Origin of the sequence: Pseudomonas sp. P8_241, assembly GCF_034008315.1 — a bacterium.
Classification (GTDB): Bacteria; Pseudomonadota; Gammaproteobacteria; order Pseudomonadales; family Pseudomonadaceae; genus Aquipseudomonas.
This window is the reverse complement of sequence record NZ_CP125377.1, coordinates 2312535-2427877: the sequence shown is the minus strand read 5'-3', so window position 1 is coordinate 2427877 and position 115343 is coordinate 2312535. Positions and strand designations below refer to the sequence as shown.

The following is a 115343-nucleotide window of genomic DNA, read 5'->3' as shown; positions in this document are numbered from 1 at the left end:
TGACGCTGGGTTGCGCTACAGTTTCCGTGCTTGAGCGGGTCTGTGCTTGCACCGTGCCATCGAGCGACGCGAGGTAAACCGCCATCGCCCGTATGTCTGCTTTGGGCAGTTTCGCCAATTCGCTAACCACCGGCCCCATAGGGCCCGCCGCGACACCGTGGGCATCGGAATAACCACTGCTCAGGTAGGTGAACAGTTGGTCTTCGGTCCACGGCGTGGGCGATTTGGATAAGCCATTGAGCGCAGGTGCTTCCCAGCCATCGACCATGCCGCCCGCCAGGAAATTTTTACCGCCCTTCTCCGCGCCCATAAGGTTGCGCGGCGAATGACAGGCCGCGCAGTGACCCAACCCATTGACCAGGTAGGCGCCGCGATTCCACTGCTCGCTGCGTTGCGGCTGCACCTGGATTTCGCCCTTGCGCAGGAATAAAGCGTTCCAACCCGCCATCAGCGGCCGCATGTTGAATGGGAACTGCATGTCGTTGACCTTGGCGGGCTGGCTCACCGGGGCCTGTGACATCAAGTACGCGTACAGCGCCTGCATATCGGCGTCGTTGATATTCCTGAAGGCAGTGTAAGGAAATGCCGGATACAGATTCTTGCCATCGCGACTGATGCCATCGCGCATGGCCCGTTCGAACGCGGAATAGGACCAACTGCCAATCCCGGTTTTCGGGTCAGGTGTGATGTTGCTGCTATATAGCGTTCCGAAAGGCGTCTGCATTGCCAACCCGCCCGCATTGGTCGCACCGCCTGACGCAGTGTGACACACCGCGCAATCGCCGACGGCTGCCAGCAAACGCCCTCGCTCCAGCGTCGCCGCAGACCAGGTGCCCGCGCTGGGTGGCGTGATCGGTGCGATTTCCGCACGCCAGGGCAAAGCCGTGGCAGCAACGCCAAGTATCGCGCCGAACGCTGCGAACAATGAGCCGAACAACCATTTCGAGCGCTTGGCCTTTGGCGAATCAGGGGGATTGGCATTCGCTTCGTCCGCCGATCCTTTGAGCGCTGCCAGCACACGCTCAGCGGTGATCGGTAGTTCACGAAAGCGAATCCCGGTGGCGTCGTAGATCGCATTGGCTATCGCTGCCGCGCTTGGCACTGCCGCCGACTCACCCGCCCCCATGGGTGCTTCGTTCTGGCGCGGCATCATTAGCACATCGATTTGCGGCACCTGCGGGAATGTCAGGATCGGGTAACCGCCCCACTCCTTGCTGGCAACGGTGGACTCTTCGAAGGTCACACGCTCCTTGAGCACGCGGCTGGTGGACTGAATCACATTGCCGTGAATCTGATGCTGAACACCGGCCGGATTGATCATCATCCCGGCGTCATGACCGATTACTACGCGGGTGACTGACACTTCGCCGCTGCGCTTGTCCACCGCCACGTCCGCGACCCACGCCGCCCACGCCGCGCCGAAGCCTGGAAATTTGCTGTGAATGTAACGGGCATAGGCAAAACCCCGGCCACGAAGGATGTTGTCTTGTTCCGGGATTTGCATCGGCTGCGTACGCGGTGTCCATTCGGCGCGGGCAGCAGTGGCTTTGACCAGATCCGAGGCGCGCTCATCATTCAGATAACGCAAACGGTACTCGATGGGGTCGACACCCGCGGCAAAGGCCAATTCATCGATATACGACTCATGGGCGAAGGTATTGGGCAGCGCCGACACGCCCCGCATCCACGAAGCCCGAACAATGGGCGCCATGTCGTTTACGCTCACGCGCATGTGTTCAAAGTCGTAGGGTGGGATCGAGGTGCGGTCGCCCATTTCGAACATCGCCGCCACCGGTTCGACACGCCCCGTCAGCAGCAGTGCCAGGGTCGGTGCACCATTGGACGGGTAGCTGGTCTGAAAATCGTAACCGGCCACCCCGCCATCGAGATTGATGCCTCCATCGACCTCCATCAGTTGCGCCGTACCTTTGGGCTCCCATACGTGCTCTTGCTCGCGGGTCAGTTGCACCCGTACCGGCACGCCGACAGCGCGGGACAGTAAAACCGCATCGGCGCAGACGTCGTCGGCGCAATTACGCCCGTAACAACCTGCCGCTTCCATGCGGATGATCTCGATCCGCTCTTCCGGATACTCCAGCAACCATGCCAGGTCAGCGCGCAGCAAGTGCGGATTTTGTGTGCCCGACCAGACGCGAATGCCATCCTCGCGATAATCCGCCAGTGCGCATGAAGGGCCAATGGAGCCGTGCATCTGATACGGCCACAGATAGGTGCGAGTCATGCGTTCGCTGGCCTGCTCCAGTGCCTGGTCTACATTGCCCTTGTCCAGCACGACGCGCTGTATCCGGGGGTTGTCGCGAATGGCCTGAGCGACGTCATCCATGTTCGGCAGTTTGTGGTTCCAGGCTTTCCAAGTGACTTTCAGCGCCTGGGCGGCCTTCGCAGCCTGCTCTTCACGCAGGGCGACCACGCCGACGAAATCGCGAATCACCACCACCCGGACGATGCCGGGAATGTGCGCGATGGAGGACTCGTCCACCTCCAGCAGGCTGTTGCCGACGAAATCACCGCTGTCGAGCCCGGCGTAAGGTGGGCGAATCACCCGGCCATGCAGCATGTCCGGCAGCCGCATGTCATGCACGTAGGTCAGCTCGCCAGTGGCTTTACCGGGAATGTCCACCCGCGCTGCGCCCTTGCCCACCAGCCTATAATCTTCCAGACGCTTGAGCGGCGCATCGCCGGAAATCGTCAAATGGTCACGCTCGCCCTCCACCAGTTCGGCAAACGTGAGCTGGCGACCGTCTTCGCTGCTGATTACCCCGCTGTTTATCCGTAAGGTGTCAGCCGCAACGGCAAAACGCCGGGCCGCCCGAACCAGCAAAAATCGTCGGGCTTCAGCCGCGGCGTTACGCAAGGGGATGGCCGAAATCTGGATCGTCGCACTGGCGATGGTTGCGCCCTGGTTCGGCGCACTGTCGGTATGACCAAGGACCATACTGACTTGGTCCAGCGCCAGATCCAGCTCTTCGGCGACAATTTGAGCCAGCGCAGTACGGATCCCGGTGCCCAGGTCCACGTGGCCGTTGAACGCATAGACCTTGCCATCGTCATTGACCGCTAGGAACAACGCTAGCTCCTTGGGTTTGATGACGGGTACACCACCTTTGGCGACGGGGCCGGACGGTGGCTGTATCTGATCGACGACCAACAAAACGCCGGACTTGGCCAACAGCTGATCACGGGTGAGCGTTGCATGAGTCATGGTCATCAATCCGTTCAAGGCTTTTGACGGGCGGCACGCAGTACCGCACGAAGAATTTCGATATGGGTGCCGCAGCGGCAGAGATTGGCCGACAGTTCGTTGCGAATCTGTGCCTCGCTGGGGTGCGGGTTGCGATCGAGCAAGGCCTTGGCGGTCATGATCATGCCGTTCATGCAGTAGCCACACTGCGCCGCCTGCTCATCTATAAAGGCCTGCTGCACCGGGTGCGGATGCTCTCGGCTGCCAATGCCTTCGAGGGTGGTGATTTCCCGCCCCTCGGCACCGGACAACGGGAACACGCAAGCCCGCGCCGCAACACCATCGATGATCACCGTGCAGGCGCCGCACTCGCCCAGGCCACAACCGTATTTCGGGCCATTGAGCTGTAAATCATTGCGCAGCACCAGCAACAGCGGCGTGTCGGCCATGGCACAGACCGTAGTGGTCTGGCCATTGACGTGAAGCGTCACGGTCTTTTCCGGCGCCAGTGCTTGCTCACTCATGTCGCACTCTCCAGGTGTTACCGCTCGCTCTCTTGATGAAGCGCGGCTTTTTATTAAGTAATCACTACATGAACAAGGCGTGACCGGTACCGCATGCGCAGGCTGCGCAGATCCTGCGCAGTGCCATGCGGGTTCTATAGCTTGATGAGGGGGATGGCTACCCGACTCCTCACGTTACCCCTGACTACATTTTTTTCATGAAGTATCCACTTCATGAATCAGAGGCAAGAAGAATGCCAGGGGCGGTTTCTTACTCGTCAATCGTCGGCGTCATCGATCATTTTGCGCAGCAGATACAGCATCGCGACACGCTCGGCCGGGTTGAGGTTACCCATGGTCAGTTCGCTGACACGGGCAGCATGAGGCACGGTATCACGCACTAATTGCTGGCCACTTTCTGACAGGCCAACGATGACTTTGCGCCGATCTTGGGGGTCTGGTTCCAGGGTGATCAGGTCGCGCGCCTTGAGCCGCTCGACGATGCCTCGAATGGTCGCCTGGTCCACCGCAGTGGCCTTGACCAGCTCGGTTAATGAGCTAGGTCCGGCATCACGCACGGCGCACAGCGTGATGAACTGCACAGCGGTCAGCTGCGAATCGTCGACGTTCTGCTGGAAGATCGCCATGTTGCGCTGGTAAGCCTTGCGCAGCAAATGACCGACCTGCTCGGAAAAGGCATAGGGAGCGGTTGTCTGCGGGGTGTTGTCTGTCGTATCCGGCACGGCGGGCTCTATCAAAAAAAAGTAAGTGGCGTTTACATTAACCTGCGAGGGGGATCAAGGTAACTCAATCGTGATGGGTCACTGTCCCGCCCCGCTCTTTTCTATATCACCGCGCGATTGATGCCTGCGGCGCTACCACATCACCGCCCAGGACCACCGCCTGATCATCAAGGTAGATATCGCAATGGCGTAGCGGGATGTCCAAGTGGCACGGGGTTTTTCGGGTACCGCCCACCTCGGTATTGGGCCCGGTGGAGAACAGGAAGTTGCCGTAGAACGCCCGGGCATCCATGCACATGCCGTCGTTTTTGTCATGCAAGCCCATGGCGGTCCACTGCGCACGCGGCTGCAAACCCCAACCGATATGGGAGATGCCGTACACCTCGGGGTCGTTGAAGTACTTCATGTAGTCGCGCAGGTATTCGGCCTCGAAGCCACCATGGATCGAGGTAATGAAGCCCTTTTCGATTTCCAGGGTGATCTTCTCTCGCGAGTAATTCTTGAACGGCAACAGGATATCGCCGACGTCGATCACCAGTACGCCCTCGGCGGTTTCCTCGTTTGGCCAGGAGAATAGAAAACCGCTGGGCCAGTGATCCCAACGCCCAGGCTCATCGGCAAAACCGTACTCGGTGACCGCAGGGTATTGCCCGAGCAACGCCTTGAAATCACTGCCGGCCCTGGACTTCACGTGGATCGAGCGCGCCTGCTTGAGCAGCTTCTCGGCCGCCATCACCCGCTCTTTGTCCGCCAACGTAGGCAGCATCCGCGCCAGCACTTCCGGTGGTTCGACCGCCAGCAGTATGCGCGTCCCGGTCTTGAGGATCTGCTCCTGCTCCGGCGAGTGCAGCAACATCATGGTGTCGACCACGAGGTCCGCCGCTTCCAGCGCCCGTTGCGCGGCGATATTGCCGGTCAGCGCGGTGTCGCCGCAGTAAGCGGTCATGTCGTTGCCCATGGCCATCGGGTGATTGAATGACGGCAACTCGACCGCATAGACCTTGGCCCCAAGACGCTGGGCGGCGTCCATGGCCGCCCGCACAGTACGCGAGTCGGAGTAGTGGCTTTTCAGCACCGCGACACTTTGAGTGGAGTCCACTTTCGACAGTTTCAACACATGTTCAAACATCTGGGTCAGTTCGCAATCGCTTACCGGCATTTCTTGTCCTCCTCTTAACCTGTTGAGTTCGTTCGACGCCTCGCACCCTGTGCACCAAAGTAAGGCGGCGAGCTTGGCATCTGCACGAATTTGAAGTGTATACGCTATTCAATTGCGATAAAACAGCAAATTGGCGGACGTCTAAAGAGAAGGAGTAAAACGTTACAAAGCGACACACGCCCACTATTTATTGGTTACTAAGCGTTACGCTCACCGTTTATCGTTGATTTTTTATTTTTCAAACGGCCTCTTCCATTTCAAAAACAATAGCGTATACACTCCAATTCGCGGCGAGACGACAACCCGATCTCACCAGCCAAATATTCAAGTCGAAGGAAAAGCCCCATGCGAAACAAACAAAAAATCGCAATCGTCGGCGCCGGCCTAGGTGGCGCTGCTGCTGCCACGCTGTTACAGAAAGCCGGGTTCGAGGTCGATGTTTATGAACAGGCGCCAGAGTTTTCCCGTATTGGTGCGGGCATCCACATGGGCCCCAACATCATGAAAATCTTCCGCCGCATGGGCATTGAGCAGAAGTTGAGCGACATGGGCTCGCACCCTGATTTCTGGTTCAGCCGCGACGGCGCCAGCGGTGACTATCTGTCCCGCATCCCCCTGGGTGAGTTCGCTCGCAAGGAATACGGCGCGGCTTACATCACCGTGCACCGCGGGGATTTGCATGCACTGCAAATGTCGACCATTGCGCCAGGCACCGTGCACTTCAACAAGCGCCTGACCAGCATCGAGGAAACCGATGAGCTGGTACGCCTGCACTTCGGCGACGGCAGCACCACAGAGGTCGATATCGTCATCGGCGCCGATGGTATCAACTCGAAAATTCGCGAAGAGCTGCTCGGAGCGGAAAGACCGCTGTACAGCGGCTGGGTTGCCCACCGCGCCTTGATTCGCAGCGAGGTACTGGCCAAGTACAACATGGACTTTGAAAACTGTGTGAAGTGGTGGAGCGAAGACCGTCACATGATGGTCTACCACACCACCGGCAAACGCGATGAGTACTATTACGTCACCGGCGTTCCGCACCCGGCCTGGGACTTCCAGGGCAGCTTTATCGATAGCAGCCGCGAGGAAATGTACGAGGCATTCCAGGGCTATCACCCCACCGTTCAAGCGCTGATCGAATCCAGTGAAAGCGTGACCAAATGGCCGCTGCTCAATCGCAATCCGCTGCCGCTCTGGAGCCGTGGCCGGATGGTGTTGCTGGGTGATGCCTGCCACCCGATGAAACCGCACATGGCGCAAGGCGCGGGCATGGCCATCGAAGATGCCGCGATGCTGACCCGCTGCCTGCAGGAAACCGGCCTCAGCGATTACCGCACCGCGTTCAAGCTGTACGAAGCCAACCGCAAAGACCGCGCCTCGCGAGTACAGGCGGTGTCTAATGCCAACACCTGGCTGCGCACACAGGAAGATCCGGCCTGGGTCTACGGCTATGACCTCTACGACCACCCACTGAAATCGGAAGTGGCCGCATGAGCACCTTCATTCAGGGCGGCAACGTTCAAGCCAATGGTATCCGTCAGCACTACCTGCGATATGGCGGTCAGGGCAGCACCGGCAAACCGATAGTGTTGCTGATTCCCGGTATCACCAGCCCGGCGATCACCTGGGGGTTTGTCGCCGAGCGCCTGGGTCAGCATTTCGATACCTACGTACTGGACGCTCGCGGCCGCGGCCTGTCCTCCACCGGACCGGAACTGGATTACGGCACCGACGCCTGCGCCGATGACATCGGCGCATTCGCCAAGGCCATGGGCATAAATGCCTATCACCTGGTGGGCCACTCCATGGGCGCGCGCTTTGCCGTGCGCAGCGCAGTGCGCAATCCAGCGGGCCTACAAAGCCTGGTACTGATCGATCCCCCCGTCTCCGGTCCAGGCCGGCGCGAGTACCCGAGCAAGCTGTCGTGGTACGTGGACTCGATCCGCCAATCACTGAGCGGGATGGACGCCGACGCCATGCGCGCCTTCTGCCCGACCTGGACCGAGGAACAACTGCAAATACGCGCCGAGTGGCTGCACACCTGCTACACACCTGCCATCGTCCGCGCCTTCAACGATTTTCATGACGTGGACTTTCATCAGGATCTGCCGCACCTGCCTGTACCTGCCCTGCTGATCGTTGCCGGTCGCGGCGGCGTGATTCAGGCCGGGGACGAAGCAGAAATTCGCGATCTACAACCCGGCATCCAGATTGCTCGCGTTGAAAACGCGGGACACATGATTCCGTGGGATGACCTCGAGGGTTTTTTCGCGGCTTTCGGCGATTTCCTCGGTCAGCCCCTGACCTGAATTCAACGCACGTTGCAAAGGAGACAGCTTGTGATCAAGCCTTATCGTATCGGCCAGATTGTGCCAAGTTCCAACACCACCATGGAAACCGAGATCCCGGCGATGCTGGCAGCACGCCAATTGATCCGCCCCGAACGTTTCACCTTTCATTCCAGCCGCATGCGCATGAAGCAGGTGCGCAAGGAAGAGCTGGCGGCAATGGATGGCGAATCCGATCGCTGCGCGGTCGAGCTGTCTGACGCCAAGGTCGACGTGCTGGGCTATGCCTGCCTGGTGGCGATCATGGCCATGGGCCTGGGCTATCATCGCCAGTCCGAGCAGCGGCTGCGCAAGGCTACCGCCGACAACGACGCCAATGCGCCGGTCATCACCAGCGCCGGCGCCTTGATCGAAGGCTTGAAAGTCATGGGCGCCAAACGCATTGCCATTGTCGCGCCGTACATGAAGCCGCTGACCGAGCTGGTAGTGGATTACATTCGCGAAGAAGGTTTCGAGGTAGTGGATTGGCGCGCCCTGGAAATTCCCGACAACCTGGCCGTCGCCCGCCACGACCCGGCCAACCTGCCCGCCATTGTGCGCGACATGAACCTTGAAGGCGTGGATGTGATCGTTCTGTCGGCCTGCGTGCAGATGCAATCGCTGGGAGTGGTCTCACAAGTCGAGGCCGAAACCGGTAAACCGGTACTCACCGCCGCCATCGCCACCACCTACGCCATGCTCAAGGCACTGAACCTGGAGCCCATCGTTCCGGGTGCGGGCGCGCTGCTGTCTGGCGCTTATAAATAGGATCGTGTCATGAACCAAGAACAAAGTGCCGACGCCAACTATCAGGGCGTGTGGGGCCAGCGCATCGGCTTTGGCAACAAGCCTGCGCTGCTGATGATCGATTTCATGCAGGGCTATACCCAAGAAGGCGCACCGCTATACGCGCCAGGCGTGGTCCGCGCTGTCGCCGAGAGCGTCGAACTGCTGGCCTGCGCCCGCCAACATGAAATCCTGGTCGTGCATACCAACATTCGCTACCACCCAGGGCACTTTGCCGACGGCGGTATATGGGTCAAAAAAGCCCCCGTGATGAAAGACATGATCGAGGGCAACCCACTGGCAGCCTTCTGCGAGCCGGTGCAGCCCAACCCGGACGAAGTGGTCATCAGCAAGCAATACGCCAGCTCGTTTTTTGGCACCAGCCTGGCGTCGATGCTGCACGCCAAAGGTATCGACACCGTGGTACTGGCGGGCTGCTCAACCAGTGGCTGTATTCGCGCGACGGCGGTAGATGCCGTGCAGCATGGTTTCCGGACCATCGTTGTTCGCGAATGCGTCGGCGATCGGCACCCCGCACCACACGAAGCCAACCTGTTCGACATTGATAGCAAGTATGGCGATGTGGTGAGTAAACAGGAGGCCATGTCGCAGTTCAGAAAATGAGAGGGCCATTGGTTTTTCCGGGCTGGCACAGCGCCCTCCCGGGCAAGCCTGCAACCTCCACAGATTCACGCTTTACCGAATACCGGCAGAAATGGATATCTGCCGCCGAACCAGGCCGTAGAGCACTGGTCGCCAAATACTGAGCAAGGGTCGACATCAAACCCTGCCCAGTCTTCTGACACTGCCTTTGGAAGCCGCCAACCGGTGCTACCAAAGCATTGATCCGCGGCTAAACAACAATCACAAAGTCACCGCCAGGAGACACCCCGATGCCCTCTGCAAATGTAAGTACACCTACTGCGACCACCGTCGCAGACCCCGTCCAGGCGCTTTACCGCAAGATCACCTGGAAGCTTATTCCCTTCCTCTGCTTCTGCTATCTGGCTTCATATCTGGACCGGATCAACGTCGGCTTCGCCAAACTGCAAATGCTCGAGCATCTGCAGTTCAGCGAAACGGCTTTCGGCCTGGGCGCCGGTCTGTTTTTCGTCGGCTATATCATTTTCGAGGTTCCGAGCAATCTGGTCCTGGAAAAAGTCGGGGCAAAGATCTGGATCGCCCGCATCATGATCACCTGGGGGCTGCTCTCGGCCTGCACCATGCTCGTCACTTCCACCACGCAGTTCTACATCCTGCGCTTCCTGCTCGGCGCCGCCGAAGCGGGCTTTCTGCCGGGGGTGCTGTATTACCTGACCACCTGGTTCCCGAGCTATCGCCGCGGCCGCATCATCGCCTTGTTCATGATCGGCCTGCCGTTGTCCAGCGTGCTCGGCGGCCCGCTGTCCGGCTGGATCATGGGGCATTTCGATAACGCTGGCGGCCTGCGCGGCTGGCAATGGCTGTTCCTCCTCGAAGCGATACCCAGCGTGTTGCTCGGTGTGCTGACCTTCTGGGCCTTGCCGAACAACTACCGCCAGGCCAAATGGCTCAACGATGACGAGAAAAACCTGCTGGAACAGGAACTGCGCGCGGACGACGCCGACTCCACCGGCAGCAAGCACAGCTTTCGCGACGGTTTCTTCAACCTGAAGGTGTGGATGCTCGGTGGCATCGACTTCTCGATCCTGCTCAGCGCCTATGCCATGGGATTCTGGATGCCGACCTTCATCCGCAACGCCGGCGTCGTCGATACCTTTCACATCGGCGTGCTCACCGCGTTGCCGAGCGTCGCCGCGTTGCTGGGCATGCTGTTGATCGGCGCCAGCTCCGACAAACACCGCGAACGCCGCTGGCACATCATCGTGCCCTTTCTGGTGGGCGCGGCAGCCATGGCCAGTGCGCCCTTCTTTGTCGACAACGTGGTGGCGACCGTGGCGCTGTTCGCTATTGCGTCGGCGGCGATCATCGGCGCCGTGCCGGTGTTCTTCAGCCTGCCGGCAACCTTTCTCAAAGGCACCGCGGCGGCCACCGGCTTCGCCCTCGCCTGCTCGGTGGCGAACATCGCCGGGCTAGTCAGCAACTCGCTGATGGGCGTGGCCATCGACGTCACCGGCAGCAGCGCCGGCGCACTGTGGTTCTTCGCCGGCTGCCTGATTCTCAGCAGCTTCCTGGTGATCGCCCTGCCGGCCAAGCTGGTCAATCGTTGAGACACGTCAGCCAGGCGACTGCGTGTCCTGGTGTGAGTCGCAAGAGGATCTCATACAGCCCCCCTTGCGGCTGATCCCACCGACGCGGAGCAGCTCAAGCCAGGCCCGCGAGCCAACAGCCACCCCATGTTCAAGCCCCTCCTGCGGACAGGCCACGACCTCGTCTGACGGGAGGCGCTTTGTCCTCATTCCAGAGATCACCAGCATGCACATTCCTGCACTGCGCAAAGCCCATGCAATCAGCGGCACCCTCGGCGGCTGCCTGACGCTGGGCCTGGCCCCGCCACTGCTGGCCGAAGAAGCCGGCTTCATCGAAGGCGCGACGGCCAACCTGCAACTGCGCAACTACTACTTCAGCCGCGATTTCTCGGACATCGTCGGCCCCAACAAGCAATCCAGGGCCGAGGAATGGGCCCAGGGCTTCATCCTCGATGCCCGTTCAGGCTACACCCAAGGCAGTATCGGTGTCGGTGTGGACGTGCTCGGCCTCTACGGTGTCAAGCTCGACAGTAGCCCGAGCCGGGCCAGGACCGGACTGCTGCCGACACACGACGACGGCAGGTCCGCTGATGAATACGGCCGCCTGGGTGCGGCGATGAAACTCAAGGTCTCCGGCACTGAGCTGAAGGTTGGTGAGCTGCGGCCCAACCTGCCGGTACTGGTCTACAGCGATCTGCGCCTGCTGCCGCCGACCTACCAGGGCGCTTCACTGGTTTCCAACGAATTGTCCGGACTGACCCTAAACGCTGGCCAGCTGCACTCCACCAGCCTGCGCGACTCGAGTAACACCCAGGAGATGTATGCACTGATCAATGACCCGATCAACCCGGCGCGTATCGCCAATTTCACCAGCGACCGCTTCAATTATCTGGGTGCCGACTACAGTTTCAACTCCAATCGCACCAGCGTCGGTCTCTGGCAGGCGCAACTGGAAGAGATCTACCAGCAGCGTTACTACAGCTTCAAGCACGCCGAGCCAGTAGGTGACTGGACGCTAGGCATAAGTGTCGGCTACTTCGATGCCCGCGACGACGGCCGGAGCATCGCCGGCAAGCTCGATAACCATGCACTGTTCAACCTGTTGTCGGCGAAGCGCGGCGGCCATACCTTCTACCTGGGCTACCAGCAGATCGGCGGTGACGACGGTTTCATCCAGATCGGCGCCAACACCAACCCGCTGGGCAACACCCTGCCCACTTACGAGTTCGCCGCACCGGACGAACGCTCCTGGCAAGTCCGTCACGACTACGACTTCGTCGCCCTCGGAATTCCCGGTCTGACCACCACTCTGCGCTATGTGACTGGAGACAACGTCACCACTGGGCGGGGGTTTGAAGGTCAGGACTGGGAGCGCGATCTGGATATTGGCTACGCTGTCCAGAGTGGAGTGCTGCGTGGAGTGGGTATCCGCATCCGCAACGTTACTGCGCGCTCCAACTACCGTAGCGATATTGATGAGAACCGGCTGATCCTCAGCTATAACATCAGCCTTTTCTGATAGCCGTACCCGCCGGAACTTTCAGGCAGAGTAAGCCAAGAACCTGGGCACCATCACCAATGGTGCCCAGGAGCCGACGTGGCGAAGCAGAGCTTCAGCGAGCATCATCACCCTCGGGAAGATCACCCCGTAGTGAACCGGCGGTTGAGGCGCCACTACGCAAGGACCCAACATAAATCAGTAGCACGCTTCGGGCACACGCTACGCTTCCATTTTCGCCTGCAGGCCGCTCACCGCTGGAGAGTGGGCTGGCTCACAAGCATGGTGAATGGTGGTCTTGCGGTATTTCAGCATCCCGCCAATGTGTGTTCACGCCCACGTGCCGACGCAAGACTGCCCCACCTCGAAATTGGTACGAAACCAGCGTAGGCGAAGGTTCGAGAGGAGTCAGACTGGATCAGTGGCATTTCGGCAACTGGATCAAATCGGTGTCGGCACGAACACTGGGGAGGGCATTGGTACACCGAAATCTTGCGTCCATCGCCTTCCCAAGAGGTGAGGATTCCACCGAAAGCCATCCGTTTGGCAGGGGTAAAAACGACCAAAAATAAAAAAGGGTCGCGAGATAAAATCTCGCAACCCTTTGAATTATATGGTCGGGACGGAGTGATTCGAACAATCGACCCCTAGCACCCCATGCCATTATTTTGTGGAACTCAGTGGACGAATAGAGACGTCAAAAGACGGGTAGAACCTAGATAAATAAAGGTCTAAAGACTAGAATCCACGTCTATGAAGATCCATGAACGCCTACTGACAGCCGACGTTTCTGTTTACCCCTTTGTTTACCCCTGAGACCAGCATGACCAGATACCCTAAAGCCGGTAAAGGCGGAGAGTGGAAAGTTAAAGAACTGCAGGCTATCCCTGCTGATTGGAAAGGCGACACCATCAGTGACGGAGGCGGGCTATCTGGCGAGGTACGCGTAAAAGCAGACGGCTCTATCAGCATCCGCTTCAAATACGCATTCCGCTGGCATGGAAAGGTAGCGTGGCATCAGTGCGGAACATTCCCTGACACCGGGGTCGCCAACATCCGTACCGAACGCGACCGGGCACGCCAGAAGGTAGCCGAAGGCATCAACCCTAGCGTCGAGAAGAAGGCAAACAGGATCAAAGAACAAGCAGCCAACGAGGCCGTCATTGCTGAGGCCGAACGCAAGGCCACTGAGAATTTGACGGTAGCCGACCTCTTCGACGAGTGGCTAAAAGATGGTGTAGCCCGACAGGACGGTAATGCAGAGCTGAGGCGCAGCTTCGGAAAGAACGTGCTTCCCTTCATTGGCGAGAAAGCGCTGCGTGATTTGACCGAGAAGGATTTGCTCGCAGTGCTACGAGCTTTACGGGCACGCGGCCTGAACCGGGGCGTAGTCATCCTGAACAATGATATGGGTCAGATGCTGCGGTGGGCGGAAAAGCGGAAGCCATGGCGCGGCTTGATGATTGACGGCAACCCAGCCGAACTGGTGGAGGTCAAAAAGCTACTCGACCACGACTACCAGGAACAGCGCGATCGGGTTCTGTGTGCGGATGAAATTAGGGAGTTGCGCGACATTTTCGAGCGCATGGAACGCGACTACGCCGCCCTGCCGGCCGGCCAAAAATATTCCGGCGTGCGTCCCCTGGAACGAAAAGCACAGCTCGCATTGTGGATATGCCTGAGTACCCTCTGCCGCATCGGTGAACTACTAAAAGGTGAGTGGCAACACGTCGATCTAGAAAATGGAACGTGGCTCATCCCAGCTCAAAACACCAAAGGACAGCGAGGCAAGCGGCAAGACCACCATGTCTTCCTTTCCCCCTTCGCCCTGCGTCACTTCAGGGAATTGCATACCCTGACCGGTGAGACCTCATATCTATTCCCCGCCACAAACAATACCGACCATGTCGACCTCAAAAGCATTTCCAAACGCGTGGGCGACCGGCAGGAGAAATTCAAGAACCGAAGCAAGCCGCTATCAGGCCGCCGCCATGACAACACACTGGTACTGAACCAAGGCACAAAAGGTGAATGGACGCCGCACGACCTGCGTCGTACGGGCGCGACGATGATGCAGGAGCTTGGCGTCACCTTGGAAATTATTGACCGTTGCCAAAATCACCTTCTAGGTGGCTCCAAAGTACGCCGACATTATCTGCATCATGACTACGCGAGCGAAAAGCGTAATGCCTGGCGCATTTTAGGGGAACGGCTGGAAATGCTGGCCAATTCCGACGCGGAAAGAGTGTGCGAATGGGAAGTACCTGACGCGTAGCAATCGAACTCTCAATCCCCTCATGTCTACATGCCGGATCCAAGTATTTCCAAAGAGAGCTACTAAGCTCACTGAAATTCCCCTGGAGCGGGCGTGATGGCCAAAATTAAGCACGATGAAAATTTTCCGCACTGGTTTGACTTAACCCGCTACTACCCCGCTAAGTCATTCACAGCCGCAGAATGGTATAGGCAGCTCGCGGTGAGGCAATACCTGTGGAGGTTGACTGCCATCCCCCTTGAGCCATTCCGTTCAACAGCCGCTCCACAAATTCAACTTCTCGGAGAGAATCCGCTCGAAGCAGCCGTTGAACTTCAACGGTACGTAAAGCTAACAACTCACGAACTCACGCCAGAAAAACTGGCGGCCCGTCCGTTCACTCATACCGACCTAGCTTTATTTCTGCCTTTGATTGATCCCATCAACTTTTCCGGTGAAAAGGCAAATGACCCTATTTTTTTGCCGGATTTTTACAAACACGGTAATGATCCCAAAGACGTACTAATGCGGCTCGATCTAACCAGGCCCATCGCGGAAGTATTGGCTGCGATAGAGGCGCAAATGAACAGACTCGGTGCTCCGATAGCTCAACAGCCTCGGAAAAAATCAAAACCCTTTTATGAACGCTGGTCGCGTTATGGACTGCTGGCCTATCTCGATTTGAAACTGTGGGGACGGGTCACAGGTAAGCAAATCCCCCGCCGGCTTTTGGCCGACGCCTTGGCGCCACTCGGGATCGACGAGGACCGGATTCGTACGGTTGCTGTGTTAGCCAAAAATTTGATGAACGACCTTTCCACGCTCCAGCACCGCGTCACGCTTGAAAGTCAAGGCAACTTTTAGTGCCTGAAACTTGCCTCGTGCTTTTCAATTTTGAGGCATTGAATACATAGTGAACCCAGCAAAGCGTCCAGTGGACGCAAAGGAGTTTGCTATGTCCGCACCAACCAACACACGTCGTATCCTACGCCTGCCTGAAGTGATGGCTATCGTGGGCTTCGGGCGCGCTCATATCTACAACTTGATGGCAGAAGGAAAATTTCCGCGTGCGCAACGCATTTCAATTCGCGCGGTTGGCTGGGATTCCAAAAAAATAGATGAATTTGTTGCGCAACAATTGGGGGAATGAAAATGACCCTCAAACAACAAAACAGCCCGGTGGGGACATGGTTCAATCAACAAAATAGCGAGCACCAGGAAACTGCCATTGGCATCAGCATCCGGCGAGAATTTGTATCTTCGCCGAATGCCCGGATGACCACCGACATTCTGCTGGAGAGCGACGGCGAATCGGCGCAGCAACGCGCGGCAATAGTGAGGCTCCACTCGCTGATAGTTCACAGCGCGCTGTTATTCGATGAGTTGCCCGATGAGGTGGCGGCAATAGCCTTCCGCGATGCTTTCGAGTTACTCGTCACCACACCCATCTTTGACGACGACACTCACCAATACTGGCACACCCTAGACGCGGCTCGCGAAGTCGCGAGGCGAATTAGTAACAGCCGCATCACCGTCGCGGTCCGCAGGGTGGGTGGCAATCATGAGCACGACTGATGTTCGCGCCCTCAAATCCCGTGTCTCACTCGCCGGTCTGATCTGCCAGTCGATTAATCTGAAAAAAAAGGGCAATGAGTACCTCGGGTTATGTCCGTTTCATAACGAAAAAACCGCAAGTTTTACCGTCTACCGCAATGATAACCAAGAGGAACGCTATTACTGTCACGGCTGTCGCGCTGGTGGTGATCATATTGACTGGATAACCAACTTCCTGGGCGTGCCCCATGAGCAAGCAATCGAGAAACTGCAACGCCTTGCCGGCGACCCCCAAAATGCGCCGGACAATGGCAAGCAAAAATCGATCTGGAAGGCAGGCATTCCGCCAGCCAACGAACCGCCCCCCGCTGAGCTATGGAGCAAAAGACATAATCGCCGTCTCCCCGTCGTGGGCGCGTGGGCCTACCGCGATGGGACTGGCGCGCTGCTGGGTTATGTCTGTCGCGTCGAACTCGACGGCCACAAGGAAATTATTCCACTGCAATGGGACAAGTGCGGGAAGTGGCGGCAGCATGCCCTAGAAGCCCCGCGCCCGTTGTACGGCCTTGAATTACTCGCCGTCCAACCTGACGCCCAAGTGGTGGTGGCCGAGGGCGAAAAGGCGGCGGACGCCGGTCGCCGCTTACTAGCCGGGACCGGCTTGTTGGTTATCACTTGGCAAGGTGGCTGCAACGCCTGGAAAAAAACCGACTGGGCGCCACTGGTGGGGCGCAAAGTCGCACTGTGGCCAGATGCCGACACCGTGGGCATCGCGGCGATGATCAAACTTGCCGACTACTTGATCTCAATCGGTGTGTCCGTACGGCTCATCCGACCCGAAAGCGGCTGGCCGCCAAGTCACGACTTCGCCGACCTGGAGCAAGACGACTGGACGGGTAAACAGACGGTCAGTTTTCTGCTAGGGAATGTCGTCGGGACTGATGAACTGCGGCCGGTCGAGGCTAAGCCGCCGCATTATATAAAAGAAAAAACACCAGACTGCAAAGACGAAGAAAAGAGCCAAAGGCAGGCCAACAAGCTCGTGGCGTTCGTCAGAGAGCGCTTTGATTTGTTCCATGATTCGAACACGGATTGCTACGCCAAGGACCTCGAAACTGGAGAGGTGTCAAGACTGAACTCCCGTTACTTCCGGGAGAAAGTCGTTGCCATCCTTTATAAGGAAACCAAAGGTGTTATCCGCGACCTCGCTTTCCGTGAGGCTCTAGGTACCTTGTCCGCAGTCGCGCGGTTCGAAGGTGAACTACAGCAGGTCAATCTACGTATTGGCCAAACCCGCGATAGCTACTGGCTCGACTTGTGTATACCGGGTAGCAGCCGTGCTATTGGTTGGAACGCCAAAGGCTGGGAGATCATCGATAAGCCAGAGGTTTCCTTTGTGCGCGGGGAGTCGATGCTACCGCTACCAATTCCTACTGTCGGTGGCGACATTGCTCCGTTGTGGGATATTGCGAACATCTCTGAAAATGCCCGCCTGTTAGTTGTAACTTGGTTGGTCGAGACTCTGCGGCCTGACACACCTTTCCCAGGTCTGGAGTTGCAGGGCGAACAAGGAACTGGCAAAAGCACAACGGCATCGGCTTTGCGTCAGCTATGCGACCCAAACGTTTGCAACTTGCGCGGGGCGCCGAAGACGGTGGAGGACATTTACGTTGGTGCTGGTGTAAATCACTTGGTTTGCCTTGAGAACATCAGCCACTTGTCGATTGGAATGCAGGATGCTTTCTGCATTCTATCTACCGGAGGCGGCCATGCTACCCGTACGCTTTACACAAACAACGAAGAAACTGTCATTTCAGTACGACGCCCCTACATCATCAATGGCATTACCGCCGCCATTACCCAGCAGGATCTGCTCGATCGCACTATCTGCATTGAGTGCCCAGTTATCGAAAGGCGGCAGATCTCCGTGGCACAGCAGCAAGCTTTCGATAAAGCCCGCCCCGCAATTCTGGGCGGTCTTCTGGATATTGCCTGCCGCGCCTTAGCAGAGTTGCCAACTATCGAACTGGATCCACGAGAACGCCCTCGCCTGACTGAGTTCGTCATGCTGGGCATGGCAGTCGCCAAGGTCATGGGTAAATCACCGAAGCTGTTCCTGAAGCAGTTCACGGAAGCGCGCAAGGAAAGCATCAGTCGAGTCATCGACACCAGCCCTGTTGCGAGCGCCATAGTGGACATGGTCGAAGCCCGGCCGAACGGCATTAATGCCACCACTAAAGATATCTTAAGCGTATTGGCTAACTATCGACCCGATGGCTGTGATTCTTGGCCAAAACAACCTAGAGGGCTGGGAGACGCCCTCCGCCGTGTCGCACCTGCTTTGCGGCAGTTGGACATCGAATGCATGAGCCAAGGAAAAGGTAGTGGTGGTGTAGTTCGTTGGGCCATCCATAAGAAGACTCCCGCTCACATGTCCCAAATGTCTCAAGTCCCAAAAGCCAGTGCAGGAATGTTGGGACTTGGGACTTACGGGACTTCACCTGAGGGATTTTCTTTCGATAACAGCGATGAAGAGGACATCTGATGACCGCCATCGGCTATCTCCGCGAACGAGGGTTCTCTGCCCGTAAAGTCGGTATGCGCGTTCGAGTGTCGCCCGCCTCAAAGCTGACTGACGAAATCCGGCGCTATGTGAAATCGAACCGCCTGGAGTTGCTGGCGGAACTTGTGGCGAATGATGGCCGCGAGCGCAGAGTTTATTGGCACATTATATGTGGTGGCGAACGGCTGTGCGTGATGATCGGCGAACCAATGACCTACGCAGAGGCCTTGGAGACTGCCCGCTCACACTGGCCGGAAGCAGACGTTTGCCCATAACATTGCTGCATACTCTATCCCTTGCCGGATATGTGGCACGTCCCCCCGACATAGGTTCTTCTACCCTGCGCAATAACGCGGGTAATTCGAAGCCCGACTTTCGCCAAGTTCATCGCGTAAAACGAGTGACCACCATGGCCGGCTGTAGTTAGCACCGCGCCAGGAAGAACAACCGCGCATACCGCTAATAAAGGGGGGATACGGTTGACTGGCTCATACCTTGGCGCTCACTGAATCCCTGAAGAGTTGAGCTTAACGGAGAGACGCGGATGACGCCGGAGTGATCGCACTTAGCGCTGGATCGTGCCCTCATCCGGGACGCCTGGGACTTACCATAAACGGCGTTATTCGCTGACCTTGGCTCGGCTTACCGGTCGATTTCGGCCCTTGACCACAGACAGAAAACGGCTAGAAGCGGCCATTCAGAATGCACCGCCGCCGGCTGTTTGATGCCTGCCACTTGAATACCCGAAGACCCGCTGATTACACCCAGAGAGCGAGCAGAGCCGATTAGCCCGCTCCCTGCTTTGCGCGACATCACAACTATGACCACCGGGCTTGATAAAACCAAAATACAAACACAATAAAGAAACACTAGGGCATTTGAAATTTAGTAAAACTACTAACCGGAATCACAACTTGAAACCTAGTTCGATCTGTATATGTGCCTGAATCACCACCTTTCGTAGATGTGAGCCCATCAAAGTCCTTCGTGGAAACATTGAGAACGCGAACATCAAGCTTCACGAGCGGAACCCACTCAAAAGATAATAATCCAGTAGGTTCACGAGTAGCTGACTTCCATACAATGTATCGATAATCAACGTCTATACGATTACAAAGCTCAACATTGTTAGCGTGCGAGACATCCAATCCAAAGCCGGGGACATCCGTATGTTCAACCCACCTCAACCGATCAGCAAACTCTTTGGCAAATGACAACTTCATTGTCTTAAAATATATGATTCTCGACAAATATAGGTCAAGCCCCACCACATTCATTGCATTAGGCAGAGCTTCGTATCGAACCCCCTGAGTCGGGCTTTTTCTTTTGAACTCTAAGACCTCCACCCTTCCTTCTTTGTTTATGCCCACAGCGTCAAGATCGGAAAGATAGATACCGAAAAAATTCATCATGCAACGCATCGAAAATAGCCGCTTAAGCCTTTCCGTACTTTCATTCGCGAGCCAGCCGCTGATATCCCATCCTTCAGAAGCATCACATACTCTTAATTTAAATAGCGCAGAACGCACGTTCTTATTAAGCATCCGCTGATAATTCTTTGCCATCTCATTATAAAAATACCCAACCCCTCCGTTAGCCTGAATGGTTATCTCATAGACTTTCCATGCTATATCAGGGATATCCTCACAGAGAGAAACTTGAGGAATCACAGAAAAAAATATATCCCGCCGATTACCTTTCTGAACAGCCTTGATAAACGCGCAACTTATCTTGTCAATGGCGTTACCATCCGAAATCTTGAACCAAAATCTATCAAGAGAACCCTTCTTTTGTTTCACATAAGCCCACCCAAAACTTAGCTCTTCTGAGCACTCAAGTTCATTGCGTTTGGACAAGTAATTTTCAAAGTAAATTTCGGTAACAATACTAGGCAGCCGCTTATTGTCTAGTAGTTTTTTCGGATCAAATTCAACTCGGTGAATCCAGTCAATTAACTTCTTCTGGTCTGTCATTGCACCTACCTTTTTTAATGGGACAATCGACGAATTTTAAAAACACAAAAAGTCGCTGGTTTTGCCGAGCGGTGGCACCCATCTTAAATTGGCTTCCCCCTGCGAGCGTTCACGGAACCGATATATCGACTCACCGATTAGAGAAATTTTATGGAAGTAACTTTTATGAGGCTTCAGGGTAAGGGATAGTCTTCTACCTTTTACAACGCCAAGTGATACTAAAATAAAATGCCCAGTTGCTACCTACCTGATAGGAAATTCCTTCTGTGACACGACGTCGGATCTATGGGCTGGTGACGCTATCAAATCGCCACCCTGTTGTCTACGCCCAACTTTGGGTCCAGTTGCGTGAAAACGCCGTCAATGATTCGAGCTAGGCACCTCTACAGATGATCTACGAACCCCCGGTTGGAACCAGTGACGGCCAATGGAGAGCATTGACGATGCTGCTTTCGAATCTAGAAACAACGGGGTTGTCGTAATCGTTTTGGTGCTTCTCTTCGAAGTCGCGGTTGCTGCAATTAGGTCTAAGCTAGTTAGACGGGGGTACTCGCCCGAGCCGGCTGGCGCCCCCCATCCATCGCGCGGACATTAGGAAACCCAAGCAGCTATGTCGCGGAACATCCGAGTTGCAATTGTACTTAGCGGCCTCTGGCTAGGTGGCATCGCCATTTGGCTATGTGCGGAATATCTAAACATTCTCCCAGGGCAGTGCGTACTCTATGGAAGTGACCGATCACAGATGATGGCGGTGGATGGAGCGTTTTTCTCATGCAACATTTTCAGCGAATTTGAGTCCGCTTGGTGGGGCAGAAAAACTTTTCATACTGGGGAACAGCTCATTGAGCTGAATACATTTAGGTTGTTGTTCGTATCTATTCTTCCCATAATCGGAATTTGGTTCATTGCGGTCATTTGCCCAGCTCTTTGGCGATGGGTTTCGAAAGGTCGCGTAGCCGGTTCCTAATAAGTTATTAATTTTGAATCTGGATAGTTCACGCGCAATGAATGCCTTTAAGGTTGATCTCCGCCGATCGAGACTGTCGGAAATCGGCCAATAGCGGCCGTTAGGCAAAGCAATGAGCACTCTCAGACCGAGTGTTGCCGTTACGGCGCAATGAACACCGCCAGTCACGAACACCCACTTCTATGTATTGATCTCATGCGCTGACTTCGCCCCAAACCTTCGCAACAGTAAAAGATGATCGGGCCGGCGGACTCCGTACTTGACGGCCATCCGATCCAAGTAATCCAAATAGGACTCCTCCGATACTTGGTCTGCATCGGTAGGCTCTTCAGGTGGACTGATCAATTCAAACTCCACGTTATCGCGCATCCATACGTTGTAGCTGTAATCGAATTCAGCCCAGTCGTAAAAGCTGTCCGACTCACAGAGGCCCCTAGGCTGGTTCGGGTCGGCACCTGCGCTTAGAAGTATCCCCAGCAGCTCCGAATTCATACACAACATCGCTGCCGTCAGCGCAGAAGAACCTTCGTCGCCGAGGATGTTGGGATTTGCCCCAAGCTGTAGTAACAATCGCAGCATTTCGCCACAAAGTTGGCTTTGATCCTCAGCTAGCCAAAACACCATATCTTGCAGCAGTGTGTCTCCGTTGCTATTTAAAGCATTAAGATTTGCACCCGCAGCTACTGAGGCGTTGACTTGGTGAAAATCGCCTCTGATAGCGGCCTCATAGACTGCTTGGCTTGCCCCGGGAAATTTACCCATTTTTGGTATCTCTGGCCTAAAGGAAGAACGCGTGCGCATAGCGCTTGTAAGGGGGGAACAGTTGTTGGTTCTCGTCCCGGCACGCACTTCGTTCAAAAAGTACCCGAGCTTAGTCGATAGGCGCGGATGGCGCTGGAGTGATCGCGTCCTTCGCAGATATTGACTAGCTCCCGTGAGAAATCAGAGATTTACCCTAAACGCCGTTCGCGCAGTCTCATTCGCTAACCGTGGCTCAACTTGCCGGCTACGTTGGGTAGTTGGTAGCCGGTTGAGAGAGGCAGAAAACGGCCAAAAAGTAGACCATGGGACACGCAGTTAAGCCCCTAACAATCTGCAATCTGTGATTTCCGAGCGGCCCCTAAGGGTCTGCAGTTGCCGTTCATGATGGCCAAATATGTTCGGAGTCTCAGCAGCGGAAAGTTAGGACTTCAGCCCCGTACCCAGCCTTAAAATACGAAAAAAGAGATCATCTGACCTACGCTTGCAGAAAGCCAGCAGCGAGGTTAACAGTCATGCGATGCACTATTAGCGAGATCGCCCGCCGCGTTGGAGTATCGAAGTCCGCGATCATTAAGGCTCGCAATGAAGGACGCCTTCCCGAGTCACTGTTCACCCTGAATGAGCGTGGCATCACCTGCATTGCTGATGCTCAACTGGCAGAGCAGATGCTCCAAGGGATTATTGGACTCAGGATCAAGAGCACGCTGCGTATGCCTCGGCGAGAGTAACATTAGACGCCTCAGCAAACTTAAAGTTAATGCGCGGACGAAGTGCGAAATTGCACTCCACGTGACCAATGACTGCATTGGTTTTAACCATTACGCTTCGTAACCTAGCTGACAAGGGCAGCTACTGGCAGCAGTCCAAAGCGGACAGTCTCGGACAACCGCATCTCCCCCCCCCCCACACCCGTCGTACCGCGTACAGTCCGGAACGGCGGCACATGCATACACTGGAAAGTTATGCACCTCCCCCGTCCGGAGAGCTACGTTGCGCACAGGTAATCAGACTATGAATCCTTGCATCAAGTCAGACAAAAAACCTACCTGAGGCTCTTGAGGCGTTCCGACTATCATTGCTCGATCCAACCCGCTATTGATTGTTTCACAGGCCGTTTCCGGCAGCAGCACGCAAGCATGACAGGCCGCCTTGTTTACCCGCCGCGAACCCGTACCGCCCAGATCCTCCGAGCACACGGGATCGGCAGAACACCAAGACGCCCGCGAGATGGCCCTGCGGACCATCGGCTCGAACAGCTCCCGTCGGCCAATGCGAACCAGCCCGCCAAGACTCCCCTCCGAATCTCCGGCGGCTGTATAGATGAGGATGGCGGCCATAGGTGCCCCTGGATCGTTTGACACGAAAATGCGTTCTTTCAGCGCGGCTGACGAGTAACCGCACTCGAAAACCATCTGATTGATCATGACGTGCGCCAGAGTATGAACCAGAAGATAGCGGGCGGCCCATTGCGGCGTCCAGCCGTTGCTCTGGAGAGGCGGCAAGAGATTCGGCTCGTTACCCATCCGATCTACAAATTCTTGGTCGAGCCGCTCTTTCAGCCAACCCGCGTTATTATCGAGCCATTGACATACGGCATCCTCGCTTAGCTCGACAAAAATACCCTCGCCGTAGTTCTTGATGGCAGGCAACCATTGGTGTGCGGACTCTGGCGGATGCAGAAAAAGCTGATTCATGGCCGATGAAGGCATGGCTTCGAGCGGATCCCTCGCCCGTATCAGGCGTTCGAATCCGCAGAAAGCGCGGGTCTCGCGCAAGCGTTCAACCAAGTTGACCCGCCCGAACCAATGTTTCAGGCCATCCGGAACCAAGCTAGGGATGACTCTGAGCTCATCGTCCACGCCAGGCCCCACTTCATTGCGTAAAACGTTGTACTCGGCCCGCCGGAACGTGAGCGACTCTGATTCCTGCATGACAGGTTGTCCCCCTTCGCAACCCACCGAGGTACCATGGATGAGGGGGTTGATGGCTTTCATCAATTGCTTGTCATCGGGAAGCGGGTCGAAATGAGGTTTAAGGATATCGCGAAGTATCGTTAGAGCAAGCGCCTCCCGCCCGGACTTGGACTGGACGAGGATTTTGACGTCGCTCAAATCCATATCTTCCCGCCGCAGGATTTTCTGAATGTCGGCGACAGTCTGCTCACTGGTCATGTCTGGCAGATAGATCGAGGATAAGGTCTTGCCAAAATAGATATTCGATTGGTTAATCAAGACGGCTACTGGATAGGCGTCGCATGGCTGGGCTGTTTGGCCAAGCCAAGGGCGCTCCCCGCTACAGCGGATACCTGAGTCATCAAGCCCGGATCCTGTGATAGCGCTTTTCGACTGATCAAGAGTCATACCCATAGAGCCGGCCAACGTCTTTGATTGTGCGCATCTCGTGCACGATACCCTTATGGACCGTAAGTCCGGACCACCTGAATCATTCAGGACCAGTCCACTGTCACCTAAGCACACGCATCCGCACCAGTCCTTCCATGGAAAGTCCGCGATATGCCCATGACTGCAAACACTGATGAAACGGACTGGACGCCAACGCGCCAGCTTTTCCCCTTTTTCGAGAGGGGCAAGTTTCAGCGTGCCAAGACTGAAACGGCGCATTTTCCCACTGAAGCTGTCGACATACCACGTGGGGAAACGATGCGTCTGAACCTCCAACTTGGAGAGACCGGGATTCTGGTCGTCATTGCAATACTCCGGTGGCTGGCGAAAGTAAGGAACACGGAGCAACGTGGAAAGTCGCGGCTCGTAGATCGCATGCCTGCGCATGGCCGTTTCATCTGCCTTCCAATTGCCTCGCTCATCTCTCTGCTTGTGCCAGAAGTCCAAACCACAGACGATATTGGGAATACCGTTCTTGTCGGTGTAGATGCTCCCCGGACCAAAGGGAGCAATCAGTTGCCCCAGTCGAATATCACTGGCCATGTTCGGTTTGCTCCTCTGCGAAATAGTTGTTGCTGATCGCTGCGCGGGCAGTACCATCAACATTGCGCATGCTGCTGAGTACCCTCGCGCCCTTCAGTTTCTGTTCGCGGCTTGCGAACACACCGGACCACAACATCAGGTACTCGCCATCTTTTTTTTGCGGATACGCCCACCATTCCTGCGGGTGGGCCAGCCATTTTCTGCGAAGGTCGCTATATATCTTGCGCATGGCTACACGCACGCGGTCCGACTCCGCTGGTTGCTTTTCCATGATGGTTTCACAACGCTCAAGCAGGAACTCTAACGCCTCCTTCAGATAAACGTCATAGTCACCAAAGGACTCGCCGGGCGATTTCGCGTCATGGTACTGCCTAGCCCAAACCAAGAGCGCGCCGGTCAAGGCACGCTCCACTGCCTCGACCGAGAACGGCGTGGCCGAGGTGGGCTCAACACGTTCATACAGACGGCGGTGATAGCTGTGGAACTGCTCAAAATGCGAGCGGTCACGGCTTTTGCTCGGATTGAACATACTTAGTATCAGGCCCGGTCGGTCAGCCCAGCGCCGACCGACACGGCCCGTTACTTGGATATATTGCGCGGTTGACTTGGGCTGGCCGACAACAGCCATTAAAGCCAGCCGGTCAATGTCGACACCAACTTCAATGATGTTGGACGCAAGGCAAGCATCGATGGATTTTTTGTCATTCCAGTCCAATGCCAGTCGATCCATCAACTCTACCAACTGAGCCTGACTTTGGCGGCTGGTCAGCTCCACAACTTTATCGAGGTAGCGTTGCGTACTACCCTTGAGTCCATAACGGTGCGAGTAGTCCTTCATGCGTGCGGCAATGTCAGACTGGAACAAGGTCTGAGCACCACCGAGCTCACGAAGGCTGTTGTAAAACGCCAGCAGGGTCCACCACGCATCCTTCCCGTCCTCGAACATCCCAGCCCTGAACAGTGCTGCAGAGAAAGTACGAACCTGCGCAGTCAGGAAAGATCGGTAACCACTAGCATGAATACCAAGGTATAAGCGCCCTTCTGCAAGTTGGCCCTCTTGGGTATTGGCATAGCGGCCGAAGAACGAGTCCCCCATTGCGAGCCCTGGACTGGGGAACAATTGAAGATTTTCTCGGGCATAGACACTACGGACCTGTTCCGTTGCACCACGGATGGTGGCCGTCGAGGCAATAATTTTGGGTCGAACAAGATGTCGGCCTATCTCTGCAGTGCAAAACCGTTCAATCACACCTTCATAGAGACCATATATCGTACCCAATGGTCCGGAAATCAGGTGAAACTCATCTTGAATGATTAACCCTGGCGGCTGCCTGACGAGGGCAACATTTCCATTGCCATCATGATCGAAACCAAAAAGTGCACCGGTTTCCGGCTTCCAAGCCATCATCGCAAACTTGTCTGCCGTACCGATGAACATGGACGGCGGATTTTTATAGATGGCCTCATCAATCACCTCGACTGGAAGCCTGTCACGCTCGCCACCATATTCACAGCTAACGTCAGAACACTTCAGGTACGGGCGCTTGCCAGAAAATGCCAGTCCGGCGAGATTATTACCGTTGCCTATATTGCGACGCCCGGCGGCATCCTGTTCAAGCCGGCCGATAGTGCTTCGACACCAAGGACATTCAGTAAGCACCAACGGATTGCCTGCCACATCGTTGCGGCTGTACTTCTGAATAGCAGTACTGGCGTCTGCCCAAGTGTTCGGTGACCCACTTGATCCAATCCACAACCCCAGCGTAAATTGCGTTCTCCCTAGTTGGGGGCGGACGGACTCTTCTTTCCGGCGTATCCGGATCTGCTCCATCGAGCAGATCAAGCTGGCGGCACGCTGGAACTGCTGGGTGGTCAGCATGCGCAGGGTATAGCGCATAAAGACGTTGGTGCCGTCGAGTTGAAGTTCGTCATCGGGACGCGCAATCAAGCGCTGGTGAAACATGTAAAAGGCTGCGACTGCTAAATAGGCCTCGGTCTTTCCTCCCCCTGTGGGAAACCAAACCAGGTCAACGACTTCTCGGTCGTCACTACGCCCGTCGACCAGCCCGGCGATACTCATCAGCAGAAAAGCAACCTGGAAGGCGCGCCAATTGCCAATTTGAGGCTTCTCTGTACGCTCGACCCAAACTTTCCATGGGGTGCGGGGTTGACCTTCAAGTACTTCGGCTGCCTCCACGCAGCCGTTGATCCGGACCAAAGGACGGCGCACGATCTGTTTAGAGGCTATCTGTTGCAGCATCATGCCCTGATTTGCCAATCGGAAGGCCTCTAGCGCAGTTTCATCTTCCTGCAGAATTGCAATGCCATTGCGGATGCGGAGAAGGCACTGCCTGCAGCCCTCTAGATGACGTGCGGCTACCTCACGCAAATGCGGCTCCAGCCCCGCGCTTTCCGTCTCGCGCACCTCAATCCACGCCGCATACTCTCTGGCGAGGCGGTCGAGCGTCTCCCAGGCCGCGCCCCCCTCGGCAAAGGACGGGAGGCCTGCCAGCTCGCGCATTGAGAGGGTGACCGGCTTGCCATCCCGGTCCCGAATGTCGGGCGTCATACTCGGCAGTTCGACGGCCGGCATCACATCGGCGAAGACCGCGTCCGGCGTAGCATCCTTCAAACTGTCCCATCCCGCCGCACAGCCATGCCCAATCGCCCAAGTCGCCTCATCACGGTACAACAGTGCCAGCGTCTGCTCGTCATCATCGAACTGCCCAAACGGCCTGACGCCTTCAGGGTAACGACTGAAGGTCGCACCACCCTGCACACGCACCTCGAAGCAAGCCTGGAACAGTATGCCGCGTACCCGTTCCGCCTGACTCTTCATGGTGCTGGCGTCTGATTGGTTTCGCAGCACGCAGGTGACGATCCACTTTCCATGCATGTACCGCGGAAACACCTGAATCTGAAGAGCTGGGCCACCCGGCAGGTCAAGATTTCTCGATACGGTGACACCGGCTTTTAAATCCGCCAACACAAACCGCTCGCAGGTGTCCGTACTGGTCGCCGGTACACGCCGCCACGCCTCGGTCCTGCGCTCACAGCCCTCCTTGGTGGTGATCTTTATGCAGGGCTCATACCGCCCGTTAACCGGGAACGGGGCGGCTTCTGGCAGCTGCCAAAAGAGCTTTTTCATGGATGGCAACGCGACGACAAATTCGCCTTCCCCCTTCTCGAGGCAAAAACTAATGCCCATGACCGAAGGCTGGTACATGTCGTCGTTACTGACCTCGAAATCGTCATCGTCCGTTTCCGCTCCGACGCCTTCCGCAACCGCGTCGCTACTCGCGGACACCGTTGGCGACGCAGGCTCATCCGGATCGGTAACAACCGCTTGAATGGTTTCAGCCGCTGCGTCCTCGCCCTGCTCCCCGCCAGATGGGCTGTCATCCGATGCTTCTTCAATCACAGCACCTCGCACATCGTTGCGCGGGTGCAAAAGACCCGCGCCATAACGCTGCATGGGCGTTTCGCCTCGATAGTGCACAATTTCCTGCAAAACATCGCTGTCATTGCATTGGTAGTACAAAGTCCCATCGGCATCCTCGGCTAACCGAAAGCAGCCCTGCGCATCAAGGGTTACCGTAGTGCCGGGGCGTACCGAGTCTAGGGGGCGCGCAGGTCCCACCAGCTCGCCACGCAGAAATTCAATTTCCGAAGATCGTTCCCTATTCATATTCTTTCCCTGCGCTTGTGACCCATTCTGCCAGCTGTGCGGCGCCAGACGCGTGACATAAGAGATGGAGCCGCTCCCGTGCTCGAGTAATGCCCGTGTAGAAGCGGCTGCGATCGAACCCGCTGTCAGAAGGGATCACGTCGGTGATGATGACGACCTTATTTTCAAGACCCTTGTAGGCGGAAACAGTAGACGAGCGGATGCCCTTTGCTCCCGCCGCCCAGGCGCTAACGATTGGATAGCGGGACGTATCTCGAAGCAGGGGTAGCACCGATTGATGCTCGCCTCCGAAGGAAAGTACCGTAATGTCCTCTTCTCGAAATCCGCTGGCCAAAGACGACTCTAGGAGGGCGATGATCTGACGGACCTGATCCGCCGCATCTTGGTACAGGCTTAAGTTCCAAGCATGCAGGCCACCGCCTTGGCGCAGGTACCCTGAGTAGGTACTCCGATCAGCCTTGGAAAGCTTCATCGCGATCTGGCCTATAGCCTTGTAGTTTCGGCAGTTTTCGGCGAGGACCCACCTGGCGGAGTGGTCCCGCACACCAGTCAGGTTAGCCTCTAGAAAAGAGGCCTCGGTCAACACTTGGTTGCGGAAATCGCCCAGCATAAGATAGGAACCGCCTTCGAGCCCCCCTTCCAGCAGTAGGCGAATGCAGTCAAGAAGGTCTGGGCGCGCCAAAATATCCTGGGCTTCGTCGATAACGAGATAGTCGAACTGTGCATCAAGTCCGCACGTCGGGTCTGTGAGGCGATCCTGTATTTCCAACGGCAGGTCCGACCAGAAAGTCTCATCTGGATGCTCCGGCGCCTCAATTCCAGTCAGGGACATCAACATGCTCAGCACAGAACCGCCGACAAGGAGAGGATTGTGACCGGCTTCAACTTCGCGTGCAGCCCAGTTACCGATAAGCCGGTTAAAACACAGGTAGCCCACACGAAGCCCTTGGGCGGCCTTGCGTCGTGCGATTTCGAGCCCAATCAGAGATTTTCCAGTTCCGGCACCGCCTTCCACCAACACACGCAGGTTGTATTCCGTCAGCCGAAGTACCGGCCGCTGCTGATCACGGAGAAGTTTTTCGAGTTCCTCCTCGCGATAACGGATTTCGGCAACTTTTTCCGGCTGGCGCGTACGAATGGGAAAACAGAATTTGACGAAGTCCTCCACCTGCTTTTCTGACAGCGGCGTCTTCATCGAAGCAACTGTCGGATCCGCATCAATGATCCGCATTGCCATGCGTTTCAGCTCATCACACAATTCATCCCCGGTGGCACAGGCTTTGAATCGGTGACGATCCATTACTTCAAAAGGAAGGATGGACATGTTGGCAGACACGACAAAATCCGCCCGCGGGAAGATGCAGCAGTGAATGACTGGGACATGTGAAATTCCACCCATACGCTCCACAAGCCGGCGGCGCAGTGCAAACCGGGCATCCTGCGCCTGGCGGAATGGCGATTTAGTGATGCTGTCTGGATACCAGCGGCTGCCGTCGAATCCAATCTCACTGTGAGATTTAACCTCGACGCACAAAATGCCAACTTCCGGGATCAAAATTACAAAGTCGAGTTCGGTGCGCCGGTGGTGATTGTAGGGAGCAAGATCCAGCGAATGAATCACGGTCCAGCCGAAATTCGAACTCTCCAGCTTACGGAAAACCGCAATTTCACCTGGTGGAGCGGAGTCATCAATGAAGGCGGGAATCATACGCACAGAATGGCTCCTCTCGGATCTGTACGGTACAACTCAGCAACCGAAAGTTTCAGCGGTTTATCCAGCTGCTCTGCCGGAGCAGCGAAGTCTTTGGAGAGGCTGATTACGGGCTTGAATACCACGCTGCCAATCAGTCCGCCTGTCGGTAGGAGCCGGTGACGATAGGCACCGTCCAGTAAAACCAAATCGCGTATGGTAGGCAATTCTTTGCGCATTTCCGCGACCAATTGTTCGTTGACGATAGCATTCTCCACAGCTCCGTGCTGGATCGCGTTTACCCGCGTTGACTCGACTTCCATCCAAGCCCGGCGCCAGCCTGGCACCGTCTTTCCATTCTCCACCATCGGAGGAATCAGTTCTGGATCAAGTACCTTCGTCAGCAGGGCCTCGAAATGTTTCTTGCGGAGAGGAGCGCGAATAACCGTACCGTTCATCGCCGTCCATTTCTGGACCGCACGGGAAAGATCCAGTAAATCGATGCCCGCTTGCTCCATTTTCTGGGAACAGATACCGGGGTACCGTCTCCATGCATCAGCCAGCGCCTTCTTCCACATGGCGGCCAGCGGCGCCTTGGCGGCATCGACGCTGACCTCGCCCAAATCCGCATCAGCATCGTGTATTAGTAGGTAATCGCCAGCCTCGACGTCGCTGATTAGTCGATAGCCAATGGCCTCAGCGCTAGTGCATTGGGGACTGAACACAAGCAAGCGGGAGCCGGGACGCAGCAGTACACAATACTCAGCGGGAAACTCCACCAGCACGCAACGATGCTGGGGTTTACCATTGGGTGCCTTCTGGTCGAGAAACACAAGATCATCCGCCAGTGCCATCTCGGTTGGGGGGGCCACCGTCCCCAGATTCCCGGTGACAGTGGTCCGGACCAAGGGCATGGCGATAAGATAGTTGTGGGTAGGAAGTACAGGATCGTCTGCAAATCCTTCCTCGTCTGCCAGACCCGTCCAGACAAAGCGGACCATCCGCCGGTATGACGGTGAACTGATCAGCGACTCTGGCGCCTTGCCAAAACCTTGCGTACGCAAAGGTCCAAACCGGATTAATGCATCGGTCGGAGGGCCATTTCGATATTCTGCGAGCGAGCTGAAAAACGCCCGGTCATCAAGCTCAGTTAGACCCTCAAGCAGGTCGCGAAAGAGATCGCGCTCCTTGTGGTGGCACCAGATTTTAATGCGGTCCTCATCATATTCACCGATTAGATCGACAAACAGCCGGACAAACGCCTCATTAAGTACGGAGCCCTCTTCCGCGTAGCGAGTGATCAGGTCTTTCAGCAACCCGACAGTTTGCGCGACGTCCGCCCCCCACTGCTGGCGGGTTCGTCCGTCATTGGCAAGACCGCAGCGTAGAAACAAGCTGACATCCGGCATCAATGGCGACGTTAACCACTTAAGCATCTCGAAGCGAAGCTGCAGAGCCACTTCATTCTGGTGTGCATCGCCATCCGAATCGTAGAGCGCAGAATATAGCGTCCGCATATGGTAACGGATTGCGGAAAAAAGCGGAGACTCCCCAATGTAGAGCTCCTGAACCGGCGGGTAGCTCTCCAAGAACTGCAGGCGTTCGCTTGTCGACATAGACAAATTCATACCCTCCGTTGCAGCACGCGCAGCAATGTACCGACGGGAGTTCCGCCCAAAAATCCGTGGCTGGTGTCCACATCAGTGTAGTAACGCACTTTTTCATTCAGCCACCCCTTTAGCTGGAGAATGGCCTCGACTGATGCATCACGACTGCAGAAGGCGATGATGTCGCTAGAAGGATATAGCTGCTCAGCACGGAGTAGTGCTGATATACCATCTGCCACCACCAGCCGGGCGCTGTGTCCGCCGTCATCATCCGTTGTGCGTTCATTTACGAAACGCAGACGCTGTACATATTTTTTTTCGCTATTGTGCAGGGTAAGAAGTTCGCCCAATGGTAGCTGACGATTACCGGACGTAAATCCTGCCGCATAATATTTCTGCATATAGGTGGAATCTCGGGCTGCCCCCTGCCCCACCAACACCAGACCATCATAAGACCGGCACAGGTTCGCATCCAGGATCGGGCCGCTGCAGAAGGGCAGAGCACTGTATACCGCTAGCTCCAATGCCGACCCTCCTGGAGGGATCTGCGGCAGTGGAAAATTGTGCAGTTGCCAATCGAGAGCACTTTCTCGCGTGATGTAACTGCGACATGGCCCGTTCTGGTTGTGAATACGCTTTCCGCCACGTTTGACGAACTGGCGGTACCCAGCATCTTCAATCATTATTTTATCGGGACTACTATTGTCAGCAGCAAATCGCCAGCGCGAGTTATCGAGGACATTGCGGACATCAGGAGGAGGCAGTTCTGGAGGGGTAACCTTGTTCTTCAGCTCTGCTTGACGCTCACGGCAAAAACGAACCAGAAGATCAAAATAGGAGTCGATGTAGTTAGTGGCCGTAAATTCAAGATCACGTCGAAACGCTCCCAATGCGACTAGACCCGCAGCTTCAGACTCGCACGGCATTGACAACAGTGCGATCCGACGAGTCCCAGTGCTTCTATCACACCAGTGATATCCGAAACTGAGCATCGCAGCCACCCATACAGGGACACTGTCATATACCCGCCCCCCTTCAAAGTAGTGCATTCTGCGATTCCCGACTGCCGCTAACTCCATTGAACAGCAAGACCCGCCCATTAAACCCTAGGTGACAACGGGCGTCCTTCATGCGACAGCAACTCTGTAGCTCCACTCACTCGCTGCGTCGGCGGACGTACGATCAAGCCCTAACTAGGCAAGTGGATTATGGCCGTTAGGATGTGCCGAATGGACAAACATATGATCGTTGCTGCCAGCCTGCCACTACGCGATGTCCCGGCCAGCCATTACACATGCCTGAAAACTTGAGACCGGATCCAATTTTCGACCCGATTATCTTCTGTGGGCACACTGCCACCTTTGAGATAGCGAGTCAACGCTGCCCAACTATTAGGTTGAATTCCGAGGTTGGCAAACGTCATCAGTTGGGGCGTTAGCAAGGCGAGCGTGTTTACCCCCCCATTTACCCCTAAGACAGAAATGAAAAAGCCCAATCTTTTCAGAATGGGCTAAGTCATTGAAAAATATGGTCGGGACGGAGTGATTCGAACACTCGACCCCTAGCACCCCATGCTAGTGCGCTACCGGACTGCGCTACGCCCCGACTAGGCGTGAATCCGTCCTTCATCTCGAAGGACGCTCAAGAATATATCGCAAGCTTTTGAAAACTGGAAGTATTTAAAAGCAGAAAATTATTTCTTGAGAACCACCAGAACATCTTCCAGCTCAGCGATCATCTGGCGAATCATTTGCTTGTATTGCGTGGTGTCGTCTTTGGCTTCATCGCCGGACAAACGCAAACGCGCGCCGCCGATGGTGAATCCTTGATCGTAAAGAAGCGCACGGATCTGCCGGATCATCAGCACATCCTGGCGCTGATAATACCGGCGGTTTCCGCGGCGTTTCACGGGGTTGAGTTGAGGAAACTCCTGCTCCCAGTAGCGCAGCACATGCGGTTTTACCGCACACAGTTCGCTGACTTCACCAATGGTGAAGTAGCGTTTGCCTGGGATGACGGGAAGCTCGTCGTTATGACTTGGTTCCAGCATAAGCCTCAACTCGGGCCTTCAACTTCTGCCCTGGACGAAAGGTGACCACACGGCGAGCCGTGATCGGGATTTCTTCTCCCGTTTTCGGATTGCGGCCAGGCCGCTGGCGTTTGTCCCGAAGGTCGAAATTGCCGAAACCGGACAATTTGACTTGTTCGTTGTCTTCAAGAGCGTGCCTGATTTCCTCGAAAAACAGCTCAACCAATTCCTTGGCTTCCCGTTTGTTCAGGCCCAGCTCTTCATACAGACGTTCCGCCATCTCAGCTTTCGTCAAAGCCCCCATACGTCACTTCCTTAACGTGGCGTCCAACCTTTGTTCGAGCGAGGTGAGGATGTTTTGCGTCGTGGTATTCACCTCATCGTCATTAAGAGTGCGCGATGGATGCTGCCAGGTCAAGCCAACTGCAAGGCTTTTTCTATCAGGATCAATGCCTTTACCCTGATACACGTCAAATAGCCTGAGGTCTGTCAGCCATTCGCCTGCATTTTCACGGATTACGTCCAATACAGCCGAGGCTGCGACGTCTTTGTGCGCGATCAGTGCCAAGTCACGACGCACTTCAGGAAAGCGCGATAACTCGTGGAATTTAGGCATTTTGCCCGAGGCCACTTCCGCCAGAACCATCTCGAAAACAAACACTGGACGATCCAGACCCAGGGTTTTCGACAATTCAGGGTGAATTGCGCCGACGAAGCCAACCAGACGCCCGTCACGTTCGATGCGTGCGGTTTGGCCCGGATGCAACGCTGGGTGTTTACCAGGTACGAAACTGAACGCATCCAGAGCACCGGCGAAGCCCAGCACCGCTTCCACGTCAGCCTTGACGTCGAAGAAGTCGACGACATCGCGACCTTGTGCCCATCCTTCTGGCAGGCGGCTGCCACAAACCACACCGGCTAGCATCGGCTCCTGCTTCAAGCCATCAAGCTGACCGACGAAACGCAGCCCGCTCTCGAACAGACGTACACGATCCTGCTGACGGTTCAGGTTGTGCTGAAGCGCCTTGACCAGGCCCGGCCACAGCGATGAGCGCATTGCCGCCATGTCGTTGGATATCGGGTTGGCCAACAACAACGGCTCAACACCCGGATTAAACAACTCGAACTGTTTCGGATCGATGAAGCTGTAGGTAATCGCTTCCTGATAACCACGAGCAACCAGTAGACGACGCAGCTCCGGCAAGTCACTACGGGCCTCTGCCTTGGCTTGCGGCGCCAGACGCGCTTGCGGATAACGAACCGGCAAGCGGTTGTAACCATAAAGACGCGCCAGCTCTTCGATCAGGTCGACTTCCAGACTGATATCGAAGCGATGGCTTGGCACTTCTACGCGCCACTGCCCTGCCCCTTCAGCGGTAATGGCCAGTCCCAAAGCACTGAGCAGACGCTCAACTTCAGCCGAGTCCATTTCCATGCCCAACATCTGGGTGATGCGTTGAGCGCGCAGGGTTACCGGCGCGATCGATGGCAGGTGCTGCTCGCTAACGGATTCGATGATCGGGCCAGCTTCGCCACCGGTAATTTCCAGCAGCAGGCCAGTGGCGCGCTCCATGGCTTCACGGGCAAGCTGCCAGTCCACACCACGCTCGTAGCGGTGCGATGCATCGGTGTGCAGGCCATAGGAACGGGCCTTGCCAGCGACGGCGATCTGATCGAAGAACGCACTTTCCAGGAAGATATCGCGAGTGGTGGCGGTATTGACGCCGCTGTGCTCGCCCCCCATGACGCCGGCAATTGCCAGTGCGCGGGTGTGGTCGGCGATCACCAGCGTATCGCTACGCAGACTGACTTCCTGACCGTCGAGCAGCACCAGTTTCTCGCCTTCTTCGGCCATGCGCACACGGATGCCGCCATTGATTTCGGCGAGATCGAATGCGTGCAGCGGTTGACCCAGCTCCAACATCACGTAGTTGGTGATGTCGACGGCAGCATCGATGCTGCGCACATCGGCACGGCGCAGGCGCTCGACCATCCACAGCGGCGTTGGCCTGGACAACTCAACGTTACGGATCACACGACCCAGGTAACGCGGGCAAGCAGCCGGTGCCAACACTTCAACCGAACGCACTTCGTCATGCACGGCTGGAACGCTGGCTACCACCGGACGAGTGACCTGAGCGGCATACAGTGCGCCGACTTCACGGGCCAGACCGGCCAGAGACAGGCAGTCACCGCGGTTCGGGGTCAGGTCGACCTCGATGCTGGCGTCTTCCAGGTTCAGATATTCACGGATGTCCTGACCCACTGGCGCATCGTCCGGCAGCTCCATCAGACCATCGTTGCCCTCGCCCACTTGCAGCTCGGCTTGCGAGCACAGCATGCCGTTTGACTCAACGCCACGCAGCTTGGCTTTCTTGATCTTGAAGTCGCCCGGCAGTTCGGCACCAATGGTGGCGAATGGAATCTTCAGGCCCGGGCGCACGTTTGGCGCACCGCACACGACCTGGAAAGTTTCCGAACCATTGCTGACCTGGCAAACGCGCAGCTTGTCGGCGTCCGGGTGTTGTTCGGTGCTGAGCACCTCGCCCACGATCACGCCACTGAAAACGCCGGCGGCCGGCGTAACACTATCAACCTCAAGACCGGCCATCGACAGACGAGCAACCAGCTCGTCGCGACTTACCTGCGGGCTAACCCAGCCACGCAGCCATTGTTCACTGAATTTCATCCTGCTCTCCTAAAAATTCGTTACGACTAGCGAAATTGCGCAAGGAACCGCAAGTCGTTGTCGAAGAACAGACGCAAGTCGTTCACGCCGTAACGCAGCATGGCCAGACGCTCAACGCCCATGCCGAAGGCAAAGCCCGAAAACTCTTCCGGGTCGATCCCGGACATACGCAGCACGTTCGGGTGAACCATGCCGCAGCCCATGACTTCCAGCCAACCTGTCTGTTTGCAGACGCGACAGCCTTTACCGCTGCACATCACGCATTCCATGTCGACTTCAGCGGATGGCTCGGTGAACGGGAAGTACGAAGGGCGGAAACGCACGGCCAACTCTTTTTCGAAGAACACACGCAGGAATTCTTCGATGGTGCCTTTTAGGTCGGCGAAATTGATGTCGCGATCGACCAGCAGGCCTTCGACCTGGTGGAACATCGGCGAATGGGTGATATCCGAGTCGCTACGGTACACACGGCCTGGGCAGACGATGCGAATCGGCGGCTGTTTTGACTCCATGGTGCGGACCTGTACCGGCGAGGTATGGGTGCGCAGCAGCATGTTGGCATTGAAATAGAAGGTGTCGTGCATCGACCGGGCCGGGTGATGGCCTGGGATGTTGAGCGCTTCGAAGTTGTGATAATCGTCTTCAACCTCAGGGCCTTCGGCGATGCCGTAGCCGATGTGGGTGAAGAATTGTTCAATACGTTCCAGAGTTCGAGTAACAGGATGCAGACCACCGGAGGTCTGACCACGGCCAGGCAGGGTCACGTCAATGGACTCGGCAGACAGTTTGGCAGCCAGGTCGGCCTCTTCAAACAGTGCCTTGCGCGCATTGAGAACCTCTGTGACACGCTCCTTGGCAACGTTGATCAGCGCGCCGACTTGCGGACGCTCTTCTGCCGGCAAATTCCCCAGGGTCTTCATCACCTGAGTCAATTCACCCTTCTTGCCAAGGTAGTGAACCCGGATTTGCTCCAGGGCATTGATATCTTCAGCGCTTTGCACAGCCTCTAGTGCTTGAGAGACGAGCGCATCCAGGTTTTCCATGTACAGACTCCAGATACAAAATAGGGGAAGAGCTTGAAGGCTCTTCCCCTATTTATGACGTTTAACACCAGACCCCACAGATGCGAGGCCGGGTGACTGTCGGGGGTACTTAAGCCAAGGTGGCTTTAGCTTTCTCGACAATCGCAGCAAACGCCGCTTTTTCGTTCACTGCCAGATCAGCCAGAACCTTACGGTCGATCTCGATGGACGCTTTTTTCAGGCCGGCGATGAAACGGCTGTAGGACAGACCGTTGATACGAGCACCAGCGTTGATACGAGCGATCCACAGAGCGCGGAACTGACGTTTTTTCTGACGACGGTCACGGTAGGCGTATTGGCCTGCCTTGATTACCGCTTGCTTGGCAACACGGAATACGCGGGAGCGTGCGCCGTAGTAGCCTTTAGCAAGTTTCAGAATTTTTTTGTGACGCTTACGGGCAATGACGCCACGCTTTACACGAGCCATGAGTTACTTCCTCTATTCTTGACTAAAATTAACGAAGGCGCAGCATGCGCTCGACTTTTGCCACGTCAGACGGATGCAGCAAGCTGCTACCGCGCAATTGACGCTTACGCTTGGTCGACATTTTGGTCAGGATGTGGCTCTTGAAAGCGTGCTTGTGCTTGATACCGTTAGCAGTTTTCAGAAACCGCTTAGCAGCACCACTTTTGGTCTTCATTTTTGGCATGTTCGGATACTCCGCATTCAGTTGATAAACATAATCAGAAGGCCTGCCGTGCCCTGTTGATTACTTCTTCTTTTTCGGGGCGATGACCATGATCAGTTGGCGTCCTTCCATCTTAGGATGCTGTTCGACCGAACCGTACTCGAGCAAGTCACCTTCAACTCGCTTGAGCAGTTCCATCCCCAGCTCCTGGTGGGCCATCTCACGGCCGCGGAATCGCAAGGATACCTTGGCCCTGTCCCCATCACTCAGGAAACGTACCAGGTTGCGCAGTTTTACCTGGTAATCCCCTTCCTCCGTCCCTGGACGAAACTTGATTTCTTTAACCTGAATCTGCTTCTGGTTTTTCTTGGCCGCAGCAATCTGCTTCTTCTTTTCGAAGATCGATTTGCCGTAGTCCATCAGTTTGCAAACAGGGGGTACTGCATCGGCGGAAATCTCCACCAGATCCAGCTTGGCCTCTTCAGCCTTAAGAAGCGCGTCTTCAATTGACACAATCCCAAGCTGTTCACCTTCAGCTCCAATTAACCGAACCTCGCGTGCCGAGATATTCTCGTTGATCGGGGCTTTCGGTGCAGCTCGTTTATCTTGTCTCATTTCACGCTTAATAATAATTACTCCGAATCTGGGCGACCACGCCGGGAAACCGCTTGCGCGAGAAACTCAGCGAACTGGGCGACGGGCATCGAGCCCAGGTCAGCACCTTCACGAGTACGCACAGCGACAGTCTGCATCTCGACTTCCCGATCTCCGATAACCAAGAGATAAGGAACCTTGAGCAAAGTATGCTCGCGGATTTTAAAGCCGATCTTTTCATTTCTCAAGTCAGACTTGGCACGAAATCCGCTTTCGTTGAGAGTTTTTTCAACATCAGCGGCAAAATCAGCCTGTTTATCGGTGATATTCATCACCACTGCCTGGGTCGGCGCCAGCCACGCAGGGAATGCACCCTCGTAGTGCTCGATCAGGATTCCGACGAACCGTTCGAAGGATCCCAGGATCGCCCGGTGCAACATAACCGGGTGTTTGCGACTGTTGTCTTCGGAGACGTATTCGGCTCCCAGACGGACAGGCAGGTTAAAATCGAGCTGCAGAGTACCACACTGCCAGACGCGGCCAAGGCAATCTTTCAGCGAGAACTCGATTTTCGGACCGTAGAATGCACCCTCGCCCGGCTGCAGATCGTACGGAAGGCCCGCGCTATCAAGGGCTGCGGCCAAGGCAGCTTCGGCGCGATCCCACAATTCGTCGGAACCCACGCGTTTTTCCGGACGAGTGGACAGCTTCATCTCGACGTCTTTAAAGCCGAAATCGGCGTAGACGTCCATGGTCAACTTGATGAATGCAGCCGATTCGGCCTGCATCTGCTCTTCGGTGCAGAAGATGTGGGCGTCGTCCTGAGTGAATGCGCGCACGCGCATGATGCCGTGCAAGGCACCCGATGGCTCGTTACGGTGACATGCACCGAACTCGGCCAGGCGCATCGGCAACTCGCGGTAGCTTTTCAGACCTTGATTGAACACTTGCACGTGGCAAGGGCAGTTCATTGGCTTGATGGCGTAGTCGCGGTTTTCCGACTGCGTGGTGAACATGTTGTCGGCGTAGTTGGCCCAGTGCCCGGACTTTTCCCACAGGCTGCGGTCAACGACTTGAGGTGTCTTGATCTCAAGGTAACCGTTGTCGCGCTGAACCTTGCGCATGTATTGCTCAAGCACCTGGTACAGAGTCCAGCCATTCGGGTGCCAGAACACCATGCCCGGCGACTCTTCCTGGGTGTGGAACAGGCCCAGGCGCTTACCGATCTTGCGGTGATCGCGCTTTTCAGCTTCTTCAATGCGCTGAATGTAGGCAGCCAGTTGCTTCTTGTCTGCCCATGCGGTGCCGTAAACGCGCTGCAACTGCTCGTTCTTGGCATCGCCACGCCAGTAGGCACCGGACAACTTGGTCAGTTTGAAGGATTTCAGGAAACGAGTGTTTGGCACGTGCGGACCGCGGCACATGTCGACGTATTCTTCGTGATAGTACAGGCCCATGGCCTGCTCGTTCGGCATGTCCTCGACCAGGCGAAGTTTGTAGTCTTCCCCGCGAGCCTTGAACACTTCGATCACTTCGGCACGCGGAGTGACCTTCTTGATCACATCGTAATCTTTCTCGATCAGCTGCTGCATGCGCTGTTCGATGGCGGCAAGGTCGTCCGGCGTGAAAGGACGCTCGAAGGCGATGTCGTAATAGAAGCCTTCATCAATGACCGGGCCGATGACCATCTTGGCCGTCGGATACAGCTGTTTGACAGCGTGACCGACCAGGTGGGCGCAAGAGTGGCGAATGATCTCCAGCCCCTCTTCATCCTTGGGCGTGATGATTTGCAGCGTGGCGTCGCTGTTGATGGTATCGCTGGCATCGACCAGCTTGCCATCGACCTTGCCCGCTACAGTGGCTTTGGCCAGACCGGCACCAATGGATGCGGCGACCTCGGCTACGGATACCGGATGATCGAATGAACGTTGACTGCCGTCGGGAAGAGTAATAGTTGGCATGGCGCCTCCTCTCCTAGTGGTGACCCCTACCAAAGGTCACGTGGGTTGGGATGAGCCAGTACAAGATCCGATCCAGGCCATTCAATGACGAACGCCTGCCTTACAGCGGCAGGAGCCTTGCGGCCAACCGGAAAACCGAACCAGAGTGACTGGGATTCAAATCAGGGTTATTCGTTCATCTGCCGCTACCGGGACTAAAGGTCGACCGGAGCCCGCAAACGCCCGAGCGACGCATGCTAGCACAGATGAGCGGTCGGCACGGAGCAGAGGTTTTGCAACAGGGTAAAACGCCTGTTTTTATGCCAGAGTGCTGAACTTGAAGCGCACTTATTCCTCATATAACAAGACAATTGACCCACAAGGAGCATCTCAGCATGCGTCTGAATCGTTTGTTCGCCGTAGTCGCCCCGATTGTTCTCCTGCTGCCTCTGGCCGCCCATGCCGAATGGCCGAAAGGTGAGCGGGAGAAATACATGGCTCAGTGCGTTCCTGCAGCTGCCGAGAAAATTGGTGTGCCCGCTGCAAAATCCCATTGTGCCTGCGGTGCCGACGCCATCAAGTCGTACCCTGCCGCTGACATTCAAGCCTTGATGAACAACACCGCCAGCGACTCACTGAAGCAGGCGGCACTGGGCAAAATCGCTGCCTGCAAGGCCACTAGCAAAGAGCAAAAATAGGCCCGCCCAGGTGTTTTCACCCCCTGAAATGCTGTTAAAAAGCTGCTGAAACAGGTCCTTTCGTACAATTTATTCAGGTTTTACAGCTTTTTTTATCACCCCTACTTTCGGCCGAAAGCCTTGTAAAACGGGGCTTTCAGCCGCTCAAGGACACAATGAAAGCACGACTGGTTGGCAAACAGTGCTTCCGGGGGGCTCCCAAAGCGAACATTTCGACTATGATACTCGGGTGTGCCCAGTTGGCCTGAGCAGCACAGCACTACTGAAAATATATGTTTCTTGGAGATACACCATGTCTAATCGCCAAACCGGCACCGTTAAATGGTTCAACGATGAAAAAGGCTTCGGCTTCATCACTCCTCAAGGTGGCGGTGACGACCTGTTCGTACACTTCAAAGCTATCGAAAGCGACGGTTTCAAAAGCCTGAAAGAAGGCCAGACTGTTTCCTTCGTGGCTGAGAAAGGCCAAAAGGGTATGCAAGCTGCTCAAGTTCGCCCAGAGTAATTTCCAGGCGCACTAAAAAAACCCCGTCCATGTGACGGGGTTTTTTATGGGTAAAACAAAAACGTTAGCGATCAGCCACAGCTGACGCGCGTGACGACTTTATTGGCGTCAGTGTTCAGATTCAGCCTATCGGAACGGTACTCCAGCGTCACCATATCGGCTGGCAGGAGAAACCTTGCATTTTGTGCTCCAGCGCGGGTACGCGCCTGTTCCAACAGCTCTGGTGATGCCTGTTTGCCAATGGTGAATTCAGCAGCCTTTGCTTCACAACGGCTGTGCCCCGTGTCAGTTGTCGTAACAGCGTCTGCTGGCGACTCCGTGGAGGTAGTGCTGCAACCGGCCAATGTGGCAACAGCCAGCAAAGTACCCAATGACGCGAGCTTCCAAGGCATGAAGCCTCCTTTTTTCGAGAGTTGTACTGAGATCGTGCGACCGCCGATTCGGCGTTTGGTTTCACCGCGAGAACAGGAGACCTGCCCTTCACTGCGGACAAACGATAAGTTTGCCTGAGCATCGCCCCGCCCTTCAGCTGTTAATCGTGACTGAATATGAACGGCGCTCAATAGACGTCGATGTAGTCGAAAGCGGGTTTCGGCCAGTTCTGCTTCAGTGCGTTGAAAATCTGCATGACCCAGACATCGTCACTGGCGGCAATACGCCCAACATAACCAGACCCCCTGGACCACGTTTCCAGGCGGAACAGCAGACCATCGATATCGGTGCCGCCCACAACGCCGGATGAGATATAGGCGATGCCGCCCTTGGTCACCCGCAACTGAGTATGCTGATCGTCGCTCGCTTGAGCCAGAAGCTGACGCACAGCGTCAAGGGTCAAGCCATCAGGTGTGTTCAAATCGATCTGCACAGCGAAGTCCTTGAAAGTCATCAAGTACCAAGTGTCGCATAGCACCCCGGTCATGCCTAAGTCGGAGTGCCAAAAGGCTCGCATAATGCTTAACTCGACGCTCAGCCCTCAAACTACGCGAGCGCAATCATGACCACCGTAAGTATCGACGCCGACATCAAGGCCAAGTGGCAGGACGGCCACAGTTCCTACAGCCCAGGCACCACCGAAGAGCTCGCCATCATCGCAATAGACCTTTTGGTCAGGGACCTTGGAACCGAAGCCGCCCAATCGTTTATCGAGCAGATTTTCGAAAAGCATCTGGCAGACCAAAGGGCTGCAGTTGATATCGCGCGCGGGTAAAAACCCTGGCAAGCACTTGCGAGGATGTAAATTATTTCAGCCGAGCCAACCGCTCGATCAGCAGATCGAAGAAGCCTTGAGCGTCGGCACTTTCAACCCAGAAAGCATTTTTCGGCGCCTTGAGCCCATCGTACCAATCAACAATGGTTTGACCGAATGTCGGCCCCTCGCGACTATCGATCACTGCGTTGACCGAGCGACCACTGAATAGCTCAGGCTTGAGCAGGTAGGCGACAACCGTGGCATCGTGCACCGGACCACCCGCAATACCGTAGTGCTCCATATCGCCCTTGACGTATTCATTCAGGATGTCGCTTACCAGCTTGCTCGCATTGTTGTTCAAGGCGGCTATTTGCTTCAGACGTGATTCGCTGGTGAGTACCTTGTGGGTCACGTCCAGCGGCAGGTAAGTCAGTTTCACGCCGCTTCCAAGCACCACTTCGGCCGCATGTGGGTCAGCGAACACGTTGAATTCCGCGACTGGCGTAATGTTACCGCCATTGAAATGCGCGCCGCCCATGACGACCACTTCCTTGATGCCCTGGACGATCTCAGGCGCCTGGATCAGTGCCAAAGCCAGATTGGTCTGCGGTCCCAGCATGGCGATGGTGATGCTATGGGGCTTTGCCGCGTGCAGGGTTTCAATCAGATAAACCACCGCACTGCCCGGCGCCAACCCTTTCCTCGGCTCATACACCGTGACACCCGACAGACCTTCCTTGCCGTGGATGTCCTCAGCGTAGATCGGCGTTCGCATCAGCGGTTTCGGTGCGCCTGCATACACCGGCACCTCTTCCCGACCGGCCCACTCCCGGGCCAGACGTGCATTTCGGGAGGTTTTCTCCAGCGGAACATTACCGGCAACAGTGCACACCGCACGAACATGCAGTTGATCCGGTGAAGCCAGCGCGAGTAGCAAGGCGACCACGTCATCGGCTCCTGGATCTGTGTCGATGATCAGGTCGATTTTTTCCACCGGCTGGGCGCGCTTGGTAATAGGCAGGGACAAAAGCAGCAGACTCCGAAACAGATGATGCATTTATGAGCATAGCGAATGCCTGGCACACGCTTTGTGGAAGGCTACGAGTACACGGCGCTCAGTCAGAACGTCACACCGGCGATCAATGCAACATTGCAGTACGGCTGACATTCGCCGGTACGGACAATTGCCCTTGCCTGACGACTCAGTGCCTTGAACTGCTCATGACTGAGCAGCTCACGACGACCCAGCACCCCCTCCGCGCTCAGCTCATCAAGCACTGGCAAGGCTGACGATTTTTTCTCGAGGATTTCCTGAGCCAGCACATGACTTTCGACCTGCATTTCGCTGAGTACAACTTTCAAGGTGCTGACAAAGTCTGGAATACCGTGGGTCAAGGCCAGGTCGATCAGCTCCACGCCTGGCGGCACTGGCAAACCTGCATCACCGATTATCACGATGTCCCCATGCCCCAGGGACGCAATCAGTCGGGACAGCGCAACGTTCAGCAAGGGTGTCTTTTTCATGAGGTTTGGAACACCTCGACTTCGGACAACGTGGGAATCGAGGGTTGCGCACCGGGACGAGTGACCGACAGTGCCGCAGCGACCTGACCGAATCGAATCGCTTCAACCTCACTTTTACCGGCTGCCAACGCTGCGGCAAAACCGCCGACGAACGTATCCCCGGCCGCCGTCGTATCGACTGCCGTTACGACTGGCGCAACGAAGTGATTGAACCCAGCGCCATTGGCAAATAAAGATCCCTGGGCACCGAGCGTGATGATGACCTTGCCCGCCCCCATAGCAATTAACCTGGTCGCGGCGGTTTCAGCACTTTGCAGCGAGTCCACTGGCAAGCCGCTGAGCGCGCACGCTTCAGTTTCATTGGGAATCAGGTAATCGATGGATGCGTACCAATCGGCCGGCAGCGGCCGACTGGCCGGCGCCGGATTGAGGATGACGGTTTTGCCCAGTTCACGACCGCGTTTGAGCGCATGACCGACCGTAGCTTCCGGCACTTCAAGCTGACAAATGATCACATCGGCGGCTTGCAGCACAGCATCGAAACAACCAATCAGCGCGGGCGTTAGCGCTCCATTGGCACCAGCGACAATCACGATCGAGTTCTGGCTATTGTCGTCGACCACGATCAACGCCACACCACTGGAGCCCTCCACGGTGCTGACCGCCTGGCAATCAACCTCCTCCACCAGCAAAGCTGCACGCAATGCCTCGCCGTAGGCATCATTTCCCACGCAACCGACCATCGCGACCTGAGCCCCCAACCGTGCAGCGGCCACCGCCTGATTGGCGCCCTTTCCACCGGAAACCGTGGCAAATGATTCGCCGATCAAGGTTTCACCGCCACGCGGCAACCGTGGAGCCCGAGTGACCAGGTCCATGTTCAAGCTGCCTATTACCACTACTTTTGCTGGCATACAGTACTCATTCATGGGGTTTCAGCGATATTCGTCGAACACGCTGGCCAGCGGCGCGGTCGATTCGCGCATGACAATGCGCGGTGTCACGATCCGTTGTTCGGTGACCAGGTCCGGGGTGGCAATCCGTCGCAAAAGCACTTCTGCGGCCATCTCACCGAGTTGCAGGATCGACTGCCCCACAGTGGTCAACGCCGGATAGACGTAGCGACTCATCTGAATATCGTCGAAGCCAATCACCGAAAGCTGTGTCGGCACACGAACATTGCGCTCGGCAGCAGCTCGCAACACGCCGATACCGATCATGTCGTTGGCCGCAAAAATGGCGCTGGGCGGGTTCCGAGCCAGCAGGATCGCCGCAGCGTTATACCCCCCTGTGCTGGTAAAGTCGCTTTCCAGCATGCGCTCACGCGGGACGACGATTCCCGCGTCTGTCAGGGCACGGCAAAATCCGCACAGGCGCATTTGCGCCACACTGGTGGTCGGCGGGCCGCTGATCGTGGCGATTTCCCGATGCCCTAACTCCAGCAGGTGGCGGGTTGCCAGATAAGCGCCATATTCATGATCGATTCGTACCAGATCCGCATCGACCCCTTCAAGCCCACGATCAACAATCACCATAGGCGTACGCACATTCGCCAGGCCATGCGCCAGGCCGCCGTCCCCTCCGGCGGACGCAACGATCAGCCCGTCGATGCGCTTTTCCAGAAGTACTCTCAGGTAGTTGCGCTGTTTTTGCGGGTTATCGTCGGAGTTGCAAAGAATCACGCAGTAACCGTTGCGCTCACAGTAATCTTCGATACCTCGCGCCAGTTCGGCGAAGTACGGATTCAGGCTGTTGGGCACCAACAAACCGATGGTCGCGGTGGTCTTGGCCTTGAGGGAACGAGCCACTGCACTGGGCACGTAGTCGAGGGTCTTGATCGCCTCCTCAACCTTGACCCGCACTTCCTTGCTGACTGGCCGGGTGTTGTTCACTACATGGGATACCGTGGTATAGGAAATCCCGGCGAGCGCAGCCACATCTTTAATCGTTGCCATGACTCAGGTCCGCCGGCTTGCGCGCTGACTGCGATAAGTATCGAGCACCACCGCCACCACAATTACCGCACCGGTGATGATGCGTTTGGTCGGCTCGGTCGCGCCAATCTGCGCCAGGCCGGCCGCCAATACAGAAATGATCAAAACGCCAAAGAACGTGCTGATGACCGAACCGCGCCCGCCCATCAGGCTGGTCCCGCCGATCACCACCGCAGCGATCACTTGCAACTCCAGACCGGAACCGGCATTAGGGTCCGCCGCCTCCAGACGCGAAATCTGGAACAGCGCTGCAATTCCCGCCAACAACCCCATCAGGCTGAACACCAGGATCTTGAAGGGTTTGGGGTTGATGCCTGCCAGGCGCACCGCCTCTTCGTTGGTTCCGATACCGATGAGATACCGACCAAACACGGTACGGGTCAGTACCGCCTGGGCGATGAAAATGATCAGCAAAGCGATAATAAACGACGGTGATATCCCGAAGGCGATCGGGTTGGACAACCAGGCAAACGCATCACCGATGTAGGCCGTCCGCGAACCGGTCATTTGATACGCCACACCCCGGGCCATCTCCAGTACACCGAGTGACACAATGAATGACGGAATGCGCCATGCCACGGTGATCGAACCGGTGATCGTCCCCGCCAACGCTGCCGCCGCCATGCCGAGCAACGCCGCCGGCAGAACACTCCAACCCCAGCCGAGGATGGCGACGCTGACAGTCGAAGCCGCGAGTGCCAGCACCGATCCAACCGACAAATCGATACCGCCAATGATCAGCACGAAGGTCATCCCGACCGCAAGGACCATCAAGTCCGGAATCTGGTTGGCCAGGGTACTGAAAGTGTCGTAGGACAGGAAGTGACTGCTCAAGGTCGAGAACAGCACCACCATTGCCAGCAACGCACCGGCAAGGCCCATGTAAGTGCGGAGGCCATAAAAATGGCCACTACGGTTGCCGGTGGAAGAAACGGTTTTCATGGAAGATCCCTAGGCGCGGCTTCGTTGAGCAGCGCATCTCGTTTTTTGTAGCCGGCAAACGCGGCGGCAAGCAAATCATCCTGGGTCCAGCTGTCACGTTCGAACGTGTCGATCAGACGCCCTGCCGACAGCACGCCGATCCGGTCGCAAATCAGCATCAACTCTCGCAGGTCGCTGGACACCACCACCAGCGCCTTGCCCTGACGGGTCAGCGCGCCCAACAGATTGTAAATGTCGAACTTGGCACCGACATCGATGCCTCGAGTCGGCTCATCGAACAGCAGCACCGAACAATCGCGCTCCAGCCAACGTCCGATCACAACTTTCTGCTGGTTACCTCCGGACAGCTCGCTGACCAACTGCGTTGGACCCGAACTGCGGATGCGCATGGCATCGATCTGGCGCTGAGCCAGCGCGTGCTCCTCACCGTTGTCGACAAAACCGCCACTGGAGATGCCTGGCATGTTGCCCAATGCGATGTTGGCACTGATCGATTGCGTCAACAGCAAACCTTCTCCCTTGCGATCCTCCGTGATCAGCGCGATGCCGTGGCCGACCGCATCAACCGGAGAGCGAATGCCGACGACCTGCGCAGGTGTGCCCAAAGCAACCGTGCCGCTGTCCGCCAGATCGGCCCCGAAAATCAAGCGTAGCAACTCGGTGCGCCCCGCCCCGATCAACCCGGAAATACCAAAAATCTCGCCGCCGCGCACTTCGAAGGACACGTCGCGAACCTTGTCGGAACGGCTCAGCCCCCTGACGGTCAACACCGGAGCGCCGATTTTTCGCGCGCCCATATCGATGTGTTCGCCGAGTTCACGACCCACCATCAACGTGACCAGTTGTTCACTGTTGTAGTTGGCCATCGGCTCGACACAAACCAGGTTGCCATCGCGCAACACCGCGATGCGCTGAGCGACCCGCGCCAGCTCTTCGAGACGGTGAGAGATGTAGATGATCGACACACCACGCGCCTGCAAGCGAGTGATCTGCTCGAACAGCATCTCGACCTCCCGCGCGGTGAGCATCGCGGTAGGCTCGTCGAGAATCAGTACATGGCAATCGCCTATCAGATTACGGGCGATCTCGACCATCTGCTGGTGACCGATCCCCAACTCTCCAACCAGCGTGTCAGGGTCGATCGCATCAAGCCCGACTTGGGCCATTGCCTCAATGGCCGCCTTGCGCAGGCGCTTGCGACTGATCCAGCCACCATTGCTGGGCAGGTTGTCGAGGAACAGGTTTTCCGCAACCGACAACGTTGGCAACAAATTCAGCTCCTGCATGACCATGCGGATCCCGATACTTTCCGCGTGCGCCCTGCTGCCCGGCCGATAGTGCTGCCCCTGAAACTGCATCTGACCGGTTGTCGGAGTGACCAGGCCGCCAATGATTTTCGACAGCGTGCTTTTGCCGGCGCCGTTCTCGCCGGTCAGCGCCAGCACCTCGCCGCGAATGAGCGTCAGGTCTATACCGGACAGGACCGGTTGCGCGTAGGTCTTGCCGATGCCACTGACCGTGAGGACAGCGCCGGGGGTGGAAACTGACATAAAACTCTCCACGCGCCCGACCCGATGGCCGAGCGCCTATGCGTCGCCAGAGGATTACCGGGTAACCAGCTCTACGGGAGTTTCAATTACGCCGTTAGTGCCGCCGTCGACCTGCTCGCCCTTGAGAATCTTCAGCGCAGTCTCGATGCCGAATACAGCCTGCCGGGCCGCAAACTGGTCAGCGGTGGCGAGCACGCGGCCGTCCTTGAGCATTGGCTTGATGGCATTGATGTTGTCGTAACCCACCACTTGTACCTTGCCGGCCTTGCCCGCCGCACGCACGGCAGAGACCGCGCCGACCGCCATGCTGTCGTTACCGGCCAACAGAGCCTTGATTTGCGGGTATTCACTGAGAATCGATGCGGCCACTTTGTTGCCCTTGTCGATTTCCCAATCGCCCGATTGCAGGGAAACCACCTTGATTTGCGCCGCCTCCATTGCATCCTTGAAACCGGCGGTGCGCTGCTGCGCATTGGTGGTAGTGGACACACCTTCGATAATGCCGACTTCATCACCCGCTTTCAGCTGTTTGGCCAGGTAATCACCCACCAGACGCGCGCCTTTGCGGTTGTCCGGACCTACGAAAGGCACGCTGATATTTTTGCTTTTGACGACGGCCGGATCCAACTGGTTATCGATGTTGATCACGGTGATACCGGCGTCAATGGCTTTTTTGATGACTGGAACCATGGCTTTGGAGTCAGCCGGTGCAATGACCAGTGCATTGACCTTGGCCAGAATCATCTGCTCGACAATACGCGTCTGCCCTGCGGTATCGGTTTCGTCCTTGATGCCATTGGAAATCAGGTCAAATTCGCCGGAGTGATCTTTCTGATAGGCCTTGGCCCCATCTTCCATGGTCAGGAAGAATTCGTTGGCCAGGGATTTCATGACCAGCGCAACTTTGGGTTTTTCAGGCGTTTCGGCAAAGGCCGAGGCAACTGGCAGGGAAGCGGATGCGGTAATCAGCATAGCGACAGCGAGAAGGCGTCCGGCGAATGGCAGCTTCATGGATTCACTCCGTTCTTATGATTATTGTGAGCAATGCTAGCGCTGGCGTCAGTCACTCCATCCGCGTCGATAACGATTGTGGGAGAGCGAGCGCAAACGTTTGCGTAAAAAGGACTATGCGAATCTTGCCGCAGATTGTCAACGACCTGAAAAGCCAATTTGACGCAAGATGAAAAAAGCACATTGACGTTATGCCGTCGTATTGAGTACCGCTCCAGCGCCTGATCCCTTGTTCAATTCATTGATCAGACTGCCACTCACGACAAGAATGGCGCCGCTGGTATCGGCTATCTGCCCTTGAATGGCGGTTACCACTGCCGCCTTCGCCTGCACAGTGGCATAGGACGTTGCTTGAGCCGCGGCCAGTTGCTGCTGCTGTTCACGCAATTGCTCCTGCAACTCCTTCAATCGCTCGAGCAGGACCTTCACCACGACGCTGGTGTCATCGCTTGATTCGGAATCGGTCCTTGTGACCTCACCGATCCCTGCCAGGCCAGTTCTAACGGGTTTGTCGTCGGACTCTTTCACTCCCGACGCCTGTTCGACATCGGCCGTTGATTGGCTCACCTCACGAACCGTGACAGCCGAACGCAAACCGGTGGTCATAGCCTGGGCATTGGGAACGCCTACGATGGACGACATGTGAACTCCTGAAAAAACATCCTTTGACGAAGCATCGACCCTTGCGCAGATTTCTTTAACTTCGGTCTACAAATGAATCCGGCGATCGGCTTGCCTGGCGCATTTCTGTTTCGGCGAGCCGAACGCACAAAGCCCAGAAAGTCGGAATTCCGGACGAACTCATATTAAGCCACTTCAACGCATATAAAAAATAATCTTATAAAACAATATCTTATGTAATTTTTTAAACATAAACGTGTACTGGTACACATCCTGCTCTTGTCATTGCACCCCAGGTATTCAGATCCGCCTGGGTCGAATCTAGATGAACCTGCATCAGTACCGCCTCACAACTAGAAGAGAAAAATAATGACATTTGCACTCAAGACCTTTGTTCCGGGCGCTTTGGCCCTTCTGCTGATACTTCCCACAGCCCTTCAGGCAAAAGAAGCCGAAACACAACAGAAACTGGCGAACGTAGTAATCCTGGCCACCGGCGGAACTATTGCAGGCGCGGGCGCCAGTGCCGCCAACAGTGCTACCTATCAAGCGGCCAAAGTCGGCATCGACAAGTTGATCGCCGGCGTTCCCGAACTCAGCCAGGTGGCCAACGTTCGCGGCGAACAGGTCATGCAAATCGCCTCCGAGAGCATCACCAACGACAATCTGCTGCAATTGGGTCGCCGCGTGGCGGAACTGGCCGATAGCAATGACGTCGATGGCATCGTGATCACCCATGGCACCGATACCCTGGAAGAAACGGCGTACTTCTTGACTCTGGTGGAGAAAACCGACAAACCGATCATCGTTGTCGGCTCCATGCGTCCGGGCACTGCGATGTCTGCCGACGGCATGCTAAACCTGTACAACGCCGTGGCCGTCGCCAGCAGTAAAGAAGCTCGCGGCAAAGGTGTTTTGGTCACCATGAACGACGAAATTCAGTCCGGCCGCGATGTCAGCAAAATGATCAACATCAAGACCGAAGCGTTTAAAAGCGCCTGGGGTCCGCTCGGCATGGTGGTTGAAGGTAAATCCTACTGGTTCCGACTTCCAGCCAAGCGCCACACCATGGACTCGGAGTTCGACATCAAGACCATCAAGAGCCTGCCGGATGTCGAAATCGCCTACTCCTACGGCAACGTAAGCGATACCGCCTACAAAGCCCTGGCTCAATCGGGCGCCAAAGCTATTATCCACGCCGGGACCGGCAATGGATCGGTCTCTTCGCGCGTCGTCCCGTCCCTGCAAGCCCTGCGCAAGGATGGCGTGCAAATCATCCGCTCCTCTCACGTCAATGCTGGCGGATTCGTCCTGCGTAACGCCGAACAGCCGGACGACAAGTACGACTGGGTGGTGGCTCATGACCTGAACCCACAAAAGGCGCGCATCCTGGCGATGGTCGCACTGACCAAAACCAACGACAGCAAAGAACTGCAACGGATGTTCTGGGAGTATTGATTCACTTCGCCCGATCGGTTCCGATCGGGCATCTGCGGCACCACTCGCCAGATTCCGCGAGTGGCTCGCTCCAAACCTGACAAAAAAATCTACGCACGTCTTACACCAAACAGGACAAACCGCTGTCAGAGGATTTTCTTGAATTTTAAGCAGTTGCGAAATTTCCTACAGTTAAATACTGTATGCACGTACAGCTTAATAAGGATAATCCTGTGGACACCACTTCTGCCTCCCCCGACTCCTATGTACGCATGGGCATTCGCGTTCAAAAAATCATCAACTCACCCACCGCACAAAAAGCCAAGGCAGCGCTGATCTTCCGCCTTCCGGACGAACCCGTGGATGAATGGGAGCGCTTGCTCGAGGAGATCGATGAAAACGACAACGTCACCCTCGCCTATCGCGACGATGGCGGCGTACAGATTTTCTGGGTTGTGCCGAAGGAAGATTGATTCAATGACTGTCCGTTGTTTTGCTTTGCTGTTTTTGTTTTTCACCCTGGGAGCTCAAGCCGATGCCCCTCGCACTTTCAACGAAGCCAAGAAAGTCGCCTGGACATTGTATGCTCCACAATCAACCGAGTTTTACTGTGGCTGCAAGTACAGCGGTAATCGGGTGGATCTTGCAGCCTGCGGTTATGTGCCACGCAAAAACGCAAAGCGCGCAGCCCGCATCGAGTGGGAGCACATTGTTCCAGCCTGGCAAATCGGTCATCAACGCCAATGCTGGCAAGAGGGTGGACGCAAGAACTGCACCAGTCACGATCCGGTTTACCAGAGAGCCGAGGCTGACCTGCATAACCTGGTGCCCAGCATTGGAGAGGTCAATGGAGATCGCAGCAACTTCAGTTTTGGCTGGCTACCGGAGCAATCAGGTCAATACGGCTCATGTTTGACCCAGGTCGACTTCAAGGCCAAAAAAGTCATGCCCCGGCCTTCCATTCGCGGGATGATCGCCCGGACTTATTTCTACATGAGCAAGCAGTATGGCTTGCGCTTGTCGAAACAGGATCGGCAACTCTACGAAGCCTGGAACAAGACGTACCCGGTCCAGACATGGGAACGCCAACGCAATCAGAGCGTGGCGTGTGTCATGGGTCGTGGTAACGAGTTTGTCGGTTCGGTGAATATGAAAGCGTGCGGCTGAGATCGAAACGACACCGAACACACAAAGGCCTCGAGGTTTACACCCGAGGCCTTTTTCATGCAATGGACACTATTATTGGTTATTGAGCTGCGGGACGCTCAAGCACCAGTAATTCGATGTTCTGTTTTTTCGCCCGGGTCAACGCCGCACGGACTTCGTCTTGCTTGGCCTCAGCTTCGGCTTTCGAGGTAAACGGCCCCATGAGAATTCGGGTTTTGCCATTTTCCTTGACAACGCTGGACATGAAACTGTGCTCGATCAGCCAGCCGCTGAGATCGCTGACCGCCTGGGGGGTTTCCCCTCGCATTTCAAGATCCCACTGAGGTCCCGACACCTGCGCCGGAGCGGTTGGCATGGCCGATTGCGGCTTCTGTGCATCCACATTTTTGCCTTCACCGCATCCCGCCAGCGCCAATACCACGAACATCCAGACCATTTTGCGCACAGCGTTTCCCTCAAAATGCTTAAAGCGATGATTTTAACACCCATGAATACTTCGCGAGTGCCGCAAAATCGGCAGAAAACAGCGAGAATGATGGATGCGGCCTCTGTATAGTTACGCTTTGGGAATTAATGCAGCATCTGCGCGTCAGAAAGAGGCACCCAAATTGTGAGACTTCGCACTAATCTATAGATACCACCGACCTCTGCACTGTCCGAATCAGGTGCCCCATAAAGCAATCAAGGAGAAGACCATGCTGATACTCACCCGCAAAGTCGGTGAAAGCATAAACATCGGTGATGACATTACGATCACCATCCTGGGCGTAAGCGGCCAGCAAGTCAGAATCGGCATCAACGCCCCAAAAGACGTTGCGGTGCACCGCGAAGAGATTTATCAGCGTATTCAGGCAGGCCTCACCGCCCCGGAAAAACCGCAGCCCTGAAGCCTGTTGCAGTCAGTAGCCAGCCTGTTCATACCGGAATTACGGCTGGCTAAAGATTCAAGCACCGCGTTCGCACCATGATGATTCTTTCGCCGCTTTCCCAGCTAATACTACCGACAGGCGCTCAGCCTGGCTGTCAGACTTTTCCTGTTTACCCCTTAACCAAACGCTGCACCGCGTGCCATCCCGGTCGCTGCCACTATCATCAGCAGCACCAACAGCGCTTCGATGTGACTGATCCGCGCGAACAGCCCCACGCGTCTCGTATCGATGCCCACTCCCCGCGCCAAAGCTAACCGCCATTTGATCAACGTCACCATTGGCGCTATTTCCAACAGCAGGATCAGCACGAAAAGCGCCATTTTCAGATGGAACAGCGGCTGATGCAGATAGTAGTCCGCACCTTTCTCATATCCACCGAAAGCGCGCACCCCGCCGCTGATCAGCAGAATGACTGCGCAAATACCCCACACATTGTCCGCAATCAGAACGCTGCGCGCCCCACCCGCGCCATCGCTCAGACGCCGAAACGCCATGCCTCGCGTCAGTACCGCCCAAAACCCCAGGGTAACCGCCAGAAGATGAACAGCCGCAAGAAACCAGTGAATCAGCATCGAGAAACTCCTGTCAGGCGTAGTTGAATCCGTCTGTCAGTACTAGTCGATGAAAGAGTCGCTTGCATCGGGAGCCGTCTGACGCCAAAACCTGCGAGCAGTCCACGTACTTGCGCACAACGCGCAAACATAGAGCGACCGGCCGTCTAGACTCCAATACGCCAGTTCCCAGGCGTCCTGAGGGTACCGACCCCAACTGCAATTCATTCCCACCGAATTGAACTGAGCACGCAAAATCATGTGTGAATCATGTGATTCAAACTCTGCTTCAAAGCTTCATGGGCATCGTCATTTTCTCAAAGCCGCCGGACTGGGAGCCGGAGCCCTGCTACTGGCAGGTGCATTGCCCATCAAGATAGGCCTGGCAGCCGAGAAAACGGTACTGCGCAGGATGAGGTAGCTCTGGGAGTTTACGCCTCGGTCAATTTTAATCGACTTGGAACACTCAACCACTCGTCGCTTCTGCCGAAAACTTGACGGTTCGAGGACAGCCATGGCGTAAGGATTGCAATGGACGCCCCCAGCAGCCAGGAACGACGTTATTCTGACGCTGCGACACTCTAAATAATGCTAAAGACTCCAGCTAAACGCTTGGTCAGTCACCAGGAGATGTAACGTGTCAACGCTCAATGAAATCGCAATCAACCACGCGAGATTGGCTAAGCAAGCAGCTGAAAACACAGATTTGAGCGAGCGGCGCCTGCAACAAATAGTAGGAAGCTTCGAAGTGCCGCCACTTGATAATCAAACGAGCATGCATCTGCACTTCATCGCTGGCGCGCAGGACACTCTCCATAGCCACACGAACGGTTACGCACTCTGACGACTTGTGCTCATTAACCGCCCTGAGTATCGATATCGGCATCTTGAACCGGCTTATGTTCCGGTTCAGATTTGAAGTCGGGACTGTACGAGTTGTCTTTCGCAGCCGGATCCTGCTTAGGATTATTCGGAGCGCTGACGGTCTTTAACGGTACTTCAGGCCGATTGGGACTATGCCCGGTTTCGTTATCCGTGCTACTCGTATCGCCCTGCGATACGTTTCCCGGTGCATTCTCATCAATGTCCATGCTGCTCTCCATATGCTCACGGAAAATGGTCGTGTTTGAATATGAGAGGCGATGAAGCGCTGTAAGTGCAAAGCAGTGGACGAATGGCGAGAACAGAGCTTTGTGTTTTGCTCCGCTTGGCTTAGCTCACACTGCGACCTTGCTCGTGGATTGGCGGTCATAAGCCACCCATCAGACTAACTACAAGGAGGGCGCCACCTGTGCCTACGCCCCCCTCGCTTCTTGACATGGATTTCGTCTACATCACTCTGGTAGATGTCGTAGCGGGCACTCGCCAGGGTCTGTGGGTATCCAGATAAAGCTGTTACCTGATTTCGTCTGGACTTAAAGGTTTATATACAACCCTTACCTATGAACCGGTTTTATTCTGGCAGCATCGCGGTGCCAGTCATTAAATGTGCAGAGAATAGGTTGGAATGGACTAGCGATAGTTAACGGTTGGGTTTGCGAGGGATTAAAGCGGTGTGACAAAAGGCCGGATGCGACAAGTAGTTCAATCAGAAACTAAAAACCCCGTAATTCATGATTTACAGGGCTTTTCTTTATACCGTGTCCCGTCCTGAATAAGGTTTACACCTTCTGACCTATTTTCAGGAGGGAGCAATGGATTCGGGGAAAAGGCGCAGTCAGCGCGATTACACGCTGGCTTTTAAATTGTCGGTGGTCGATCAGGTCGAAAAGGGCGAGTTGAGTTATAAAGAGGCTCAACGGCGCTATGGCATCCAGGGTCGGTCAACGGTGTTGGTGTGGTTACGCAAGCATGGTCGGCAGGATTGGAGCCAAGGCGCGTCTATTCGAGTGCTGAGGAAGAGTTCCATGGCCGAGTCCACGGTACCGCTGTCACCCGAGCAGCGGATCAAAGAGCTTGAAGAACAGCTTGAACTGAGCAATCAAAAGGCTCAGTTTTTCGAGGCTGTCGTAAACGTCTTGAAGAACGACTACGGTGTATCCATCGTAAAAAAGCGACCCGGCAAGTCCTCGCGCAAGGGCAAGTCAAAGACCTGAGTATCAGCAGGGCTTGCCTGTTCATGGGCATTTCACGTCAGGCTTACTACAAGCGCAACCGAGCGTTTGATGCGAAGGCTAGCGACGATCAAAAGGTCGTGGATTTCGTCTTGGAAAAGCGGCGGCGCCAGCCAAGGCTGGGAACACGCAAGCTGCATTATATGCTGCATGCCGAAGCAGAAACGAGTCTGCGGGTGGGGCGCGATCGCCTGTTCAGCATCCTGCGAGAAGCGCGAGAATTGGTCCCTCGCAAGCGGGCATACCACAAGACCACCCACAGCCATCATCGATTTCGCCGCCATCCAAACCTACTCAAGGCAGGCCCGCAGCAAATCATTGCCTGTGCTCCTGAGCAAGTTTGGGTTGCGGATATAACCTATCTGCCTACCCAGGAGAGCGTTGCTTATCTGAGCCTGATCACCGACGCCTACTCGCGTAAAATAGTGGGACATCATGTGCATGAGAGCTTGCATACAGAGTCGGTGCTCAAAGCGCTGAAGAAGGCTGTAGGAGGAAGGAAAACCAAGCAGCCGCTGGTTCATCACTCAGACCGTGGGGCGCAGTATTGCTCCGACCTTTATCAGCGTTTTCACACCAAGCACGGGGTCATTTGTTCGATGACCGATGGCTATGACTGCTATCAGAACGCGATGGCGGAGCGAATAAACGGGATTTTGAAGACGGAGTTTTTGCTGCATCGCCCCAAGAACCTGGCCGACGCGGTGAGAATGGTTGATGAATCGGTGCTGATCTACAACGCGGAGCGGCCACATCTGGCCTTGAAATACAAAACGCCCGATGCGGTGCATCGGGCGTTTTGAGACTGAAACAGGTGTAAACCTATTTCAGGACTAGACACCGGAGAGATAGGGGCTCTAAACCGCGAGTCATTCGCGATTCAGCCCCCTCTTCCTGGCTTTTGCATAGAGAGAGGCTGCTGCCGAGAAAAGCATCGCCGCTCCCGCGATAGAAACAATGACAGGAGCAGCAGTAATAATGGCAGGAGCACTGACAACACCAATCGTTACTCCCAGTGCTGTCAATCCCGTAGGAGCGGCGATTGATGCACCAGCCACCGTCGCAGCAGCCACCAACCTGCCAGCTTTGGCTGCAGTATCTGCATGATCAGCAACCCGGTCTCGATGGTCGTCGAGCGTCTTTACTAGTGTCACCGCCGCCCCTGCAAGCGCCTTGACCTTACCCACCCCCATCTCCTGGTACATACCAATGAATTGACTGGATAGTAGCCTATCGCCATAAAAGCTGTTCAGGAATTGGCTTAGCCAGCGCCATGCACGACGTTTGCTACCAATCATAGGGGAAATGAACACTCAACGGCAGTTGATCGATTCTCCAACGCGTCGGCAGTGGTTGATCAAACCTGGCAGCAACCTGCAATCCCATTTCGCTCGCGGCGAATGGCCCGCGCAGAACCGTCGGCGTGCGGGCGGCACTGTCTACGGCCCGTACCACGTGAGCATCCAGCCATTCTCCGTCCGGCATATGCACTTTCAGTGGCTGACCGATCTGCGCATAGTTGATGTTAATCGGCTCCAGGTAAATCCACAGCAATGGATCGACCTCCTGCTCCAGACGCATCAGCAACGTTCCTGGGCCGACGTTATCACCTTGAGTAACAAGTACTTCTGCTATCCGACCACTCTGCGGCGCCGTCACCGACAAGGCTGACAGACGTGTCTTCAGCCATTGCTGTTCAGCATTTTGCTGGATCACCTCCCGATCAAATCCTTGAGGCGATTGATACGCTTTCTGCTCACGACGTTCGAAAGCCAAAAAATCCGCTCGAAACCCATCGCGCTCAGCCTGTGCGGCCAGCACTTCACTTCGAGTGGCAGCGCCTTGCTGGACAAGACTGTCCAACTGCTGAACACGTTGCTCTGCCCTGCCCACCTTGGCTCTGAGCAACTGACGCTCTTTCATGCCCAAATCTGAATCGCCAAACCGCGCAGGTTCAACGGGCATGGCGGCAAGTTGCAACAGTCGGGCACGCCACTCCGGATTGTCCAGGTTGACGAGCGGTTGGCCCGCCTGCACGTGCTCCCCCGCCGTCACGAAGAGCTGCTCGACCCGACCGGTATCTCGTGCGCGCACCTCTTGAATAGGCAAGAGCAACTGCGCCGGCGCGTCAATCACCAAGAGGCCGTACAACAGCTTGCCGAAAAGCCAGAGTAACGGGCTGGCTACCAGGAACAGGATCAGGTACCAGCGTAAGCGAAATGCCATACGCTTACCCGGAGCGTAGAGCACGTTCAGGCCATGCTCCTCAGTGGGCTTGTGCTCTTTTTGACTATCGAAACGAATCTTCATGAGCCTCTCACCGTTTGGGGAAATCGCGCCAGGCTTGCCAATCGATACCGGCAATACCCTGAGGCTGTAGCTGCTTACGCCACACAGCTACCTGGCGTTGCAATTGTTCAGCAGAGGCGTCGGCCCAGCTTTCAGTGGATGGCAACTGCGGTTCGGTGCTCTGAGCCAGGCGAAATTGCAGGTCTGGCCAACGTTGCGCTATCTCCCCTGCCAGTTGCGCACTGCGTTGGGGGTTATGGGTGTAAATCATCAGGCTGACCTGACGTACCCCGATTGCCGGCAGCGCACACGGCACACAGGGGTGCCCGGCCTGAGCCGCAACGAACCAGCGATGGTGGCTCGATATTTCCACTGGCCAACGGCTTGCCACTGATGCCGCTCGTAACGTGTCGAGCCAGTCTTTCAGGCGTTGATCGGGGACCGGCATGCCGAGCTGTTCGACTTCGAGATCCAGATGAAGGCTTGCAAACGAAAGTCCATTGAACTTTTCCAATAAATCCGTCAGTTGCTTGCGATGCTGCGGTTCAATCCAAGTTGGGTCGCCGAGTAGCAGACTCACTTGCAGACCACTGCGTGCAGCCTCCTGGAGCAATTGCTCAAGCTGCTGGCGAGTGACCGACAAATTGCTAACCTGGAGGGCGTTGAGCCCGAGATAGATTTTTTGCATCCCGGCTTTGCGTAATGCTTGCAGTTCCGTCTGACGACGCATCGGGTCAAGTAACGCTTCGCTGTTCCAGACATAAGTGGCCTGGAGCCATTTTTTCGGCTCGACCGGAATTTGTTGACGCCGTACCGCGGAGGTTGAGGTAGCAGCCATCGCAGAGGGTTGCGGCTTGATCATCGGCGACCATTCCAAACGTTCGTCACCCAATAATGCTGCAAATTGTGGGCTGTCTTCGGTGAAGAGATTCAACTCAGCCTGACGCAACCAGGCTGCATGCCACGCCGCAATCAATTCGAATCCTGACTGAAAATAAACGCGCTCAGTGGTTAATAAGGCATTGAAATTTCCATTCGCGTCCAGCTTGCTTCGAGCCTTTTCCTCATTGAGGGCCAACGCGGCGGTATGCCATTGCTGACTGCGTTGCATGATCAACGCTTGAGCGTTGTTATGGGCTCGCAATGCCTTGCTCAGCTCCAGACCCAACGAACGTCGTTCGGCCTCAACACGGCTGGACGCCGCTTCATAGCGTGCGTCGGCGACTCGTTGGCGAGCCCGCGTGTTTCCGACCAAATCGAAAGGCGTCGATAAATTGAGGCTGGCCACCATACCGCTGCCCGCTTTATCCGAATCACTGCGATACTCCCGAGTGCTGGCCAGAGCAATATCGGAATCAATAGAGGAGTACCAGGAGTTGTCTCGCTCTTTGTCAGCCAGATCACGAAGGCTTTGCTTTTCCGTGACCCTTGGATGCTGATTCAACAGTGCCTGCCATTGAACCAATGGTTGTGGTTGTGGCGCGAGAGGCTCAGCGACTGCCTGGGCGGTTGCAGGTAAGCCGCTCATGCTGATGCTAGCTAAATCTTCGCGTACGTCGCCTTCGACCTTGGGCAGCGCCATGCATCGGGATGAAATCCCTTCCCACTCATCCAACTGCAAATGGCCTTCGGAGGTGCGTGACGCACCTTTTGCCATACGCAGACGAATTGCCTGACCAGCCTTCCTGGCCGCAAGAACGAACGCAGCACAAAAAGCTGATTCCTGTTGCACGCGCCACCAATCAGCGTAAGCACTACGCAATGCCAGACGCTGGCTAGCAATCTCCAAAGCATTCTGCGATTGCTGTCGTTGGCGTTCGTACTGATTGGTTTGCAGTAAGTCGAGCTGACGCTTAAGGCTGCCCAACAGAGGATGGCGTACACCGAGACTTAAATTTCTACCGTTATAATCATCGCGCACGTCTGAGGCGACCAACTCGTCATAATGCCCGACGCCAGCACCAGCGAACACTTGCCATCCGGCCCGGTCCTGGTGAAGTTTGGCTTCGGCGTCGAGGACTCGAAGATCAGCCTGGCCTGCACGAAACAGAGGATCTGATTGTTGCTGATCTATCAACTCTTGAAGAGTCAGCGGCTGGGCCAGCAACGAAAAAGATGACATCGATAAAGTTAGAGTCAGCAGTACCGATCGCATTTTAGAACCTTGTGGCTTTTTTCAATACCCACCATGGAGCCATGCTGCTTTCCTCATGGCCACGACGGAACACCTCATTGAGTATGGCAACCGCACTCCAGCAGCGCATGATCAACATGAACAGTGGATAAATCGGAACCAGCAACCCTAGTCGCAAGTCCTGTCGAGGTCGATCGGAAACAATAAATAGCAAGGCACCGAACAATATTGCGGTGATCAACAAATACAGCAAATAAACCAGCGACGACAAGACCAATAGCGTCGAGCCAGGCAGAGTGAACAATGCTACTAAGGTGTAGCCAAGAATGATGAAAGGTAACACCAACTGAAAAAAGAAGGCACTGACGAGCATCATTAAAAAACTCCGCCAACCTAATAGAGCTGGATTAATACTGTGGCTGTGCTTGCGTACGTACAGAAAAAAAAGGTCACCATCCCAACGAAGTCTTTGCATTAGAAACTGCTTGAGCGTCGTTGGAGCATCGGTATGGCCGACGGCTTCTGGTTCAAATGGGATTCTTAAATTATGACGCCCAAAATAACTTTTGATACGCAGTGTTATATCGAGGTCTTCCGCTGTGTGAGTATCCCAGCCACCAATCTGTATAAGAAAACTGCGACGAAATGCGCCGAAGGCACCCGAGATATTATTGACCAGATTCCACTCGGCCAGACCGATTTTCGACATATGAATCGAGAGTAAGTACTCTAGAGCTTGCATCGCTGCGGTTAGGGAGCTCCAGGCATTACGGACTCGTAAGCTGCCAGCCACGGCTGGCACCGTTGGGTCTGCAAAATGCCGCACAATGGCACTGACCATGTTGTTGTCAAACGACGTGTCGCCATCAAGAGCCATCACAATCTCACCGCTGGCATGGGCCAGACCGGCATTCAATGAAGATACACGGCCACCACGTTGCCACTTGGCAATCGGACGAAGATGCCGCCGCGGATACAAATCAGGATCTACCCGAAAGCTCCGTACCGCATGCAACGTAGGCTGATTCAGAGTAGCGCCGTCCACCACCGGTATCATCTCAATGTGTCCGGGGTAGGTTTGTTCGCACAGGCTCAACAGCGTCTGCTGCACATCCATCCCTTCGCTGTAACAGGTGACGATGCAAGATACTTTCGGTTGATAAAGGCTGCGTTGGGGGCGGTAGGAGTGGCGTCGCACGAACCAACGCAACACGCCCAGCAACACTAGAGTATTGAACGGCAACTCAAGTAGCAGGAAATATGGAAAGAGCACAAAGAACAATTGACTCACACCACCTGGTCCCGCCAGTTGATTGAGTAATTCCTGCGCCTGATCAAAGAGTGGATTCATGGCAGCCTCAAGCCAGCTCGCTGGCCAGACGGGCCAACAACAATTCGCCGTCCTCCTGTTCAAGCAAATCTTGGGGTGCAGTGAAGCTGACAACACGAAGAAATATCTGACTGACCTCAGGTGCCGAGAATAACTCGGCGACTTTCGCCAGACGCTGTTTGACACTCAGCAGTCCTTCGGCCCCCGTGTGCGGGAGCATAAGCCAGAGGAACTCTTCCGAACTTCGAGAGCACCGATCGGTTTCCCTGACTGTTTTTTGTAAACGATCGACCAAACTGTCCACGAACGCATGCCCGCGGTGCTCGCCAAGGCGAAGCAGCGTATCGGCCAGGTTGACAAAGCGTAAACCAATCAGTGAAAACGCCGGCTGCTGATAGCGGCGTACGATTTGGATTTGCCAAGTGAGCAGGTCATAGAAATCCTTACCTCCCAATAAATTGAGTTGACCGAAGTGATTGACCGCGACCACCTCATTGTTAAAGCCTTGGCGGCAGCGTAAACGCCCTGCTTCAGACAAGCGGTAGTGCCTGATTTCGCGCACCCGAAGCTTGTCAGGTGCATGCGCCAAGCCACAATCCAGGCAACGCGCCTGGACATCGGCATCAACGAAAAATGCTTGGCACGACCGGCAGCGATAGTTCTCTAGTGGTCGGTCATAGTCGCTGCCAATATGTCGCAACCGGTTCAGACAGTTAGGACAAAGTAATGTCCCGTCTTTCAGAAAACTCTCTTGCGGACCGACATGACCACAGGTAAAGCAGTGCAGTGACGGCTGACGTGAAATGTCTAAGGCCTGGCATTCGGCGCACACATCAACATAGTTCAAACGACCCGAACCGCAGCCTGAACAGAGTCGGATGCGATCAACCAACACCCCTTCCTCCAACCAGTTTTGCTGGGCCATCAGTGTCAACCAAACGAACGTATTGGCCTTCTCATCCTCGGCCAAAATCTCCAGCAATGGGTAGCGATAATGCTGAGGCACCTCTGGATCGCGTAGTGCACACACTTCTGCGCTGGAGTGTAACCACAACCACGAAAGCACCCGACTTTCAAATCGATCAGATGCCCCCCCGCTATTAAAGAGTCTGAACCGTGCTCTCCACAATCTCCAGAGTGACGTTACTTCCTGGAGATCAGCAGGGGGAGCACCATCGCCCAGCGCTTCGCACCAGGCGTCCATATCACGGCAGCAGTAAATTAGACTGGACCGATAAGCAGTATCTACACGCAACTTACGAAGGAGTTGCCCAGCAGAGGCGCCGGGTATGTCAAGCAGCAACACATCAAACGCGGAAACGGCTAAAAGGCTGTCCAGATCAGCAAAGCGTTCCAGTTCTAAGGCGCCAAAACCCGAAGTGAAATTGCCAAGTACAGCAATGCGTGGAGTTGAAGTGGGCATGATTTGGTCCCTGGAGCATATAAATAGCTCACAGCCAGCAAAATCAAAAAACACTAGCATCCAGTTATAAGATCATCTAGGTCAATATGTGCGAGGTAAGATTAATTCATAACCATTTTTCAATTCCAGATGTGTATTTCCGAGCAGTGCCGACTGAAACTCGGCCCATTCATACTTTCATCCTTAGATAATTTTCACCAACATGACGCGGGTCATATGGTTATGATTTTTAAATGTTCTACTATGCGCGCCCGCCAGGCAGCGGAAGTTCAAGAAGACTGCCAATGACCTGTAGGAGTGACAATCATGAGGTGGGTAATTGAGTATGCGCGCGCCGTAAAGATTGGGAGCTGGATAATAGGGGCAGTCTTGATCGTGATTGCGGTAATCGGGGTGACCGACCGTTATCACCGCCAGCGCGCTCTGATGGTGGAGGGGCAACAAATATTGCTGATGCATCGGAGCGGTTGGCTCTATGCCACCTTAGTACGCCAGTTGACAATCCATAAACTGCGACATTCACTGCTTCTGGCAAACCCCCTACCGACCGGGTGTCTGCCAGACCAATACATTACCGAGCAACAGCGCGCCGCAGAGACCTTAACTGACGTTAGCGAAGAGCTGTCTCAATACACATTGCGAATACCCATACGTCAAGTGGCTGCGATGCCCAGCCCGCTAGCGCCAAAGATGCGTTTGACGAAGGGTGGCATTCAGATGACCAGTCGCCAGCTTCTGGGTTACAGCTGCAATGGGCCTTACGCAGTGATCCGGGAAACACAGACCCTGTTACAGCCGTTACCGCTACCGCCGCGGTCGGCCGTCGGACCGGCGCTTGTCGATACGCTTATCGTGCATGTCGCCGTGAGCCACGGCTTAGAGGCCCCCTTGTATGTCGATATTCACTTCACCGACGACAAGGTAGATCTGATGCCTGCCACAGCCGGCTACTGGCCCACCACACCGCTTACCAAGGAACAAGTCGAGGAGCGCTTTGTCCGGAACATAGTGGATCCTCAAAATGCTCTGCAATTGCATTTCTATAGTGAACTCCTGACATCGAATTTCATGCCGCTGTTCCTAAGCTGGAATGGTCTCGCTTTATTAATGCTGGCCGGCATGCTTGCCAGTGTTTTGCTGATCATTTGGCTGGCGGGGCAATTGATTGATGCCTACGGGGTACAGCATAGAGCCGCAACCCGCGACTTTCTTACCGGGTTGTACAACCGACGGGGTGCGATGGCGTTGGCGGAGGCGGAATTGGCCAGGGCCACGCGTACGCCCAGTTCGTTGTGTGTATTGATGCTGGATATTGATTACTTCAAACGGGTCAATGACACCTACGGCCATGACGGGGGAGATGAGGTGCTGAAGTTTTTTGCCCAACTACTTATCCTGACTGTACGCCAACATGACCTGGTCTCCCGACTCGGCGGGGAAGAGTACCTCATCCTACTGCCGGATACCGATCTGACCGGCGCACAATCGATGGCCGAGCGCTTGTTGCAGGTCTTGCACGACTCGACACTCGACTATGCCGGAACAACCATTGGCGTCACCTGTAGCATAGGTATCACAGCTTGGCGCGGGCCGGAAGACAACATTCAGGCCATGCTTATCCGTGGCGATCTTTTGCTTTACCAAGCTAAACAACAAGGCCGTGACCGCTATGTAAGTGATGAACACTTATCAACTATCAATTGAAGAGCACAGGCTTTGGAAAGAAAAAGACACGCACATTTTGTCTGATTTTGGCTGAGCCGAGTGCGAAAACCCGGAAATTTTCTAACCATCAAGTCATCTAGATCGTCCATCAAAACAGCCCACCCACCATTTCATGATTACCAACTCACCACTGACCTCAGCCTTAGCCTGCCGCTGGTTGGTTGGTTGGTTGGTTGGTTGGTCGTGGAGTAACGAATATCCAGAGTCTCAAAGACAACAAAAAAGGGCCCACCTTTCGGTGAGCCCTTCTAGACCGCCCAGCAGAGCGGATTTTGTTTGGTAGGCGCGATTGGACTCGAACCAACGACCCCCACCATGTCAAGGTCTGCCTGGAGCAAGCTCCAAGCCCTGCTGCTCTTGGATTTCACAGAACGCCCATTCACATCATGAGGCGTTAAAAATGGCTAATTTCCGATTACTCCCATCCGGCAACTGGAACGCTCAAGTACGGGCAAAAGGTAAATCTCCACAGTCGAAAACCTTCAGCACCAAGGCTGAAGCAGAGTCATGGGCGAAGCAGATCGAAGCCGTGACGATGGATCGCAAGCATCACACCATTTATACGTTGGGCATGACCTACTGCGAAACGATGCTCAAGGGAAAAAGCAGCTACGACCACGCACTGAAGATCGTGGAGCATCTGGGTAGGCACTTCACTCAGCCCATTCATGAAATCACGCCGCAGATGATCAATGACTTCAAGATCATGCGATTGAAGAAGGTCAAGCCATCCACATGCAGAACGCAACTCGCATTCATGTCCCGCTTCTACAGGTTCGCCAAACGCGGCCTACTGATCAACATTCACAATCCTGTCAGCGACATCGCACTCCCAAAGCCTGATCGCTCTTCCGATAAGGTTGTCCGTGCAAGCGAGCTTCAGCGATTACTAGCGAAACTGTCTCCCACCATGCAACTCATTGTCGAACTTGCCTACGAGACTGCCATGCGGCGATCCGAAATCCTGAAGCTGACGAAAGACTGCCTGCATCTTAAGGATCGCATTGCCGACGTGATCGACGGGAAGAACGGCACAAGGTCCGTCCCCCTCACCCACCGCGCAGTGGAAATACTTCAGCTCGCTCAACTCTGGGCCACTGTGGCAGGACACCCGTGCGGTCAAATATTCACGGTCACTCCACATGCCGTATCACAGGCTGTGCGATTGGCACGTGTGAAGGCGGGCTTAGACAGTAGCGTTCGATTGCACCAACTCAGGCACACCAGAATAACGAACGTCGCAAAGAAGGGATTCAACAACGCTCAGATCATGATCGTGTCAGGTCACCGGGACACTCGATCCGTGGCCCGCTACTCGCATCTCAATGTCAAAGATGTTTTGCACCTTATTGACTGACCCCATCAATCACGGTCCGCCAGCCAACGCACTTACGTCGGTCGGCGGCTTATAAGGTGCAAACTCTGAGCATCCACCGCCGTAGACATTCATCAGCCTAGGGCTATTGCAGCATGCTGAGCCTGCGCGGAGCACAGGAGCAGATCGCCTGTTCCCAGAACTGGAATCCGTTCTGGGGAAGCTGGGCCATGCACCGTCGAAGTGGTTCGGTCGCTACAAAACCAAACTGGGCATCACCGCCCCCGGAAGACGCTCGACAGTTTCCGCCACACGCTCATGAACGACCCGCGGGATGCCGAGGTGCAGGATTCGCTAATCAAACGAATCGCCGGGCAGGCGGCACCTGTTGGCTAGGTTGTCTTCGGTTTATGGCGTTCTCGGTGGATTCTGACTTGATTGAAAAAAAACAAGCGGGGCCGCAGCCTTCCGTGACTGAATGACACCGCGCATGCCGAGCAAAAGCCCTACAAACGCCGTCTTACAGCGCTGCGAAAGAATAATGGCAGTTTGACATCCATTGTAACTGCTCTGTACATTCCGCCCCCCGTTTGCGATGGCACTCGAGCCTTCCCTAAATGCTGGCAATCCGAGCGCCATCCATTGTTTACTGAGCCGTGACATTTAAGGATTGACATGTACCTCAAGCAGAGCCTCTTGGCGGTCGCCGTATCATTCGCCTATGCATCCGCCGCCCATGCCATCGATGGCAGCGTCATTTCCAACGCAGTTTTTGTTGAAGGTTTTACCAACAAAACCTCGGTAACCGGTAGCGGAGATGGCTCGGTAGGCCTGCATTTGCTTGATGTCGTTGTGGGCAATAGACAGCCCGATGATGGAGAGCTCTATAACGGGGATATCGTCAATAAGGCGCAGGTGACGGCCAGCGGCGCTGATTCAAATGCAATGACCATCGAGCAGACTCCCCGTCCAGTCTTCTACCAAGTCATGGCCGGCTCGTTCACCAACCAATCCATCATCCAGGCAGTCGGTGAAGGGTCCACAGGCCTTCATCTCTCGGGCGCTGTGCTTGGAGGTGTGCTTCAGAACGATGGACGGATTTCCGGTGGCGGCGTCGGCCTGGATCTAGACAGCACGCGCAATGCCGATGATGCCCCTTACAACTCCCTCTCGTCCTCAATCCAGAGTATCGATAACGCTGGCGTAATCGAGGGCATCAGTGCGGATGGCCTCTCGGGGCGCGGTATATTGGTGGACGGTGTCAACTTCACCAACCCGGAGAAAGGCATCACCAATACCGGCACCATTCGCGGAGGCGCAATTGGTATTGATCTTGATCAGTTCACGATGAACCCCAGCGACTACAACCTCCCACCGGTTGACAATAAACGCCTGCAGATCAATGCCGTCTCAGGCTTAATTCAAGGTGGCAGCTACGCCATCTACGGCGCCAATGGCCGGGCAGATTTGAACATCGGCGAAGCGGGCAGTAGCGACCTTTCGAGCATCGTGGGCAACATTAATGGCATCGACCGGATTCTGGTCAATGGCAACGGCCTGATTAACGCCAGCATGATCGAAGCGGACAAACTTCGAGTCGCCGAGAACGCCACGCTGACCTTGGCGGCGCCACACACCACCTTGGACGGCGACTTCAACCTTTTGTCAGGTGCCACCCTTGGCCTGCCATTGAGCGTCGAGACCAAACCAGACACGCCTGTGCTGACCGTTACCGGCACTGCAGACCTGGCAAGCGGGTCGACCGTGATTATCAACGCCAAGGGGACAGACTTTGCCCAAGGCGGCGCCCACTACAATCTAATCAGCGCTCAAACCCTGAACATTGCTCCAAACGTTGTGATCAAGAGCAGCTCGTCGCTGCTGACCGTCGACAGCTCGACCCTCGCTGACGGCAAGCTGAACCTCAAAGTCACCAGCGTTGGCAGCGAAGAAACCGGCACCGTGATCGAGAACGGCGGCGGTGATGCGACCGTCCAAGGTGCGGCTCAGTCCTTCATGTCGGTTGCCGAACTGCTAGGCAACAGCAACCCGAACGACCCGGTCCTCAAAGCCCTGATTGCTGCTGGCTCTGATGCTGAAGCAATTGCCAAGGTGGCCAAGCAATTGAGTCCTGAAGTGAACGGCGGCGCGGCATCTGCTGCCAACTCGAGCATTACCTTGGTTAACAATGCGATAAGCAGCCGCTCCAGCAACCTGCGCGCAGGCCAGTCTTCGGGCGACATGCTGTCGGGCACTGGCGCGTGGTTCCAGATCCTGTCCAACCATGCCAACCAGGATGTTCGTTCGGGCGTTGACGGTTACGATGCCAACTCCCGTGGTTTCGCCATAGGCGCTGACCACAAGCTGAACGACAATACTGTTTTAGGCGTGGCTTACAGCTACGTGAAAACCAATGTTGACTCCGACAACGGCAACAAGACCGACGTCGAAAACAATGCCCTGACCGCCTACGGCACATGGACCGAAGGCAACTATTTCATCGACGGTGGCCTGTCGTACGGCATAGGCAAGAACGACTCGAAACGCTACATTTCCGGCACCACGGCCAAGGGTAACTACGACAGCGACATGATCGGCCTGAACGTCATCACTGGCTACGGCTTCCATTTTGAAGACAACCTTTTGGTTGAGCCGCGTGTGACGGCACGCTACACCAATCTGTCTATCGACGGTTTCTCTGAACACGGTTCTTCCGCAGCCCTGAAAACCGGCGACCAGCGCTTGGAAGTAGGTGAAGTCGGTGCCGGTTTGCGTGTCGCAAGCTCTTTCGACTTAGGCAAAGGCACCCTGGAGCCCGAGTTCAAGCTGATGACTTACCACGACCTGATCGCCGACAAGTCCAGCACGACTTCGGCGTTCACCCTGGGTGGCACGTCGTTTGTGGCAACGGGCGTGACCCCGACGCGCAACAGCTACGAAGCGGGCATTGGCGCCGACTACAAGCTGGGCGCCGTGACCATCGGCGGCAGCTACGAGCGCCTGATGAAGACCGGCTTCGATGCTGATGCCTTCACAGCAAAAGTGCGCTACGACTTCTGATCCGGGAAGCCAGCTGACCGATCAGCCCGCCTTTTGGCGGGCTGATTCATTTCCAGGGGATCTCACCGATGCTAAAGAGCCTTATAAATTGTGCTGCAATGATGCTGGCGCTTGCAGGCTGCTCAAGTCCGCAGGTGAAACTCAACGAATGGGCTCGGACGAATGGATCGATGACGGAGGTGATCAAGTCCGTTCACTTCCCAATCCAGACACTGACACCTGCCCACTTCAAACCCGGCAATCGGCTGACTTTTTACATTGAAGGCGATGGCCATGCATGGGCAACAAGCTCGCAGCCAAGCCTAGACCCTTCTCCGCATGCCTTCAATGTCGCCGCATTGGCTACGCGAAACCACCCGGGCATTTACATAGCAAGGCCCTGCCAGTTTGTCATGAGCCAAGCCTGTACGCCGTCGGTGTGGAGCAACGCCCGATTTAGCTCAAACGTTATCGAGTCCATCAGCGAGGTCATCGACGTAGTCAAGGGCAGATATGGTGCGTCTTCCATAGAACTCATCGGATACTCGGGGGGAGCGACGGTGGCACTACTGCTCGCCGAGCAACGCAATGACGTCAGCCAGTTACAGACTATTGCAGGCAATCTGGACCCCGCCGAGTGGGTGAAGCGCCATGGCTTGTCGCCGCTGACTGGCTCTCTCGAACCATCGCGCGATGCTGCACACGTCAGGAACATTGCACAGAGGCATTTTATCGGCAGCGATGATCGCATTATTGATCCGGAGCTGACTCTTGATCATTTGAAGGACAAAGCGTTTCGCTGTATGCAGCTGGTGGCCTTACCCGGCGATCATGTCACTGTCTTGGAGGCGTTCGATTCGCGGCTTCTGGAAAAGCCAATTGTTTGCGACTGAGCGGCTGGCGTGGCATGGGGCATGAAGAACGGCCTGGGATTTTCAGACCCAGGAAATGGAGGCGGCCCCACCAGCCACACCCCGGCACACAATGTTCCCGCTGTGGCTGCTGCCTTCCGGCTCTGACCAGGTGGCATGCCAGCATGCTCGCTGATCGTTGCAAGCCATGTATTACGGGGCTTCCAGCCTGATGAACAGATTCTTCATTGTTTAAAAACATGTTGCACAACGCGTAGGAAAATCTGAGGTGTAACCAGCATTGGTCCACTTTGCTGTTCCACTTTGGTGTTCCACTCATGAGTTATATCGTCCGCCGCCAATCGGTCTACTACCTGAACCTTCGACTGCCCAAGCACCTGTTTCCGAATCGTCACACCCTGCGTATGTGCCTTAACCTGCGAGAGCGTCAGGCTGCATTATTCCTCGCCAGCTCATTGGCTCAGCAAGTGCTCAACTACCTCCATTAGAACCCTCTGGCAGACCCCCAGACGCTGCGTCGGCTGTGTTCGGAGTGGCGAGACTCTGCCCCCTCACCAACGGTCCAACCTGCTGTACGGAAGTCACCAACCAATGCAGTGATGCGGAACAGTGACGACCCTACGCTCACCACCCTTTCCAAGCTCTATATAGAAGAAGGAAAACGTGGTGGCACATGGCGCGAGGTCAGCACGCACGAAGTCGAACGCTCATTGCGAGATTTGTTCGAGCTTATGGGTGACATGCCGATTGAAGCATTCGACGTCCAGCAAGCCCGACTGTTGAAAGATCGTCTGGGTCGCTGTCCGCAGTACTTTGGCCTACGCCCCGAGTATGTGGGCAAGACCCTGAGGCAGGTGATTGAGTCTGGCGCCACTTACAAAACCATCACCGCCGTTACCGTAAACAACCGTCTACGCAAACTGTCGGCGTTCATGAACTGGTGCAAGTCCAACGGGTACATCGGGGACAATCCTTTGGTGGGCATGAAGGTGATGACTGGATCGGCCAAGGAGGCACGATTGTCCTTTGATCGACACGATCTGACCACCCTACTGGATCTGACTGCACTAAATGCAGAAGCCCAAAAGCATCCATGGCGTTACTGGTTGCCGCTCCTTGGGCGAGCCACCGGGGCACGACTGGAAGAACTCTGCCAACTGCGTGTGGAGGACTTCATCGAACAACAGGGCATCCAGTGCATCCGCATCGATGACAGCCGCGAAGGCCAGAACCTGAAGAACTCCAGCAGTCGACGCATTCTCCCCTTGCACCCGGCCCTGATCGACTTGGGGCTATTGCAGCATGCTGAGCCTGCGCGGAGCACAGGAGCAGATCGCCTGTTCCCAGAACTGGAATCCGTTCTGGGGAAGCTGGGCCATGCACCGTCGAAATGGTTTGGTCGGTATAAGACCAAGCAAGGCATCACCGACCCGAGAAAGACGTTCCACAGCTTCCGTCACACGCTCATCGACGACTTGCGGGATGCCGGGGTGCCGGACTCGTTGATCAAGCGGATTGCCGGACACGAAGACAGTGCGGTCACGTTTAGCATTTATGGCAGCCGTAGCCCACTGAAGGCGATGGCGGAAGCCATGTCGCAGATCAAGTTGTAAGTCTGTCTGCCCCACAACCGAAAGGTGGGTTGGTTTCAGTATTGAAACCGGTTAAGACGCGCCCCCCCCCAGACTTGAGGGCATCATTTGGACGCTATGCCACAAAAAGTAACTGAAAAATTCGAACACTAACTAAACCAGCACCAATTGAAAACTTGATCATCAACTAAACCAGTACCACTGGAAAAGTCGAGCACTAATTAAACCAGCACTACCGGAAAAGTCGAACACTAATTAAATCAGCACTACCAGAAAAATAGAACACTAACTAAACTAGCGCGAAAAAACTCGAAAATTTGCTGTTGACAGATGAATAATTCGCAGGCTGAATACTCCCATAAATCGTCTAGCACGGCAAAATCAAAGATTGAGAAAAGCATAATTTCCAATAACAAAAACCCAGATCAACAACCACGGAGCAACTTCAAGCCCAAGAAAACCCAATTACGCACATACCAATAAAAGTACCTTAGACAACCGTTTTCAAAAAATCACGCCCCCTCTCAAATCATGCAAACCCATGATGTCTTTGCGAGGATATGACAGGTATCGCCTTATGAAAAATAAAACTCCATTCCCCCCAGCAAACCACAAAGACCACTTTACCTATGACAACCTACCATTCATTAATCCTGAGCATGGAGAGCTCTATCCAGTTCAGTGGGCCACGGTAATTGATACCAGCTTGATTGAACCCAACGATTTTGATCCCGATGACTATTATACTCGTCCTTCTTATTATCTGCAGATCACACCCAGCGGGGAGGTAAGGGGTGTAACACATGATTACGATGAACATGAAGAATATTTTTCGGTAGCAGCAAATGACTCTGACGTCGTATTTCTAAAACTATTTTTGGATCAACACCCTCACCTTACGCCTACGTTAACGTCCCTACTTTACTATCGGAAAGACCGGACATCCAAATTGATGGAGCAGGTAAAAAAGAAAAAGAAAAAGAAAAAGAAAAAGAAAAAGAAAACATCTTAAATAATGATTAATATCATCCTACACCAACAATCTAACCATCGATAACCGCCTGCCCTAGCACCAAAAAAAGCTCGCTGATCTGGGAAAACATTGTCAACGATTATTCCCCAGCGACAAGTTTCATCAAAGCTGTCAGAGCGTTGAGACCTCAACCACTTTAAACAAGAGACTCATAGCTCTGGCAGTGTATCGTTACGCCCTCAATTCAGTTAATCACTTTAATGCCGAACCCTTTATGAAAATTCTACACGCATTAATCGCACCGCCAGGAGCAGGAAAAACATCTTGGCTAATTAACCGACTCGCCAAGCTAGACGATCAATGCTCTGTAATTGTATTTCCTACCAAGATTCTTTCAGCGGAAGTGCAAAACCGAATGCGAGACATGAAGATGGATTTCAACGCTATCGATAGCAGTACCGTTGAAGGTTCTGTCGTGCAGTGTTTAGAGGAAAGCCTGATCAACCGCACCCACAGGATTCTCATCTGTACCCACGAGTCACTGAGGCTGATCAACCCTGAGGCCTTGCATGGATGGAGACTGTACGTAGATGAAGTCCCGACAACCTGGGATTGTTCGACACACAACTTTAGCGATCTATCCTACCGTAAAGCGTTTGGCGGCATCACCGATGTGATCAAAGTAGGCGATAAGAATAGAGTAACTGCGAAGGACGATTGCCGTACGCTAATTGAAGGACTGGCCAACGGAGGCGATTCAACTCTTACCTCTGATGCACGCAGCATTCTCAAGGCATTACTGGATTGCAGGTATGTTGTTGAAGTTGGAGAGCTCGACACCAAGCTGAAGCGAACCGTCAGAATCATTGGTATTAAACACTACATCCCTGCATTCGATGCAGCAGAGGAAGCGGTGATCATGGGGGCGGAAGTAGAAAAAACGCTTCTTGGGGTTACTCTGAAAGGAGCAGGATGGTGCATTCGCCCCATCGAGGCAAACATAGATTTTCCTGGGTATGGAAACAAGGTAGAGATACACCCTTTCTTCAGGAACAGGTCTTACTCTAAAAGCGCAGCACTTATGAAGGCAGGCAAGTTTTTTCCAGACTATCAAGAAGATTGTCTACTAGATGCATGGCTGAAAGTCGATGTGTTTAGAATTATCGGAAACAGGAAATCAATTCTAGTGGCACATCAGTGGTGCAAACCTGAACTTCCAATTCCACAAGGCCATGACGATAGCAATATAAAATTCATCCCCATCGACAACAGGGGCATCAACGAGTATTCCGAATATAACATTGCCATTTGCCTACAGCACGGCAACATAACCCCAATCGAAATCAGGAGTTTGAATACACTTGCAGAACTACTCTCTGTCGAGAGCACAGTAACCCCCAATGAAATCAAGGAAGCAGTTAAGTATGAACGACTCTACGAGTCCACCCTTCAATCTGTTTGCAGAACTGCCCTGAGGTCAAGAACAAGCCTATCCAATATCTTGTTATTTGTGCAAGACCTAGCTATCGCAAACTTCCTCGCAGAAAAGATAGGCAATTGCGAGATCAACGAAGCTTTATCTGAGGATTACATAGCGCCAGAGTCTGCCTCAAGAATTAAGAGAGAAAGTCTAAAACAGAAGGCCATCTGCCTTTGGGAGCAGAAGTACGACATCGATGACATCGCCAAAGAGGTCGGGAAGACCCCGAGAACGGTAAGTAGCTGGCTCAGCTCGCACCGACAGTTGCAGCAAGCAGACCAGTTGGAAATTTCTTCTTAGTTGGAAATTTCTTCTTAAAGATTCTTTAAGAGATTTTTTCCACAATTAGAGGCTAGCACCCCCATGCAGATAACTTTAAAAATGGATCCCTTGTGACGTTACCGTCACTGACAATAGCCTGTGCCACCAAGCACGGATGACAACTCTATAGGATTAAGGGGGAGATGGGGCGGACAGCCCTCCCCGCTTTGCTTTTGCTCTCAACCTTGCTTAATAACTTGTGGCGTGAGCCACGATCGAGCAACCCAAGAGGAATAATAAATCCGTGCCTGTGGGCACCAGTACTTCCCGCACAATTCAGAGCAAGAGCAAGAGCAAGAGCAAGAGCGGGAGGGGGTCAACCCCCTTTCCTCCCTGGGAACTTAAACAGTTGTTAATCGTGCCCTGAGGCACAGGTAGGAATAATGGAGGCTACAGACTTGGAAGTCAGTTATCCGTGACTGTCAGTCACCACTTACCTACAGGGTTCAGATCAAAAGCGTGTGGGGTATGTCTGCCCCTACCCCACCGATTACACGCTTACGCCGCGAGGCAAGAGAACAACTCTATTCAGCAGGGTGGATAGGGGGCTCAGCCACCACCCTGCTCTTGATCTTGATGTTAACCATGCCGAGCGGCATAAGGGACCCGAACGAACTGATCACTAACGTGCAGGGTTACCTATGAGTAAGGCGTCAGCAAAGGCAGAACGGATTCGTTAAATTAGCCCATCTAGGTGGGCTAGGGATGGCCCATCCCACGCAAGTTAACGTCCAGATGTGATCGTTAGCATGCAGAGATGGGCTTGGGACAACTCGGTGCCAATCCCTGACTCAGACAACCTACAAAATGCGCGAGCTTACCACCCTCATCAGCGTATCGAAGTCTGCGTGAATGAATGCTGGGTGTACAACGCAATCGAGGACGCGGGATCGCATCGCACGATCATCAACTGACTCTACCCAGCCATTCTTGATGAGGCTTGAGATCACATACTCCACCCGCTCAATATTGAGCGTAAGAAAATCAGACAGCAGAGACGTGCCTACCCGCACTGCACGGTTACCGTCCATTCGCATAAGCAAAAGTAGCATCACCGCCACTTTGTCCTCGTCCACCGCTGTACGAGCAGCCATGACTTCAAACGCATACCGTGGAACATGTACAGCTTGATCTTTGGGTGATTTTTGATCAGTCATCAGTCAGTTCTCTACCATGGAGCCGTGAGTTGGTTTACATCTGCTCGTCAGGCTTTTCCGCTTTGGCCAGGTCAGGGTTTACAAAGCACACCAGAGGACCTCCAGGTTCGGTGCTCGCATCTACCGAGATAATCCAACCGGCATCCGCAAGGTCGGCGATGGCCTTCTCGACCTGTTGCAATGTGGAGTTGCAGTGTTTGGCCACTTTCGCCTGAGTAGTCTGTACAACTCCGTTGCCACCCATGATCGACATCAGCGTAAGCATGACTGACACAGCGTGTGGATTCGTTCGATTCAACCGACTCAGCTCCATAAAGGCTGATGGGTTGGCGTATAAGGCTTCACCTTCGCAATCAGCGACATATGGGGATGTACCTTTCTGTTCGTTCATCTCGCAGCTCCCTGGGTGTATGTAGTCAATTTAACTAGCTCACACGATGGCTCTAGTCTGGCCCTCAGGCAGACCGCAAATGCCAATAGCGATAGAGAGAATGGTGCCATGTAGAACAGAATATTCACAGTATATTGTGAAGACGTAGTAAGCCCTGGGAACGACAGTTCACCCCTCACTCAGGGGGTTACGGCTTGGACGCAGGGTTGGCATTCGGTAGGGTTCTTCGCGAGCGACGGAAGCTTGCAGGGCTGACACAAGAGCAACTGGCACTGGAGGCCGATGTTCAGCGGAATTACGTAAGTCTCATCGAACGAGGCGTCAATCAACCGACCATCAACATCATCTTCAAGCTTGCCGCTGCCTTGAAATGCCAGCCATCTGCACTCATCGCCGATGTGGAGACCCTTGTTCTCAGCAAGTGAAGCACCTCGACCTCCCTTCAGTCACCTTGCAGTTAGCTGATTAAAAACTAACCAATATCTATTCACTCGCAGGCGTCGCTCACACCCCCAACACCACCCTATACCCGCCAAAGCCGCTGTTTCTGGGGTTTACGCTACAGCCAGGTCAAGCAAAGCCCCCTCGACACGTGGTTTTCTCGCCGTAGCGGCAGATTTCCGCACACCCGCTCCATCACAGCACTACGAATTGCCAGACCTCCACTACAGCGGGGGCGGCGTTGCTGGATCGGCTAGAACGCGGCCTAGGTCAGGCTACCCACAACGGCCTGTACACATCCTTACCAATGCCCCTGCATCGAGCTGGAGCAGGCCAGCAACCCCAAACAACACGCTGTAACACTTCGCTGTCGAACATCAACAATATGTTAAGATTTGCGAACACCTGATAACGAGACGAGAACATGAAGCAGGTAGTGGCTTACGCAAGGATGAGTACAGACGATCAGTGCCTGTCGGTAGCTGGTCAGTTCGCTGCTATCCAAATCGCCGCTGAGACGCACGGCTGGCAGATCGTCGCCCAATTCACTGATGAAGGCGTGTCAGGTTCCATCGACCCGCAGGAGCGACCGCAATGCCGCTTAGCTCTGGCGATGGCGAAAAGGCTGGATTGCCCGGTAGTCGTACACCGTATTGACCGACTTACCCGCGACCACGCCCACTTCGTCACTCTGCAAAAGAAATACAGCATTGTTGAGGCGGAAGACGTTCACGGCAGTGGTCTTGTCCGCAACATCAAATCCCTGTTGGCTGAGGAAGAGCTAATTAAAATTCGCAAGCGGACGAAGGATGGTCTGGCCGAGTTGAAAGCCCTCGCCGCCAACGGTGACAACGTGGCACAAGGGAAGATCGCTCGCCGTGACGCTGGCCGAGCGAAGGCTTGGGCAGTAGGTAACAGCGCCGCACTGGAGGCGAAGAAACAGAACGCTGACAGTCGGGCTGATGCAATCGCTCATCACATCAAGGCGTGCTTGTACGATGGTTGTATCTCCTTTGCCCGCATCGCACAGTGTCTTAACGCGAAGGGCGTGACTACGGCCAAAGGGAAGGCATTCCTGCCAATGACGGTATCCCGCCTTATGACTCGCCTTGAATTGTCCCTCAGCGCTAAGACGTAAGGCAACAGGTGCCCCGGAGTAAGCATTCCAGCAGCTTCGGAAAGCCGTCCAAACGATGTTCCTCGGGTGGCCTGTGAAACTCCTCGATATTTTAGAAAGAGGCTGTTAGGCCCGTATAGACGAGCGTATACGCGCTTGATACCGACCCACACTCGCAAAGTTTTCCCCGTTTCTTCAGATCTACCCTGTGATATTCGCCAGCCAAATGGCAGGCGATATTCGACCCAGGGCAAATGTCGACTTGAAATTTTGGGGTATCGATGGGTCTGGGTGGCTACGACCGACACTGAACGGCCAACAGCAGTCATTAGAAATAAAATAGTAGAGTTTTGCCCAGGTTGAAAAAATCTGCAGAAACACTAGCGTTATTTCAGAAGCCGCTGATGGGCGAAGCAGATCATCGTATTTAAGGTCGTAACGACTTACGTTCAAACTCTATATTATGAAGCTTCATAAAGTCTGAAGCCTCTCTGTAATTAGATGGGCTGATCATTCCGAGATGGAGTGAATTATGAGTGATTTTGAAATTCATCGAGATTAATGTTTTAATCTTTGGAGATGCATCAAGTATAAACTGTCCAGAGCGTTCCCTGAAAGTAATTAAATGACTGTCGAAAAGTTTGTCAATGTGACTGGCAAGGATTATTCCGTTGCATCCATTTAAATGCTCGCCGTCCGTGCACTTAGCCCAGGGTTTGATATGCGATGCTATCAGCATCTCCGGCAAGTCTATTCCAGTAAGAGCGCAGCTTTTATACCCCCAGACTCGCATGACATTTTTCTTGAACTGCCCTTGTCCGAGACGGCATAGCATTTCCCGAACAATACTCGTCTTGGAGTGGAAGTCTGCTGAGTTCGCAATTTTTTCGACATCACACTCTAATTCTTCTTTATACTGACCACTTGCATCTATCAGATGCAGATATAGTTCGCTGTAAGCATGCGGAACATTGCCTAGCGACGTAGTTCGGCTGCCAATAAATGTGTTGAAAGTATCACCTGCGGGAAGAATTTCTCGAGTTATTTCAATGGGCGGGATCAAGGGCTGAATAGGGGTAACAGTATACTTTCTTCGCCCAGCCTTATCGCTCTCAATCTCTTGAACATATTTGTAAGATCCATGATAGAAATATCGCTTTGGCTTAGTGGCCGAGCCAGAAACAACCTGGATTCTATCTCCAGGTATGAGTATTGTTTGTCGAGCTGAATAAATTGCGGAGCCATTAAATGGGCCAAACTCAAAAAGTTCGTCTTTATTGTACAAGTGTCGATCCATGATGATCCGCCTTATGTTGTTCGAAAAATGCGGGTTCTGAATGTTTCTGGCTTTGCTGGAATACGCCATGATATTCCTGTGTACCCACGATTCTACTGATCTTAATCCAGGCAAGTACAGCTTCGCTACTTAATAATGCTAAATTGCCATCATTGACGCCCAGCTTTTTTAACTCAGCCCTTTATGAGATGGTTTAGGTCGATTTTACAACGTCGCGAGTCACCACCATTGGCAGATAGTTGGCCCCCTACGAAGGTCAGCGTTGGGTCGTCTTCTGCCGGTCATTACCAGCAAGCGTGCAGGCAATCCGGTCCAAAGGACTGGTCATGTCGAACACAACAATTGGGCTGGTCTGAGCAATTACGCACCGAGCCTCACCCAGCGGCGAGATGAAATAGGATTCCCGCACCATCATTCAAGGACGATAGCCATGTAGACCATTTAGATTCAAAAATCGCCACTGCTGACGTGCTGACCTTGCTACTTCACAATCAGCACGCCTTAGCCGCAGCAATTGAAGAAATGGCCTTATGGCTAAATTCAGCGGCTCAAGCGAAGCACATAACAACGCCATCGCGGTACTGAATACGCTCGACGTGAGTTCATTCGCCATCACCGCTGGAATTATGAAGCTGAGGCAAGAGGCGCTATCAAAGACCCAGACTTGAGGGTGACCATGACACGCCTCGATCAAGAGAAGCGAGTGCAGCGGACTCGGGAAGGTCTGGAGAACAAGCGGGCTGCGGAACCTGAGTGGAAGCCAGCGGGCAAGGTGCGTAATTAAGCGAAGTGGGACAAAGTAGCGGGCTTGCTCAAGCGGAATGGAAACCCTGTGGAAGAAGTCGCCAAGATCGCGGACGTCGGGATTGCAACCGTGTACCGGGTCAAGAGGGAGCTGACTCTGTAAGCTTAACCAGCGTGACATCCGCCCACGGGGGGGCACGGTACCCGCGATATTTTGAGCCGATTACAGCGAGGAGGCACGGGAATGGCTCTTGATCTCGACCCAGCCCATGTCGATTTTCAGCCGATTTCTTTAGATCCCCTCTGATTGTCCTTCTGCAGATCGAGGGTAATTCCACGACGGGTAGGAGCAAAACTGAAAAAATTTAAGTATGGCTCGATAGCAGTCCGGATCACCCGCAAGTTTAGTCATCATGATCGCGCCCTCCATTTGATGAATCGGAGAGCGCAGAGCAGGCCTTTTGACGGGGCCGTCAAGCAGAGGTGTCGTGGGTAAAAGCAAGCCTACTAGGGGATCAGCGTCTTCAGACGCTTGATGGCACTACACGACCTAATGTCTACCTTGAAGCTCAAAAATGCAGGCTATTCTACCCCAATAGGTAAGGGTGATTGGGTTCATCTCAACAGGGGGGGCGGGTTTGCTGTCTCTATTTTCGACTTAGCTACCTGGCATCGTGTGAAAGTATTTTACAGTCTTTTGTGAGCAGGGCGAACCAACTGATAGACAGTGGCTCTAGGTTAGGAGAGATTTAGCCGGAGCTAGCATTGGCGAAAACTGGAATTTTTGTGGTGGCCTCTGGCTATCTAAATTAGCATGGTGGAGCAATGAAATGTCTCGGATGTGCCACGCTTTCAAGACAAAGCAGTTGTCTTAGTATTTTCATTGCCAACGGTGAGCCTGCGCTATGAGCACTGGTAAACGTAAAATCTACAATCAAAAGGATTGGTTGATGAACCGGCAGTTGTTCGAGTTAGCCCTGAATAATACTAAAGCTTCTGATTGGGAGTACTTTGAGAATCTTTGCTCAGGGTTTCTCGCTTCTGAATTCTCCTCGCTGAGGACGATGGCATCGCCAAGTGGTGATGGAGGGCGTGATTCAGAGCTCTTTTCTAACGATGGAAACACCTATGTCGCCACCCAGTATTCGGTCTCAAAGGATTGGGACGCAAAGGTTATGCGTACTATTAAGAGGCTAGAGGAAGGCTTTGATAGCATCAGAGTTTTGATATATCTAACAAACCAGTTGATAGGGGCTAATGGTGACGCTCTTAAACAAAAATGTTTGCAAAAAGGCATCTCCCTAGATATCAGAGACAAAAATTGGTTTCTGGAAAGGTTCGAGTCAGACGATGCTAGGTATGCATCTGCACAAGTATTAGTTAATATAATCGCGCTTCCGATATTGGAAGGTGAGAAGATTATAGAGAAAAGCCGTCCTGCATTAACCTCGCTGGAATCCAAAGCTGCATTAACCTATTTGAGTATGCAGTGGGAGGATGAGGCTACGGACAAGGGTTTAACCAAGATTGTATTTGAGTCGTTGGTTAGGGCGGCATTAAGAAATAGCAATGATAAAGCTCGACTGACTCGGGATGAGATCTATCAAAAAGTATTTCAGTACATGCCTTCCACCGCAGAGGCTGAAGTTCGGCGAAATATAGATGCTGCCTTGTTGAAGCTTAGCAAGAAAATTATAAGTTACTGGCCCAAGGAAGATAGATTCTGTTTAAAGCATGAGGAAGTCTTAAGGTTGGCCACGAGATTGGCGGAGGTTGAGTCAGAGGAGCGCGAGTTTTACGATCAGATCGAAAGTTTAGTTAATAACGAGCGTGAAGAATCCGACAAGATTGCAGATGGCAACGTCTCTGATGTAACACTTCGGATATGCAGAATTATAGATGCCTATCTCATTAAGTCTGGTGAGGCTTTCGCGATGTCAGTGGTCAACGATCAGATAAGTGTTGCCGATCCTAACTTGCTGAGAAATATTATTTTTCAAGATATAAATGATTTCCCCTCTATAGATGCTAGCATCATACATTTGCCAGACATTGCACTTAACGTCGTCGCCAGAGTAATGTCCTCTGAAAAGGTGTCTGTGAGGCGTCATCTGAAAAAGATTTCAGATACATATACGCTTTACTCTTTTCTGAAAGAAACGCCTGATGTGCAGAAAGCTACAAAGAAGATTTTTGGTTACGGAAAGATCTGGCTAGACACTACCATCGTCCTCCCGCTTTTAGCGGAAGCTTTTAAAAAGGACGATGACGGAAAAAAATTCTCGAAGACTGTGTCTGCTTTAAATGAGTCTGGTATAGAGTTACGTGTGACTGAGGGGGTAGTGCGCGAGCTGCTTCAACACATTCATATATCAATGACTTGTTCAAATCGAGCGCCTAATCTGTGGGAAGGCCGTATTCCATATTTATATTATCACTATATAGAACAAGGGTATGATCCAAGAAAATTTGGTTCGATGGTTGAAATATTTCATGGGAAAAACAGGCCGGAGGATGACATTGAGGAATACCTGAAGCGATTATTCAATGTTGAGGTGGAATCCTTGGCTGAGGCGGTAGCGTATGTTGAGCCAGAAACAAGGGCAAGTGTAGAAAGGCTGTGGCAAGAAGCCCATGAGTATCGTAGACGCGACTCAGCAAATAGTGACAACGTTGTAACTGAAGCATTGGTCAGGCATGACGTTGAAAGTTACTTAGGGGTTCTCGGCCTCCGAAAAAATGAAGAAGCATCTGAACTCGGATACAAGCACTGGTGGCTTACAATTGATAGCGTTGCATGGAAAATTAGAGCAAGTCTTAAAGCTGAGCTAGCTCGCCCTCCAAGCTCTCCACTAATGTCTCTAGATTTTTTGGCAAACGCTATAGCTTTTGGTCCATCCAGAAACAAAATAGATAGAAATCAGGAGCAGTTGTTGCCGTTGTTTTTGGAGGCTGATGCAGCGGAGTATATGCCGAAAGAATTGATACAAGTTGCAAATAAAGCCCGAGAAGCCAATCAGAATCTGCCGGAGCACATTGTGAGGCGTAAGGTACGAGATGCATGCGATAGCATGAAAAGAAGATACGGAAGACTCACTAAAACTGCGGTGGAAAATCCCAGCGACGTAGTAGTAAGGTAAGCTAAATTGTTCCTTCTCGGGGAGCGGAAAAACCTCCATCGCTGGAGCAACTAAAGCTTGACTGGAACGCCATCTGCCCCACCGGATGGCTACCTTATACACGTATTAACGCTGCTGTCATTTTCGCCCAAACCACCTCTTCTCACCTTTTACTCACAAGCTTGAGTACTGAAGATGTGGGTTAAATCCAGACAGGCGTAGCACTCCAGCCCGAAGCAGGACGCCCGCACTTTTGGCGGGTGATTGGCCTAGCGATTGAACGTACCTCGATCAGCTCCGAAACGAGTTCACTGAAAACCAAGTGCAGGAAGTGAAAGCCGCTGGCTTCGATGTACAGGCTAGTCGGGTAGTGGAAGAAACTGTGTCGGGTAGCGTCGCTGCAAAGGAGCGTGCAGGCTTCCAGAAGCTCCTAGAACGTATGGAATCGGGTGACGTGCTGATCGTAACTAAGTTGGATCGTCTAGGCCGTAACGCAATGGATGTACGTCAGACTGTTGAACATCTGTCTGCTAACGGTATCCGTGTTCACTGCCTAGCCCTTGGTGGCGTAGACCTGACCAGTGCAGCGGGCAAGATGACAATGCAGGTTCTAGGTGCCGTAGCAGAGTTTGAGCGTGACCTGCTGATTGAACGTTCGCAGTCAGGATTACAGCGTGCAAAGTCTGAAGGTAAGAAGTTGGGCAGACCAGAAGCAACAGACACAACCGCTGCCGTACAACGTCTCAAAGCAAAGGACATGACACAGGCTGAAGTAGCCGCTGACCTCAAGATCGGCATTGCTACAGTTAAACGTCACTGGAACAAAGTGCAATTCAGTTATGCCCAGTAAGGCTCACAGGAACAACGATAAAGCCGGGTGAGATGGTGACATTCCCGCTCGGTTGAACCTTCCCATACGCAGCATCAGACAGTCTCAGACCACGCTGGGGAAACCACTCAGGATTTCATCATTGTCTGACAGGGGGTGGTCTGCCAGAAAGCTAGGGGGTTAAACCCATCAGACCAATGTATGACAACCAATAGCCCATACAGGGATTTCATCGCCAGTCCATACGGATTCGACTTGAAAACCCAATCTCAAAATACAGGAGACTGGGTATTCGGGAGGGGTTAGCAGTTTGTCTAAGTCACACCGAGACTAGCCATAGACTTAATCACGAATAGTTGGTGCCGTTTAGTTGGGGGCAGATGAAGACCTCCGTGCAAGATAGCTTTTTGCAACGGGATTGAGTAAAGCGCATGAAGTTTTGCAGCGTTAATAGGGTTAAATAATTTAGTACGGTCAATAGAGCGATGTGGCAACGGTCATTATTACTCAACAGAAAGGAGTCTGCTTTAATATGAATTTAGGACGCAACGACCCGTGCTGGTGTGGATCAAAACTTAAGTTTAAAAAATGCCATCTTGACCGAGACAAGCAGCCCGCCGCCAGTCTTGCCGATGCTTACAGAACATTGAAGAAGTTCATCATTTCGAAAACGTGCAGCGTGCCGCCAGCATTACATTCAGAATGCACCAACAAAATAATAAACGCACATACAGTATCCAAAAGCTCCTCTCTAAAAGAGATATCAGTTGATGGTCATGTTTTATCGTTTCACTCTAATGCGCATGAAAACATAAAAACAGGAAAGTTTAGCCCGACCAAAATAGGAATCAATAAAGCATCGACATTTACTGGCTTCTGCTCTCACCACGACAAAATATTGTTTTCCCCTATTGAAGACAATCCTTTTGGCATTAATTCTGAACACTGTTTTCTTGTGGCTTATCGTGCAGTTTCGAGTGAGTTGCATGTGAAAAATGCCGCCTCGAAGGTTTACCTAGATGTTAAAGGCTTTGATAAAGGACTACCATTAAATCAGCAAATAGCCATCCAGCAGTTTGCGGGAAGTGCCTACAAAAATAACGATCTGACAAAAAACGACCTTGCTTATATCAAAGGCAAGCTGGACATGATGTTTAAGGAGAAGACAGCCTCTCATCTCAAGCATGTGGTATTCGAGCTTGAAAAACCACCATCTGTAATGGGGAGTGCCATCGTAGCCCTGAGATTCGGATTCGATGGAAAACCGATACAGAATTTCTCTCAAAATATTCAGGATATTCCAGACTATATAATCATCAATTCTTTTTCGAGCTCGGAGAAAGGTTATATAGTTCTTTCATGGTTACAAGAGCACGCCACTACCGCACACAAGCTTATTAGGCAAATCACAAAAAACAACCTTACCTCAGATCACCTCGCAGCCTTAATGATCAGTTTGATTGAAAATATATATATCGCTCCTGCTTGGTGGGATCGATTGGAGAGAAAGCTACAGAATTATGTTTGCGACTTATTTTCTGGCGGAATTACTAAACAATATACCGGCCATTCGATAGTCAACGTACCCGCCCTAAACATTGCCAGAATCAAGAGTATGGATAAATCGTTGATGCTCTGACCTGAATATTATTTCGGGGGGTGCGTGGGCGGTTTGCTATCATGAATACCTAGACTGATGAAGTGCGGCATGGGTGACACGGGGCTTTATCTTTTATCAACCCAGATACAGCCTGCCCAGAATCAAGACGCCGATTGTGGCTATTGTCCCTAAAATTACTTTCAAGAGAAAGATGACGTAGGGATCAGTTACCAATACAGGCCGAGGATATGGTTCCGGCATTGATTCTGGTTTAATGATGTCTTTAACTGTAACGTTGATCATTTCAGCCTTGAGCACTTTTGATTGCTCTACATCCCACACCGCCAGTCGGCCACGCTCATTGAGAGCATTATCACTAACTGTCAGCGTCAGCAATACTATTTTGGTATCAAGGTCGGTGTTTAGCAGCATATTAAAGATGTCTATTGGCAGTATTGTGTGAATAGCAAATTGAGGATCGTTATAACGAATACTTCCATATGACTCATCTGGTTGACCGCACTCGATGGTGACGTAGCCATGATTCACCATGCCCTCCCCTAGAACTTCAATTGCATGCGGCTCTGGCATATCCGCCATGAAGCTTATTTCTCTACCGTCGCCATCCTTGGAGAGATATTTATTAAAGGCTCGGTAGCTCAAAACGAACATTAGTTCTGTCATGGCATGGCATCCTATTGTGGGCTCTGCTCTTCCTTATCCCAACGTACATGCTCCGTGTCAAACTCAACCCTCATCGCTTCCACGCGCTTTGAATTCGGCATATCAAGCTTGCACTCAGCCTGACCACTCTCGACTAGCCTGTACGTCTCTGAAGCACGATGTACACCTTGCACTTCCACACCTTATCTTTTCGTCTGCTCTCTAGTAAGCAGGGAGCCTTGAGCTGCCTGTTGTAGGGAATAAGAAAATAACTAATTGATGATTGCAATTTTATATTGCTCTCTCAACTGTGTTAGCTTTGTATTCCTGTAATTTTCTTCACCTCCAGGCATATTGCTCCAAGATGGGTGCCATAGCTCGCCGACAGGAAGCTGGTGTAGTGTTCTGATTTCGGGACGGGAAAGATAACGAAATACCTCACCACCGAGTGCCAACAAATATTGTGGCCGGTACAGCTCTATTTCAAGCTTCAAGTGCTTATGAAAACAAGTGTGCATCGTTATTGCTGGCAATGGTGCTTGCTTGCTTTCTTCTGACTGACACTTTACAAGTGCAGATAAGGCCGCGTGCCGGAAAACGTCGCTTGGAGTGGCTGGAACGTCGAGAATAAAAGCAACCCTGCTTATCAGGTTCTTGTGGAAATTGCTTGCAACATTGAGCTTTTCTTCAAATAGGTCTCTTACGACGTGCAGGTGTTCTTTAACAGCTTCACTAGTTGATTTATTTTTATAAAGATCATTTTCCCACTCAGGAGCTTTCCCTGGGTTTTTCCCAATTATCAGCATTGATACTACTGAGTTTTCAGAGACATAAAAACTTCTCGGAATTATACCTCTCTCTGGCGAATTTGTTATTCCTTTGCAGCTTAGGGGACATTCCACAATTTTTGAGTAAAGGTCGATATATCTCGTGACGCTCATAGAAACTTCCTCTTTGCTAAATCGCCATTAAGCTAACAAACAAAAAAAGCGTAGTTCTTGAGAGTCCATCGATCCAGAAGCTAGTTCTTAAGCGGCACTCCACAATCCGCAATAACTTAAGCCACAACGTGTGACAGCCCCCCCCCCAAAACAGCTAGCAGGCGACACGCATCCGACCAAAATAAATAACCAATTCAATGTTTTCCGAGCAATTCATTAAGCCAAAATCTATGCCTCTCCCCCAGATTAAATATATAACTCTCCAATTTTTGATTGAGCACTTCCAAACTCCCGAGTCTCTTTCTATACAAGTCTCTTTGCTCTTTAACGTAGATATACGAGCTCAACTCATGCTTGCACTCTTCGAACGTGGCGAGCTTCAATTTTAATCTCTCCAACTCCTTGGATTGATGTTCGCTTTGCGTATAATAATGCATTACCTGAGATGTTAACTTATCAATGTCCGCCGCATTACCATGAACCTCGCCAACTAAGAATTTTGAAATCAGCGAAAAAATCACATCTTCAGCTACGATTGAGTCCACTTTGAAAAACTCTCTGTTGCCAGCCTCAACCCTGTAAGGATCGAAAGCATTATGCAATAGTTTTTCCACTTTAACTCTATCAACGACAAACCAGGCACGAGCAACGATAAATCGTGTCGGAACTCCTGTAGTAAACAAGTCACTCGCTCTTACAAACGGATTGCTTTCTGTTTGCCCAATCTTAACATATCCTGGCATTGACTCATTCGTAAGCAAATATACAAATCCGCTATTTGTTTCAGGGTAGACATAGCTCATATTCGCCACCAAGCTTACTTAAAACAGAAAGAGCTTTAGTATGGTAAGGCTGGTTTTGAATTTCCACGAATTCCGCAACATTTATTAGGCCATTTTGGAATAAACATTCCAGAAGGCTATAGATTTCATTCAGCATTGATTGCTGAGGCACTAGTAATTAACTTAAGCGAGTTCGCTCAGACATTGGTTTATCGGGTGATTTGTTGAGCACTCAATAGAAAGACCGCAGAAGTTGGCTCTATTTTTTGGGTGATTCACTGTACTAGCTAGGCTTCCTGCTTTCCTTAAAGCCATCTGCGATCCAGACAATCAGCCGGATAAGCCAATGCGCGGCTATCACCTAAGCCACAGCTCCCGCAAACCATGCCAAAGCTATGACACTTGCATTCTCTCCAGCCCTTCCGCCGCTAATAAGTATTGAAATCCAAGCAACAAAAAAGATCACACTAAAGGCAAGAAACGTAAATGCTGGTCCAAGCCTCAACACCTGAGCCAGTCGCCAACACCCTTCGTGCCTGAACCAGTCAGGACGCCTGAACAGGAAAGATTTCAGCATTACTCACTCCAAAAAAGGAGGCCGCTCAAGTCGATGGCACAAGGATTCTAGGAGATCACACCCGATACAGCACAAGGAGTAACTATGAAAAGATTAATTGCAGGGATTGCCCTGCTCCTAGCCTGCATGAAAAACGAACGCAGACAGATCGTTCATTCAAAATGCGGGTATGAAGCGCCAGTGAGCGATGATTCGCCTACGGGGACTTTTTCAAAGTTGTCTTGGCAGGGGGGAGCAGCGAGGCTACATTTCACCTCACCTCACCTCACCTCACCTCACCACAACCATAAGGAATATGCGAATGAACACCTCTATCCTCTTTGCATTCGTAGCCGTTTTGCTCGCCGGCTGTGCAGCAGGAAGCAACTTCAAACCCGTTACCGCAGAAGGAGCCTCCTGCAAAGCTGACTGTGCGAGAGATATGGCTCATTGCGGAGGCTCTTCCTACACTTGCGATAGGGCAGCCTCAACATGCATGAGTGCCTGCGAAGACCTTGACGCAATCAAAAGCAAGCAAGGCCAATAAAGCCAGTAACCGGAGATCGTTGCTGAGTTCACGTGCTTTCCTGCTGACTGATGCAGAGGACGGGATTGAAGGCCACACGGTTTCTTATAGCTGCCTGTGAAACCACGCAGAGTGAGGCCACCGCACAGAGAAGGCTATCCCTTTGGGTAGTCACACAATTCAAAGAGCGTGGCGTAATCCGGGAATCCTAAGTCGTTTAGCCGAAGATTCATGTCGTCTCTGCTCATTGTAATTTTTAAGTCATCCCTGCTTGCAATCCCTACCCCAATAGCCATAGCAAAGACGATAATTTGCTGCATCGTGCGGTTGATTGCCATCTCTCTCGGAATGCCAGCAGCTAGCATTGATTCCAACGGGCTTTCGCATGTGCTCATTCGTTGCACCCTCTCGCGAATCGGTTTACTCAGAAACACTAGTAGATTGAGAGTGAGCCAACCCAACAAACCCACCTAAATCAGCGTTCACATTGCCCAGTGTGAACGAACCCGATATTTTGTGAACGTTCTGCATAAAATCCAAGACAACAAAAAAGGGCCCACCTTTCGGTGAGCCCTTCTAGACCGCCCAGCAGAGCGGATTTTGTTTGGTAGGCGCGATTGGACTCGAACCAACGACCCCCACCATGTCAAGGTGGTGCTCTAACCAACTGAGCTACGTGCCTGCTGTGAGGCGGCATTCTACGGAATTCCGGAGGGGTGTCAACACCTTTTTTCGAGCTAACCCTATGAATATGCAAAATATTTAATTTTTCGAGTGCGAAGTGGATTTTCCGGGTGGCTGGCGGGGGATTTTTATCTCGGGTAGGATCAACGCACTCGTAAAATATATTAAACAGAGGCTGCCGGATGGCGAACACTCCCTACCCTGAGTCCTACTACGCCGCATCGGCCAATGCGGTTCCGCCACGGCCGGCATTAGAGGATGAAGTCCAGACGGATGTCTGCGTGATTGGCGCCGGTTATACCGGGTTGTCCGCTTCCCTGTTCCTGCTGGAGAACGGCTTCAAGGTCACTGTACTCGAAGCCGCCAAGGTAGGTTTTGGCGCGTCGGGGCGTAACGGTGGCCAGATCGTTAACAGCTACAGCCGTGACATCGATGTGATCGAGCGCACCGTGGGCCCCATGCAGGCCCATTTGCTGGGGCAGATGGCGTTCGAGGGTGGACGGATCATTCGCGAGCGGGTCGCCACCTACAACATTCAATGCGACTTGAAGGACGGTGGCGTGTTTGCTGCCATGACTCCCAAACAGATGGGTCTTCTCGAGTCCCAGAAGCGCCTGTGGGAGCGATTCGGTCACACTCAGCTCGAGCTGATGGATCAAAGCAGAATCCGTGAAGTGGTGGCCTGTGATCAATATGTCGGCGGGATGCTCGACATGAGCGGCGGACATATTCATCCGCTCAACCTGGCGCTGGGTGAAGCAGCAGCGGTTGAGTCCCTGGGCGGGACGATTTATGAGCAATCGCCGGCGGTGCGCATCGAGCGCGGCGCGAACCCGGTGGTGCACACCCCGCAAGGCAAGGTCAGGGCCAAATTCATCATCGTGGCTGGCAATGCCTATCTCGGTAACCTGGTTCCGGAACTGGCCGCCAAATCGATGCCTTGCGGCACGCAGGTCATCACCACTGAGCCTTTGGGCGAAGAGTTGGCAAAAGCTCTGCTGCCGCAGGACTACTGCGTCGAAGACTGTAACTACCTGCTCGACTACTATCGCCTGAGCGGCGACAAACGCCTGATTTTCGGCGGTGGCGTGGTGTATGGCGCACGGGATCCGGCGAATATCGAAGCGATCATTCGACCGAAGTTGCTCAAGGCATTCCCGCAGCTCAAGGACGTGAAGATCGATTACGCGTGGACGGGCAACTTCCTGCTGACCCTGTCGCGACTTCCTCAGGTCGGACGACTGGGCGACAACATTTACTATTCCCAAGGCTGCAGCGGCCATGGCGTGACCTACACGCATTTGGCTGGCAAGGTACTGGCCGAAGCATTACGTGGTCAGGCCGAGCGTTTTGATGCGTTTGCCGACCTGCCTCACTACCCCTTCCCCGGCGGACAAATGCTGCGCACGCCGTTTGCGGCATTGGGTGCGTGGTATTACGGGTTGCGGGACAAGTTCGGGTATTGATTGCTAAAGATCAGCATCGAAAGATCGCAGCCTGCGGCAGCTCCTACATGGGGATGCGTTCGGAGTAGGAGCTGCCGCAGGCTGCGATCTTCTGATCTTAAAGACGATCCCGCGCAATACCACTGCGAATCCGCAGGATGTCAGCCAGCACCGCCAGTGCAATTTCCGCTGGCGTCTTGCTGCCCAGGTTCAGGCCGATGGGCGCGTGAATCCGCGCCAACTCTGCATCCCCCAGCCCACCGATACGCCGCAACCGCTCGAAACGCTTATGCGACGTCTGCATGGAACCCATTACGCCGATGTAAAACGCATCGGTGCGAACCGCCTCCATCATCGCCAGGTCATCGATGCGCGGATCATGGGTCAACGCCACCACTGCGGTATCGCTGTGGCAGCCGCCATCGGCGATGAATACCGACGGCAGTTGACGGCGAATCTCCACGCCATCCAACACGATGCCTTCAAGCACTTCGTCCCGCGGATCACACAGAATCACCTCGAACCCCAGACCGACAGCGAACTCGGCACAGGCTTGCGCGACGCTGGAATACCCCGCCAGCAGCAAGCGCTGAGCCGCGCCGACACGCACGCGCACCCGGTCGATCTCACGCTCGATACGCACACCCTGTTCACGATCATCGAACAGGCTGCGCGCACCGCTTTGCAGATCTACTTCACGGATCAACCGACGTCGCCCCAACAGCGCTGACTCCAGTTCTCGCAGATGCGCCTGAACCTCACAATCGGGTTCAAGCTTCTCCACCAACACATCGAGCACACCGCCACAGGGCAGGCTCACCCGCGAGCGCGGATCATCGCCTTCGCCGTAACGAACGACGCTGACTGCGCTCTCGAACGCCCCCTCGGCGACGCGCTCGAGGAAATCCTCTTCAACGCAGCCACCGGACAGCGAGCCAATCCATTGCCCGTCAGCATTCACCGCCAACAACGAGCCCGGCGCGCGCGGCGCCGAGCCGTAGGTCGCGAGCACCGTACACAGCCAGATGCGCTGGCCTGCCGTCGACCACTCCAGCGCCCGGCGTATCACTTGCAGATCGAGATGCTGCATGTCAGTGGGCCTTGTGCTCGAGTGGCGGCGCATCGGCCCGCAACTTCTGCACGTTGTTCACTGCCAGATCACCCGGCTGACCGCCCCACCCCTGACGCAGGTAGTTCAGCAAGTCGGTGAGTTGTTCGTCGTTCAGCTTCTGGACGAACCCCGGCATCGGCTGCATGTGCTCGAACCCGGAGAACTTCTGCTCACCTATACCGTCGTCGATCACTCGCACCAGGTTGCGCGGATCTTCCAGGCGCAGCGTGGTGTTGCCGCGCATGGCCACCGCGATGTGCGGCTTGCCCTCACCGCCCGGCGCATGGCAACCGGCGCAGACATTCAAATATTCCTGACGGCCGCGCTGGGCGCTCGGGCTCAGTTTATCCAAAGGCACTTCGGTGAGCACTTTGGCCGCGGGTGGCTGATCGCCGAGCAGGAAGGTCGCCATCGCCGACAAGTCAGGGTCAGTGAGGCCCTGGGTGCTGTTGTGGAACACCGGGAACATCTCGTTGAACATCGTGCCTTGGGCGCTCATGCCGTGCTTGAGGAACGAGCTCAGGTCCTGATGATTCCAGCCACGAGCCGCCAGGTCAGTCGCCAGCAGGCTTGGCGCCAGATAGCCATTGAGAATCCCGCCGGTCATGCGCTTGTCCATCTGCATCGCACCGGGCAAACCACGGGGGGTGTGGCACTCGCCGCAGTGACCGAGTACGTCGACCATGTACTGGCCGCGCTTCCAGGCTTCGCTTTTACCATCGGCCGACTCCAGCTTCACGTCCTTGCCGTACATCATGTTCCAGCCCATCAGGCCCAGCCGCACGTTGAACGGAAAGCTCAGGCTGGTGACCGGTGCGGCACGTTCTATCGGCTCTACGGTCTTCAGGTAGGCATGAATCGCGTCAGAGTCTGCACGCGGGATCAGGTGGTACGAGGTGTAAGGCATCGCCGGATACAGGTTCGCGCCATCGCGGCGCTTGCCTTCGGTCAGTGCGGCGAAGAAGTCTTCATCGCTGTACGAACCGATGCCGTGCTCTTTGCTCGGGGTGATGTTGGTGCCGTAGATCGTGCCGAACGGCGAGACGATCGGCAGGCCGCCAGCATACGGTGCGCCACCGGGTGCGGTGTGGCACGCCATGCAGTCGGCGGCGCGGGCGAGGTACTCGCCTTGCTTGACCTGCGCATCATCCGCGTGAGCTGCCACCACAGGCGCAGCCAGACCAACCGCCAACGCCAGACGGCTAAGTAGAAGCTTCATGCTTAACCCTCCTTGACCAGGCCGAGATCAGTCAGCACGTTGCGGGTGGCGCTGTAGTAGCGCACGTATCCGGTGCAACGGCAGATGTGATGCCCGAGGCTGTCCTCGATGACTTTTTCCAGCTGGCTTTTGACTATGGGCTGGCGCTGCAGCTTTTCCACCAGCACGGTCGCCGCATTGACGAAGCCCGGCGCGCAGTAGCTGCACTGGAAGGCGAATTCGTCGACGAAGCGCTGCTGGATCGGGTTCAGCTCGGTGACCTTACCCTGCTCGTCGCGGCTCGCGTGGCCTTCGATGGTCCGTACTTTCTTGCCTTCGAAGTAGTGCGCGCCGGTGATACAAGTGCGCACTTCTTCGCTGGTGCCGTCCGGGTTGTCGACGATCACCACGCAGGCGTGACAGATACCCTGGCCACAGCCCAGGCGCGAACCGGTGAGGTTCTTGTATTCGTGCAGGTAGTCGATCATCGGCAGGTCATCAGGGATGTCCACCGGGCCGACGGATTGACCGTTGAGGGTCAGTTGAAGCGGACGGTTAGCCATTGAGGGCCTCCTTGATGCGTGCAGAAGTGATAGGCAGGTCGCGGACACGTTTGCCGATGGCATGCGCTACGGCGTTGCCGATGGCGCCGACCACCGGGATCATCACCACTTCGGCGATGCCTTTGGACGGGTCGCTCGGCGACAATGGCGGGAGGATTTCCGCCGTCTGTTTCCACACCGCAACGTGGCGCGCCATCGGCAAGCGGTAACGGTTGAAGTTCCAGTCACCCTCCCCCGGCCCGCCTTCGTACAACGGCATTTCTTCCATCAGCGCATGGCCGATACCCATGGCGATGCCGCCTTCGAGTTGCCCCTTGACCAGCTCTTCCACCAGCACCCGACCGCACTCGACCCACGAGTGATGGTTGAGAACCGACACTTCGTTCGAACCCTTGTTGACCTTCACTTCCACCAGCGTCGCGACCGGGCTGTAGTAAGTCACCGCCGCGTTGTTCAACTGGGTGGCCGGGTAGGCGATGTTCTGCCGATCCAGCAGATGGAAACCGCCGCTGTTCATCTGCGCCAGCTTGGCCTTCGGCGCACCGTCGCCGTACTTGACCGCCAGGCCATCGAGTGGCAAACGCTCGCGCACGCCATCGATGCTGTACTCGGCTTCGGCCCAGCTCCAGCGGTTGAAGCCATGCACGGTCGCGCCGGTCACTAGACCACGCTCGTGGGCACGTTTGGCCAGCACGGCGAAAGGCAGGGGCTCCATGCCGTTGGCGGTGAGTTTGCCGTCGACCCAATGGGCGTCTTCGCGGCGCACCACGTAAGGGTTGGCCTGACCGCCGTAAGGACCTTGTCGCCAAATCTCCATCGCCGCCGGCCACAAGCCGTGGTTGAACAACACGCGCGCCGCTTCACGGGTGGCGTGGCTGAAGTAGTACGCCGAGTTGGTCGCCGACGAGGCCGATGCAACCTTGCCCACCCAACGAGGATTGCGCAGGAAGTTGTCCTGCTCGGCCTGGCTCATGATGTACGGATTGCCGCCACTGATCAGCTGCAACTCTTTCCATTCGGTTTCGCCGGTCTTCACTTCGTGCGCCGGGAGACCGAGGAAGTCGGCCACCACCATCGCCTGGGAGGTGGACATACCGGTGCCGATTTCGATACCGATGTGACGCAGATTGATGCGGCCCTCGGCAGTGAACTCGATGCTGGCCATCGGCGCTTCGGAACCGGTGCCGAAGTCTTTCTGGCAGATGGCAAAACCGACGCCGTACCAGTTATCCGGATCGGCCGCTTCGCGTTGCTGCTTGATCGCGGCGCGATTTTTCCAGGTGTCGTGAACGGCCGCCTTGTCGAGAATCTCGTGCAGGCGTAAAGCACCGGCCGGGATCGCGCCCTGGGTGTTTTTCATGCCCGAACGCAACGCGTTTTTGCGGCGCAGTTCAATGGCATCGACACCCAGGCGATCGGCGATTTCATCGACCATCATCTCGGTGGCCGCCATGCTCTGCAGGGTGCCGTAACCGCGCATCGACCCGGCCTCAACGGCGCGGGAGTGATACGCCGTGACCTGCAGATCGTTCTGCGGCATGTAGTAGATCGACTGTGCCGCCGTGGCGCCAACTGCCGCCACCGATGGGCTGTAGTTGATCCGTCCGCCGCCGTCGACGCTCATCTCGGAGCGGAAAATCTTGAAGCTGTGGTCGGTCTTGTCCACCGCCAATTGGTAGCGAATGTCGAACGGGTGACGCTTGATGCCACTCTGGAACTGCTCGTAGCGGTCGTTGGCCAGGCGCACTGGCACACCGGCGCCGTACAACGCGGCCAGCGCTGCGTAGTAGACGAAAATGTTGTGGTCTTTCGAGCCGTAACCGACGGTGTAACCCGGGTGCATGTTCAGGTTAGCCAGGCCGAAACGCGACGGTGCGATCATCTTCGCAGTTTCGGTGGCTGCTTCCAGCGGGCACTGGGTGGCGACGACGAAGTGCAGGGTCTTGGTCGCCGGGTCGTACCAGCCGTTGCCGTTGTCCGGCTCCATCGCGGCGGGTTCGATTGACGGGGTCTTGTAGCGCTCGTCGAAGACCAGCCAGTTGTCCGGCGGTGTGTCGATCTGCTGCTTCATGCGGTCGGCATAGAACAAACCGCGCTCGGTCAGGTTGCCGTGCAGGTTGGGCTGGGAGTTCCACACCGGACGACGGTTTTTCAGCATCGGGAACAGGATCGAATCCTTGAGGCTGGCAAACTCGTCCTCGTCCGCCGAGGTCGCGCCGCCGACACGCACGTAGCGGAAGCTGCCGTACGGATCGCCTTCGTAGAACGGCACCTGGGCACCGTAACGAATCGCCTTGTCATTGAATTTAAGTTGGTTCTTGGCCTGGCGAAAACGTTCGAAATCGTTCCAGATCAGGATCGCCACCGGGTGACCGATGAACATCGGCACCTTGCCGGCCGGCAACAGCGGATCCGGGGCATGCTCCTCAGGGAACACGATACCGTCCTTGACCAGGTCTTCGGCGGTGACGACGCGGTCCGGCTGCAATTCGGCACCGAGCCATGACAAGTCGATGCCTGCAAAAATGTGGTCGGCCTTGATGGTTTTCAGCAGCATGGCGTGGCCTTGCTGCTGAGGCCAGCCCGGCATGTCCTTGGCGCGGATGTCGCGGGCAAAGACCTTGCTGCCGCAGACCTTGGACAAGGCATCGTTACGGGCGCGCGCCTTGCCGTTGTTGCCAAGCCACTGCTCGGACGGCACGGTCACGCTGCTTTCCATCAAGGCGGCCAGCGCCTGGCTGCTCAATGGCGTGAGCGTAACGCTCACGCCCGCTACCAGCCCGCCCTGAAGGAACGAGCGCCGGGATATATCACGGTTGGACATGGATCATCCTCTGGGCGGTTATGGGGTCCGCCCTTCTGGTTATGTTCTGGAAATCTCGAGTCTTGCAGAAGCCCTTTTCGACGAAGCAAAGGGCTGTTGTTGACAGTGCAAAGCTGACCGAAAGGTTAAGTTTATAGGCTTATGCCTTCGCGGAAAACCAAAAACTGACCAAGGAATCAAAAAACCGCGACTTTTCGACGCAGCAGTTCGATCGATAAACAACCCCAGCGTCCGACTGATGTGCTCGCCCTTGCGCAACAGCAGCCCGAAGGATGCCTTTTACACATCCAGCCCCACAGGCAGCGCCACCACCAGTGTCCTTTCAAGATAGTCGCGCAATGCGGTTTGCGACAGCAGCATGATCGCGTCGGTCAGCGGCATTTCCCCGGGCGTAGCAACGGGCAGGTCGAACAGTATTCGGCAGGCCCGGTGGCCAGGTAGTAAAAGCAGCAGGTCCGGCGAACAATTCCTGCATTAAGGCTTCCCGCCAGGCCTCGCACTCATTGAGCGCCATAGGTCAGCGGCTGACCGTGATGCAGCGGCATCGAAGAAGTCCACAGCCCCTCATCGTGACCGTATTCGATCACCGTGTTGTCGAGTGTCAGCAACAGCCCTTTGTCATACACCGACACCGCATACAAACAGGCACCGGCCACCAGAAACGACAAGCGCTTGCCCAGCAGCGAGACGGTGATCGCCCGGGTCGGCGAGCCGATTGTTGAGAGGTCGCACCAAGTCCTCTATCCGAATTACACCTGGTAAGGCTTGAATTATTTGATGACCGGCCGATATTTCGACCACGCAGCACCGGCTTATCGAGGCTGCGGATTACTGAGGGGAGTTTTCAAGAGACAACGAACTCACGGGCCATCCGCGCTTGAATGGCAGATGCAGAACCGTGGGGGGGAAAGGAGTAAAAACCAAATCGCACAAACAAAAAACCCCGGTCTTTCGACCAGGGTCTTTGCTATCGACTCGAAGTAACCAGTGGCTTCTTCGTAGCTCCAAGGCGTTCAGTGGGCCTCGGGGCAGATATGGCGCAGCGGACGGGACTCGAACCCGCGACCCCCGGCGTGACAGGCCGGTATTCTAACCGACTGAACTACCGCTGCGTATCGCTTTGGACTTGCGTCCAGGTAACTCGTCTGACTGAAAACTCAGTAGCTTTTCAATCTCGAACCAGGCGTACCCGATTCGGAAAATATGGCGCAGCGGACGGGACTCGAACCCGCGACCCCCGGCGTGACAGGCCGGTATTCTAACCGACTGAACTACCGCTGCGCGTCGGTGCAGGCATTTCAGCCTACCTCTTGCTTTCGCAAGTCTCTCGGAAGTGGTGGGTGATGACGGGATCGAACCGCCGACATTCTGCTTGTAAGGCAGACGCTCTCCCAGCTGAGCTAATCACCCGTTTGCATCTCCGAGGCCGCGAAATTTACGCAGGTAGCGGACCTAAGTCAATAGCAGGATTGAAGTTTTTCTGAAAAAGACGAAATCCGCATAAAACCTGTAGGAGCTGGCTTGCCAGCGATGGCGGCCTGCCAGCCAACCTGGATGCCGAATGTTCCGACCGATCGCGAGCAGGCTCGCTCCTACAGTTGATCAGATCCGCCAGTGTCACTCGCTGTAGATCATTTTCTTGGTCATACCGCCGTCGACCACAAACTCCTGGCCCGTAACGAACCCTGCGTTCCTGGACAACAACCACGCCACCATCGCCGCCACATCCTCAACCGTCCCCACCCTGCCCGCCGGATGCTGGGCATGATCGGCATCAGTCAGTGGCTCGGCACGGCGTGCCGAAGGGTCGCGTGCATCGATCCAGCCAGGGCTGACGGCGTTGACCCGAATTTCCGGGCCGAGGCTGATTGCGAGCGCATGAGTCAGGGCAAGTAAACCGCCCTTGCTCGCCGCATAGGCCTCGGTGTCAGGTTCCGACTGCCCGGCGCGGGTTGAGGCCAGGTTGACGATCGCCCCACTGTGAGCACGCAGGTACGGCGCACAGTGCTTGGCCAGCAACATCGGCCCACTGAGGTTCACTGCCAGCACACGGTTCCAGTAGGCCAGATCAAGGCTTTCCAAAGTGATGTTGTGCGGATCGGCAACCGCGGCGTTACAGACCAATGCATCAAGACGCCCGAACTGGCCCAACACCTCGGCAACGCCGAGCGCCACCTGCCCTTCGTTCGAAACATCCATGGCGATGAACCAGGCGTTATCGCCCAGCACCTTCGCCACTTTCGAACCGCGCTCGCGATCCAGGTCCGTCAACACCACTTGCCAGCCTTCGCTGATCAGCCAGGCGGCAATCCCCAGGCCTATGCCCCGCGCCGCACCGGTTACCAGCGCGACACGACCATTGGCGCCGGTGGACGGCGTGGACAACTCGATCACAGCGCGGCCAGACCGCGCGCCAGATCGGCTTGCAGGTCTGCCACGTCTTCAAGGCCCACCGCGACGCGGATCAGACTGTCACGAATGCCTGCCGCTTCACGCTCTTGCGGCGCCAGACGCCCGTGCGACGTAGTGCTCGGGTGCGTAATGGTGGTTTTGCTGTCGCCCAGGTTGGCGGTGATCGAAATCAGGCGAGTGGCATCGATAAAGCGCCAGGCGCCCTCTTTGCCACCCTTGACCTCGAAACTCACCACCGCACCAAAGCCTTTCTGCTGACGCAGGGCCAGCTCATGCTGCGGATGGCTCTTGAGGCCGGCGTAATGGACCTTCTCGATACCGTCCTGCTGCTCCAGCCATTCGGCCAGCTGCTGGGCGTTGGCGCAATGCGCCTTCATCCGCAGGTTCAGGGTTTCCAGGCCCTTGAGGAAGATCCAGGCGTTGAACGGACTCAGGGTCGGCCCTGCAGTGCGCAGGAAACCGACCACCTCCTTCATCTGCTCGCCGCGACCCGCCACGACGCCGCCCATGCAACGACCCTGACCGTCGATGAACTTGGTCGCCGAGTGCACGACGATGTCAGCGCCCATTTTCAAGGGTTGCTGCAATGCAGGTGTGCAGAAGCAGTTGTCCACCACCAGCATCGCGCCTTTGGCGTGAGCGATTTTCGCCAACTGGGCGATGTCCACCAATTCGGCCAGTGGGTTGGATGGAGATTCGACGAACAGCAACTTGGTATTGGATTTGATTGCTGCATCCCAACCGGACAGGTCCGCCAGGGCCACATAATCGACCTCAATGCCGAAACGCTTGAAGTACTTTTCGAACAGACTGATGGTCGAACCGAACACGCTGCGTGATACCAGTACGTGATCACCGGCGCTGCACAGGCTCATTACCACGGCCATGATGGCCGCCATGCCGGTTGCGGTAGCCACGGCCTGCTCGGCGCTTTCCAGCGCAGCAATACGCTCTTCAAAGGCGCGCACGGTCGGGTTGGTGTAGCGCGAGTAAACGTTGCCTGGCACTTCGCCAGCGAAGCGCGCAGCAGCGTCGGCAGCCGTACGAAACACGTAGCTGGAGGTGAAGAACATCGGATCACCGTGCTCGCCTTCAGGCGTACGGTGCTGACCGGCACGTACGGCCAGGGTATCGAACGCTACGCCTTCGAGGTCGCTGTCCAACCGACCGGCATCCCAATCCTGACTCATGCTGTCACTCCTTTCCCTATTCTCGTCAATTAAAAGCCAGATACAAAACCGGCCCCTCAGGGCCGGTAGAAACTCAGTTGTTGTACAGATCGATGATCGCACTGACTGCCTGCGTCTTGACCTTGGAGGCATCATTGCGTGCCTGCTCGATCTTGTTCAGGTAAGCCTCGTCGACGTCACCGGTGACGTAATGGCCGTCGAACACCGCGCAATCGAACTTGTCGATCTTGATCTTGCCGCCGCCGACCGCTTCGATCAAGTCAGGCAAGTCCTGATAGATCAGCCAGTCGGCGCCGATCAGGTCGGCCACGTCCTGGGTCGAACGGTTGTGGGCGATCAGCTCGTGAGCGCTGGGCATGTCGATGCCGTAGACGTTCGGGTAGCGAACGGCTGGAGCGGCGGAGCAGAAGTAGACGTTTTTGGCGCCGGCTTCGCGAGCCATCTGGATGATCTGCTTGCACGTGGTGCCGCGCACGATGGAATCATCCACCAGCATCACGTTCTTGCCACGGAACTCCAGCTCGATGGCGTTGAGCTTCTGGCGGACGGACTTTTTCCGCGCAGCCTGGCCCGGCATGATGAAGGTCCGGCCGATGTAGCGGTTTTTCACGAAACCTTCGCGGAACTTCACGCCCAGGTGGTTCGCCAGCTCCAGAGCCGCAGTACGGCTGGTGTCCGGGATCGGGATGACCACGTCGATGTCGTGTTCCGGGCGCTCGCGCAGGATCTTCTCGGCGAGTTTCTCGCCCATGCGCAGACGGGCCTTGTAGACCGACACGCCGTCGATGATCGAATCCGGACGCGCCAGGTAGACGTGTTCGAAGATGCACGGGGTCAACGACGGGTTGGTCGCGCACTGACGGGTGTGCAGCTTGCCGTCCTCAGTGATGTAGACCGCTTCGCCCGGCGCCAGGTCGCGAATCAGGGTGAAACCGAGCACATCCAGGGAAACACTCTCGGAAGCGATCATGTACTCGACGCCTTCGTCGGTGTGACGCTGACCGAACACGATCGGACGGATACCGTGCGGATCGCGGAAACCGACGATGCCGTAACCGGTCACCATCGCCACCACCGCATAACCACCGACGCAACGGTTGTGCACGTCGGTTACAGCAGCAAACACGTCCTCTTCGGTAGGCTGCAACTTGCCGCGCTGGGCCAGTTCGTGTGCGAACACGTTGAGCAGTACTTCCGAGTCGGAGTTGGTGTTGACATGGCGCAGGTCAGATTCGTAAATCTCCTTGGCCAATTGTTCAACGTTGGTCAGGTTACCGTTGTGCGCCAGGGTGATGCCGTAAGGCGAGTTGACGTAAAACGGTTGCGCTTCGGCCGAAGTCGAGCTGCCTGCGGTCGGGTAGCGCACATGGCCAATACCCATGTGGCCGACCAGACGCTGCATGTGACGCTGCTGGAACACGTCACGCACCAGGCCGTTGTCCTTGCGCAGGAATAACCGGCCATCATGGCTGGTCACGATACCGGCAGCGTCCTGGCCGCGGTGCTGGAGCACGGTTAGCGCGTCATACAGCGCCTGATTGACGTTCGACTTACCGACGATACCGACGATGCCACACATGCGACGCAACCCCTACTTAATGGATCTGAACTGAACACTGCTCACTGAGGCGTTTTGGCCATCGGCAAGAGGTGTTCCTTGAACGGTATTTCAGCGGGTACGCTGATACCGCTGGCAAGCCACTGACTGCTCCACCCGAGAATCAGGTTTTTGGACCAATCGGCGACCAATAGAAATTTTGGCACGAGCTGTGACTCTTTCCACCACCCGTCCTGCTGTACCGGCCCCAGGCTCAACAGCCCGACGGCGATGACCACCAGCAACACACCACGCGCGGCGCCAAAGGCCATACCGAGGAATCGATCGGTTCCGGAGAGCCCGGTGACGCGAACCAATTCGCCGATAAGATAATTGATCATTGCGCCTACGATTAACGTGGCGATAAACATGATGGCACAGCCCGTTATTATACGAGCTGACGGCGTTTCGATGTATCCGGCGAGGTACTCGGACAATGAACCACCAAACATCCAGGCAACGACTGCTGCGATGATCCAGGTCACCAGCGACAGTGCTTCTTTGACGAAGCCGCGGCTCAGACTGATCAATGCGGAGATGGCGACGATTGCAACGATCGCCCAGTCAACCCAGGTAAATGGCACAGTGCAGCCTACAGACGGATAAGGCGGCGCATTTTAGCAGAGCCCATGCTTATCGGTAAGCTGCGATTGTCAGTGCATTTCAAATCGGGGCGATAGTTTTAACCGCGCTCTGGCTGAAAGCGCACGACAAAACCCTTGAGGTTCTGTTGACGGCTCAGCAAGTCACGCAGGCGATCCGCTTCGGCGCGCTCGATCAACGGCCCGACAAACACCCGATTTTTACCGTCAGCGGCACGAATGTAGGCGTTGTAACCCTGGCTACGCAGGGATTTTTGCAGTTTCTCCGCGCTTTCACGACTCGACAGGCTGGCCAGTTGTACCGACCAGCTGACCGACAGGCCATTGGCATCGACCCGGCTTTGCGTGGTGTCGGGCTTGCCCGTTGCCGCTGTGATCGGCTGAGCGGGTGGCGTGGCAGGCTTGGCGGCCAACGCAGGATTTGGAGCAGGCGCAACCGGCTTGGCTGCTGGAGCCACAGCCACTGGCGCAGTTGGTACGGCCGGCACAACGGGCGCTTCCTGCTGAGCGATTTCGTCATCGCTGGGCACCGGCTCCTGAGGCAATGCTTGCGGTTCAGGCACCACCACCGGCTCGACTTGTACCTGCGGCATCGCCGGAGCCTGTGGCGCGGCCGGGGCTTCGACCGTCACCGAACGCTGTTCGTCCTGACGGGAAAACAGCATGGGCAGAAAAATCACCGCCAGCGCGACCAGCACCAGGGCGCCGACCATACGCTGTTTGTATGCCTTATCCAGCAATGCCATTTGCCACTTCCTCCGTGGAGCGCCGGGCCAACCATTCAAGGGCCTCGGCGACACAATAAAATGATCCGAACAACAGGATTTCGTCGTCGCTCGTTGCCTGCGCGCACTGCCCTTCCAGGGCGGCGGCCACACTGGCGTAGGACGTCACCGAAGCACCAAGGCTCTGCAACGCTCCCTGCAAATCGCCAACCGGTCGAGCGCGCGGAGAATCCAGCGGCGCAACGGCCCAATGCTGGACACTAGCACTCAATTCACCGACAACACCATCCAGATCCTTGTCCGCCAGCAAACCGAACACAGCCAGGCGCTTGCCGACCGGAGGTCGACTCGCCAGTCGACGGGCCAGATACTCCGCTGCATGAGGGTTATGCCCCACGTCCAACAATAAACTCAGGCGCTTGCCGTGCCAGTTGATCTCGCGACGATCCAAACGACCAACCACGCGCGTCGCTTGCAGTGCCTCAATAATCTGCGCATCCACCCAAGGCAAACCGAGCAACAGGTAAGCTTGCAAGGCCAGCGCCGCGTTTTCCATCGGCAGATCGAGCAAAGGTACATCGCGCAACTCGACAACGCGCCCTTGGGCGTCAAGACCGCGCCATTGCCAGTTGTGATCGGTGACGCCCAGATCAAAATCGCGCCCACGCAGGAAAAACCGGCAGTTGAGCTCGCGAGCCTTATCCAGCAGGGGTTGAGGAGGATTGAGGTCGCCACAAAGCGCAGGCGCGCCCTGACGGAAGATACCGGCCTTTTCAAAGGCCACGGATTCGCGGGTATCGCCCAGGTAATCCGAATGATCGACGCCAATGCTGGTGACCAGCGCCATGTCGGCGTCCACCACGTTGACCGTGTCCAGACGCCCGCCGAGCCCGACCTCCAGCACCACCGCATCGAGCGCCGACCGCTGAAACAGCCAGAACGCCGCAAGGGTACCCATCTCGAAGTAGGTCAGGGACGTTTCGCCACGCCCCGCCTCTACCGCCGCGAAGGCTTCGCACAACTGTGCGTCAGTGGCTTCGACATCATTGACCTGCACCCGCTCGTTGTAACGCAGCAGGTGCGGAGAATTGTACACACCGACTTTCAGGCCCTGCGCCCGCAGCAATGACGCCACGAAAGCACAGGTAGAACCCTTGCCGTTGGTGCCGGTGACGGTAATCACCCGAGGCGCCGGCTTGCCCAGTCCCATGCGGGACGCTACCTGCTGCGAACGCTCCAGGCCCATGTCGATGGCCGAAGGGTGCAACTGCTCAAGGTAGGCGAGCCATTCGCCCAGGGTACGTTGGGTCATAGGCTGGCAGGTACCGGTGGAACGACGATCGGCTCGATGGGTGCAGCGACGAATTTCGGCGTCGGCAGGCCCATCATTTGTGCCAGCAGATTGCCCAGACGCGGACGCAGTTCCTGACGGTGAACGATCATGTCGATGGCACCGTGTTCCAGCAGGAATTCACTGCGCTGGAAGCCTTCCGGCAGTTTTTCGCGAACGGTCTGCTCGATAACGCGCGGACCGGCGAAACCGATCAGTGCCTTCGGCTCACCGACAATCACGTCGCCCAGCATCGCCAGACTGGCGGAAACACCGCCGTAGACCGGGTCAGTCAGCACGGAGATAAACGGGATGCCCTCTTCTCGCAGACGCGCCAGCACCGCGGAGGTCTTGGCCATTTGCATCAAGGAGATCAGCGCTTCCTGCATCCGCGCACCACCGGAAGCGGCGAAGCAAATCATCGGGCAGCGTTTTTCCAGGGCGTAGTTGGCGGCGCGCACGAAACGCTCACCGACGATGGCACCCATCGAACCGCCCATAAAGGAAAACTCGAACGCCGAAACCACGACCGGCATCCCAAGCAAGGTACCGCTCATGGACACCAGGGCATCTTTTTCGCCGGTCTGCTTTTGCGCAGCGGTCAGGCGATCCTTGTACTTCTTGCCGTCGCGAAATTTCAGACGGTCAACCGGCTCCAGATCCGCACCCAGCTCGGCACGACCTTCGACATCAAGGAAAATATCGATGCGGGCGCGGGCGCCGATACGCATGTGATGGTTGCACTTGGGGCAAACATCCAGGGTCTTTTCCAGTTCGGGACGATACAGCACAGCCTCGCAGGACGGGCATTTGTGCCAAAGACCTTCAGGCACCGAGCTCTTCTTGACCTCGGAACGCATGATCGAAGGGATCAGTTTGTCTACCAACCAGTTGCTCATGCTTTCTTTCTCCAGTACCGGCGGCCCGAACACTCTGGTTCGCAGCCCCGCGTATGCCCTTGAGCTAAATTCATGTGTGCGGCGATGATTGCAGAGCCGCCACGGTCAGCGCGAAACATGACCTGCGTGCAACCCCGATACCCCTCAGCCGTGCCTGCTTTTTGCAAGTGCTGTTAAAGACGGCGGCAGTGTGCCAGCCGTCACATTGCGAACCGGATCAAAAAGATCGCAGCCTCGTTTCACTCGACAGCTCCTACGGGCCCTACGGGTCCTGCAGCGGCCTTGATGAAGGCGCGAATCTTTGCCGGGTCCTTGATGCCCTTGCTGGCCTCTACGCCGCCGCTGACGTCCACGGCATAAGGTCGAACCCGCGCAACCGCCTCGGCGACGTTGTCGGGTGTAAGGCCTCCAGCCAGGATGATCGGTTTGCTCAAGCCCTGCGGTATCAAAGACCAATCGAAGGCCTCACCGGTTCCTCCGGGAACACCTTCGACATAAGCATCGAGTAAAATCCCGCTGGCGCTCGGATAAGCATTACAGGCCGCAGCAATGTCATCTCCCGCCTTCACCCGCAATGCCTTGATGTAGGGACGGTGCCAGCCTTCGCAGTCCGCTTCGACTTCATCGCCATGAAACTGCAAAAGATCCAGCGGCACCGCGTCAAGAATCTCTCCCAGCTCGCAACGACTGGCATTGACGAACAAGCCGACGGTGGTCACGAATGGCGGCAGCGCCTTGATGATCGAGCGCGCCTGCTGGAACGTCACCGCCCGCGGGCTTTTGGCGTAGAACACGAATCCAATGGCGTCAGCCCCGGCTTCGACGGCCGCCAACGCATCTTCTATGCGGGTAATCCCACAGATCTTGCTGCGAACGGCTGACATGTCGATACAACTCCAAGACAAAACCGGGAAAGTCCCGGATGGTAACAAAAGCGTTCGAGGGCGTCAGCCGTCAAGTTCCGAGAAGCCGGTCAAGAAGTGTGGACCGATGTAACGCTCGGGCAACTCGAATTCGTCGCGGTATTCGACCTGCACCAAATACAGGCCAAATGGATGCGCTGTCACCCCGCCGGAGCGGCGTATGCGGCTTTCCAGCACTTCTTTCATCCACTCCACCGGACGTTCGCCAGTGCCGATCGTCATCAGTACACCGGCAATGTTGCGCACCATGTGGTGAAGGAAGGCACTGGCGCGGATGTCCAGCACGATCATTTTGCCGTGGCGGGTGACACGCAGGTGATGAAGCTCCTTGATCGGCGATTTGGCCTGGCACTGACCCGCACGGAAAGCACTGAAATCATGTATACCGACCAGATACTGAGCCGCTTCAGCCATGCGCTCGACGTCCAGCGGGCGATGGTTCCAGGTGATTTCTTCATTCAGGTGCGCCGGACGAATCTGATCGTTGTAGATCACGTAGCGATAGCGCCGGGCGATCGCCTTGAACCGGGCATGGAAATGCGCAGGCATGACTTTTGCCCAGCTGACGCTGACGTCGTGGGGCAAATTGATATTGGCGCCCATCACCCAGGCTTTCATCGACCGCTCGACCTGGGTGTCGAAATGCACCACTTGTCCGCAGGCATGTACTCCGGCATCCGTACGGCCGGCGCATAGCAAGGAAACCGGCGAATCGGCGACTTTGGACAAGGCGTTTTCGAGGGTTTCCTGCACGGTGAGCACGCCGGAGGCCTGACGCTGCCAGCCACGATACCGCGAGCCTTTGTATTCCACGCCCAAGGCGACCCGAAAAAAGCCGTCGGCCGCCATTTCGGCGGCCGGATTATCTATATTTGCCAAGGAGTGACAGCCTGCTGATTGACGCAAAGGTGGGCATTATAAGGCGCTCGGGCGGGGATGCCAGAGTTGGGCGATCTTTTGAACCTGCAAACAAAAACGGCAACCTTAAAAGGTTGCCGTTTTGCGCTCATCCAACGACTCAAGCCAAACGCGAAAGCAACTCCCTGGCTTCGCTTTTCTGACCTTCATCGCCTTCAGTCACCACCTCATTGAGGATATCCCGCGCACCGTCGCTGTCGCCCATATCGATGTAAGCCTGGGCCAGATCGAGTTTGGTCGCGACCTCATCGGTACCCGAAAGGAAGTCGAATTCCGGTTCGTCGCCCACTGTGGCCAAGGCGTCGTCCACGGTGAAGGTCGGCTCGCTGATGCTCTGGGACAGGCGATCCAGTTCGGCGTTTACGTCGTCCAGTTCGACGGCGAAAGCATCTGGCGCATCTGCTGCATCCATCTCATCAGCCAGCGAGAGATCGAAATCGGCCGGCAGGTCGAGATCGTCCAGCGGTGCTTCGGCCAACGCGGGAGCGTCGACCGGCGGCAGATCCTTTACCCCTGCGTCCAGATCCAGCAAGAAGTCGTCTTCAGCAACAAGGGCAGGCGACGGCTCAGCACCCAGATCCATATCCAGATCGAAGTCCGAAAGGTCATTCAGACTCTCTTTGATATCGGTCTGTTGCTGCAACACCGACTCAAAGCTCAGATCGTCGTCCGACGGAAAATCTTCCAGTTCGTCCAGGGTCACAGCCGATTCAGTTTCCGGGGCTGGAGTAACGACTGTCGGGGTAATGTTTTCCAGGTCATCAAGACTCAGATCGAAAGCGCTGTCGAGATCATCTTCGGCCGAGACCGGAGCAGATGCGGCGTTTGTCGGTGTTACGTTTTCCAGGTCATCGAGGCTCAGATCGAAGGTGCTGTCCAGATCATCTTCGGCCGGGGCCGCCACCGGAGCAGATGCAGCATTTGCCACTGCCTCGTTTTCAAGGTCGTCGAGACTCAAATCGAAAACGCGGTCGAAATCCTCATCCTCCGCCGCGGGTGCTTGCGGCTCATCCAGCAGCAGATCCTTGACGTATTGCGCATCGAGTTCAGCCGTAGCGGCGGCGGCTGCGATACCACCGGCCGCAGCCAATACCATCGCCGGGAAGCGACCTTTCAGTTTTTCAACCTGGGCGAAGTTGTCTCCATTGGCGACTAACTGACGCTCCTGCGCGACGAATGCATCGCGGTCGCCCTGCTGGCCGTAGACTTCCATCAGCTTCAATCGCACATCGCTACGCTGCGGTTCTTGCCTGACCCCTTCCTCCAGCAACGCGGCGGCCTGGTTCAGGCGGCCGGCGTCGATGTGCGATTGCGCCTGGCCCAGTACATCGTCGGAGCGCTCGGCTGACGGCGCCACCAAAGGAGCCGCGATCGGCGTCGTCATCACCACCGATGCCACCGGAACAGGTGCAGGTACAGGTGTCGGCGCAGGCGCTGGAGCCGCCGCGGTGGCCAGCGTCATACTCGCCGGTTGAATTTCCAGGCCTTCAAAGCTGCTTTCCGGCAGATCGAACTCAGGCGAGAAAGGCTGCTCTTCGGCCAGCGCGCGCGCCATTCGCAGGTGCTTCTCGGCTTCTTGCTGGGCTTTGCGGCGACGAGCCAACAACAGCAGCAGAAGCAGCAGTACAACCGCGCCACCACCTACCAGGCCGAGCAATAAGGGGTTGGTCAGCAGTTCGTTAAATTTTTGATCGTCGGATGCCGCTGGCGGCGTTTCGACGGGTTTCTCTACCGGAGCCGCAGGCGCCTCAGGGGCCGCTTCCGCAGGCGTCGAAACTGGAGCCGTCTCTGATGGCGTTGTCGCGGGAGTGTCAGCCAATTGCGCCGACATCGCTGGTGCCGTCGCGACATCCGGTGCTTGTGCTGCACCCTCGGCCTGCAACTTGGCCAATTGATTGTTTTTCAGTTCGATCAGGCGCTGCAGCTTGTCCATCTGACTTTGCAGATCGGTCATGCGACTTTTCAGTTCAGCGTTGTCACGTCGGGTGGTGTCCAGGCTTTCCTGGGTCACCGCCAGCTTGTTGTTCAAGCCCTTGGCGTCACCGGCCGCGCCTTTGCCACGGCTCTTGCCGGATTCGGCAGATACCAGGCTCAGCTTATCGGTAGCCGCCTCTGCCGCCCCCCCTTCAACTCGGGTACGGCTGGTGGCGTCGATCTGCTGCTGCCCTGCCCCGGGCTTGGCGACATATCGGCGCCCCTGACGCCACGCAGTATTCTGGGCCGCCACTTCGGCGATGGCCTTGGATTGTGGCAGCGTGGTGCTTTGCGTCTGGTCCGGCAGGCGCAATACCTGGCCGGTCTTCAAACGATTGATATTGCCATCGATGAACGCATCCGGATTCAAGGCCTGGATGGCCAGCATGGTCTGCTGGATCGAACCACCGTTACGCGCCTTGGCCGCAATTTCCCAGAGGGTATCGCGCGGCGTGGTGGTGTACTGGGACGGTGGGGTTGCACCGGTGACCGGTGCGGCCACCGTTGACGAGGATTGCGCAGCCGCTTCAGCGGTTTGCGGCGAAAATTTCGATGGATCCAGCAGCACGCTGTAATCACGCAACAGGCGGCCGTTCGGCCACATCACCTGCACCAGGAATTTCACCATGGGCTCGGAGAGCGGTTTGCTGGAGGTCACGCGCAGGATGCTTTTACCGCTGGCGTTGAGTACCGGCGTGAAGGTCAAGTCGTTGAGAAACGCCTGGCGGTCGACACCGGCCTTGGCGAAATCGTCAGGCGAAGCAAGGCTCGGCACCACTTCGGCGGCGGTGAGATCCTTGACATCGAGCAGCTCTATTTCCGCTACCAGCGGCTGGTTGAGCGTCGATTTCAGGGTCAATTCCCCGAGCCCGAGGGCATGCGCCATACCGGAGGACAGCGCCGAGGCGGCCGCTATTGCTAACACCAGTTTGCGAACTTGAACCATTAGTTCATCCTTAGTTTGAACATTCCTCGGCCAGCGAGAACGTATCGATAGTCGCTGCCGCAAGGCATTGCGCGCAACGGCGAAGGTCGTCGCGCGCGGTCATTTCATTTGTTGCTCCGCAAAGCCACGCACAGTGGCTCGCGTACAACATTCGGGCAAGCATAGGCTCGCCCGGATTCATTCGACAATTTGTTGCAAAGTATCTTTTACAGCAGGTCTTTTATCAACAACTCAGCCAGTTGCACAGCGTTGAGCGCGGCACCTTTGCGTACGTTATCTGACGTCAGCCACAAATTAAGTTCCGACAGGTCGTCGATACCCAGGCGAACCCGACCAACGTAGACCACATCCTGGCCCACCGCATCGCCCACCGGGGTGGGATAATCACCGGCTTCCACCAACTCGATACCCGGTGCGTCTTCCAGGGCTGCGTTTACTTTCGCCAGGTCGATATCGCTGGCCGACTGCAGGGTCACGTTAAAGCTATCGCCAAAAAACACCGGGGCTTGAATGCAAGTGACAGAAATCTTCAACGCGGGCAGGTTAATGACCTGGCGAAGTTCACGTACCAGCCGCTTTTCCAGCAGCGTATGCCCCTGCTCATCCGGCTTGCCGACTTGTGCCAGCAGATTGAACGCCATCTGCCGATCGAAGAACTTCGGCTCCAGCGGGCGCACATTGAGCAGTTCGGCGGTTTGCCGCGCCAGCTCGCTGACCGCTTCGCGGCCTTGGGCAGACACCGCCAGGCTGGCGGTCAAATTGATGCGTTGCAAGTCGAGCAATCCCAGCAACGGCGCGAGGACCACCGCCAAAGTGGTCGCCGACGGACTCGGGCTGCTGACCTGGAACGGTTTTTTCAGTCCGGCGAGCATTTGCCAATTCGCTTCCGGGACCACTTGCGGCGCCTGATCGGGTGGCAAGGCACCGGACAGGTCAATCACTGAACAACCGGCAGCACTGGCGCGCGAAACGAAACTCAGCGTTACCGCCGGGCCCGCGGCAAAAAACACCAATTGCACTTTGCCGAAATCGAACTCATCGACTTCGCGCACTCGGACATTCTTGCCGCGAAAAGGCACCGAACTGCCGGCGGATTCGCTGCTGGCCAGCAGGTGCAGGTTACCGATCGGAAAATCGCGCTCTTCAAGAATCTGCACGAGTGTTTCGCCGACAGTACCGGTGGCGCCGATCACGGCAATATCAATGGTCTGGCTCATGGGTTTTACCTCTGGCGAAACGGGGGGAGCGGCACTTTACCGGGTGGGTGCCACACAGGCAATTTCCGCAGGGGGTTATGCGGCGCCGATGAGATCGCCATCGCCAGCAAGCCGGCTCCTACAGGTGTGAGTAAGCTCATCATTGTAGGAGCCAGCTTGCTGGCGATGGCGGCCTGACTGGCGACACAACTCCCATAAAAAAACCCGCACCCCTTTCAAGAGGCACGGGTTCTTTCATTGCTTCAATCGATCAACGCTCAAGCAGAATCCGCAGCATGCGGCGCAGCGGTTCGGCCGCGCCCCACAACAGCTGATCGCCGACGGTGAACGCGCCGAGGAATTGCGAGCCCATGTTCAGCTTGCGCAGACGGCCAACCGGAATGTTCAGGGTGCCAGTGACCTTGTTCGGGCTCAGCTCCTGAATACTGGTTTCACGGTTGTTAGGTACCAGCTTGACCCAAGGGTTGTGCTGGCTGATCAAGCCTTCGATATCGGCCATCGGTACATCTTTGTTCAGCTTGATGGTCAGCGCCTGGCTGTGGCAGCGCATGGCGCCGATACGCACGCAGATGCCATCCACCGGAATCGGGCTCTTGAAGCGACCGAGAATCTTGTTGGTCTCGGCCTGGGCCTTCCACTCTTCGCGGCTCTGACCGTTCGGCAGCTCCTTGTCGATCCAAGGGATCAGGCTACCGGCCAGCGGTACACCGAAGTTTTCGGTTGGGTACGCATCGCTGCGCATGGCTTCGGCTACGCGACGGTCGATGTCGAGGATCGCGCTGGCCGGATCAGCCAGTTGATCGGCGACAGCGGCGTGGGTTGCGCCCATTTGCTTGATCAGTTCACGCATGTTCTGCGCGCCGGCACCGGAGGCAGCCTGATAAGTCATGGCGCTCATCCACTCCACCAGACCGGCCTCGAACAGACCGCCCAGCCCCATCAGCATCAGGCTGACGGTGCAGTTGCCGCCGATGTAGTTCTTGGTGCCCGCGTCCAGTTGCTGGTCGATGACCTTGCGGTTCACCGGATCCAGAACGATCACCGCGTCATCCTGCATGCGCAGGCTGGAAGCGGCGTCGATCCAGTAACCCTGCCAGCCGGCTTCACGCAGTTTCGGGAAGACTTCGCTGGTGTAGTCGCCACCCTGGCAGGTCAGAATCACATCGAGGGTTTTCAGCTCTTCAATGCTGTAAGCGTCTTTGAGTGGAGCAATGTCCTTACCCACGGACGGGCCTTGGCCACCGACATTGGAAGTGGTGAAAAACACCGGCTCGATAAGATCGAAATCCTGCTCTTCCAGCATCCGCTGCATGAGCACGGAACCGACCATACCGCGCCAACCGATCAGACCTACACGTTTCATCGCAACTACACCTTCTTGAAATGTGGGCCGCTGCTTTGTCTTGAATTTGGCAGCGGGCCCGAGAGATTACAGATTCCGCAGCGCGGCGACTACTGCGTCACCCATTTCCTGCGTACCGACTTTAGTGCAACCGGCCGACCAGATGTCACCGGTGCGCAAGCCCTGATCCAGCACCAGGCTGACGGCTTTCTCGATGGCATCGGCTGCAGACTGCTGGTTGAAGCTGTAACGCAGCATCATCGACACCGACAAAATGGTCGCCAGCGGGTTGGCGATGCCTTTGCCCGCGATGTCCGGCGCCGAACCGTGGCACGGCTCGTACATGCCCTTGTTGTTGGTGTCCAGGGACGCCGACGGCAGCATGCCGATGGAACCGGTGAGCATCGAGGCCTGGTCGGACAGGATGTCGCCGAACATGTTGTCGGTAACGATCACGTCGAACTGCTTCGGTGCGCGCACCAGCTGCATGGCGGCGTTGTCGACGTACATGTGGCTCAGTTCGACTTCAGGGTAATCCTTGGCCACTTCCTCGACAATTTCACGCCACAGTTGACTGGAGGCCAACACGTTGGCTTTGTCCACCGAGCAGAGCTTTTTGCCACGGACCATGGCCATGTCGAAACCGACACGGGCGATGCGGCGGATTTCGCTTTCGCTGTACGGCAGCGTGTCATAGGACTGACGCTCGCCGTTTTCCAGGGTGCGGGTGCCGCGTGGCGCGCCGAAGTAAATGCCGCCGGTCAACTCGCGAACGATCAGGATGTCCAGGCCAGCAACGATTTCCGGCTTCAGACTGGAAGCTTCGGCCAGTTGCGGGTAAAGGATCGCCGGGCGCAGGTTGCCGAACAAGCCCAGTTGTGCACGAATCTTCAACAAACCGCGCTCAGGACGGATGTCACGCTCAATGGTGTCCCATTTCGGGCCGCCAACGGCACCCAACAGCACTGCATCGGCCGCACGGGCACGTTCCAGGGTCTCGTCGGCCAGCGGCACGCCGTGCTTGTCGATGGCAGCGCCACCGATCACGTCGTGGCTCAGCTCGAAGCCCAGGGCGAACTTGTCGCTGGCCAGCTCCAGCACTTTGACCGCTTCGGCCATGATTTCCGGGCCAATACCGTCACCTGGGAGAATCAGAATCTGCTTGCTCATGCTTTCCTCATG

The 115343-nt window shown here is 55.2% G+C and carries 93 protein-coding genes, 5 tRNA genes and 6 pseudogenes (1 of these 104 only partly in view); 37 read left to right on the top strand and 67 right to left on the bottom strand.

The annotated features are described in order from the left end of the window. From QMK58_RS11120 to QMK58_RS11105, 4 genes are all read right to left on the bottom strand, one after another. Positions 1 to 3223: the 5' portion of a molybdopterin cofactor-binding domain-containing protein gene (locus QMK58_RS11120; RefSeq protein ID WP_053161386.1), read on the bottom strand. Its footprint begins 347 nt before the window's first position; 3223 of the gene's 3570 nt are visible here — the first part of the coding sequence; it begins with the start codon at positions 3221 to 3223; the stop codon falls past the left edge of the window. A 14-nt stretch (positions 3224 to 3237) separates the two neighbouring features. Continuing rightward, a complete protein-coding gene (locus tag QMK58_RS11115) occupies positions 3238 to 3726 on the bottom strand; it encodes a (2Fe-2S)-binding protein (RefSeq protein ID WP_046043577.1) in 489 nt (162 codons plus the stop codon). 257 nt (positions 3727 to 3983) lie between these two features. After that, positions 3984 to 4448 (bottom strand): MarR family winged helix-turn-helix transcriptional regulator, encoded by a 465-nt coding sequence (locus QMK58_RS11110; RefSeq protein WP_053161311.1) that lies wholly within the window; start codon positions 4446 to 4448, stop codon positions 3984 to 3986. 106 nt (positions 4449 to 4554) lie between these two features. Continuing rightward, on the bottom strand, positions 4555 to 5607 hold the full coding sequence (locus tag QMK58_RS11105; protein WP_046043574.1) for a 2,5-dihydroxypyridine 5,6-dioxygenase: 1053 nt from the start codon (positions 5605 to 5607) through the stop codon (positions 4555 to 4557). Between the two features lie 345 nt (positions 5608 to 5952). Between QMK58_RS11105 and QMK58_RS11100 the strand changes: the two genes are divergently transcribed. The 12 genes from QMK58_RS11100 (at position 5953) to QMK58_RS11045 (ending at position 19053) form a co-directional block, all read left to right on the top strand. Then, complete coding sequence (locus QMK58_RS11100) at positions 5953 to 7101, top strand: FAD-dependent monooxygenase (RefSeq protein WP_053161310.1); 1149 nt, start codon at positions 5953 to 5955, stop codon at positions 7099 to 7101. Then, positions 7098 to 7916, top strand: coding sequence for an alpha/beta hydrolase (locus QMK58_RS11095; RefSeq protein ID WP_320396297.1), 819 nt, complete (start codon positions 7098 to 7100; stop codon positions 7914 to 7916). Before QMK58_RS11100 ends, QMK58_RS11095 begins: the two co-directional genes overlap by 4 nt. 30 nt (positions 7917 to 7946) lie before the next feature. Next, positions 7947 to 8702, top strand: a complete 756-nt coding sequence (locus QMK58_RS11090; RefSeq protein ID WP_053161305.1) for an Asp/Glu racemase — start codon at positions 7947 to 7949, stop codon at positions 8700 to 8702. 9 nt (positions 8703 to 8711) lie between these two features. Beyond that, positions 8712 to 9344: an N-carbamoylsarcosine amidohydrolase gene (locus QMK58_RS11085; protein ID WP_053161304.1), complete on the top strand. Its 633-nt coding sequence runs from the start codon at positions 8712 to 8714 to the stop codon at positions 9342 to 9344. 269 nt (positions 9345 to 9613) lie between these two features. Beyond that, positions 9614 to 10930, top strand: a complete 1317-nt coding sequence (locus QMK58_RS11080) for an MFS transporter (protein ID WP_053161302.1) — start codon at positions 9614 to 9616, stop codon at positions 10928 to 10930. A 205-nt stretch (positions 10931 to 11135) separates the two neighbouring features. Next, a complete protein-coding gene (locus QMK58_RS11075) occupies positions 11136 to 12428 on the top strand; it encodes an OprD family porin (protein WP_156322373.1) in 1293 nt (430 codons plus the stop codon). Positions 12429 to 13230: 802 nt separating this feature from the next. Further along, positions 13231 to 14682, top strand: coding sequence for a tyrosine-type recombinase/integrase (locus QMK58_RS11070; protein WP_320396296.1), 1452 nt, complete (start codon positions 13231 to 13233; stop codon positions 14680 to 14682). 96 nt (positions 14683 to 14778) lie between these two features. Continuing rightward, positions 14779 to 15525: a DUF6387 family protein gene (locus QMK58_RS11065; RefSeq protein ID WP_320396295.1), complete on the top strand. Its 747-nt coding sequence runs from the start codon at positions 14779 to 14781 to the stop codon at positions 15523 to 15525. Between the two features lie 91 nt (positions 15526 to 15616). After that, positions 15617 to 15811, top strand: coding sequence for an AlpA family transcriptional regulator (locus QMK58_RS11060; protein ID WP_320396294.1), 195 nt, complete (start codon positions 15617 to 15619; stop codon positions 15809 to 15811). Positions 15812 to 15813: 2 nt separating this feature from the next. Continuing rightward, positions 15814 to 16236, top strand: a complete 423-nt coding sequence (locus QMK58_RS11055) for a hypothetical protein (protein WP_320396293.1) — start codon at positions 15814 to 15816, stop codon at positions 16234 to 16236. Continuing rightward, positions 16223 to 18760, top strand: coding sequence for a CHC2 zinc finger domain-containing protein (locus QMK58_RS11050; RefSeq protein ID WP_320396292.1), 2538 nt, complete (start codon positions 16223 to 16225; stop codon positions 18758 to 18760). The genes QMK58_RS11055 and QMK58_RS11050 overlap by 14 nt, the downstream gene beginning before the upstream one ends. Next, positions 18760 to 19053: a hypothetical protein gene (locus QMK58_RS11045; RefSeq protein ID WP_320396291.1), complete on the top strand. Its 294-nt coding sequence runs from the start codon at positions 18760 to 18762 to the stop codon at positions 19051 to 19053. The genes QMK58_RS11050 and QMK58_RS11045 overlap by 1 nt, the downstream gene beginning before the upstream one ends. A gap of 594 nt (positions 19054 to 19647) precedes the next feature. On the opposite strand, the gene QMK58_RS11040 is transcribed toward QMK58_RS11045, so the two are convergent. The 16 genes from QMK58_RS11040 to thrS all read right to left on the bottom strand — a co-directional run bounded on the left by QMK58_RS11040 (position 19648) and on the right by thrS (position 41394). Beyond that, entirely contained in the window at positions 19648 to 20751 is a 1104-nt protein-coding gene (locus QMK58_RS11040; protein WP_320396290.1) for a hypothetical protein, read from the bottom strand. A gap of 1147 nt (positions 20752 to 21898) precedes the next feature. Continuing rightward, positions 21899 to 22480 (bottom strand): hypothetical protein, encoded by a 582-nt coding sequence (locus tag QMK58_RS11035; RefSeq protein ID WP_320396289.1) that lies wholly within the window; start codon positions 22478 to 22480, stop codon positions 21899 to 21901. A gap of 1004 nt (positions 22481 to 23484) precedes the next feature. Continuing rightward, positions 23485 to 25425, bottom strand: coding sequence for a DUF1998 domain-containing protein (locus QMK58_RS11030; RefSeq protein WP_320396288.1), 1941 nt, complete (start codon positions 25423 to 25425; stop codon positions 23485 to 23487). Beyond that, positions 25415 to 29113, bottom strand: a complete 3699-nt coding sequence (locus QMK58_RS11025) for a helicase-related protein (protein ID WP_320396287.1) — start codon at positions 29111 to 29113, stop codon at positions 25415 to 25417. Before QMK58_RS11025 ends, QMK58_RS11030 begins: the two co-directional genes overlap by 11 nt. Then, entirely contained in the window at positions 29106 to 30821 is a 1716-nt protein-coding gene (locus QMK58_RS11020; RefSeq protein WP_320396526.1) for a nuclease-related domain-containing DEAD/DEAH box helicase, read from the bottom strand. The genes QMK58_RS11025 and QMK58_RS11020 overlap by 8 nt, the downstream gene beginning before the upstream one ends. Further along, complete coding sequence (locus QMK58_RS11015) at positions 30818 to 32419, bottom strand: hypothetical protein (protein WP_320396286.1); 1602 nt, start codon at positions 32417 to 32419, stop codon at positions 30818 to 30820. Before QMK58_RS11015 ends, QMK58_RS11020 begins: the two co-directional genes overlap by 4 nt. A gap of 8 nt (positions 32420 to 32427) precedes the next feature. Further along, positions 32428 to 33459 (bottom strand): hypothetical protein, encoded by a 1032-nt coding sequence (locus tag QMK58_RS11010; protein WP_320396285.1) that lies wholly within the window; start codon positions 33457 to 33459, stop codon positions 32428 to 32430. A 479-nt stretch (positions 33460 to 33938) separates the two neighbouring features. Beyond that, positions 33939 to 34015: transfer RNA gene (locus QMK58_RS11005), tRNA-Pro, on the bottom strand. Between the two features lie 88 nt (positions 34016 to 34103). Further along, positions 34104 to 34460, bottom strand: coding sequence for a MerR family transcriptional regulator (locus QMK58_RS11000; RefSeq protein WP_003179985.1), 357 nt, complete (start codon positions 34458 to 34460; stop codon positions 34104 to 34106). Then, positions 34441 to 34743: an integration host factor subunit alpha gene (gene ihfA / locus QMK58_RS10995; RefSeq protein ID WP_002553164.1), complete on the bottom strand. Its 303-nt coding sequence runs from the start codon at positions 34741 to 34743 to the stop codon at positions 34441 to 34443. Before ihfA ends, QMK58_RS11000 begins: the two co-directional genes overlap by 20 nt. A gap of 3 nt (positions 34744 to 34746) precedes the next feature. After that, entirely contained in the window at positions 34747 to 37128 is a 2382-nt protein-coding gene (pheT, locus tag QMK58_RS10990) for a phenylalanine--tRNA ligase subunit beta (RefSeq protein WP_053161299.1), read from the bottom strand. 26 nt (positions 37129 to 37154) lie between these two features. Beyond that, positions 37155 to 38171, bottom strand: coding sequence for a phenylalanine--tRNA ligase subunit alpha (gene pheS, locus QMK58_RS10985; protein WP_007905876.1), 1017 nt, complete (start codon positions 38169 to 38171; stop codon positions 37155 to 37157). Positions 38172 to 38280: 109 nt separating this feature from the next. Next, positions 38281 to 38637, bottom strand: a complete 357-nt coding sequence (rplT, locus tag QMK58_RS10980) for a 50S ribosomal protein L20 (RefSeq protein WP_007905879.1) — start codon at positions 38635 to 38637, stop codon at positions 38281 to 38283. A gap of 28 nt (positions 38638 to 38665) precedes the next feature. Beyond that, the gene (gene rpmI, locus QMK58_RS10975; protein WP_002553160.1) at positions 38666 to 38860 is read right to left on the bottom strand and encodes a 50S ribosomal protein L35; all 195 of its coding nucleotides are present in this window, start codon (positions 38858 to 38860) and stop codon (positions 38666 to 38668) included. Positions 38861 to 38920: 60 nt separating this feature from the next. Next, entirely contained in the window at positions 38921 to 39472 is a 552-nt protein-coding gene (gene infC / locus QMK58_RS10970) for a translation initiation factor IF-3 (protein ID WP_172435341.1), read from the bottom strand. Beyond that, positions 39472 to 41394: a threonine--tRNA ligase gene (gene thrS, locus QMK58_RS10965; protein ID WP_320396284.1), complete on the bottom strand. Its 1923-nt coding sequence runs from the start codon at positions 41392 to 41394 to the stop codon at positions 39472 to 39474. The genes infC and thrS overlap by 1 nt, the downstream gene beginning before the upstream one ends. A 374-nt stretch (positions 41395 to 41768) precedes the next feature. Between thrS and QMK58_RS10960 the strand changes: the two genes are divergently transcribed. Together QMK58_RS10960 and QMK58_RS10955 are read left to right on the top strand one after the other, a co-directional pair. Next, positions 41769 to 42071, top strand: coding sequence for a hypothetical protein (locus tag QMK58_RS10960; RefSeq protein ID WP_053161295.1), 303 nt, complete (start codon positions 41769 to 41771; stop codon positions 42069 to 42071). A gap of 292 nt (positions 42072 to 42363) precedes the next feature. Beyond that, the gene (locus QMK58_RS10955) at positions 42364 to 42576 is read left to right on the top strand and encodes a cold-shock protein (RefSeq protein WP_003179963.1); all 213 of its coding nucleotides are present in this window, start codon (positions 42364 to 42366) and stop codon (positions 42574 to 42576) included. Positions 42577 to 42647: 71 nt separating this feature from the next. Here QMK58_RS10955 and QMK58_RS10950 read toward each other — a convergent pair whose 3' ends face one another. Beyond that, positions 42648 to 42968: an I78 family peptidase inhibitor gene (locus QMK58_RS10950; RefSeq protein ID WP_053161293.1), complete on the bottom strand. Its 321-nt coding sequence runs from the start codon at positions 42966 to 42968 to the stop codon at positions 42648 to 42650. 167 nt (positions 42969 to 43135) lie between these two features. Next, the gene (locus tag QMK58_RS10945; RefSeq protein ID WP_053161380.1) at positions 43136 to 43441 is read right to left on the bottom strand and encodes a hypothetical protein; all 306 of its coding nucleotides are present in this window, start codon (positions 43439 to 43441) and stop codon (positions 43136 to 43138) included. Positions 43442 to 43570: 129 nt separating this feature from the next. Between QMK58_RS10945 and QMK58_RS10940 the strand changes: the two genes are divergently transcribed. Beyond that, entirely contained in the window at positions 43571 to 43783 is a 213-nt protein-coding gene (locus tag QMK58_RS10940) for a hypothetical protein (protein ID WP_053161291.1), read from the top strand. 31 nt (positions 43784 to 43814) lie between these two features. On the opposite strand, the gene QMK58_RS10935 is transcribed toward QMK58_RS10940, so the two are convergent. The 8 genes from QMK58_RS10935 to QMK58_RS10900 form a co-directional block, all read right to left on the bottom strand. After that, positions 43815 to 44822 (bottom strand): nucleoside hydrolase, encoded by a 1008-nt coding sequence (locus QMK58_RS10935; RefSeq protein WP_053161290.1) that lies wholly within the window; start codon positions 44820 to 44822, stop codon positions 43815 to 43817. 62 nt (positions 44823 to 44884) lie between these two features. Next, the gene (rbsD, locus tag QMK58_RS10930; RefSeq protein WP_053161288.1) at positions 44885 to 45289 is read right to left on the bottom strand and encodes a D-ribose pyranase; all 405 of its coding nucleotides are present in this window, start codon (positions 45287 to 45289) and stop codon (positions 44885 to 44887) included. Next, the gene (gene rbsK / locus QMK58_RS10925; protein WP_320396283.1) at positions 45286 to 46203 is read right to left on the bottom strand and encodes a ribokinase; all 918 of its coding nucleotides are present in this window, start codon (positions 46201 to 46203) and stop codon (positions 45286 to 45288) included. Before rbsK ends, rbsD begins: the two co-directional genes overlap by 4 nt. Before the next feature lie 21 nt (positions 46204 to 46224). Then, positions 46225 to 47244 (bottom strand): LacI family DNA-binding transcriptional regulator, encoded by a 1020-nt coding sequence (locus QMK58_RS10920; RefSeq protein ID WP_053161284.1) that lies wholly within the window; start codon positions 47242 to 47244, stop codon positions 46225 to 46227. 3 nt (positions 47245 to 47247) lie between these two features. Next, a complete protein-coding gene (locus tag QMK58_RS10915; protein ID WP_053161282.1) occupies positions 47248 to 48225 on the bottom strand; it encodes an ABC transporter permease in 978 nt (325 codons plus the stop codon). Further along, positions 48222 to 49775 carry a sugar ABC transporter ATP-binding protein gene (locus QMK58_RS10910; RefSeq protein WP_053161281.1) on the bottom strand — a complete coding sequence of 518 codons (1554 nt, stop codon included), beginning with the start codon at positions 49773 to 49775 and terminating at the stop codon, positions 48222 to 48224. The genes QMK58_RS10915 and QMK58_RS10910 overlap by 4 nt, the downstream gene beginning before the upstream one ends. A gap of 54 nt (positions 49776 to 49829) precedes the next feature. Beyond that, on the bottom strand, positions 49830 to 50786 hold the full coding sequence (locus QMK58_RS10905; protein WP_320396282.1) for a sugar ABC transporter substrate-binding protein: 957 nt from the start codon (positions 50784 to 50786) through the stop codon (positions 49830 to 49832). A gap of 189 nt (positions 50787 to 50975) precedes the next feature. Then, positions 50976 to 51428, bottom strand: coding sequence for a hypothetical protein (locus tag QMK58_RS10900; RefSeq protein ID WP_053161277.1), 453 nt, complete (start codon positions 51426 to 51428; stop codon positions 50976 to 50978). A gap of 348 nt (positions 51429 to 51776) precedes the next feature. Between QMK58_RS10900 and QMK58_RS10895 the strand changes: the two genes are divergently transcribed. The 3 genes from QMK58_RS10895 to QMK58_RS10885 all read left to right on the top strand — a co-directional run bounded on the left by QMK58_RS10895 (position 51777) and on the right by QMK58_RS10885 (position 54011). Further along, a complete protein-coding gene (locus QMK58_RS10895; RefSeq protein ID WP_320396281.1) occupies positions 51777 to 52865 on the top strand; it encodes an asparaginase in 1089 nt (362 codons plus the stop codon). 182 nt (positions 52866 to 53047) lie between these two features. Beyond that, entirely contained in the window at positions 53048 to 53317 is a 270-nt protein-coding gene (locus tag QMK58_RS10890; RefSeq protein ID WP_320396280.1) for a DUF1654 domain-containing protein, read from the top strand. Between the two features lie 4 nt (positions 53318 to 53321). Continuing rightward, positions 53322 to 54011, top strand: coding sequence for an endonuclease (locus QMK58_RS10885; RefSeq protein WP_053161272.1), 690 nt, complete (start codon positions 53322 to 53324; stop codon positions 54009 to 54011). Positions 54012 to 54090: 79 nt separating this feature from the next. On the opposite strand, the gene QMK58_RS10880 is transcribed toward QMK58_RS10885, so the two are convergent. Beyond that, complete coding sequence (locus QMK58_RS10880) at positions 54091 to 54456, bottom strand: SPOR domain-containing protein (RefSeq protein ID WP_053161270.1); 366 nt, start codon at positions 54454 to 54456, stop codon at positions 54091 to 54093. Positions 54457 to 54706: 250 nt separating this feature from the next. On the opposite strand from QMK58_RS10880, the gene csrA reads away from it, so the two are divergent. Then, on the top strand, positions 54707 to 54898 hold the full coding sequence (gene csrA, locus QMK58_RS10875; RefSeq protein WP_053161267.1) for a carbon storage regulator CsrA: 192 nt from the start codon (positions 54707 to 54709) through the stop codon (positions 54896 to 54898). A 158-nt stretch (positions 54899 to 55056) separates the two neighbouring features. On the opposite strand, the gene QMK58_RS10870 is transcribed toward csrA, so the two are convergent. Further along, positions 55057 to 55512, bottom strand: a complete 456-nt coding sequence (locus tag QMK58_RS10870) for a DUF2214 family protein (protein ID WP_320396279.1) — start codon at positions 55510 to 55512, stop codon at positions 55057 to 55059. 616 nt (positions 55513 to 56128) lie between these two features. On the opposite strand from QMK58_RS10870, the gene QMK58_RS10865 reads away from it, so the two are divergent. Beyond that, entirely contained in the window at positions 56129 to 56335 is a 207-nt protein-coding gene (locus QMK58_RS10865; protein WP_082344524.1) for a hypothetical protein, read from the top strand. 13 nt (positions 56336 to 56348) lie between these two features. Here the strand turns inward: QMK58_RS10865 and QMK58_RS10860 are convergent, their stop codons facing one another. Then, entirely contained in the window at positions 56349 to 56582 is a 234-nt protein-coding gene (locus QMK58_RS10860; RefSeq protein ID WP_320396278.1) for a hypothetical protein, read from the bottom strand. Positions 56583 to 57185: 603 nt separating this feature from the next. On the opposite strand from QMK58_RS10860, the gene QMK58_RS10855 reads away from it, so the two are divergent. After that, positions 57186 to 58408, top strand: a protein-coding gene (locus QMK58_RS10855; RefSeq protein WP_320395495.1) for an IS3 family transposase whose coding sequence is annotated in 2 segments (ribosomal slippage) — positions 57186 to 57537 and positions 57537 to 58408 — 1224 coding nt in all. Because the reading frame shifts where the segments join, the coding sequence is not laid out codon by codon here. Positions 58409 to 58474: 66 nt separating this feature from the next. On the opposite strand, the gene QMK58_RS10850 is transcribed toward QMK58_RS10855, so the two are convergent. Genes QMK58_RS10850 through QMK58_RS10830 form a run of 5 tightly spaced genes read right to left on the bottom strand, consistent with a single transcriptional unit; the run spans position 58475 to position 64781 of the window. Further along, on the bottom strand, positions 58475 to 58918 hold the full coding sequence (locus QMK58_RS10850) for a hypothetical protein (protein ID WP_320396277.1): 444 nt from the start codon (positions 58916 to 58918) through the stop codon (positions 58475 to 58477). Next, positions 58893 to 59915, bottom strand: coding sequence for an HlyD family secretion protein (locus QMK58_RS10845; protein WP_053161260.1), 1023 nt, complete (start codon positions 59913 to 59915; stop codon positions 58893 to 58895). The genes QMK58_RS10850 and QMK58_RS10845 overlap by 26 nt, the downstream gene beginning before the upstream one ends. A 7-nt stretch (positions 59916 to 59922) precedes the next feature. Further along, positions 59923 to 62049 carry a TolC family protein gene (locus tag QMK58_RS10840; RefSeq protein WP_320396276.1) on the bottom strand — a complete coding sequence of 709 codons (2127 nt, stop codon included), beginning with the start codon at positions 62047 to 62049 and terminating at the stop codon, positions 59923 to 59925. Between the two features lies 1 nt (position 62050). Continuing rightward, complete coding sequence (locus tag QMK58_RS10835) at positions 62051 to 63379, bottom strand: glycosyltransferase family 2 protein (RefSeq protein WP_053161258.1); 1329 nt, start codon at positions 63377 to 63379, stop codon at positions 62051 to 62053. 7 nt (positions 63380 to 63386) lie between these two features. Next, entirely contained in the window at positions 63387 to 64781 is a 1395-nt protein-coding gene (locus QMK58_RS10830) for a diguanylate cyclase (protein WP_053161376.1), read from the bottom strand. Between the two features lie 375 nt (positions 64782 to 65156). Between QMK58_RS10830 and QMK58_RS10825 the strand changes: the two genes are divergently transcribed. From QMK58_RS10825 to QMK58_RS10790, 8 genes and pseudogenes are all read left to right on the top strand, one after another. Continuing rightward, complete coding sequence (locus QMK58_RS10825; RefSeq protein WP_320396525.1) at positions 65157 to 66485, top strand: GGDEF domain-containing protein; 1329 nt, start codon at positions 65157 to 65159, stop codon at positions 66483 to 66485. Between the two features lie 421 nt (positions 66486 to 66906). Beyond that, positions 66907 to 67863, top strand: a complete 957-nt coding sequence (locus tag QMK58_RS10820) for a site-specific integrase (protein WP_320396275.1) — start codon at positions 66907 to 66909, stop codon at positions 67861 to 67863. A gap of 85 nt (positions 67864 to 67948) precedes the next feature. Beyond that, a pseudogene (locus QMK58_RS10815) lies at positions 67949 to 68196 on the top strand (integrase); the annotation flags it as partial. Positions 68197 to 68496: 300 nt separating this feature from the next. After that, positions 68497 to 70881 (top strand): autotransporter domain-containing protein, encoded by a 2385-nt coding sequence (locus QMK58_RS10810; protein WP_320396274.1) that lies wholly within the window; start codon positions 68497 to 68499, stop codon positions 70879 to 70881. A gap of 68 nt (positions 70882 to 70949) precedes the next feature. After that, on the top strand, positions 70950 to 71753 hold the full coding sequence (locus QMK58_RS10805) for an alpha/beta hydrolase (RefSeq protein ID WP_320396273.1): 804 nt from the start codon (positions 70950 to 70952) through the stop codon (positions 71751 to 71753). A 296-nt stretch (positions 71754 to 72049) separates the two neighbouring features. Further along, a pseudogene (locus tag QMK58_RS10800) lies at positions 72050 to 73345 on the top strand (tyrosine-type recombinase/integrase). Between the two features lie 556 nt (positions 73346 to 73901). Further along, positions 73902 to 74336 (top strand): hypothetical protein, encoded by a 435-nt coding sequence (locus tag QMK58_RS10795; protein WP_320396272.1) that lies wholly within the window; start codon positions 73902 to 73904, stop codon positions 74334 to 74336. Positions 74337 to 74721: 385 nt separating this feature from the next. Beyond that, positions 74722 to 76077 (top strand): terminase gpP N-terminus-related DNA-binding protein, encoded by a 1356-nt coding sequence (locus QMK58_RS10790; protein WP_320396271.1) that lies wholly within the window; start codon positions 74722 to 74724, stop codon positions 76075 to 76077. Between the two features lie 821 nt (positions 76078 to 76898). On the opposite strand, the gene QMK58_RS10785 is transcribed toward QMK58_RS10790, so the two are convergent. Together QMK58_RS10785 and QMK58_RS10780 are read right to left on the bottom strand one after the other, a co-directional pair. After that, positions 76899 to 77255, bottom strand: a complete 357-nt coding sequence (locus QMK58_RS10785; RefSeq protein ID WP_320396270.1) for a hypothetical protein — start codon at positions 77253 to 77255, stop codon at positions 76899 to 76901. Positions 77256 to 77289: 34 nt separating this feature from the next. Then, positions 77290 to 77646, bottom strand: a complete 357-nt coding sequence (locus tag QMK58_RS10780; protein WP_320396269.1) for a hypothetical protein — start codon at positions 77644 to 77646, stop codon at positions 77290 to 77292. 194 nt (positions 77647 to 77840) lie between these two features. Here QMK58_RS10780 and QMK58_RS10775 point away from each other — a divergent pair, with 194 nt between their 5' ends. Both QMK58_RS10775 and QMK58_RS10770 read left to right on the top strand, forming a co-directional pair. Then, positions 77841 to 78071 (top strand): helix-turn-helix transcriptional regulator, encoded by a 231-nt coding sequence (locus QMK58_RS10775; RefSeq protein ID WP_320396268.1) that lies wholly within the window; start codon positions 77841 to 77843, stop codon positions 78069 to 78071. Positions 78072 to 78511: 440 nt separating this feature from the next. Then, complete coding sequence (locus tag QMK58_RS10770; protein WP_320396267.1) at positions 78512 to 79225, top strand: recombinase family protein; 714 nt, start codon at positions 78512 to 78514, stop codon at positions 79223 to 79225. A 406-nt stretch (positions 79226 to 79631) separates the two neighbouring features. On the opposite strand, the gene QMK58_RS10765 is transcribed toward QMK58_RS10770, so the two are convergent. Continuing rightward, positions 79632 to 80501, bottom strand: coding sequence for an HNH endonuclease signature motif containing protein (locus QMK58_RS10765; protein WP_320396266.1), 870 nt, complete (start codon positions 80499 to 80501; stop codon positions 79632 to 79634). Between the two features lie 399 nt (positions 80502 to 80900). Here QMK58_RS10765 and QMK58_RS10760 point away from each other — a divergent pair. From QMK58_RS10760 to QMK58_RS10740, 5 genes and pseudogenes are all read left to right on the top strand, one after another. Further along, positions 80901 to 81169: pseudogene (locus QMK58_RS10760) on the top strand (hypothetical protein). A 140-nt stretch (positions 81170 to 81309) separates the two neighbouring features. After that, positions 81310 to 81408: a helix-turn-helix domain-containing protein gene (locus tag QMK58_RS10755; protein WP_320396265.1), complete on the top strand. Its 99-nt coding sequence runs from the start codon at positions 81310 to 81312 to the stop codon at positions 81406 to 81408. A gap of 787 nt (positions 81409 to 82195) precedes the next feature. Then, a complete protein-coding gene (locus QMK58_RS10750) occupies positions 82196 to 84385 on the top strand; it encodes a hypothetical protein (protein WP_320396264.1) in 2190 nt (729 codons plus the stop codon). Positions 84386 to 84665: 280 nt separating this feature from the next. Then, a pseudogene (locus tag QMK58_RS10745) lies at positions 84666 to 85214 on the top strand (recombinase family protein); the annotation flags it as partial. Between the two features lie 511 nt (positions 85215 to 85725). After that, entirely contained in the window at positions 85726 to 86832 is a 1107-nt protein-coding gene (locus QMK58_RS10740) for an SEC-C domain-containing protein (protein ID WP_320396263.1), read from the top strand. A gap of 96 nt (positions 86833 to 86928) precedes the next feature. Here the strand turns inward: QMK58_RS10740 and QMK58_RS10735 are convergent, their stop codons facing one another. The 4 genes from QMK58_RS10735 to QMK58_RS10720 form a co-directional block, all read right to left on the bottom strand. After that, positions 86929 to 87477 (bottom strand): hypothetical protein, encoded by a 549-nt coding sequence (locus QMK58_RS10735; protein ID WP_320396262.1) that lies wholly within the window; start codon positions 87475 to 87477, stop codon positions 86929 to 86931. 251 nt (positions 87478 to 87728) lie between these two features. Continuing rightward, positions 87729 to 88397, bottom strand: a complete 669-nt coding sequence (locus QMK58_RS10730; protein ID WP_320396261.1) for a uracil-DNA glycosylase family protein — start codon at positions 88395 to 88397, stop codon at positions 87729 to 87731. Between the two features lie 194 nt (positions 88398 to 88591). Next, entirely contained in the window at positions 88592 to 89200 is a 609-nt protein-coding gene (locus QMK58_RS10725; protein WP_320396260.1) for a GIY-YIG nuclease family protein, read from the bottom strand. A gap of 1666 nt (positions 89201 to 90866) precedes the next feature. Continuing rightward, positions 90867 to 90943 (bottom strand) — tRNA-Val (locus QMK58_RS10720). A 184-nt stretch (positions 90944 to 91127) separates the two neighbouring features. On the opposite strand from QMK58_RS10720, the gene QMK58_RS10715 reads away from it, so the two are divergent. Then, positions 91128 to 92411, top strand: coding sequence for an FAD-binding oxidoreductase (locus tag QMK58_RS10715; protein ID WP_320396259.1), 1284 nt, complete (start codon positions 91128 to 91130; stop codon positions 92409 to 92411). Positions 92412 to 92508: 97 nt separating this feature from the next. Here the strand turns inward: QMK58_RS10715 and QMK58_RS10710 are convergent, their stop codons facing one another. The 22 genes and pseudogenes from QMK58_RS10710 to leuB all read right to left on the bottom strand — a co-directional run bounded on the left by QMK58_RS10710 (position 92509) and on the right by leuB (position 115331). Continuing rightward, positions 92509 to 93480 (bottom strand): XdhC family protein, encoded by a 972-nt coding sequence (locus QMK58_RS10710; protein ID WP_320396258.1) that lies wholly within the window; start codon positions 93478 to 93480, stop codon positions 92509 to 92511. 1 nt (position 93481) lies between these two features. Then, positions 93482 to 94720, bottom strand: coding sequence for a cytochrome c (locus QMK58_RS10705; protein WP_320396257.1), 1239 nt, complete (start codon positions 94718 to 94720; stop codon positions 93482 to 93484). 2 nt (positions 94721 to 94722) lie between these two features. Next, positions 94723 to 95262, bottom strand: a complete 540-nt coding sequence (locus QMK58_RS10700) for a (2Fe-2S)-binding protein (protein WP_046817930.1) — start codon at positions 95260 to 95262, stop codon at positions 94723 to 94725. Further along, entirely contained in the window at positions 95255 to 98086 is a 2832-nt protein-coding gene (locus tag QMK58_RS10695) for a xanthine dehydrogenase family protein molybdopterin-binding subunit (protein WP_320396256.1), read from the bottom strand. The genes QMK58_RS10700 and QMK58_RS10695 overlap by 8 nt, the downstream gene beginning before the upstream one ends. Positions 98087 to 98262: 176 nt before the next feature. Continuing rightward, a pseudogene (locus QMK58_RS10690) lies at positions 98263 to 98461 on the bottom strand (LysR family transcriptional regulator); the annotation flags it as partial. Next, positions 98458 to 98802 (bottom strand): annotated as a pseudogene (locus QMK58_RS10685) ((2Fe-2S)-binding protein); the annotation flags it as partial. The pseudogenes QMK58_RS10685 and QMK58_RS10690, both read right to left, overlap by 4 nt. A gap of 319 nt (positions 98803 to 99121) precedes the next feature. Further along, positions 99122 to 99198: transfer RNA gene (locus QMK58_RS10680), tRNA-Asp, on the bottom strand. 92 nt (positions 99199 to 99290) lie between these two features. After that, positions 99291 to 99367, bottom strand: a tRNA-Asp gene (locus QMK58_RS10675). Between the two features lie 53 nt (positions 99368 to 99420). Next, positions 99421 to 99496, bottom strand: a tRNA-Val gene (locus QMK58_RS10670). Between the two features lie 207 nt (positions 99497 to 99703). Further along, positions 99704 to 100480 (bottom strand): SDR family oxidoreductase, encoded by a 777-nt coding sequence (locus QMK58_RS10665; protein WP_053157926.1) that lies wholly within the window; start codon positions 100478 to 100480, stop codon positions 99704 to 99706. After that, positions 100477 to 101688 (bottom strand): O-succinylhomoserine sulfhydrylase, encoded by a 1212-nt coding sequence (locus QMK58_RS10660; protein WP_053157923.1) that lies wholly within the window; start codon positions 101686 to 101688, stop codon positions 100477 to 100479. Before QMK58_RS10660 ends, QMK58_RS10665 begins: the two co-directional genes overlap by 4 nt. A gap of 73 nt (positions 101689 to 101761) precedes the next feature. Next, positions 101762 to 103267: an amidophosphoribosyltransferase gene (gene purF / locus QMK58_RS10655; protein ID WP_053157920.1), complete on the bottom strand. Its 1506-nt coding sequence runs from the start codon at positions 103265 to 103267 to the stop codon at positions 101762 to 101764. Positions 103268 to 103308: 41 nt separating this feature from the next. Continuing rightward, the gene (locus tag QMK58_RS10650) at positions 103309 to 103869 is read right to left on the bottom strand and encodes a CvpA family protein (protein WP_320396255.1); all 561 of its coding nucleotides are present in this window, start codon (positions 103867 to 103869) and stop codon (positions 103309 to 103311) included. Positions 103870 to 103967: 98 nt separating this feature from the next. Continuing rightward, on the bottom strand, positions 103968 to 104633 hold the full coding sequence (locus tag QMK58_RS10645) for an SPOR domain-containing protein (RefSeq protein WP_053157913.1): 666 nt from the start codon (positions 104631 to 104633) through the stop codon (positions 103968 to 103970). Beyond that, positions 104617 to 105924 carry a bifunctional tetrahydrofolate synthase/dihydrofolate synthase gene (folC, locus tag QMK58_RS10640; protein ID WP_320396254.1) on the bottom strand — a complete coding sequence of 436 codons (1308 nt, stop codon included), beginning with the start codon at positions 105922 to 105924 and terminating at the stop codon, positions 104617 to 104619. The genes QMK58_RS10645 and folC overlap by 17 nt, the downstream gene beginning before the upstream one ends. Further along, on the bottom strand, positions 105921 to 106841 hold the full coding sequence (accD, locus tag QMK58_RS10635; RefSeq protein ID WP_053157905.1) for an acetyl-CoA carboxylase, carboxyltransferase subunit beta: 921 nt from the start codon (positions 106839 to 106841) through the stop codon (positions 105921 to 105923). The genes folC and accD overlap by 4 nt, the downstream gene beginning before the upstream one ends. Positions 106842 to 107080: 239 nt before the next feature. After that, positions 107081 to 107725 (bottom strand): phosphoribosylanthranilate isomerase, encoded by a 645-nt coding sequence (locus QMK58_RS10630; RefSeq protein WP_053157902.1) that lies wholly within the window; start codon positions 107723 to 107725, stop codon positions 107081 to 107083. A gap of 63 nt (positions 107726 to 107788) precedes the next feature. After that, positions 107789 to 108613, bottom strand: a complete 825-nt coding sequence (gene truA / locus QMK58_RS10625) for a tRNA pseudouridine(38-40) synthase TruA (RefSeq protein WP_053157899.1) — start codon at positions 108611 to 108613, stop codon at positions 107789 to 107791. A gap of 169 nt (positions 108614 to 108782) precedes the next feature. After that, the gene (locus QMK58_RS10620; protein WP_320396253.1) at positions 108783 to 111602 is read right to left on the bottom strand and encodes a FimV/HubP family polar landmark protein; all 2820 of its coding nucleotides are present in this window, start codon (positions 111600 to 111602) and stop codon (positions 108783 to 108785) included. Between the two features lie 206 nt (positions 111603 to 111808). Further along, positions 111809 to 112819, bottom strand: a complete 1011-nt coding sequence (locus QMK58_RS10615; RefSeq protein ID WP_320396252.1) for an aspartate-semialdehyde dehydrogenase — start codon at positions 112817 to 112819, stop codon at positions 111809 to 111811. Positions 112820 to 113069: 250 nt separating this feature from the next. Further along, positions 113070 to 114182, bottom strand: coding sequence for an aspartate-semialdehyde dehydrogenase (gene asd, locus QMK58_RS10610; protein ID WP_053157887.1), 1113 nt, complete (start codon positions 114180 to 114182; stop codon positions 113070 to 113072). Between the two features lie 66 nt (positions 114183 to 114248). Next, entirely contained in the window at positions 114249 to 115331 is a 1083-nt protein-coding gene (leuB, locus tag QMK58_RS10605; protein ID WP_053157884.1) for a 3-isopropylmalate dehydrogenase, read from the bottom strand. Positions 115332 to 115343 lie beyond the last annotated feature (12 nt).

What these genes read in the sequence shown, in the direction of transcription:
- QMK58_RS11115 (WP_046043577.1), bottom strand. Translation starts at nt 3,726, where the DNA reads ATGAGTGAGCAAGCACTGGCGCCGGAAAAGACCGTGACGCTTCACGTC.
- QMK58_RS11105 (WP_046043574.1), bottom strand. Translation starts at nt 5,607, where the DNA reads ATGCCGGTAAGCGATTGCGAACTGACCCAGATGTTTGAACATGTGTTG.
- QMK58_RS11100 (WP_053161310.1), top strand. Translation starts at nt 5,953, where the DNA reads ATGCGAAACAAACAAAAAATCGCAATCGTCGGCGCCGGCCTAGGTGGC.
- QMK58_RS11095 (WP_320396297.1), top strand. Translation starts at nt 7,098, where the DNA reads ATGAGCACCTTCATTCAGGGCGGCAACGTTCAAGCCAATGGTATCCGT.
- QMK58_RS11085 (WP_053161304.1), top strand. Translation starts at nt 8,712, where the DNA reads ATGAACCAAGAACAAAGTGCCGACGCCAACTATCAGGGCGTGTGGGGC.
- QMK58_RS11080 (WP_053161302.1), top strand. Translation starts at nt 9,614, where the DNA reads ATGCCCTCTGCAAATGTAAGTACACCTACTGCGACCACCGTCGCAGAC.
- QMK58_RS11075 (WP_156322373.1), top strand. Translation starts at nt 11,136, where the DNA reads ATGCACATTCCTGCACTGCGCAAAGCCCATGCAATCAGCGGCACCCTC.
- QMK58_RS11070 (WP_320396296.1), top strand. Translation starts at nt 13,231, where the DNA reads ATGACCAGATACCCTAAAGCCGGTAAAGGCGGAGAGTGGAAAGTTAAA.
- QMK58_RS11065 (WP_320396295.1), top strand. Translation starts at nt 14,779, where the DNA reads ATGGCCAAAATTAAGCACGATGAAAATTTTCCGCACTGGTTTGACTTA.
- QMK58_RS11060 (WP_320396294.1), top strand. Translation starts at nt 15,617, where the DNA reads ATGTCCGCACCAACCAACACACGTCGTATCCTACGCCTGCCTGAAGTG.
- QMK58_RS11055 (WP_320396293.1), top strand. Translation starts at nt 15,814, where the DNA reads ATGACCCTCAAACAACAAAACAGCCCGGTGGGGACATGGTTCAATCAA.
- QMK58_RS11050 (WP_320396292.1), top strand. Translation starts at nt 16,223, where the DNA reads ATGAGCACGACTGATGTTCGCGCCCTCAAATCCCGTGTCTCACTCGCC.
- QMK58_RS11045 (WP_320396291.1), top strand. Translation starts at nt 18,760, where the DNA reads ATGACCGCCATCGGCTATCTCCGCGAACGAGGGTTCTCTGCCCGTAAA.
- QMK58_RS11040 (WP_320396290.1), bottom strand. Translation starts at nt 20,751, where the DNA reads ATGACAGACCAGAAGAAGTTAATTGACTGGATTCACCGAGTTGAATTT.
- QMK58_RS11035 (WP_320396289.1), bottom strand. Translation starts at nt 22,480, where the DNA reads ATGGGTAAATTTCCCGGGGCAAGCCAAGCAGTCTATGAGGCCGCTATC.
- QMK58_RS11030 (WP_320396288.1), bottom strand. Translation starts at nt 25,425, where the DNA reads ATGGCCAGTGATATTCGACTGGGGCAACTGATTGCTCCCTTTGGTCCG.
- QMK58_RS11025 (WP_320396287.1), bottom strand. Translation starts at nt 29,113, where the DNA reads ATGAATAGGGAACGATCTTCGGAAATTGAATTTCTGCGTGGCGAGCTG.
- QMK58_RS11020 (WP_320396526.1), bottom strand. Translation starts at nt 30,821, where the DNA reads ATGATTCCCGCCTTCATTGATGACTCCGCTCCACCAGGTGAAATTGCG.
- QMK58_RS11015 (WP_320396286.1), bottom strand. Translation starts at nt 32,419, where the DNA reads ATGTCGACAAGCGAACGCCTGCAGTTCTTGGAGAGCTACCCGCCGGTT.
- QMK58_RS11010 (WP_320396285.1), bottom strand. Translation starts at nt 33,459, where the DNA reads ATGCACTACTTTGAAGGGGGGCGGGTATATGACAGTGTCCCTGTATGG.
- QMK58_RS11000 (WP_003179985.1), bottom strand. Translation starts at nt 34,460, where the DNA reads ATGCTGGAACCAAGTCATAACGACGAGCTTCCCGTCATCCCAGGCAAA.
- ihfA (WP_002553164.1), bottom strand. Translation starts at nt 34,743, where the DNA reads ATGGGGGCTTTGACGAAAGCTGAGATGGCGGAACGTCTGTATGAAGAG.
- pheT (WP_053161299.1), bottom strand. Translation starts at nt 37,128, where the DNA reads ATGAAATTCAGTGAACAATGGCTGCGTGGCTGGGTTAGCCCGCAGGTA.
- pheS (WP_007905876.1), bottom strand. Translation starts at nt 38,171, where the DNA reads ATGGAAAACCTGGATGCGCTCGTCTCTCAAGCACTAGAGGCTGTGCAA.
- rplT (WP_007905879.1), bottom strand. Translation starts at nt 38,637, where the DNA reads ATGGCTCGTGTAAAGCGTGGCGTCATTGCCCGTAAGCGTCACAAAAAA.
- rpmI (WP_002553160.1), bottom strand. Translation starts at nt 38,860, where the DNA reads ATGCCAAAAATGAAGACCAAAAGTGGTGCTGCTAAGCGGTTTCTGAAA.
- thrS (WP_320396284.1), bottom strand. Translation starts at nt 41,394, where the DNA reads ATGCCAACTATTACTCTTCCCGACGGCAGTCAACGTTCATTCGATCAT.
- QMK58_RS10960 (WP_053161295.1), top strand. Translation starts at nt 41,769, where the DNA reads ATGCGTCTGAATCGTTTGTTCGCCGTAGTCGCCCCGATTGTTCTCCTG.
- QMK58_RS10955 (WP_003179963.1), top strand. Translation starts at nt 42,364, where the DNA reads ATGTCTAATCGCCAAACCGGCACCGTTAAATGGTTCAACGATGAAAAA.
- QMK58_RS10950 (WP_053161293.1), bottom strand. Translation starts at nt 42,968, where the DNA reads ATGCCTTGGAAGCTCGCGTCATTGGGTACTTTGCTGGCTGTTGCCACA.
- QMK58_RS10940 (WP_053161291.1), top strand. Translation starts at nt 43,571, where the DNA reads ATGACCACCGTAAGTATCGACGCCGACATCAAGGCCAAGTGGCAGGAC.
- QMK58_RS10935 (WP_053161290.1), bottom strand. Translation starts at nt 44,822, where the DNA reads ATGCATCATCTGTTTCGGAGTCTGCTGCTTTTGTCCCTGCCTATTACC.
- rbsD (WP_053161288.1), bottom strand. Translation starts at nt 45,289, where the DNA reads ATGAAAAAGACACCCTTGCTGAACGTTGCGCTGTCCCGACTGATTGCG.
- rbsK (WP_320396283.1), bottom strand. Translation starts at nt 46,203, where the DNA reads ATGCCAGCAAAAGTAGTGGTAATAGGCAGCTTGAACATGGACCTGGTC.
- QMK58_RS10920 (WP_053161284.1), bottom strand. Translation starts at nt 47,244, where the DNA reads ATGGCAACGATTAAAGATGTGGCTGCGCTCGCCGGGATTTCCTATACC.
- QMK58_RS10915 (WP_053161282.1), bottom strand. Translation starts at nt 48,225, where the DNA reads ATGAAAACCGTTTCTTCCACCGGCAACCGTAGTGGCCATTTTTATGGC.
- QMK58_RS10910 (WP_053161281.1), bottom strand. Translation starts at nt 49,775, where the DNA reads ATGTCAGTTTCCACCCCCGGCGCTGTCCTCACGGTCAGTGGCATCGGC.
- QMK58_RS10905 (WP_320396282.1), bottom strand. Translation starts at nt 50,786, where the DNA reads ATGAAGCTGCCATTCGCCGGACGCCTTCTCGCTGTCGCTATGCTGATT.
- QMK58_RS10900 (WP_053161277.1), bottom strand. Translation starts at nt 51,428, where the DNA reads ATGTCGTCCATCGTAGGCGTTCCCAATGCCCAGGCTATGACCACCGGT.
- QMK58_RS10895 (WP_320396281.1), top strand. Translation starts at nt 51,777, where the DNA reads ATGACATTTGCACTCAAGACCTTTGTTCCGGGCGCTTTGGCCCTTCTG.
- QMK58_RS10890 (WP_320396280.1), top strand. Translation starts at nt 53,048, where the DNA reads ATGCACGTACAGCTTAATAAGGATAATCCTGTGGACACCACTTCTGCC.
- QMK58_RS10885 (WP_053161272.1), top strand. Translation starts at nt 53,322, where the DNA reads ATGACTGTCCGTTGTTTTGCTTTGCTGTTTTTGTTTTTCACCCTGGGA.
- csrA (WP_053161267.1), top strand. Translation starts at nt 54,707, where the DNA reads ATGCTGATACTCACCCGCAAAGTCGGTGAAAGCATAAACATCGGTGAT.
- QMK58_RS10870 (WP_320396279.1), bottom strand. Translation starts at nt 55,512, where the DNA reads ATGCTGATTCACTGGTTTCTTGCGGCTGTTCATCTTCTGGCGGTTACC.
- QMK58_RS10860 (WP_320396278.1), bottom strand. Translation starts at nt 56,582, where the DNA reads ATGGACATTGATGAGAATGCACCGGGAAACGTATCGCAGGGCGATACG.
- QMK58_RS10845 (WP_053161260.1), bottom strand. Translation starts at nt 59,915, where the DNA reads ATGAAGATTCGTTTCGATAGTCAAAAAGAGCACAAGCCCACTGAGGAG.
- QMK58_RS10840 (WP_320396276.1), bottom strand. Translation starts at nt 62,049, where the DNA reads ATGCGATCGGTACTGCTGACTCTAACTTTATCGATGTCATCTTTTTCG.
- QMK58_RS10835 (WP_053161258.1), bottom strand. Translation starts at nt 63,379, where the DNA reads ATGAATCCACTCTTTGATCAGGCGCAGGAATTACTCAATCAACTGGCG.
- QMK58_RS10830 (WP_053161376.1), bottom strand. Translation starts at nt 64,781, where the DNA reads ATGCCCACTTCAACTCCACGCATTGCTGTACTTGGCAATTTCACTTCG.
- QMK58_RS10820 (WP_320396275.1), top strand. Translation starts at nt 66,907, where the DNA reads ATGGCTAATTTCCGATTACTCCCATCCGGCAACTGGAACGCTCAAGTA.
- QMK58_RS10810 (WP_320396274.1), top strand. Translation starts at nt 68,497, where the DNA reads ATGTACCTCAAGCAGAGCCTCTTGGCGGTCGCCGTATCATTCGCCTAT.
- QMK58_RS10805 (WP_320396273.1), top strand. Translation starts at nt 70,950, where the DNA reads ATGCTAAAGAGCCTTATAAATTGTGCTGCAATGATGCTGGCGCTTGCA.
- QMK58_RS10795 (WP_320396272.1), top strand. Translation starts at nt 73,902, where the DNA reads ATGAAAAATAAAACTCCATTCCCCCCAGCAAACCACAAAGACCACTTT.
- QMK58_RS10790 (WP_320396271.1), top strand. Translation starts at nt 74,722, where the DNA reads ATGAAGATGGATTTCAACGCTATCGATAGCAGTACCGTTGAAGGTTCT.
- QMK58_RS10785 (WP_320396270.1), bottom strand. Translation starts at nt 77,255, where the DNA reads ATGACTGATCAAAAATCACCCAAAGATCAAGCTGTACATGTTCCACGG.
- QMK58_RS10780 (WP_320396269.1), bottom strand. Translation starts at nt 77,646, where the DNA reads ATGAACGAACAGAAAGGTACATCCCCATATGTCGCTGATTGCGAAGGT.
- QMK58_RS10770 (WP_320396267.1), top strand. Translation starts at nt 78,512, where the DNA reads ATGAAGCAGGTAGTGGCTTACGCAAGGATGAGTACAGACGATCAGTGC.
- QMK58_RS10765 (WP_320396266.1), bottom strand. Translation starts at nt 80,501, where the DNA reads ATGGATCGACACTTGTACAATAAAGACGAACTTTTTGAGTTTGGCCCA.
- QMK58_RS10750 (WP_320396264.1), top strand. Translation starts at nt 82,196, where the DNA reads ATGAACCGGCAGTTGTTCGAGTTAGCCCTGAATAATACTAAAGCTTCT.
- QMK58_RS10740 (WP_320396263.1), top strand. Translation starts at nt 85,726, where the DNA reads ATGAATTTAGGACGCAACGACCCGTGCTGGTGTGGATCAAAACTTAAG.
- QMK58_RS10735 (WP_320396262.1), bottom strand. Translation starts at nt 87,477, where the DNA reads ATGACAGAACTAATGTTCGTTTTGAGCTACCGAGCCTTTAATAAATAT.
- QMK58_RS10730 (WP_320396261.1), bottom strand. Translation starts at nt 88,397, where the DNA reads ATGAGCGTCACGAGATATATCGACCTTTACTCAAAAATTGTGGAATGT.
- QMK58_RS10725 (WP_320396260.1), bottom strand. Translation starts at nt 89,200, where the DNA reads ATGAGCTATGTCTACCCTGAAACAAATAGCGGATTTGTATATTTGCTT.
- QMK58_RS10715 (WP_320396259.1), top strand. Translation starts at nt 91,128, where the DNA reads ATGGCGAACACTCCCTACCCTGAGTCCTACTACGCCGCATCGGCCAAT.
- QMK58_RS10710 (WP_320396258.1), bottom strand. Translation starts at nt 93,480, where the DNA reads ATGCAGCATCTCGATCTGCAAGTGATACGCCGGGCGCTGGAGTGGTCG.
- QMK58_RS10705 (WP_320396257.1), bottom strand. Translation starts at nt 94,720, where the DNA reads ATGAAGCTTCTACTTAGCCGTCTGGCGTTGGCGGTTGGTCTGGCTGCG.
- QMK58_RS10700 (WP_046817930.1), bottom strand. Translation starts at nt 95,262, where the DNA reads ATGGCTAACCGTCCGCTTCAACTGACCCTCAACGGTCAATCCGTCGGC.
- QMK58_RS10695 (WP_320396256.1), bottom strand. Translation starts at nt 98,086, where the DNA reads ATGTCCAACCGTGATATATCCCGGCGCTCGTTCCTTCAGGGCGGGCTG.
- QMK58_RS10660 (WP_053157923.1), bottom strand. Translation starts at nt 101,688, where the DNA reads ATGAGTCAGGATTGGGATGCCGGTCGGTTGGACAGCGACCTCGAAGGC.
- purF (WP_053157920.1), bottom strand. Translation starts at nt 103,267, where the DNA reads ATGTGTGGCATCGTCGGTATCGTCGGTAAGTCGAACGTCAATCAGGCG.
- QMK58_RS10645 (WP_053157913.1), bottom strand. Translation starts at nt 104,633, where the DNA reads ATGGCATTGCTGGATAAGGCATACAAACAGCGTATGGTCGGCGCCCTG.
- folC (WP_320396254.1), bottom strand. Translation starts at nt 105,924, where the DNA reads ATGACCCAACGTACCCTGGGCGAATGGCTCGCCTACCTTGAGCAGTTG.
- accD (WP_053157905.1), bottom strand. Translation starts at nt 106,841, where the DNA reads ATGAGCAACTGGTTGGTAGACAAACTGATCCCTTCGATCATGCGTTCC.
- QMK58_RS10630 (WP_053157902.1), bottom strand. Translation starts at nt 107,725, where the DNA reads ATGTCAGCCGTTCGCAGCAAGATCTGTGGGATTACCCGCATAGAAGAT.
- truA (WP_053157899.1), bottom strand. Translation starts at nt 108,613, where the DNA reads ATGGCGGCCGACGGCTTTTTTCGGGTCGCCTTGGGCGTGGAATACAAA.
- QMK58_RS10620 (WP_320396253.1), bottom strand. Translation starts at nt 111,602, where the DNA reads ATGGTTCAAGTTCGCAAACTGGTGTTAGCAATAGCGGCCGCCTCGGCG.
- QMK58_RS10615 (WP_320396252.1), bottom strand. Translation starts at nt 112,819, where the DNA reads ATGAGCCAGACCATTGATATTGCCGTGATCGGCGCCACCGGTACTGTC.
- asd (WP_053157887.1), bottom strand. Translation starts at nt 114,182, where the DNA reads ATGAAACGTGTAGGTCTGATCGGTTGGCGCGGTATGGTCGGTTCCGTG.
- leuB (WP_053157884.1), bottom strand. Translation starts at nt 115,331, where the DNA reads ATGAGCAAGCAGATTCTGATTCTCCCAGGTGACGGTATTGGCCCGGAA.